123 protein-coding genes, 2 other RNA genes and 1 riboswitch (2 of these 126 running past the window's edge) are annotated in these 108,602 nt (G+C 64.0%); of the genes, 58 read left to right on the forward strand and 67 right to left on the reverse strand.

Annotated features, from left to right (window positions below; genetic code table 11):
• The 4 genes in view from AADV58_RS01865 to AADV58_RS01880 are tightly spaced (at most 15 nt apart) and all read right to left on the reverse strand, a layout consistent with a single transcriptional unit that may run on beyond the window.
• Window positions 1–508, reverse strand: the 5' portion of a protein-coding gene (locus AADV58_RS01865; RefSeq protein ID WP_341743932.1) for a hypothetical protein. It extends 152 nt beyond the left edge of the window; the window shows 508 of its 660 coding nt (coding positions 1–508); its start codon is at window positions 506–508; its stop codon lies off the left edge, out of view.
• Window positions 508–792, reverse strand: coding sequence for a phosphopantetheine-binding protein (locus tag AADV58_RS01870; protein ID WP_281981624.1), 285 nt, complete (start codon window positions 790–792; stop codon window positions 508–510). The genes AADV58_RS01865 and AADV58_RS01870 overlap by 1 nt, the downstream gene beginning before the upstream one ends.
• Before the next feature lie 15 nt (window positions 793–807).
• The gene (locus AADV58_RS01875) at window positions 808–2,055 is read right to left on the reverse strand and encodes a beta-ketoacyl-[acyl-carrier-protein] synthase family protein (protein WP_341743933.1); all 1,248 of its coding nucleotides are present in this window, start codon (window positions 2,053–2,055) and stop codon (window positions 808–810) included.
• A 3-nt stretch (window positions 2,056–2,058) separates the two neighbouring features.
• Entirely contained in the window at window positions 2,059–2,298 is a 240-nt protein-coding gene (locus tag AADV58_RS01880; protein ID WP_028993851.1) for an acyl carrier protein, read from the reverse strand.
• 217 nt (window positions 2,299–2,515) lie between these two features.
• On the opposite strand from AADV58_RS01880, the gene AADV58_RS01885 reads away from it, so the two are divergent.
• Window positions 2,516–3,106, forward strand: coding sequence for a phosphatase PAP2 family protein (locus AADV58_RS01885; RefSeq protein WP_245580484.1), 591 nt, complete (start codon window positions 2,516–2,518; stop codon window positions 3,104–3,106).
• A gap of 13 nt (window positions 3,107–3,119) precedes the next feature.
• Here the strand turns inward: AADV58_RS01885 and dsbD are convergent, their stop codons facing one another.
• From dsbD to AADV58_RS01935, 10 genes are read right to left on the reverse strand one after another with little or no spacing between them, the layout of a single operon-like run.
• Window positions 3,120–4,883 carry a protein-disulfide reductase DsbD gene (gene dsbD / locus AADV58_RS01890; RefSeq protein ID WP_424243827.1) on the reverse strand — a complete coding sequence of 588 codons (1,764 nt, stop codon included), beginning with the start codon at window positions 4,881–4,883 and terminating at the stop codon, window positions 3,120–3,122.
• A complete protein-coding gene (gene cutA / locus AADV58_RS01895) occupies window positions 4,880–5,197 on the reverse strand; it encodes a divalent-cation tolerance protein CutA (RefSeq protein ID WP_341743934.1) in 318 nt (105 codons plus the stop codon). The genes dsbD and cutA overlap by 4 nt, the downstream gene beginning before the upstream one ends.
• A gap of 9 nt (window positions 5,198–5,206) precedes the next feature.
• The gene (locus tag AADV58_RS01900; RefSeq protein ID WP_341743935.1) at window positions 5,207–5,965 is read right to left on the reverse strand and encodes an ABC transporter permease; all 759 of its coding nucleotides are present in this window, start codon (window positions 5,963–5,965) and stop codon (window positions 5,207–5,209) included.
• A complete protein-coding gene (locus AADV58_RS01905) occupies window positions 5,965–6,882 on the reverse strand; it encodes an ATP-binding cassette domain-containing protein (protein ID WP_341743936.1) in 918 nt (305 codons plus the stop codon). The genes AADV58_RS01900 and AADV58_RS01905 overlap by 1 nt, the downstream gene beginning before the upstream one ends.
• Complete coding sequence (locus tag AADV58_RS01910) at window positions 6,870–7,508, reverse strand: alpha/beta hydrolase (RefSeq protein WP_028993845.1); 639 nt, start codon at window positions 7,506–7,508, stop codon at window positions 6,870–6,872. The genes AADV58_RS01905 and AADV58_RS01910 overlap by 13 nt, the downstream gene beginning before the upstream one ends.
• Complete coding sequence (locus AADV58_RS01915) at window positions 7,505–7,813, reverse strand: (2Fe-2S) ferredoxin domain-containing protein (RefSeq protein WP_028993844.1); 309 nt, start codon at window positions 7,811–7,813, stop codon at window positions 7,505–7,507. The genes AADV58_RS01910 and AADV58_RS01915 overlap by 4 nt, the downstream gene beginning before the upstream one ends.
• A 42-nt stretch (window positions 7,814–7,855) precedes the next feature.
• Window positions 7,856–8,929 (reverse strand): VanZ family protein, encoded by a 1,074-nt coding sequence (locus tag AADV58_RS01920; RefSeq protein WP_341743937.1) that lies wholly within the window; start codon window positions 8,927–8,929, stop codon window positions 7,856–7,858.
• 31 nt (window positions 8,930–8,960) lie between these two features.
• Window positions 8,961–10,379, reverse strand: a complete 1,419-nt coding sequence (locus tag AADV58_RS01925; protein ID WP_341743938.1) for a sodium:solute symporter family protein — start codon at window positions 10,377–10,379, stop codon at window positions 8,961–8,963.
• A gap of 42 nt (window positions 10,380–10,421) precedes the next feature.
• Complete coding sequence (locus tag AADV58_RS01930) at window positions 10,422–11,102, reverse strand: pseudouridine synthase (protein WP_341743939.1); 681 nt, start codon at window positions 11,100–11,102, stop codon at window positions 10,422–10,424.
• Window positions 11,103–11,306 carry a hypothetical protein gene (locus AADV58_RS01935; protein ID WP_028993840.1) on the reverse strand — a complete coding sequence of 68 codons (204 nt, stop codon included), beginning with the start codon at window positions 11,304–11,306 and terminating at the stop codon, window positions 11,103–11,105.
• A 212-nt stretch (window positions 11,307–11,518) separates the two neighbouring features.
• Between AADV58_RS01935 and recA the strand changes: the two genes are divergently transcribed.
• From recA to hprK, 7 genes are read left to right on the forward strand one after another with little or no spacing between them, the layout of a single operon-like run.
• A complete protein-coding gene (gene recA / locus AADV58_RS01940) occupies window positions 11,519–12,541 on the forward strand; it encodes a recombinase RecA (RefSeq protein WP_028993839.1) in 1,023 nt (340 codons plus the stop codon).
• Window positions 12,534–12,968 (forward strand): recombination regulator RecX, encoded by a 435-nt coding sequence (gene recX, locus AADV58_RS01945; RefSeq protein ID WP_341743940.1) that lies wholly within the window; start codon window positions 12,534–12,536, stop codon window positions 12,966–12,968. Before recA ends, recX begins: the two co-directional genes overlap by 8 nt.
• Entirely contained in the window at window positions 12,965–13,699 is a 735-nt protein-coding gene (lptB, locus tag AADV58_RS01950) for an LPS export ABC transporter ATP-binding protein (RefSeq protein ID WP_028993837.1), read from the forward strand. The genes recX and lptB overlap by 4 nt, the downstream gene beginning before the upstream one ends.
• Before the next feature lie 24 nt (window positions 13,700–13,723).
• Window positions 13,724–15,178, forward strand: a complete 1,455-nt coding sequence (locus tag AADV58_RS01955) for an RNA polymerase factor sigma-54 (RefSeq protein ID WP_028993836.1) — start codon at window positions 13,724–13,726, stop codon at window positions 15,176–15,178.
• Between the two features lie 14 nt (window positions 15,179–15,192).
• Window positions 15,193–15,516, forward strand: coding sequence for a ribosome hibernation-promoting factor, HPF/YfiA family (gene hpf / locus AADV58_RS01960; protein WP_028993835.1), 324 nt, complete (start codon window positions 15,193–15,195; stop codon window positions 15,514–15,516).
• 51 nt (window positions 15,517–15,567) lie between these two features.
• Window positions 15,568–16,017 (forward strand): PTS IIA-like nitrogen regulatory protein PtsN, encoded by a 450-nt coding sequence (gene ptsN / locus AADV58_RS01965; protein WP_028993834.1) that lies wholly within the window; start codon window positions 15,568–15,570, stop codon window positions 16,015–16,017.
• A gap of 8 nt (window positions 16,018–16,025) precedes the next feature.
• A complete protein-coding gene (gene hprK / locus AADV58_RS01970; RefSeq protein ID WP_028993833.1) occupies window positions 16,026–16,961 on the forward strand; it encodes an HPr(Ser) kinase/phosphatase in 936 nt (311 codons plus the stop codon).
• A 21-nt stretch (window positions 16,962–16,982) separates the two neighbouring features.
• Here the strand turns inward: hprK and AADV58_RS01975 are convergent, their stop codons facing one another.
• The gene (locus tag AADV58_RS01975) at window positions 16,983–17,873 is read right to left on the reverse strand and encodes an adenylate/guanylate cyclase domain-containing protein (protein WP_341743941.1); all 891 of its coding nucleotides are present in this window, start codon (window positions 17,871–17,873) and stop codon (window positions 16,983–16,985) included.
• Window positions 17,874–17,935: 62 nt separating this feature from the next.
• Window positions 17,936–18,805 carry a tRNA 2-thiocytidine(32) synthetase TtcA gene (ttcA, locus tag AADV58_RS01980; protein ID WP_028993831.1) on the reverse strand — a complete coding sequence of 290 codons (870 nt, stop codon included), beginning with the start codon at window positions 18,803–18,805 and terminating at the stop codon, window positions 17,936–17,938.
• Window positions 18,806–18,914: 109 nt separating this feature from the next.
• On the opposite strand from ttcA, the gene AADV58_RS01985 reads away from it, so the two are divergent.
• The gene (locus AADV58_RS01985) at window positions 18,915–20,075 is read left to right on the forward strand and encodes a class I SAM-dependent methyltransferase (RefSeq protein WP_281985655.1); all 1,161 of its coding nucleotides are present in this window, start codon (window positions 18,915–18,917) and stop codon (window positions 20,073–20,075) included.
• Between the two features lie 48 nt (window positions 20,076–20,123).
• On the forward strand, window positions 20,124–20,315 hold the full coding sequence (locus AADV58_RS01990) for a YjfB family protein (protein ID WP_028993829.1): 192 nt from the start codon (window positions 20,124–20,126) through the stop codon (window positions 20,313–20,315).
• Here the strand turns inward: AADV58_RS01990 and AADV58_RS01995 are convergent.
• Entirely contained in the window at window positions 20,305–21,111 is an 807-nt protein-coding gene (locus AADV58_RS01995) for an alpha/beta hydrolase (RefSeq protein ID WP_341743942.1), read from the reverse strand. The two genes, AADV58_RS01990 and AADV58_RS01995, sit on opposite strands and share 11 nt — an antisense overlap.
• Window positions 21,112–21,167: 56 nt before the next feature.
• On the opposite strand from AADV58_RS01995, the gene AADV58_RS02000 reads away from it, so the two are divergent.
• Window positions 21,168–21,365: a DUF2905 domain-containing protein gene (locus AADV58_RS02000; RefSeq protein WP_341743943.1), complete on the forward strand. Its 198-nt coding sequence runs from the start codon at window positions 21,168–21,170 to the stop codon at window positions 21,363–21,365.
• Here the strand turns inward: AADV58_RS02000 and AADV58_RS02005 are convergent.
• The 4 genes from AADV58_RS02005 to AADV58_RS02020 all read right to left on the reverse strand — a co-directional run bounded on the left by AADV58_RS02005 (window position 21,330) and on the right by AADV58_RS02020 (window position 27,717).
• Window positions 21,330–22,568, reverse strand: a complete 1,239-nt coding sequence (locus tag AADV58_RS02005) for a multifunctional CCA addition/repair protein (protein ID WP_341743944.1) — start codon at window positions 22,566–22,568, stop codon at window positions 21,330–21,332. The genes AADV58_RS02000 and AADV58_RS02005 overlap by 36 nt on opposite strands.
• Before the next feature lie 16 nt (window positions 22,569–22,584).
• Window positions 22,585–23,547, reverse strand: a complete 963-nt coding sequence (locus AADV58_RS02010; protein WP_028993825.1) for a complex I NDUFA9 subunit family protein — start codon at window positions 23,545–23,547, stop codon at window positions 22,585–22,587.
• 75 nt (window positions 23,548–23,622) lie between these two features.
• Window positions 23,623–25,704: a DUF1631 family protein gene (locus tag AADV58_RS02015; RefSeq protein ID WP_157272424.1), complete on the reverse strand. Its 2,082-nt coding sequence runs from the start codon at window positions 25,702–25,704 to the stop codon at window positions 23,623–23,625.
• A gap of 81 nt (window positions 25,705–25,785) precedes the next feature.
• Complete coding sequence (locus AADV58_RS02020; RefSeq protein ID WP_341743945.1) at window positions 25,786–27,717, reverse strand: lytic transglycosylase domain-containing protein; 1,932 nt, start codon at window positions 27,715–27,717, stop codon at window positions 25,786–25,788.
• 14 nt (window positions 27,718–27,731) lie between these two features.
• Between AADV58_RS02020 and AADV58_RS02025 the strand changes: the two genes are divergently transcribed.
• On the forward strand, window positions 27,732–28,310 hold the full coding sequence (locus AADV58_RS02025) for a 5-formyltetrahydrofolate cyclo-ligase (protein WP_028993822.1): 579 nt from the start codon (window positions 27,732–27,734) through the stop codon (window positions 28,308–28,310).
• Here AADV58_RS02025 and AADV58_RS02030 read toward each other — a convergent pair.
• The 4 genes from AADV58_RS02030 to ilvA all read right to left on the reverse strand — a co-directional run bounded on the left by AADV58_RS02030 (window position 28,294) and on the right by ilvA (window position 32,260).
• A complete protein-coding gene (locus tag AADV58_RS02030; RefSeq protein ID WP_028993821.1) occupies window positions 28,294–28,581 on the reverse strand; it encodes a hypothetical protein in 288 nt (95 codons plus the stop codon). The genes AADV58_RS02025 and AADV58_RS02030 overlap by 17 nt on opposite strands.
• A complete protein-coding gene (locus tag AADV58_RS02035) occupies window positions 28,578–29,708 on the reverse strand; it encodes a MalY/PatB family protein (protein ID WP_028993820.1) in 1,131 nt (376 codons plus the stop codon). Before AADV58_RS02035 ends, AADV58_RS02030 begins: the two co-directional genes overlap by 4 nt.
• Window positions 29,705–30,637 (reverse strand): cysteine synthase A, encoded by a 933-nt coding sequence (cysK, locus tag AADV58_RS02040; protein WP_028993819.1) that lies wholly within the window; start codon window positions 30,635–30,637, stop codon window positions 29,705–29,707. Before cysK ends, AADV58_RS02035 begins: the two co-directional genes overlap by 4 nt.
• A gap of 90 nt (window positions 30,638–30,727) precedes the next feature.
• Window positions 30,728–32,260: a threonine ammonia-lyase, biosynthetic gene (ilvA, locus tag AADV58_RS02045; RefSeq protein WP_028993818.1), complete on the reverse strand. Its 1,533-nt coding sequence runs from the start codon at window positions 32,258–32,260 to the stop codon at window positions 30,728–30,730.
• 85 nt (window positions 32,261–32,345) lie between these two features.
• On the opposite strand from ilvA, the gene AADV58_RS02050 reads away from it, so the two are divergent.
• Window positions 32,346–32,714, forward strand: a complete 369-nt coding sequence (locus tag AADV58_RS02050) for a YqaA family protein (RefSeq protein WP_341743946.1) — start codon at window positions 32,346–32,348, stop codon at window positions 32,712–32,714.
• 27 nt (window positions 32,715–32,741) lie between these two features.
• Here the strand turns inward: AADV58_RS02050 and AADV58_RS02055 are convergent, their stop codons facing one another.
• Both AADV58_RS02055 and AADV58_RS02060 read right to left on the reverse strand, forming a co-directional pair.
• A complete protein-coding gene (locus tag AADV58_RS02055; RefSeq protein ID WP_028993816.1) occupies window positions 32,742–33,113 on the reverse strand; it encodes a helix-turn-helix domain-containing protein in 372 nt (123 codons plus the stop codon).
• Window positions 33,110–33,367, reverse strand: a complete 258-nt coding sequence (locus AADV58_RS02060) for a type II toxin-antitoxin system RelE family toxin (protein WP_028993815.1) — start codon at window positions 33,365–33,367, stop codon at window positions 33,110–33,112. Before AADV58_RS02060 ends, AADV58_RS02055 begins: the two co-directional genes overlap by 4 nt.
• 239 nt (window positions 33,368–33,606) lie before the next feature.
• On the opposite strand from AADV58_RS02060, the gene AADV58_RS02065 reads away from it, so the two are divergent.
• The 6 genes from AADV58_RS02065 (at window position 33,607) to AADV58_RS02090 (ending at window position 41,426) form a co-directional block, all read left to right on the forward strand.
• Window positions 33,607–37,482, forward strand: a complete 3,876-nt coding sequence (locus tag AADV58_RS02065; RefSeq protein ID WP_028993814.1) for a DUF3683 domain-containing protein — start codon at window positions 33,607–33,609, stop codon at window positions 37,480–37,482.
• Between the two features lie 104 nt (window positions 37,483–37,586).
• Complete coding sequence (locus AADV58_RS02070; protein ID WP_043420604.1) at window positions 37,587–38,015, forward strand: HIT family protein; 429 nt, start codon at window positions 37,587–37,589, stop codon at window positions 38,013–38,015.
• The gene (locus AADV58_RS02075) at window positions 38,015–39,622 is read left to right on the forward strand and encodes a hypothetical protein (RefSeq protein ID WP_028993812.1); all 1,608 of its coding nucleotides are present in this window, start codon (window positions 38,015–38,017) and stop codon (window positions 39,620–39,622) included. Before AADV58_RS02070 ends, AADV58_RS02075 begins: the two co-directional genes overlap by 1 nt.
• Before the next feature lie 56 nt (window positions 39,623–39,678).
• Entirely contained in the window at window positions 39,679–40,095 is a 417-nt protein-coding gene (locus tag AADV58_RS02080; protein ID WP_028993811.1) for a gamma-butyrobetaine hydroxylase-like domain-containing protein, read from the forward strand.
• 5 nt (window positions 40,096–40,100) lie between these two features.
• Window positions 40,101–40,838, forward strand: coding sequence for a bifunctional demethylmenaquinone methyltransferase/2-methoxy-6-polyprenyl-1,4-benzoquinol methylase UbiE (ubiE, locus tag AADV58_RS02085; protein ID WP_028993810.1), 738 nt, complete (start codon window positions 40,101–40,103; stop codon window positions 40,836–40,838).
• 12 nt (window positions 40,839–40,850) lie between these two features.
• Window positions 40,851–41,426 carry a ubiquinone biosynthesis accessory factor UbiJ gene (locus AADV58_RS02090; RefSeq protein WP_043420601.1) on the forward strand — a complete coding sequence of 192 codons (576 nt, stop codon included), beginning with the start codon at window positions 40,851–40,853 and terminating at the stop codon, window positions 41,424–41,426.
• 65 nt (window positions 41,427–41,491) lie between these two features.
• On the opposite strand, the gene AADV58_RS02095 is transcribed toward AADV58_RS02090, so the two are convergent.
• From AADV58_RS02095 to mnmG, 13 genes are all read right to left on the reverse strand, one after another.
• On the reverse strand, window positions 41,492–41,917 hold the full coding sequence (locus AADV58_RS02095; RefSeq protein ID WP_028993808.1) for a F0F1 ATP synthase subunit epsilon: 426 nt from the start codon (window positions 41,915–41,917) through the stop codon (window positions 41,492–41,494).
• Window positions 41,918–41,942: 25 nt separating this feature from the next.
• Window positions 41,943–43,346: a F0F1 ATP synthase subunit beta gene (gene atpD, locus AADV58_RS02100; protein WP_028993807.1), complete on the reverse strand. Its 1,404-nt coding sequence runs from the start codon at window positions 43,344–43,346 to the stop codon at window positions 41,943–41,945.
• 37 nt (window positions 43,347–43,383) lie between these two features.
• On the reverse strand, window positions 43,384–44,247 hold the full coding sequence (gene atpG, locus AADV58_RS02105; RefSeq protein WP_028993806.1) for a F0F1 ATP synthase subunit gamma: 864 nt from the start codon (window positions 44,245–44,247) through the stop codon (window positions 43,384–43,386).
• A gap of 15 nt (window positions 44,248–44,262) precedes the next feature.
• Entirely contained in the window at window positions 44,263–45,801 is a 1,539-nt protein-coding gene (gene atpA / locus AADV58_RS02110; protein WP_028993805.1) for a F0F1 ATP synthase subunit alpha, read from the reverse strand.
• Window positions 45,802–45,810: 9 nt separating this feature from the next.
• A complete protein-coding gene (locus AADV58_RS02115; RefSeq protein WP_341743947.1) occupies window positions 45,811–46,344 on the reverse strand; it encodes a F0F1 ATP synthase subunit delta in 534 nt (177 codons plus the stop codon).
• 5 nt (window positions 46,345–46,349) lie between these two features.
• Window positions 46,350–46,820, reverse strand: coding sequence for a F0F1 ATP synthase subunit B (locus tag AADV58_RS02120; RefSeq protein ID WP_028993803.1), 471 nt, complete (start codon window positions 46,818–46,820; stop codon window positions 46,350–46,352).
• 41 nt (window positions 46,821–46,861) lie between these two features.
• Window positions 46,862–47,110, reverse strand: coding sequence for a F0F1 ATP synthase subunit C (gene atpE, locus AADV58_RS02125; RefSeq protein ID WP_028993802.1), 249 nt, complete (start codon window positions 47,108–47,110; stop codon window positions 46,862–46,864).
• A 92-nt stretch (window positions 47,111–47,202) separates the two neighbouring features.
• Window positions 47,203–48,030, reverse strand: a complete 828-nt coding sequence (gene atpB / locus AADV58_RS02130; protein ID WP_028993801.1) for a F0F1 ATP synthase subunit A — start codon at window positions 48,028–48,030, stop codon at window positions 47,203–47,205.
• Between the two features lies 1 nt (window position 48,031).
• Window positions 48,032–48,370, reverse strand: coding sequence for an ATP synthase subunit I (locus tag AADV58_RS02135; RefSeq protein WP_028993800.1), 339 nt, complete (start codon window positions 48,368–48,370; stop codon window positions 48,032–48,034).
• A 117-nt stretch (window positions 48,371–48,487) separates the two neighbouring features.
• The gene (locus AADV58_RS02140) at window positions 48,488–49,339 is read right to left on the reverse strand and encodes a ParB/RepB/Spo0J family partition protein (RefSeq protein WP_341743948.1); all 852 of its coding nucleotides are present in this window, start codon (window positions 49,337–49,339) and stop codon (window positions 48,488–48,490) included.
• The gene (locus AADV58_RS02145) at window positions 49,336–50,097 is read right to left on the reverse strand and encodes a ParA family protein (RefSeq protein ID WP_028993798.1); all 762 of its coding nucleotides are present in this window, start codon (window positions 50,095–50,097) and stop codon (window positions 49,336–49,338) included. Before AADV58_RS02145 ends, AADV58_RS02140 begins: the two co-directional genes overlap by 4 nt.
• Window positions 50,094–50,711, reverse strand: coding sequence for a 16S rRNA (guanine(527)-N(7))-methyltransferase RsmG (rsmG, locus tag AADV58_RS02150; protein ID WP_028993797.1), 618 nt, complete (start codon window positions 50,709–50,711; stop codon window positions 50,094–50,096). The genes AADV58_RS02145 and rsmG overlap by 4 nt, the downstream gene beginning before the upstream one ends.
• Window positions 50,708–52,594 (reverse strand): tRNA uridine-5-carboxymethylaminomethyl(34) synthesis enzyme MnmG, encoded by a 1,887-nt coding sequence (gene mnmG, locus AADV58_RS02155; protein WP_341743949.1) that lies wholly within the window; start codon window positions 52,592–52,594, stop codon window positions 50,708–50,710. Before mnmG ends, rsmG begins: the two co-directional genes overlap by 4 nt.
• Window positions 52,595–52,734: 140 nt before the next feature.
• Between mnmG and AADV58_RS02160 the strand changes: the two genes are divergently transcribed.
• The 3 genes from AADV58_RS02160 (at window position 52,735) to ssrA (ending at window position 55,440) form a co-directional block, all read left to right on the forward strand.
• Window positions 52,735–54,444, forward strand: a complete 1,710-nt coding sequence (locus tag AADV58_RS02160; RefSeq protein WP_028993795.1) for a response regulator — start codon at window positions 52,735–52,737, stop codon at window positions 54,442–54,444.
• A gap of 60 nt (window positions 54,445–54,504) precedes the next feature.
• Window positions 54,505–55,101: a riboflavin synthase gene (locus AADV58_RS02165; RefSeq protein ID WP_028993794.1), complete on the forward strand. Its 597-nt coding sequence runs from the start codon at window positions 54,505–54,507 to the stop codon at window positions 55,099–55,101.
• A gap of 8 nt (window positions 55,102–55,109) precedes the next feature.
• Window positions 55,110–55,440, forward strand: a transfer-messenger RNA (tmRNA) gene (gene ssrA, locus AADV58_RS02170).
• Between the two features lie 17 nt (window positions 55,441–55,457).
• On the opposite strand, the gene AADV58_RS02175 is transcribed toward ssrA, so the two are convergent.
• The 7 genes from AADV58_RS02175 to AADV58_RS02205 form a co-directional block, all read right to left on the reverse strand.
• On the reverse strand, window positions 55,458–56,042 hold the full coding sequence (locus tag AADV58_RS02175) for a Crp/Fnr family transcriptional regulator (RefSeq protein WP_341743950.1): 585 nt from the start codon (window positions 56,040–56,042) through the stop codon (window positions 55,458–55,460).
• Window positions 56,043–56,110: 68 nt separating this feature from the next.
• Entirely contained in the window at window positions 56,111–58,384 is a 2,274-nt protein-coding gene (locus AADV58_RS02180) for a TonB-dependent receptor (RefSeq protein WP_341743951.1), read from the reverse strand.
• Between the two features lie 101 nt (window positions 58,385–58,485).
• Complete coding sequence (gene ptsP, locus AADV58_RS02185; RefSeq protein WP_298394367.1) at window positions 58,486–60,231, reverse strand: phosphoenolpyruvate--protein phosphotransferase; 1,746 nt, start codon at window positions 60,229–60,231, stop codon at window positions 58,486–58,488.
• 5 nt (window positions 60,232–60,236) lie between these two features.
• On the reverse strand, window positions 60,237–60,506 hold the full coding sequence (locus tag AADV58_RS02190; protein WP_341743952.1) for an HPr family phosphocarrier protein: 270 nt from the start codon (window positions 60,504–60,506) through the stop codon (window positions 60,237–60,239).
• A 3-nt stretch (window positions 60,507–60,509) separates the two neighbouring features.
• Window positions 60,510–60,899 carry a PTS sugar transporter subunit IIA gene (locus AADV58_RS02195; protein ID WP_281983896.1) on the reverse strand — a complete coding sequence of 130 codons (390 nt, stop codon included), beginning with the start codon at window positions 60,897–60,899 and terminating at the stop codon, window positions 60,510–60,512.
• Window positions 60,900–60,923: 24 nt separating this feature from the next.
• Window positions 60,924–61,802, reverse strand: a complete 879-nt coding sequence (locus AADV58_RS02200; RefSeq protein ID WP_341743953.1) for a DMT family transporter — start codon at window positions 61,800–61,802, stop codon at window positions 60,924–60,926.
• A gap of 10 nt (window positions 61,803–61,812) precedes the next feature.
• On the reverse strand, window positions 61,813–63,000 hold the full coding sequence (locus tag AADV58_RS02205) for an MFS transporter (RefSeq protein WP_341743954.1): 1,188 nt from the start codon (window positions 62,998–63,000) through the stop codon (window positions 61,813–61,815).
• Window positions 63,001–63,028: 28 nt separating this feature from the next.
• Here AADV58_RS02205 and AADV58_RS02210 point away from each other — a divergent pair, with 28 nt between their 5' ends.
• The 3 genes from AADV58_RS02210 to AADV58_RS02220 all read left to right on the forward strand — a co-directional run bounded on the left by AADV58_RS02210 (window position 63,029) and on the right by AADV58_RS02220 (window position 66,634).
• Entirely contained in the window at window positions 63,029–63,985 is a 957-nt protein-coding gene (locus tag AADV58_RS02210; protein ID WP_341743955.1) for a LysR family transcriptional regulator, read from the forward strand.
• Window positions 63,986–64,128: 143 nt separating this feature from the next.
• Window positions 64,129–65,286, forward strand: coding sequence for a GGDEF domain-containing protein (locus tag AADV58_RS02215; RefSeq protein ID WP_341743956.1), 1,158 nt, complete (start codon window positions 64,129–64,131; stop codon window positions 65,284–65,286).
• Complete coding sequence (locus tag AADV58_RS02220; RefSeq protein ID WP_341743957.1) at window positions 65,261–66,634, forward strand: tetratricopeptide repeat protein; 1,374 nt, start codon at window positions 65,261–65,263, stop codon at window positions 66,632–66,634. Before AADV58_RS02215 ends, AADV58_RS02220 begins: the two co-directional genes overlap by 26 nt.
• Window positions 66,635–66,739: 105 nt before the next feature.
• On the opposite strand, the gene AADV58_RS02225 is transcribed toward AADV58_RS02220, so the two are convergent.
• Window positions 66,740–67,246, reverse strand: coding sequence for a DUF2059 domain-containing protein (locus tag AADV58_RS02225; RefSeq protein ID WP_341743958.1), 507 nt, complete (start codon window positions 67,244–67,246; stop codon window positions 66,740–66,742).
• Between the two features lie 89 nt (window positions 67,247–67,335).
• Window positions 67,336–68,925, reverse strand: coding sequence for a helicase HerA-like domain-containing protein (locus AADV58_RS02230; RefSeq protein WP_281981856.1), 1,590 nt, complete (start codon window positions 68,923–68,925; stop codon window positions 67,336–67,338).
• Window positions 68,926–69,063: 138 nt separating this feature from the next.
• On the opposite strand from AADV58_RS02230, the gene AADV58_RS02235 reads away from it, so the two are divergent.
• Together AADV58_RS02235 and AADV58_RS02240 are read left to right on the forward strand one after the other, a co-directional pair.
• Window positions 69,064–69,315 (forward strand): type II toxin-antitoxin system Phd/YefM family antitoxin, encoded by a 252-nt coding sequence (locus AADV58_RS02235; protein WP_281981858.1) that lies wholly within the window; start codon window positions 69,064–69,066, stop codon window positions 69,313–69,315.
• Entirely contained in the window at window positions 69,312–69,566 is a 255-nt protein-coding gene (locus AADV58_RS02240) for a Txe/YoeB family addiction module toxin (RefSeq protein WP_076096054.1), read from the forward strand. The genes AADV58_RS02235 and AADV58_RS02240 overlap by 4 nt, the downstream gene beginning before the upstream one ends.
• Before the next feature lie 43 nt (window positions 69,567–69,609).
• Here AADV58_RS02240 and AADV58_RS02245 read toward each other — a convergent pair whose 3' ends face one another.
• The 3 genes from AADV58_RS02245 to AADV58_RS02255 form a co-directional block, all read right to left on the reverse strand.
• Window positions 69,610–70,182 (reverse strand): hypothetical protein, encoded by a 573-nt coding sequence (locus AADV58_RS02245; protein ID WP_281981862.1) that lies wholly within the window; start codon window positions 70,180–70,182, stop codon window positions 69,610–69,612.
• A 353-nt stretch (window positions 70,183–70,535) separates the two neighbouring features.
• On the reverse strand, window positions 70,536–71,417 hold the full coding sequence (locus AADV58_RS02250) for a pirin family protein (protein ID WP_341743959.1): 882 nt from the start codon (window positions 71,415–71,417) through the stop codon (window positions 70,536–70,538).
• Between the two features lie 112 nt (window positions 71,418–71,529).
• Complete coding sequence (locus tag AADV58_RS02255) at window positions 71,530–71,865, reverse strand: hypothetical protein (RefSeq protein ID WP_341743960.1); 336 nt, start codon at window positions 71,863–71,865, stop codon at window positions 71,530–71,532.
• Window positions 71,866–72,007: 142 nt separating this feature from the next.
• On the opposite strand from AADV58_RS02255, the gene AADV58_RS02260 reads away from it, so the two are divergent.
• From AADV58_RS02260 to ruvB, 7 genes are read left to right on the forward strand one after another with little or no spacing between them, the layout of a single operon-like run.
• A complete protein-coding gene (locus AADV58_RS02260; RefSeq protein ID WP_028993777.1) occupies window positions 72,008–72,733 on the forward strand; it encodes a YebC/PmpR family DNA-binding transcriptional regulator in 726 nt (241 codons plus the stop codon).
• Window positions 72,730–73,254, forward strand: coding sequence for a hypothetical protein (locus AADV58_RS02265; RefSeq protein ID WP_028993776.1), 525 nt, complete (start codon window positions 72,730–72,732; stop codon window positions 73,252–73,254). Before AADV58_RS02260 ends, AADV58_RS02265 begins: the two co-directional genes overlap by 4 nt.
• A 6-nt stretch (window positions 73,255–73,260) precedes the next feature.
• The gene (locus AADV58_RS02270; RefSeq protein WP_341743961.1) at window positions 73,261–74,115 is read left to right on the forward strand and encodes a DMT family transporter; all 855 of its coding nucleotides are present in this window, start codon (window positions 73,261–73,263) and stop codon (window positions 74,113–74,115) included.
• Window positions 74,112–74,645: a crossover junction endodeoxyribonuclease RuvC gene (ruvC, locus tag AADV58_RS02275; protein WP_341743962.1), complete on the forward strand. Its 534-nt coding sequence runs from the start codon at window positions 74,112–74,114 to the stop codon at window positions 74,643–74,645. Before AADV58_RS02270 ends, ruvC begins: the two co-directional genes overlap by 4 nt.
• A 34-nt stretch (window positions 74,646–74,679) precedes the next feature.
• Window positions 74,680–75,258, forward strand: coding sequence for a Holliday junction branch migration protein RuvA (ruvA, locus tag AADV58_RS02280; protein ID WP_341743963.1), 579 nt, complete (start codon window positions 74,680–74,682; stop codon window positions 75,256–75,258).
• Window positions 75,258–76,313 carry an AI-2E family transporter gene (locus tag AADV58_RS02285; protein WP_341743964.1) on the forward strand — a complete coding sequence of 352 codons (1,056 nt, stop codon included), beginning with the start codon at window positions 75,258–75,260 and terminating at the stop codon, window positions 76,311–76,313. The genes ruvA and AADV58_RS02285 overlap by 1 nt, the downstream gene beginning before the upstream one ends.
• Entirely contained in the window at window positions 76,310–77,368 is a 1,059-nt protein-coding gene (ruvB, locus tag AADV58_RS02290) for a Holliday junction branch migration DNA helicase RuvB (RefSeq protein ID WP_028993771.1), read from the forward strand. Before AADV58_RS02285 ends, ruvB begins: the two co-directional genes overlap by 4 nt.
• Here the strand turns inward: ruvB and AADV58_RS02295 are convergent, their stop codons facing one another.
• Window positions 77,369–78,826 (reverse strand): diguanylate cyclase, encoded by a 1,458-nt coding sequence (locus tag AADV58_RS02295; protein WP_341743965.1) that lies wholly within the window; start codon window positions 78,824–78,826, stop codon window positions 77,369–77,371.
• Window positions 78,827–78,930: 104 nt separating this feature from the next.
• Here AADV58_RS02295 and ybgC point away from each other — a divergent pair, with 104 nt between their 5' ends.
• The 10 genes from ybgC to AADV58_RS02345 all read left to right on the forward strand — a co-directional run bounded on the left by ybgC (window position 78,931) and on the right by AADV58_RS02345 (window position 86,738).
• On the forward strand, window positions 78,931–79,353 hold the full coding sequence (gene ybgC / locus AADV58_RS02300; RefSeq protein WP_341743966.1) for a tol-pal system-associated acyl-CoA thioesterase: 423 nt from the start codon (window positions 78,931–78,933) through the stop codon (window positions 79,351–79,353).
• Between the two features lie 14 nt (window positions 79,354–79,367).
• The gene (tolQ, locus tag AADV58_RS02305; RefSeq protein WP_424243838.1) at window positions 79,368–80,027 is read left to right on the forward strand and encodes a protein TolQ; all 660 of its coding nucleotides are present in this window, start codon (window positions 79,368–79,370) and stop codon (window positions 80,025–80,027) included.
• 4 nt (window positions 80,028–80,031) lie between these two features.
• Complete coding sequence (locus tag AADV58_RS02310; protein WP_028993767.1) at window positions 80,032–80,433, forward strand: ExbD/TolR family protein; 402 nt, start codon at window positions 80,032–80,034, stop codon at window positions 80,431–80,433.
• Between the two features lie 4 nt (window positions 80,434–80,437).
• Entirely contained in the window at window positions 80,438–81,214 is a 777-nt protein-coding gene (locus tag AADV58_RS02315; protein WP_341743967.1) for a TonB family protein, read from the forward strand.
• 31 nt (window positions 81,215–81,245) lie between these two features.
• Window positions 81,246–82,517 carry a Tol-Pal system beta propeller repeat protein TolB gene (gene tolB / locus AADV58_RS02320; protein WP_341743968.1) on the forward strand — a complete coding sequence of 424 codons (1,272 nt, stop codon included), beginning with the start codon at window positions 81,246–81,248 and terminating at the stop codon, window positions 82,515–82,517.
• Window positions 82,518–82,541: 24 nt separating this feature from the next.
• On the forward strand, window positions 82,542–83,084 hold the full coding sequence (gene pal / locus AADV58_RS02325) for a peptidoglycan-associated lipoprotein Pal (RefSeq protein ID WP_341743969.1): 543 nt from the start codon (window positions 82,542–82,544) through the stop codon (window positions 83,082–83,084).
• Window positions 83,085–83,086: 2 nt separating this feature from the next.
• Window positions 83,087–83,836, forward strand: coding sequence for a tol-pal system protein YbgF (ybgF, locus tag AADV58_RS02330; protein ID WP_341743970.1), 750 nt, complete (start codon window positions 83,087–83,089; stop codon window positions 83,834–83,836).
• A 3-nt stretch (window positions 83,837–83,839) separates the two neighbouring features.
• Window positions 83,840–84,478, forward strand: a complete 639-nt coding sequence (gene queE, locus AADV58_RS02335) for a 7-carboxy-7-deazaguanine synthase QueE (RefSeq protein ID WP_281982312.1) — start codon at window positions 83,840–83,842, stop codon at window positions 84,476–84,478.
• Window positions 84,479–84,494: 16 nt separating this feature from the next.
• On the forward strand, window positions 84,495–84,857 hold the full coding sequence (locus AADV58_RS02340; protein WP_341743971.1) for a PilZ domain-containing protein: 363 nt from the start codon (window positions 84,495–84,497) through the stop codon (window positions 84,855–84,857).
• A 102-nt stretch (window positions 84,858–84,959) separates the two neighbouring features.
• On the forward strand, window positions 84,960–86,738 hold the full coding sequence (locus AADV58_RS02345) for a putative bifunctional diguanylate cyclase/phosphodiesterase (RefSeq protein WP_341743972.1): 1,779 nt from the start codon (window positions 84,960–84,962) through the stop codon (window positions 86,736–86,738).
• Here the strand turns inward: AADV58_RS02345 and AADV58_RS02350 are convergent.
• From AADV58_RS02350 to AADV58_RS02370, 5 genes are read right to left on the reverse strand one after another with little or no spacing between them, the layout of a single operon-like run.
• Window positions 86,685–87,395 carry an ABC transporter ATP-binding protein gene (locus AADV58_RS02350; RefSeq protein ID WP_281982308.1) on the reverse strand — a complete coding sequence of 237 codons (711 nt, stop codon included), beginning with the start codon at window positions 87,393–87,395 and terminating at the stop codon, window positions 86,685–86,687. The genes AADV58_RS02345 and AADV58_RS02350 overlap by 54 nt on opposite strands.
• Window positions 87,392–88,147: an ABC transporter ATP-binding protein gene (locus tag AADV58_RS02355; protein WP_341743973.1), complete on the reverse strand. Its 756-nt coding sequence runs from the start codon at window positions 88,145–88,147 to the stop codon at window positions 87,392–87,394. The genes AADV58_RS02350 and AADV58_RS02355 overlap by 4 nt, the downstream gene beginning before the upstream one ends.
• Window positions 88,140–89,087 (reverse strand): branched-chain amino acid ABC transporter permease, encoded by a 948-nt coding sequence (locus tag AADV58_RS02360; RefSeq protein WP_341743974.1) that lies wholly within the window; start codon window positions 89,085–89,087, stop codon window positions 88,140–88,142. The genes AADV58_RS02355 and AADV58_RS02360 overlap by 8 nt, the downstream gene beginning before the upstream one ends.
• Entirely contained in the window at window positions 89,087–89,950 is an 864-nt protein-coding gene (locus AADV58_RS02365) for a branched-chain amino acid ABC transporter permease (protein WP_424243839.1), read from the reverse strand. Before AADV58_RS02365 ends, AADV58_RS02360 begins: the two co-directional genes overlap by 1 nt.
• Before the next feature lie 47 nt (window positions 89,951–89,997).
• Window positions 89,998–91,161, reverse strand: a complete 1,164-nt coding sequence (locus AADV58_RS02370; RefSeq protein ID WP_341743976.1) for an ABC transporter substrate-binding protein — start codon at window positions 91,159–91,161, stop codon at window positions 89,998–90,000.
• Window positions 91,162–91,260: 99 nt separating this feature from the next.
• Between AADV58_RS02370 and queC the strand changes: the two genes are divergently transcribed.
• Both queC and AADV58_RS02380 read left to right on the forward strand, forming a co-directional pair.
• Window positions 91,261–91,938 (forward strand): 7-cyano-7-deazaguanine synthase QueC, encoded by a 678-nt coding sequence (gene queC / locus AADV58_RS02375; protein ID WP_341743977.1) that lies wholly within the window; start codon window positions 91,261–91,263, stop codon window positions 91,936–91,938.
• Between the two features lies 1 nt (window position 91,939).
• Window positions 91,940–93,043 (forward strand): YeeE/YedE family protein, encoded by a 1,104-nt coding sequence (locus tag AADV58_RS02380; RefSeq protein ID WP_341743978.1) that lies wholly within the window; start codon window positions 91,940–91,942, stop codon window positions 93,041–93,043.
• Here the strand turns inward: AADV58_RS02380 and AADV58_RS02385 are convergent.
• Window positions 93,040–93,258 carry a hypothetical protein gene (locus tag AADV58_RS02385; protein ID WP_341743979.1) on the reverse strand — a complete coding sequence of 73 codons (219 nt, stop codon included), beginning with the start codon at window positions 93,256–93,258 and terminating at the stop codon, window positions 93,040–93,042. The two genes, AADV58_RS02380 and AADV58_RS02385, sit on opposite strands and share 4 nt — an antisense overlap.
• 71 nt (window positions 93,259–93,329) lie before the next feature.
• Between AADV58_RS02385 and AADV58_RS02390 the strand changes: the two genes are divergently transcribed.
• From AADV58_RS02390 to AADV58_RS02405, 4 genes are all read left to right on the forward strand, one after another.
• The gene (locus AADV58_RS02390; protein ID WP_341743980.1) at window positions 93,330–94,340 is read left to right on the forward strand and encodes an MBL fold metallo-hydrolase; all 1,011 of its coding nucleotides are present in this window, start codon (window positions 93,330–93,332) and stop codon (window positions 94,338–94,340) included.
• Between the two features lie 12 nt (window positions 94,341–94,352).
• Window positions 94,353–94,718 carry a YajD family HNH nuclease gene (locus tag AADV58_RS02395; protein ID WP_341743981.1) on the forward strand — a complete coding sequence of 122 codons (366 nt, stop codon included), beginning with the start codon at window positions 94,353–94,355 and terminating at the stop codon, window positions 94,716–94,718.
• A 3-nt stretch (window positions 94,719–94,721) separates the two neighbouring features.
• Window positions 94,722–95,087: a hypothetical protein gene (locus tag AADV58_RS02400; RefSeq protein ID WP_341743982.1), complete on the forward strand. Its 366-nt coding sequence runs from the start codon at window positions 94,722–94,724 to the stop codon at window positions 95,085–95,087.
• A gap of 88 nt (window positions 95,088–95,175) precedes the next feature.
• On the forward strand, window positions 95,176–95,841 hold the full coding sequence (locus AADV58_RS02405) for a DsbA family oxidoreductase (protein WP_341743983.1): 666 nt from the start codon (window positions 95,176–95,178) through the stop codon (window positions 95,839–95,841).
• 79 nt (window positions 95,842–95,920) lie between these two features.
• On the opposite strand, the gene AADV58_RS02410 is transcribed toward AADV58_RS02405, so the two are convergent.
• From AADV58_RS02410 to AADV58_RS02420, 3 genes are all read right to left on the reverse strand, one after another.
• Window positions 95,921–96,802, reverse strand: a complete 882-nt coding sequence (locus tag AADV58_RS02410) for a Tim44-like domain-containing protein (protein WP_341743984.1) — start codon at window positions 96,800–96,802, stop codon at window positions 95,921–95,923.
• A gap of 100 nt (window positions 96,803–96,902) precedes the next feature.
• Complete coding sequence (locus tag AADV58_RS02415) at window positions 96,903–98,183, reverse strand: cobyrinate a,c-diamide synthase (protein WP_281982288.1); 1,281 nt, start codon at window positions 98,181–98,183, stop codon at window positions 96,903–96,905.
• Between the two features lie 97 nt (window positions 98,184–98,280).
• Entirely contained in the window at window positions 98,281–98,961 is a 681-nt protein-coding gene (locus AADV58_RS02420) for a Crp/Fnr family transcriptional regulator (protein ID WP_341743985.1), read from the reverse strand.
• Window positions 98,962–99,026: 65 nt separating this feature from the next.
• Here AADV58_RS02420 and AADV58_RS02425 point away from each other — a divergent pair, with 65 nt between their 5' ends.
• From AADV58_RS02425 to AADV58_RS02435, 3 genes are read left to right on the forward strand one after another with little or no spacing between them, the layout of a single operon-like run.
• Window positions 99,027–99,563, forward strand: a complete 537-nt coding sequence (locus AADV58_RS02425; RefSeq protein WP_341743986.1) for a DUF962 domain-containing protein — start codon at window positions 99,027–99,029, stop codon at window positions 99,561–99,563.
• Window positions 99,560–100,540, forward strand: coding sequence for a 2-dehydropantoate 2-reductase (locus AADV58_RS02430; RefSeq protein WP_341743987.1), 981 nt, complete (start codon window positions 99,560–99,562; stop codon window positions 100,538–100,540). The genes AADV58_RS02425 and AADV58_RS02430 overlap by 4 nt, the downstream gene beginning before the upstream one ends.
• Complete coding sequence (locus tag AADV58_RS02435; protein WP_341743988.1) at window positions 100,537–101,178, forward strand: hypothetical protein; 642 nt, start codon at window positions 100,537–100,539, stop codon at window positions 101,176–101,178. Before AADV58_RS02430 ends, AADV58_RS02435 begins: the two co-directional genes overlap by 4 nt.
• 28 nt (window positions 101,179–101,206) lie before the next feature.
• On the opposite strand, the gene cobO is transcribed toward AADV58_RS02435, so the two are convergent.
• Genes cobO through AADV58_RS02455 form a run of 4 tightly spaced genes read right to left on the reverse strand, consistent with a single transcriptional unit; the run spans window position 101,207 to window position 105,390 of the window.
• Window positions 101,207–101,797 (reverse strand): cob(I)yrinic acid a,c-diamide adenosyltransferase, encoded by a 591-nt coding sequence (gene cobO, locus AADV58_RS02440; protein ID WP_341743989.1) that lies wholly within the window; start codon window positions 101,795–101,797, stop codon window positions 101,207–101,209.
• A gap of 6 nt (window positions 101,798–101,803) precedes the next feature.
• Complete coding sequence (locus AADV58_RS02445) at window positions 101,804–102,577, reverse strand: ABC transporter ATP-binding protein (RefSeq protein ID WP_341743990.1); 774 nt, start codon at window positions 102,575–102,577, stop codon at window positions 101,804–101,806.
• The gene (locus AADV58_RS02450) at window positions 102,574–103,551 is read right to left on the reverse strand and encodes an iron ABC transporter permease (protein WP_341743991.1); all 978 of its coding nucleotides are present in this window, start codon (window positions 103,549–103,551) and stop codon (window positions 102,574–102,576) included. Before AADV58_RS02450 ends, AADV58_RS02445 begins: the two co-directional genes overlap by 4 nt.
• 3 nt (window positions 103,552–103,554) lie before the next feature.
• Window positions 103,555–105,390, reverse strand: coding sequence for a TonB-dependent receptor domain-containing protein (locus AADV58_RS02455; protein ID WP_341743992.1), 1,836 nt, complete (start codon window positions 105,388–105,390; stop codon window positions 103,555–103,557).
• Between the two features lie 105 nt (window positions 105,391–105,495).
• Window positions 105,496–105,701, reverse strand: a riboswitch (cobalamin riboswitch).
• 114 nt (window positions 105,702–105,815) lie between these two features.
• On the opposite strand from AADV58_RS02455, the gene AADV58_RS02460 reads away from it, so the two are divergent.
• The 4 genes from AADV58_RS02460 to AADV58_RS02475 all read left to right on the forward strand — a co-directional run bounded on the left by AADV58_RS02460 (window position 105,816) and on the right by AADV58_RS02475 (window position 107,417).
• Window positions 105,816–106,013: a hypothetical protein gene (locus AADV58_RS02460; RefSeq protein WP_028993739.1), complete on the forward strand. Its 198-nt coding sequence runs from the start codon at window positions 105,816–105,818 to the stop codon at window positions 106,011–106,013.
• Window position 106,014: 1 nt separating this feature from the next.
• Window positions 106,015–106,341 carry a cell division protein ZapA gene (locus AADV58_RS02465; protein WP_028993738.1) on the forward strand — a complete coding sequence of 109 codons (327 nt, stop codon included), beginning with the start codon at window positions 106,015–106,017 and terminating at the stop codon, window positions 106,339–106,341.
• 24 nt (window positions 106,342–106,365) lie between these two features.
• Window positions 106,366–106,545: non-coding RNA, 6S RNA (gene ssrS, locus AADV58_RS02470), on the forward strand.
• A gap of 71 nt (window positions 106,546–106,616) precedes the next feature.
• Window positions 106,617–107,417, forward strand: coding sequence for a sulfite exporter TauE/SafE family protein (locus tag AADV58_RS02475; protein WP_341743993.1), 801 nt, complete (start codon window positions 106,617–106,619; stop codon window positions 107,415–107,417).
• A 6-nt stretch (window positions 107,418–107,423) separates the two neighbouring features.
• On the opposite strand, the gene AADV58_RS02480 is transcribed toward AADV58_RS02475, so the two are convergent.
• Window positions 107,424–108,110 (reverse strand): GntR family transcriptional regulator, encoded by a 687-nt coding sequence (locus AADV58_RS02480; RefSeq protein WP_281982268.1) that lies wholly within the window; start codon window positions 108,108–108,110, stop codon window positions 107,424–107,426.
• 191 nt (window positions 108,111–108,301) lie between these two features.
• Here AADV58_RS02480 and dctP point away from each other — a divergent pair, with 191 nt between their 5' ends.
• Window positions 108,302–108,602: the 5' portion of a TRAP transporter substrate-binding protein DctP gene (dctP, locus tag AADV58_RS02485; RefSeq protein WP_281982266.1), read on the forward strand. Its footprint extends 725 nt past the window's final position; 301 of the gene's 1,026 nt are visible here — the first part of the coding sequence; it begins with the start codon at window positions 108,302–108,304; its stop codon lies off the right edge, out of view.

A 108,602-nucleotide genomic window follows, 5' to 3' on the forward strand; every position in this document is an offset into this window, starting at 1 on the left:
CGTGGATCGACCAGATCTCGGCCGGTGCAAACAGGAACAGCAGGGTCGATACGCCGGCGTTGCCGAAGAAGAAGGCGGTCCAGGCGACGGTCACTTGGCGCGTGTAACGCGCCTTGCGTTCGGAAATGCCGTCCCGGAAAACGGTCCGGGCAATGCGCGTGATCAGGGCTTCGCCGGGACCGAACAGCGTGCGGCCGAACAGGATGCCGAGCGCAACGTGGGTGCCGAGATGCTGCAGGTAGTACAACAGGGCGACATTCTGCCGCAGTTGCGGCCACAGCCAGGCAAGCAGCAGGACGCCGGCCAACACACCGGCGATACGCAGCCAGAGGGCGCTCTGGCGCCACAGCACCAGCCCGGCGACGAAGACCAGGGGCAGGACGCCGAGCGTGGTATTGATGTCGGGATGGCCGCCACCGGCACTGCCGAAGTGGGCAGCCACGGCCCAGGCTGCAAACAGCAGGAGCACGGCCAGGCCGCGCAGCAGCGGGACCGGGCCGGTCGGCATTACTGGCTACGCTGGCTGGCGATATGCGCGGTCAGGGCGCGCAGCGAGGAGAAGATGCGGACGTTGTCCTCGTTGTCCGAACGCAACTGGAAGCCATAGCGCTTGGAGACGACCAGCGAAATTTCCAGGACATCGATCGAATCCAGGCCCAGGCCTTCGCCGAACAGCGGCGCGTCGGCGTCGATTTCGGCCGGCGTCATTTCGAGATTGAGGGCGGAGACGATCAGTTCGGCGATTTCCGGCAGCAGCGCGGCGACGGTTTCCGGGGTGGGCGTGGTGGTCATGAGGTGTTCCTGGCTTCAGGAGCCGACGGCGCGGAACGCGAGCACGGCGTTGCTGCCGCCAAAGGCAAAGGAGTTGGAAAGGGCGGCCCGCAGCGGCTGCTGGCGGGCGACGGTGACATGGTCGACTCCGGCGCAGGCCGGATCAAGCTCGGTCAGGTGGGCGGTCGGCGGCAGGCGCTGTTCGCGCAGGGCGAGGACGGTGGCAATTGCCTCGATTGCACCGGCGGCACCGAGCAGGTGACCGTGCATCGACTTGGTGGCGCTGACTGCCAGGCGACCGGCAGCGTCGCCGAAAACCGCCTTCAGGGCGGCGATTTCGACCGGGTCGCCTTCGGCGGTGGCGGTGCCGTGAGCATTGACGTAATCGATGTCGCTGCTGTCGAGGCCGGCGTCGTCCAGCGTGTCGCGCAGGGCGCGGACCTGTCCGGCGGCGTCCGGCTTGACCAGATGGCTGTGGTCGCAACTGCTGCCGTAGCCGACGATTTCACCGTGAATGCGGGCGCCGCGGGCAAGGGCGTGGTCCCAGTCCTCGAGGATCAGCGCGGCGCCACCCTCGCCCAGTACCAGGCCGCGGCGGTCGGCGGAAAACGGCCGGCAGGCGCGCGGGGCGCTGTCGGCATCGCCGGGGGCAAGTACGCGCAGGGCTTCCCAGGCACGGGCAACGCCGTATGCCTGCGGCACATCGGAGCCGCCGGTGACCATGATCGTCGCCTCGCCCGAGCGGACGCGGCGGAAAGCTTCGCCGATGGCGATCGACGACGAGGCACAGGCAACGGTATGGCTCATGCTGACGCCGCCCAGTCCGAGCTGGATGGAAATGTGGGCGTTGGCCGCGTTGTTCATGCCGAGCACCACGGCCAGCGGCGACAGGCGTTCGCGACCCTTCTGCCAGAGTTCGCGGTAGCCCTTCTCGTAGGCCAGCGTGCCGCCGAGTGCGGTGCCCCAGGCGCAGCCCCAGCGGTCACGCTTGTTGCCTTCCTCGTGCCGGGCCAGGCCGGCATCGTCCCAGGCGGCAAAGGCTGCAGCCATGCCGAGCTGGGCGAAGCGGTCCATCATCGAGGCCAGCGGCTTGCCGAGGGCGGCGTCGGGGTCAAAGTCGGGGCAACTGACGAAGGGCATCGACAAGGGGCGCGGCACGTCGTCGGTCAGCAGATGACGAACTGCGGATTCCCCCGCACAGAGCCGCTGGAAGAAATCCGCCGGATCGCCACCGTAGGGACTGACCAGCCCCAGGCCAGTAATTGCCACCCGCCGCCGGTTCATCGCTCAGGACTTCTGTTGGGCGATCAAGCGGTCCATCAGCTCGACCAGCTCGCCAACGGTGCCCGGGGTCTTGAGGTCGGACGCCAGCTTGATGCCGAAGTGATCTTCGAACTCGAACATCAGTTCGAGCATCATCAGCGAATCGACACCGAGATCGGCCAGCAGGGCACCCGGCACCACTGCCTCCGGGTCAGCGCCCAGGCGGTCCTTGAGAAATTCGCGTATCAGTCCAATGCAATCCATAGGCGCGGATTCTAGCCGAAAGCCCCTGTTTTCCAAAGATTTGTCCCCGGTTTGATGTCATGACGGGCGGCTGTCCGGGATTTGATACCATGTGCCCGCCATTAATTCCTTTTTCCGCATGCGCCTAGACCTTTCCGATTGCTCCTGCAGTTTGCCCTGGCACCGGCAGGTGATCAGTCGCATTGCCTTGCTTTGGCCGCTCAAGGCGGTGGGGACCATGACTTTCATGGCCCTGTTTTTCTGGGGGTATTTCGCCGTCCTGCAGTATCCCCTGCGGCCGGCGGTGACCATGCCCGAGATATTCATTGATCGCTGGATTCCGTTTACCCCGCTGGCCTACCCTTTTTATGTCTCGCTCTGGGTCTATGTGTCGCTAGCGCCGGCACTGCTCGGCAGCCTGCGTTCGTTGCTTGGCTTCGGTGCCTGGATTGCTGCCCTCTGCCTGTTCTGCCTCGGCCTTTTCTGGTTTTGGCCGACTGCCGTTCCGCTGGCCGACATCGACTGGCGGCAGTATCCGCAGATGGCGTTGATCAAGGGTATGGATGCCGGCGGCAATGCCTGTCCCTCATTGCATGTAGGCTCGGCCGTTTTCGCAGCTTGCTGGCTGGCTCGGGTGTTACGGAATATTGCCGCGCCCGCTCTGCTGATCTGGGTCAATTGGGCCTGTTGCCTGCTGATCATCTGGTCTACGGTGGCTACGCGTCAGCATGTCGTACTCGATGTATTGGCCGGGGGCGTGGTCGGTCTGGCATTCGCGCTGATCTCGCTACGCCATGTCGGCCACCGCTGTGGAATATCCCGCTTATGAACGACGGAACTGCTTAGCCAGTCGCTTGTTGCAGGCTGGCCAGGAATTTCTCGGCATTCTGGAAACCGACCACGCGCACGCCCTGGACTTCCTCGCCCTTGGGCGTGAAGAAGATGATGCCGGGTGGGCCGTAGAGACCGAAGCGGGCGAGCAGCGCCTTGTCGTCGGCGGTGTTGCCGGTGACGTCGGCCTTGAGCAGGATGAAGCCGGACATTTTGGCGCGCACGGCCGGGTCGGTGAAGGTGAATTTCTCCATTTCCTTGCACGATACGCACCAGTCGGCGTAGAAGTCGAGCATCACCGGCCGGTCGGCGGCGGCCAGGCGGGCGTCGAGTTCGTCCACCGAGCGTACCGGCTCGAACGGCAACTTCTGTGCTTCGGCGGCAATCGCGCCACCGCGCAGGCCGGCCAGCGGCTGCAGCGGGTCGCGGCTGCCGGCCAGGGCGCCGACCAGCAGCGCGGCGCCGGTCAGCAGCAAGACGATGCCGATGCCCTTCCAGAATTTCTGCCAGTTCTTCGCGTGCGGCGGTAGCGGGTCGAGCGCGTGCAGGTAGATCGCCGGGACGATGAACAGCAGCGCCCAGCCGATCATCTCGACGACTGCCGGAATCACCGGCGACAGCAGCCACAGCGCAGTGGCCAGCAGCAGCACGCCGAAAGTCTTCTTGACGCCTTCCATCCACGGGCCGGTTTTCGGCAGCAGCGAGCCGCCGGCCACGCCGACGGCGATCAGCGGCGCGCCCATGCCCAGGGCCATGACGAACAGCGCCGTGCCGCCGAGCAGCGCGTCGCCGGTCTGGCCGATGTAGAGCAGCGCGCCGGCCAACGGCGCGGCGACGCAGGGGCCGACGATCAGCGCCGACAGCGCGCCCATCAGGAACACCGAAATGCCGCGCCCGCCCTGCAGGTGACCGCTTTCTTCCGATAGCTTGCTCTGCAGCGCGGTCGGCAACTGCAGTTCGTAGAAGCCGAACATCGACAGCGACAGAACGACGAAGACCAGCGCAAAGGCGCCCAGTACCCAGGCGTTCTGCAGCGCCGCCGTGAGCAGCGTGCCGGTCAGGCCGGCGGCGACGCCTACGGCGGCGTAGGTGACGGCCATGCCGAGGACGTAGGCAAGGCTGAGCGCCAGCGCCCTGCCCCGCGTTGCCCGATGCCCCTGGCCGGCGATGATGCCGGAGAGGATGGGAATCATCGGGAAGACACAGGGCGTCAGCGACAGGCCGAGGCCGGCCAGGAAGAAGATGCCGAGGATGGTCCAGAAACCGGCGTCCCTCAGCGCCTGGGCAATCAGGCCGCTTTCGTCGCCAGATGATGCGGTGCTGGCCATCGGCGCGGCCTTGGGTGTACTCGCCGGGTCGGGCAGGACGACGGCGACAGTCTGGGTCTGCGGCGGGTAGCAGACGCCGGCTTCGGCGCAGCCCTGCGAGATGACGTCTAGGCGTAGCGGCAATTCGCCGGAACTATTGCGTTCGACCGGCACGCGGAACACCGCCTCCTTGTAGAAGACCTCGACCCGACCGAAATTCTCGTCGTTCTTTTCTTTCCCCTTGGGCACCTGCAGCGGCCCGAGGACGATGCTGTCGTCGACCGGATGGACGCGGAACTTGTCGCCATAGAGGTAGTAATCCTTGGCGATCTCGTAGCGAATCTCGACCGTTTCCCCGTCGAGCGCCCGGGCGCTCGGCTTGAAGGCAACCAGCGGATCGAGGAATTCCTGGGCGTGGACCAGCGAGGCCAGGAAGGCGAAGAGGAGGAAGAGCGTGCGCATGATCATTGGCGTGTCTCGGCGGCCAGCCAGTTCAGGTAGGCCGGCAGGCCGTGGCGAATCGGCAGGGCGATGATTTCCGGCACCGCGTAGGGGTGCAGTTCGGCAATCCGCTGTTCCAAGGCCGGATAAGCGGCAGCCGTGGTCTTGATCAGCAGCGGGATTTCCGACGCCGATTCGACCGTGCCCTGCCAGCGATAGACCGACTGCACACGCGGCAGGATATTGACGCAGGCGGCCAGTTTTTCCTCGACGACCGCCAGCGCGATGGCATTGGCGACTTCTTCGTCGGGGCAGTTGGTGAGGACGAGCAGGTTTTCCATCGGTTGATTTTACTTGAGCAGGCGGCGCCGGGTCAGGCGCAAGGCGATGGTGAAGGCGATGGCCGTGGTCGCCAGCAGCACGCCGACGTGCAGCGCGATGTCGGTCGGCACCTCGCCGGCGAGCAGCGGCCGTACCAGCGCAACGCCCTGGGCCAGCGGTAGCCAGGCGCCGATCAGCGCAAGCCAGCCGGGCAGTTGGTCAGTCGGGAAGAACACGCCGGAAATCAGCGTCATCGGCGTGATGAACAGCGTGAAGTAATACATGAAGAAATCGTAGGACGGCGCCAGCGCGTTCCAGATCAGCCCGAGCGCAGCAAAGGCCAGGCCGGTGAGGACGATGGCCGGCAGGATGAATAGCGCCAGCGGCCCGTTGGTCAGGCCCATGGCGGTGACGACGACGAGGATGGCGCAGCCGGAGAAGAAGGACTTGGTCGCCGCCCAGAACAGCTCGCCGGCGACGACATCGGTCAGCCCGAGCGGCGTGTTGAGGATGGCGTCCCAGGTTTTCTGCACGTGCATGCGCGAGAACGACGAGTACAAGGCCTCGAAGGTCGCCGCGTTCATCGTCGAGGCGCAGATGGTGCCGGCTGCCAGGAAGGCGATGTAGGGCTGGCCGCCGATCTCCGGCAGCATGGCGCCGAGGCCGTAGCCGAGGCCGAGCATGTAGATCAGCGGGTCGGCCAGGTTGCCGAGGATGGACGGCAGCGCAAGTTTCTTCCAGACGAGGAAGTTGCGCTGCCAGACGGGGAAGAAGCCGGGGCGGTTCATCAGTCTCTCAACTCCCGCCCGGTCAGCTTGATGAACACGTCTTCCAGGTTGGAAGCGCGATGCACGTAGCGCAGGCCGTCGGCGCCGGCCAGCGCGGCCAGCAGCGGTTGCGGGTCGCGGCAGTAGAAGAAGGCGGTTTCGCCGCTCTGCTCGACCCGTTCGGCCAGTTGGCGGTGCGCATCGACAAAGGCGGGCAGCGTGCCGGCGGCTTCGTCGAAGACTTCGACGACCTGCGGTTCGATGTGTGTGGCGATCAGTTCGCGCGGGCTGCCTTCGGCGATCTTGCGGCCGTGGTCGATGACGATCAGGCGGTCACAGAGGCGCTCGGCCTCGTCCATGAAATGCGTGGTCAGGATCAGGGTCTTGCCGGCCGATTTCAGTTTCTTCAGGCGTTCCCAGATCAGGTGACGGGCCTGCGGGTCGAGGCCGGTGGTCGGCTCGTCGAGGAAGACGATGTCCGGGTCGGCCACCAGCGCGCGGGCCAGGGTCAGGCGCCGCTTCATGCCGCCCGACAGCGTGGCGATGCGGGCGTCGGCCTTGCTGGTCAGGCTGGCGAATTCCAGCAGCGCGGGGATGCGTTGGCGGACGTCGGCATCCTTGAGCCCGAAATAGCGGCCGAAGACGAGCAGGTTCTCGGCGCAGGTGAAATCCGGGTCGAGATTGTCGAACTGCGGCACGACGCCGACCTTGGCCCGGGCGACTTGCGCGTCGGCCGGGATGGCTCGGCCGGCCAGGGTGATGTCGCCAGCGTCTGGCGCAGTCAGGCCGAGGCACAGGCGCAGCGTCGTCGTCTTGCCGGCACCGTTGGGGCCGAGCAGGCCGAAACAGGTACCGGGTTCGACGGCGAACGACAGCCCAGCGACGACGTCGCTGTCGCCGTAGCGCTTCTTCAGGCCGGAAACGTTTAATGCCGCCATGCGCGGGTGACGATGTCGCGGATCAGGTGCAGGCGGCGGTGGAAGAAGTGATCGGCGCCGGGAACGACGACGACCGGCAGGTCGTTCGGCTGTGCCCAGGCGAGGACGTTGTCCAGCGGCACGGTTTCGTCGCTTGATCCGTGGATGACGATGGTGTCGTGCGGCACCTTCTCGGTGTCGTACTGGCGCGTGCCTTCGACAAAACCGGCGGCGGTGCCGACCAGCACCAGGCGCTGGGCCGGATGACCGGCTTCTTCCAGGCGTTTGCCGACGCGCGTCTGGCAGTAGGCGCCGAAGGAAAAACCGGCCAGCGCTACCGGGATGTCCCCGCAACGCAGTTTGGCATCGTGCAATACGGCGAGCAGGTCGTCGGTTTCGCCGATGCCTTCGTCGTGCACGCCTTCAGTACCGCCGACGCCGCGGAAATTCGGGCGGAAGGCGGCGTAGCCCAGGCTGACGAAGGTCTTGGCCAGCGTGTAGGCAACCTTGTTGGTGTTGGCACCGCCACCGATCGGGTGCGGATGGGCGATCAGCGCGATGCCGCGCGGCGCATCCGGGCGCTCCATGATGACGTCGATGTTGCCGACCGGGCCGGCGACGGTGATCTTTTCTTCGAGAACTTTCATAGTTTCAGGCGTTCGACGACGCGGCCGTTGATCAGGTGTTCCTGGACGATTTCCTCGACATCCTCGTTATCGACGAAGCTGTACCAGGTTTCTTCGGGGTAGACGACCATCACCGGGCCGTTGTCGCAGCGGCCGAGGCAGCCGGCCTTGTTGATGCGCACGGCGCCGGCGCCATTGCGCTTGAGGGCGCCGATGCGGTCCTTGGCGTAGGCGAAGGCATCGCTGCCGCCGACGTTGTTGCAGCAGGCTTCACCGCCCTCGCGCTGGTTGGTGCAGATGAATACGTGGTGCTGGAAATAGCTCATTGTTGATCTCCGTTAGAGCCAGCCATTATAGGCGGCGCCGTTTCACGTGGAACGCCGGCGCATGCCCCTGACGGTCAGCCACAGGAAAGGCAGCGCCAGGAAGGGCCAGAGGCTGGCGACCAGCCGGGTTAGACCGTTGAAATTGAGAAAGTGCCCTTGTCGCCAGGCGGCCAGCGCGGCGGCGGAGTACGGATTGGCCGGCGCCAGGTTGACCAGCAGGGTGCCGGCGATCAGCGCCAGGGCGGCCAGCAGCAGGCTGGCGCGGGCCGGTAACCACAGGCTCAGCAGCAGCACGGCGGCGGCGGCGAGCAGGCCCTGGCGGGCGCCCGGGGTCAGCCAGGCCATGGCCTCGGCCGGGCTGACCAGGATGGCGGCACCGAGCATGCGTACCGCCAGCCCGCAGAGCAGGAACATCGGCACGATCAGGTAGGCGAAGCGCCGCCTGGCCAGCAGGCCGCGCAGGATCAGGCCGACGGCGACGGCATTGCAGGCGGTGATGCCGGCTTCGATCAGCGCATAGCTGTCGGCCGAAAACGGAATCGGCGGCGTGTAGGACAGCAACTGGCGCAGGTCGCCGGCGCCGAACAGCAGGGTTTCCGGCGACAGCGGCACCATCATCCACAGGCCCAGCAAGGTCAGGCCGAGCTCGCCGTGCGGCAGCGGCGCCAGCAGGCGGTGGGCCGTCGATTCGAGACGGGAAAATACCCGTGGTCCGAGATGCTGCGCCCAGATGGCGCCGATCAGTCCGCCCAGGGTATTGCAGGCCAGGTCGAGGTTCGACGGAATGCGGGTCGGCAGCCAGTTCTGCAGGACTTCCATGCCCAGGCTCAGCCCACCGGCCAGCAGCGTGGCCAGGCACAAGGCGGTGAAACGCCCGGGCAGCCGGCTCAGCGCAAGGACCAGGAAGAAGCCGAGCGGCACATAGACGGCGACATTGGCGGCCAGGTCGAAGGCGGTCCAGTATTTGGGCCAGCCGGCCTCAAGGAAGGCCAGCAGCGGGACGCCCAGATCCTGCCAGCCGCTGAACGGGTGCAGGCTGCCGTAGACGATCAGCCCGCACCAGGCCAGTGCCAGGTAACGGGCGAGAACGAGGGGGCGCCGACCATGTTGGGACATGGTGGAATTCTAGGCCCTGCGCACGTTCGCGTCAGCTTGCCGTGGCGATGTCGCGGGCTGGGCGCAGGTAGGCGCCGATCAGCATGCCGATGGCGCTGGCGATCAGGCCGTAGAGTTGCGGCTCGATGTCGCCCTCGGGAACGAAGAGTTCGCAGAACAGCCAGGTGCCGATGCCGAAGGTGATTGCCAGCGCGGCGCCGAGGTTGTTGGCGCGGCGCCAGAACAGGCCGGCGACCAGCGGCACGAAGGCGCCGGACAGGGTGATCCGGTAGGCACTCTCGACCATGTGATGGATGGTGGCATTGGTCGACACCGCGTAGGCGGCAACCAGGCAGGTAAAGACGACGACTGCGCCGCGCGTGGCGAGCAGCAGCTGGCGGTCGCTCATGTCGCGGATGTAGCCGCGCAGGATGTTTTCCGAGAAGGTCACCGCCGGGGCCAGCAAGGTGCCCGAGGCGGTACTCATGATCACCGACAGCAAGGCGCCGAAGAAGATGATCTGCGCCGCCATCGGCATGTAATTGACGATCAGTTGCGGCAGGATCAGTTGCGAATCCTCGGCCATGAAACGCTCGACCATGGCCGGGTCGATGATCGTTGCCGAATAGGCCAGGAACAGCGGCACGGCGGCGAAGAAGAAGTAGGACAGGCCGCCGATGGTGGTGCCCCAGACGGCAACCCACTCGTTCTTCGAGGCGTTGACGCGCTGGAACACGTCCTGTTGCGGGATCGAGCCCAGTGCCATGGTCAGCAGCGCGGCAATCCACGACAGGATGTCGATCAGGTCGGCGGTCGGCAGGAAGTTGAGTTTGCCCTCGCTGCTGGCCTTGTCGAGCACCACCGTGAAACCGCCGGCCATGTCACCGGCCAGCCAGGTGACGTAGATCAGGCCGAGGACGATGACGATCATCTGGACGAAGGTGGTCATCGCCACCGACCACATGCCGCCGAACAGGGTGTAGACGAGGACGATGCCGGCACCGATGAGGATGCCGTGGTTGACGGCGATGGCGCCGTCGGAGAGGACGTTGAAGACCAGGCCGAGCGCGGCCATCTGGGCGCCGACCCAGCCCAGATAGGAAATGATGATGGCGGTGGATAGTGCGACTTCGGTGTGGCGGTTGTAGCGGACCCGGAAGAAGTCGCCCAGTGTCAGCAGGTTGAGGCGATACAGCGGGCGGGCGAAGACCAGACCGAATAGCACCAGGCAGACCGAGGCGCCGAGCGGGTCGGAGATCAGCCCGCGAAAGCCCTCGTCAATGAAGGTGGCGGAAATGCCGAGTACCGTTTCGGCGCCGAACCAGGTGGCGAAAACCATGGCCAGGACGATGGGAAACGGCAGATTGCGGCCGGCGACGATGTAGTCACGGGCGCTATGAACCCGGGTCGCGGCGTACAGGCCGATGCCGATGGAAATGACGAGATAGATGACGACGAACCAGATCAGCATGGCGTGGGGTCGACGATGGCAAGGGGTTGAAAACGCGAGGGATTATAAGGTTATTGCGGCGTCGGCGAAGGGAAAAAACGGTGCCGGACTGACAAATTTCACCGGCTTGCCGCTTTGCGGATGGACGAAGGCAATTTCTGCCGCATGCAACAACAGGCGCGGCGCCCGTTCGGCGGCAGCGCCGGCGTAGAGTTCGTCGCCCAGGATGGGGTGGCCGAGCGCGGCAAGATGGACGCGCAACTGGTGCGAACGGCCGGTCACCGGTTCAAGTTCGACCCGCGTCAGCTGTTCGGCCGGGCAGCGTTCGATGACGCGGAAGCGGGTCAGCGAAGGCTTGCCCAGTTCATGGCTGACCATCTGCCGGGGGCGGTTCGGCCAGTCGCAGATCAGCGGCAGGTCGATCTCGCCGGCATCCGCTTCGACCAAGCCAGCGACCGTGGCCAGGTAACGCTTGTCCACGGCGCGGTCGCGGAACAGTTTGTACATCGCCTTCTGCATCGCCTCGCCACGCGCCACGACGAGCAGTCCCGAGGTCGACATGTCGAGCCGGTGGGCGATCATCGCTTCCGGGAAGTCGCGCTGCAGGCGGCTGATCACGCAATCCTGCTTGTCCTCGCCGCGGCCGGGGACTGAGAGCAGCCCGGACGGCTTGTCCACGACCACCAGCCCGTCATCGACGTGGATGATCGTCAGCGGCTCGGCAGGCGGCAGATAGCGGCGCATTCAGCGACGGGCCGGCAGTGTGCACCGGGCATCGCGGTAAGGGCCGCGACTGTAGGCCCAGCCCTCGCCCGGCGGGGTCTGCATGCAGATGCGCGCACCGTCCGCCTTGCTCACCCACCAGTGCCAGGGCGCGGGTGCGGCCTGGGTCGCGGTGGTCAGCAGCAAGGCGCTGAAGACAAATAAGCGAAGTGATGGTTTTTTCATCGAATACTGTATAGTTGTACAGTGTTTGGTGAACCGGAATTCCGGCGGCTTGCGCAAGGGGCGAAGAATATACCGCGCCTGTCGTCATCTTCCCTAAAATCCGTTATTGCCATTGTCATTTCGGCAAAACGGCTTTCGATGTATCCATTGAGCAATTTTTGTTCCATCCATGGCCCTGTGCCATAATCCACACAACGTTTCGAGGTATGAACATGGACGACAACAAGGCAAAGGCGCTCGCCGCAGCGCTGCAACAGATCGAAAAGCAGTTCGGCAAGGGCTCCATCATGAAGATGGGCGATGCCGAAATCGACGAGGGCATCCAGGTCGTGTCGACCGGTTCGCTCGGCCTCGACATCGCACTCGGCGTCGGCGGCCTGCCGCGCGGCCGGGTGGTCGAAATCTACGGCCCGGAATCGTCGGGCAAGACCACGCTCTGTCTGCAGGTCGTTGCCGAAATGCAGAAGCTTGGCGGTACCGCTGCCTTCATCGATGCCGAACATGCGCTCGATCCGCAATACGCCCAGAAACTCGGTGTCAATGTCGGCGAACTGCTGATCTCGCAGCCCGATACCGGCGAACAGGCGCTGGAAATCGCCGACATGCTGGTCCGTTCCGGCTCGGTCGACATCATCGTCGTCGACTCCGTGGCCGCGCTCACCCCGCGTGCCGAAATCGAGGGCGAGATGGGCGATCAGATGGTCGGCCTGCACGCCCGTCTGATGTCGCAGGCGCTGCGCAAGCTGACCGCCAACATCAAGAAAACCAACACGCTGGTCATCTTCATCAACCAGATCCGGATGAAGATCGGCGTCATGTTCGGCTCGCCGGAAACCACCACCGGCGGCAACGCGCTCAAGTTCTACGCTTCGGTCCGTCTCGACATCCGCCGCATCGGCGGGATCAAGAAGGGCGACGAGGTGGTCGGTAGCGAAACCCGTGTCAAGGTGGTCAAGAACAAGGTTTCCCCGCCCTTCCGCGAAGCCATCTTCGACATCCTCTACGGCGAAGGGATTTCCCGCGAGGGCGAGATCGTCGAAATGGGCGTCGCCCACAAGCTGGTCGACAAATCCGGCGCCTGGTATTCGTACAAGGGCGAGAAGATCGGCCAGGGCAAAGACAATTCCCGCGAATTCCTCAAGTCGCACCCGGAAATCGCCCAGGAAATTGAAGCCGGCATCCGCGAAGCGGCGAGCACCACCGTGATCAAGCCGAGCAAGGCCGCCAATGGCTGATCTGCGGGTGCGTGCCTTGCAGTGTCTGACCCGGCGAGATCACAGCCGGGCCGAGCTGCATGCCAAACTCGCGGCGCATGCTGACAGTGAAGAAGCCCTGACGGCGGTGCTCGATGCCTTGCAGGCCGAGCACCTGCTGTCGGATACCCGTTATGCCAGCCAGCGCGTTTCGGCGCGTGCCAATCGCTACGGCAATGGCCGCCTGCGCCAGGAATTGCGGCACAAGGGCGTCAGCGATGGCGACATCGAAGCCGCCCTGCCCGAGGCCGGCGACGAGGGTGAACGTTGCCGGGCGATCTGGGCGAAAAAATTCGGGCAGCCCCCCCAATCTGCAGAAGAACGTGCCAAACAGATGCGTTTCCTGCAATATCGCGGCTTTTCTGCAGAAGCGATCCGCCAGACCCTGCGCGGAGCTAGAGAAGAATGAGCCAGCCAACCGCCACTCTGTCCGCGCACAACCTGAAAAAGCGTTACAAGGCGCGCACCGTCGTCGAGGACGTGTCCTTCTCGGTGCGCTCCGGCGAAGTGGTCGGTCTGCTCGGGCCGAACGGTGCCGGCAAGACCACCTGTTTCTACATGATCGTCGGCCTGGTGGCCGCCGATGGCGGCGAAGTCTATATCGACGACGAGCGCCTCACCCACCAGCCGATGCATACACGCGCCCGCACCGGTCTGTCCTACCTGCCGCAGGAAGCCTCGGTGTTCCGCAAGCTCAACGTCGAAGAAAACATCCTCGCCGTGCTCGAACTGCAGAAGTTGCCGGCCGAAGAGTGCAGCCAGCGGCTGGAAAGCCTGCTCAACGAACTGCACATCACCCATGTCCGCCACGTGAATGCAGCGGCACTGTCCGGTGGCGAGCGGCGGCGCGTTGAAATTGCCCGGGCGCTGGCGACCAATCCGCGCTTCATCCTGCTCGACGAGCCGTTTGCCGGGGTCGATCCGATCGCCGTGCTGGAAATCCAGAAAATCATCCGCTTCCTCAAGGAACGCGGCATCGGTGTCCTGATCACCGATCACAACGTGCGCGAGACGCTTGGCATCTGCGATCACGCGGTGATCATCAACGCCGGTCATGTACTTTCCTCTGGACGTCCGGAGGAAATTGTCGACAATGAGAGTGTACGCAAGGTTTACCTCGGCGAGCATTTCCGCCTCTGATCTCGCCAAACCAAGATTGCATCAATGAAACCGGCACTTCAGCTCAAGCTTTCGCAGCATCTGGCCCTGACGCCGCAATTACAGCAGTCGATCAAGCTGCTGCAGTTGTCGACCGTCGAGATGCAGCAGGAAATAGAACGCTACCTGCTGGAAAACCCGATGCTCGAGCGCGACGACGACGGACCGGGCGAGTCCTTCGCCGGTGCCCAGCAGTTCGATTCGCCCGACAAGCCGGTCAGCGAACCCGCACCGGCGAGCGAGTCGCGTGAGGATGCCCAGGGTGAGCCGCCGATGACGCCCGGTGACGTCGACGACGATCGCTGGTCCAGCGATGCCGGCACCTTCACCGGCGCCGGCCGCGACGAGGAAGACGACAACGATCCGCAGGACGCCCACGCTTCCAGCGTCAGCCTGCGCGAGCACCTCGGCTGGCAACTGGGGATGACCCAGTTGAGCGATCGCGATCGCAGTCTGGTCCGTTTCCTGATCGAAGCACTCAGCGACGACGGCTATCTCGCCACGCCGCTGGCAGAACTGCTGGAAACCCTGCCGCCCGAGTACGAGGTCGAGCTCGAGGAGCTCGAAATCGCCCTGCGCCATATCCAGAATTTCGATCCGACCGGGATCGGTGCCCGCGACCTGCGCGAATGTCTGCTGCTGCAACTGCAGGTCGAAGAGGATTGCGCCGAGCGCACGCTGGCCCTGACCATTGCCGACAAGCACCTGGAATTGCTGGCTGCCCGCGATTTCGTCAAGATCCGCCGCCTGACCGGCTGCGATGACGAAATCCTGCGCGGCGCGCACGAGCTGATCACCAGCCTCAATCCGCGGCCGGCCGCCGGTTACGCACAGGACGAAGCGCGCTACATCACGCCCGACGTGATCGTGAAGAAGCTCAAGGGTAAATGGACCGCCTACATCAACCCGGATGCTTACCCGCGCCTGCGCGTCAATCGCCTGTACGCCGACATCCTTGCCCGCCAGCGTCGCGGCAATGGCAACCTGAGCGGCCAGTTGCAGGAAGCCCGCTGGCTGATCAAGAACATCCAGCAGCGTTTCGATACCATCCACCGCGTCACCCAGGCCATCGTGGACCGCCAGCGCCAGTTCTTCGAACATGGCGAAGTGGCGATGCGGCCACTGGTGCTGCGCGAGATCGCCGACTTGCTCGGCCTGCACGAATCGACGATTTCCCGCGTTACCAGCCAGAAATACATGGCCACGCCGCGCGGCATCTTCGAACTGAAATACTTCTTCGGCAGCCATGTGTCCACCGATACTGGTGGTGCCTGTTCTGCCACGGCCATTCGTGCCCTGATCAAGCAATTGATTTCGGCGGAAGATGGCAAGAAGCCCTTGTCGGATAGTCAATTATCCGAAATACTAGGCCAGCAGGGAATTGTCGTTGCCCGACGCACGGTTGCCAAATACCGTGAATCGCTCAACATCCCACCGGTCAATTTACGCAAGACCCTGTAGAGAGAGGAGAAAAAATGAATCTGCAAATCAGCGGTCACCATATCGAAGTCACCCCGGCACTGCGCGAATACGTCGAGAACAAGCTCGATCCCGTGCTCCGTCATTTCGACAAGGTTACCGGCGCCAGCGTCGTGCTTTCCGTTGAAAAGCTGAAGCAGAAGGCCGAAGTCACCGTTCACGTTCCGGGCAAGGACATGCATGTCGAGGAAGCCGGGGACGATCTCTACGCCGCCATCGACGCCATGTTCGACAAGCTCGATCGCCAGGTCCAGAAGTACAAGCAGAAGCTGCAGGACCACCATCGTGGCGAAAAGCCGTCGATGCACATCGACGACTAAGCCTGACCGACCGCACCCCTCGGGGTGCGGTTTCTTTGCTGCAAAGTTCCCATGAACCCTCTAGACAACATTCTGACTGCCGACCAGGTCCTGCTTGACCTGGATGCGAGCAGCAAGAAACGTGTTTTCGAACAGGCCGGCATGCTGTTCGAAAGCCGGCTCGACATGTCGCGTTCGTTGATTTTCGACAGCCTGTTCGCACGCGAAAAACTCGGCTCCACGGGCCTTGGCCAGGGTGTAGCCATTCCCCACGGCCGGATCAAGGGCCTCCAGCAGGCCGCCGGCGCGCTGATCCGTCTGGCGACGCCGATCCCCTTCGATTCCCCGGACGGCCGTCCGGTCACCCTGCTGTTCGTGTTGCTGGTACCGGAACAGGCGACCGAAGAGCATCTGCAGATCCTGTCCGAACTGGCCCAGCGCTTTTCCGACCGCGCCTTCCGCGAAGCCTTGCAGGCCGCCCCGGACGCCGAAGCGGTGCTGGCACTGTTCAAGAAGTCCTGACCGGCGCCGTGCGGCACATCAGCCTGGAGCAGTTGTACCAGGACAACCGCGAAAAGCTGTTGTTCAACTGGCTGGCCGGTCAGCGCAACGACCGGCGCATCGAGCTCAAGGCCGCCAGCAATTACGGCGCCGACGTCGTCGGCCACATCAACATCATCCACCCGGAACGCCTGCAGGTCATGGGGCAGGCCGAGTACGACTGGGCCATGCGCATCGGCGAGCGGCGTTTCGGCCAGATGTTCATCGACTTGTTGTCGGCCCGCACGCCGGCGATGATCGTCGCCGACGGCCTGAAGCCCCCCGAATTCATCGTCGATGCCTGCAAGGCCGCCGACGTGCCGCTGATCCTGTCGCCCAAGCACTGTTCGGCGGTCATCGATCACCTGCGCATCTACCTGTCGGCGCGCCTGGCCGACACCATCAGCCTGCACGGCGTGTTCATGGACGTGCTCGGCATGGGCGTGCTGATTACCGGCGATTCCGGGGTTGGCAAATCCGAACTGGCGCTGGAGCTGATCTCGCGCGGCCATGGCCTGGTCGCCGATGATGTGGTCGAGATGGCCCGGATCGCGCCGACCACCATCGAAGGCCGCTGCCCAGGCATGTTGCGCGATTTCCTCGAAGTCCGCGGCCTCGGCCTGCTCAATATCCGCACCATCTTCGGCGAGACCGCCTCGCGCCGAAAGATGAAATTGAAGCTGATCGTGCACCTGCAGCGCACGATTGCCATGGAAGACGCGCCGCGTCTGCCGCTCGACGCACAAAGCCAGGATGTGCTCGGCGTGCCGATCCGCAAGGTGGTGATTCCGGTGGCTGCCGGGCGCAACCTGGCGGTGTTGATGGAAGCCGCGGTACGCAACACCATCCTGCAATATCGTGGCATCGACAGCATGCAGGACTTCGTCGAGCGGCAGAGCCGCATGATGAACGACGACGACGTCTGAGCCGCGTTAGCGGCGAGTCGCTCAGAGGTGTTCGAATTCGACCCGGTCAGCTGCCGGATCGTTGAGCGAACTGCCAAAACACACGACACCGCTGCCTTCGAGCAGGATTTCATGTTTGCGCAGCGTGATCTCCTGGCGCCCCTGCATGCTCAGGAAACTGCCGTTGGTGCTGGTGTCGATCAGGTAATAACCATCGCGGCGCCGTTCGATGCGAGCGTGCATGCGTGACACCTTGCGGTTCTGGATCAACATGGCACAGGATGGATCGCGTCCCAGACTGAGGACCGGGGTGCTGTCGTCGATCAGGTAGGCCTTGCCCCGGTAGCGCAGGCACAGGCGCTCGGCCAGCTTGTGGCTGAGTGGGCCGAACATCGAGTGCTGCGGCGCCGGCGCGCCATTCTGTGCGGGCCAGTGAATCTGGAACACCGGAACGACGGCATCCTGTTCGAACAGATTGTCGATGTCCGGGCGCGGGTTGGCCTGAACGACGGCGCTGGCCGGCAGGGTCTGAACGACCGGCCCGCTGCACAGGATCTGGTCGGTGGTGGCCAGCGCCGCCATGCGCATGATGCTGGTCAGCTTGCCGGCCGATGGCGCCTCGGCGCCGTCGCTATCGTTCAGGGCGATGCGGATGCCCAGCTTGTGACCAGAGATTGGCGGCAGGTCGGCGACCCGTTGGTGCATGTCGATGGCCGACTGACAGGCCGATTCGGCACTCGGGAAAATGGCCAGGATTTCGTCGCCGGCGGTTTGCAGGAGTTTGCCCTGATAGCCCTCGACCGAGCGGCTCATGCGCTTGATGCAGCGGTCAATGGCCCGATCCGCCTCTTGCGCGTTCAAACGCTGGTGAAGCGAAGCACTGCCGGAAATGTCGGCAACCATGATGACAGGAATCGGGTGCTGCGCGTTCATGGGCAAGATCGGATGTTGGACGGCTGATTATATGACGAAGTCCGCCGGTTGACAGCGGGCCGTCATGCAGCAGGATTGATCGGTATGCTGCCGCTGATGGGCATTTCCTCGCTGTCGAACGCGATATCGCCCTGTTCGACCGGGGTGTCCAGCGTCAGATTGCGGAAATCGAACAGATTGTTGTCGCCCAGGTGGGACGGTACGACGTTCTGGATCGCGGTGAACACGGCCTCGGTACGCCCGGGGTAGCGCTTGTCCCAGTCGTGCATCATTTCCTTGATCTTCTGCCGCTGCAGGTTCTCCTGCGAACCGCACAGATTGCAGGGAATGATCGGGAATTCCATGCCGCGGGCGAACTTGGCGATATCGGCCTCCGAGCAGTAGGCCAGCGGCCGGATCACCACATGCGCCTTGTCGTCGGTGACCAGCTTGGGCGGCATGGCCTTCATCTTGCCGCCGAACAGCATGTTCAGGAACAGCGTATGCACCATGTCGTCGCGGTGGTGGCCAAGGGCGATCTTGTTGGCGCCAAGTTCCTTGGCGGTACGGTAGATGATCCCCCGGCGCAGGCGCGAGCACAGCGAACAGGTGGTCTTGCCCTCGGGAATCTTGTCCTTGACGATCGAATAGGTGTCGGCTTCGACGATGCGGTGTTCGATACCCAGCGATTCGAAATAGCGCGGCAGGACATCTTCCGGGAAACCCGGCTGCTTCTGGTCGAGGTTCATGGCGATCAGGCGGAACTTGACCGGCGCCCGCTGCTGCAGCGCCATCAGCATCGCCAGCAGGGTGTAGGAATCCTTGCCGCCGGAACAGCAGACCAGAATGGTGTCGCCGTCCTCGATCATGTTGTAGTCCATGATGGCCTTGCCGGTGCGGCCTTCAAGGAATTTGCGGAGTTTTTGCAGATTGGCGGATACGGGCGTGTTCATGGTCGGGAAGTCTTCGCGATGGGCCTGGCTGAATTGCAGCAACCCGCAAGTTTACACGCTTCCTTCGGCAAACCGGCCCGGCGAATTAGAATGGAGCCTTTGCCCGCCGATGAGCCAACTGCCCGCGCCCTCTCCTGATGCCCTTGCCCACAGCAGGCAGGTGCATGAAGCGATTGCCAATACCGTGGTCGCCGAAGGCGGCTTCCTGTCCTTTGCCCGCTATATGGAAATGGCGCTTTACGCGCCGGGGCTGGGTTACTACGCGGCCGGGGCACGCAAATTCGGGGCGGCCGGGGATTTCGTCACTGCGCCGGAAATGACGCCGCTGTTCGGTCAGGCCCTGGCGGCCCAGATCGCCCAGGTCATGGCCGTTTCTGCCCAGGCCGTGATCGAGGTCGGCGCGGGTTCCGGGCGGCTTGCCACCGACTTGCTGCTGGCGTTCGAGCAGCTTGGCTGTCTGCCCGACAGCTATGCCATCCTCGATCTGTCGCCCGACCTGCGCGAACGCCAGCGCGAGACGATCGCCGCCGCTGCGCCGCATCTGCTGTCGCGGGTGGTCTGGCTGGACCGGCTGCCGGAAACATTCTCCGGCGTGGTGGTGGCCAATGAACTGCTCGACGCCCTGCCCGCCCATCTGGTGGTCTGGGACGAGGATGTCATCCGCGAACGCGGTGTGGCCCTCGATGCTGACGGCCGTTTCACGTGGAACGAGCGCCCGGCCACGGGCGCGCTGCTGGCCGCGGCTCGCGAAATCGCCGATGAAACCGGTACCGGCGGCGCCTATCTGTCCGAGATTTCACTGGCAGCGCGGGCCTGGTCGGCGGAATGGGGGAAGATACTGCAGCAGGGCATGCTGCTGCTGATCGATTACGGCTTTCCGCGCCACGAGTTCTACCACCCGCAGCGCCGCCAGGGCACCCTGATGTGCCACTACCGCCACCACGCCCATCCCGACCCCTTCTATCTGCCGGGTTTGCAGGATCTGACCGTGCACGTCGACTTCACGGCAATCATCGCCGCCGCTCACGGCGCCGGCCTGGATTTGCTGGGCTATACCAACCAGGGCCAGTTCCTGCTGAATTGCGGCGTGCTCGACCACCTGGCCAGGATTCCGGCCGATACCGCAGACTATTTCCGGGCGTCGGCAGCCACGGCGAAACTGACCATGCCGCACGAGATGGGCGAACTGTTCAAGGTCATCGCCATTGGTCGGGGCATCGACGAAGCCTTGATCGGTTTTTCCCGGGGCGACCAGAGTCGCCGTTTATAGAAATTGCGACTACACTGAAACCATCAGCCGTTAACCGGGAGTTCTGCTATGGATGTATCCGCAATCGTTGGTGCCAGTGGCGCACTGACCCAGCAGCAGACTGCCATGCAGGCGAGCATGCTGGTGCTCAAGAAAGCCATCGATATCGAAGCCGCCAACGCCCTGCAGCTATTACAGACCTTGCCGCAGGTGGCCAGCAACCCGGCCAACCTCGGCAACAGCATCGATATCAGGGCCTGAGACCGTCCAGCCAGGTCTGAATGATGGCCGCCGCGCGCGGCCATTCCTTTTCATGGGTAATGGCGTGACCCATGTTGTGTAGGATGTGCGAAGGCTGGCCGTAGGTGTGGGCGGTGGTCTGGACCAGGAAGGCTGGCACCAGCGCATCCTGGTCGGCGCCGACGATCAGCATCGGTGGCCGGTGCATGTGGTAGAGGTTGGGCAGGTTGAACATCGACATGTCCCAGATGGCCCGTTGCGACTCGTTCTGCATCTTGCCCAGCCAGATGGCGAGCATGGCCGGGTCGGCCTCACCGGCGAACAGCGCATCGCGCAAGGTGTCGGTATCGGTGTAGTTGCCGGCGAGGATACGGTTGATTTCCAGGAACAGTTCCGGCTTCTGCAGCATCAGGTGAAACTGGGCGGCAATCAGGCCTTGTGGCGGCACCGAGCAAAGCAGTGCTGCGGCCGGGGCCGGGTAGCGTTCGAGGTATTTCTGCACGACGAAGCCGCCCATCGAGTGGCCGAGCAGTACCGGGTCGATGGCCAGCGCATCGATCACGCTGCGGACATCGTCGACGTAATCGGCAATCGATAGCCAGTTGATCTGCTCGTGCCCCTGGCTACCGCCATGGCCCCGGAGCGACAGGGCATAACAGGGATGGCCGGCCGCCGCGAAATGCGGCATGAAGGTTTCGGTCCACATCCAGCCGCCGGCAAAGGCGCCGTGGATGAAGAGAAGCGCTGGTTTGTCGGTGTTGCCGTTGGGCAGGCAGGAAAATACTTCCAGTCCGCCAATGTCTTGGGTTGCTATCATGGGGTTTCAGGCTGTCGCCGTGGTTAAATGCGGGCTTTCGCACGCTGGGTGAATACATGTTGAAGTGGATACTGACGCTGGTGGTGGCGATCTTCCTGCTCGGACTGGTCACGCCTCACCTCGCCCGCTTCATCCGCTTCGGCCAACTGCCGGGCGATGTCGCCTTCCGCTGGCGCGGACGCGTTTACCATTTCCCCTTTGTCAGCATCATCATCCTGTCACTGCTGCTCGGGCTCATCTCCCGCCTCATTTAGCAGGGCGCGGACGGCTTTGATGCGGGCCAGGCGGATGCGTTCCGGAATCTTGCCGCGATCCTTGGTATCGGCGGCAATGCGCCCGGCGTCGACGGTATTGACCGCCGCCAAAACCTTGTACAGCAGGTCCGGGCTGTCGTAGCTGCGGTTTTCCCAGCCGGCACGGCCGGTGTAGTCGCAGCGGCAGGTGTCGAGCAGTTCGCCGAAGCGCGCCGGTCGGCGCAGGGCATCGCATTTTTCCAGCAAATCGACCAGAGTTGCCGCACGCATCTCGCCGGCGCGATGGATGGTGCCATGGTGTCGCGCCATCAGCAGCGCCAGGTCGCGGCATTCGTTGGGAACGCGCAGGCGCTCGCTCATTGTCTGGCAGCGTTCCACGCTGCGCATCTCGTGGCCGATATGCCGGGGCAGGATGTCGGCCGGCGTCGTCGCCTTGCCGAGGTCGTGGCACAGCGCGGCGTAGCGCACGGTGAGCGGGAAGCCGTAGCGGGCGGCCTGGTCGATGACCATCAGCGTGTGGATGCCGGCGTCGATCTCGGGATGGTAATCGGCCCGCTGCGGTACGCCGAACAGGGCGTCGACCTCGGGCAGCAAGCGGACCAGCGCACCGCACTCGCGCAGTACCTCGAACATCCGTGACGGCTTCGCTTCCATCAGTCCCTTGGCCAGCTCTTGCCAGACGCGTTCGGCGACCAGGTGATCGACCTCGCCGTCGGTGACCATGGCACGCATCAGCGTCAGGGTTTCCGGGGCGATGCTGAAGTCGTGGAAGCGTGCGGCGAAGCGGGCGATGCGCAAGATGCGCACCGGGTCTTCGGCAAAGGCCGGACCGACGTGGCGCAGGATTTTTGCCTGCAGGTCGCCCTGGCCGTTGAAGGGGTCGATCACCCTGCCCTCGTTGTCGCGCGCCATGGCGTTGATGGTCAGGTCGCGGCGGGCCAGGTCCTGTTCCAGCGTGACGTCGACAGCGGCGTGAAAGGTGAAGCCGTGGTAGCCGCGCCCGCTTTTGCGTTCGGTGCGAGCGAGCGCATACTCTTCGTGGCTGTCGGGGTGCAGGAAGACCGGGAAGTCCTTGCCGACCGGGCGGAAGCCGGCGGCCAGCATGGCTTCCGGGGTGGCACCGACGACCACATAGTCGCGGTCGTCGCAGGGCCGGCCGAGCAGTTCGTCCCGGACGGCGCCGCCGACGATGTAAACCTGCACGGCGGGCGTTACGCGCTCAGCGGCCGGCGCGGAAGCGGAAGCTGTCGAGCTTGCCCTTCGGCGTCCGGTGCGCGATGTAGGTCGGCGCCACGGCTTCGACGGCGGTCGGCTGCCAGCCGGCCGGTGCATTGCAGTTGCCGTCGCCGACACTGTCGACCTGCATCGAACGCAGGTTGTCGGGCGACATCAGCGGATTCGGTGCCAGCCACATCAGGCCGGCCTGCAGGTAGGCCCAGCCTTCGGACAGGGCGATGACGCGGGCCTTGCTGCCGGTCAGCGCGGCGGTGTAATCGACCAGCTGGCGCAGCGTGTACACCTGCGGGCCGACCAGGTCGTAGGCCTGGCCGAAAGTGGCGGCATCGCTCAGCGAATCGACGAAGGCATCGGCGACATCGGCAACCCACACCGGCTGGAAGCGGGCATGGCCGAAACCGAGCGGGAAGATCGGCGCCGACTTGAGCACCTTGGCGAACATCGACAGGAAGGAATCGCCGAGGCCGAAGATCACCGACGGGCGGAACACGGTCACGTCGAGTTCGCCGGCGGCAGCCATCACCACGGCTTCGCCGTCGCCCTTGGAGGCGAGGTATTCCGACGGACCCTTGGGGTCGGCCTTGAGCGCGCTCATGTGCACCAGACGGCGGACGCCGGCGGCCTTGCAGGCGGCGACGATCTTCTTCGGCAATTCGACGTGGGCGCGGGCGAAATCGTCGCTGTACGGGAACTTGACGTCGCGGCTGTGCAGGATGCCGACGAGGTTGATCACCGCATCGTGGCCGCGGACCAGTTCGGTCAGCGTTTCCGGGCAGTGGATGTTGGCTTCCGGCATGTCGACGCCGGGCTGCATGATTAGCGCCTTGGTCCGCTCGCGGCGACGCGTCGGTACGGTGACCTCGATGCCACGCTGGGCCAGGCGATTGACGATGTAGGTACCGACAAAACCGCTACCCCCCAGCAGCAAGACCTTTTTGATACTCATCCGTAACCCCGCGAAAACGTTTTCGTGAAACCGCGATTTTACGGTAAATACGGGCGCGGCGTCAGGGTCTGACCGTCAGCCAGCCGCTGCCAGTGCCCGCGCCAGCAGGCGGGCAAACAGCGGCGGCTCGCCGAACTGGCGAATGCTGCCATCGCGTAGCCGCAGGTCCAGCAGTTGTGGGTGGATAGCAAGCGCCAGACGGGGGGCGGGGCTGAACAGCAGGCTACGGCCGCTGGCCGGGCTGCGATGGCACAGGCAGAGGATGTGGTCTACGCCTTCCAGATTGACGCTCAGCCAGGTGCCCTGGCCGGGAAGCGATCCGGGCGGTTCGCCGCTGGCCGGGTCGGGCAGATCCAGCGTATGCAGGATCAGGTCGCCGGCTTCGACCCGGCCCTGGGTCATCTGCCGGTTGCGGCCCGGCCGAGGCAAAGACATGGCGGGTTCGAGTCCGTCTTCTGCCGGGCCAGCGCTTGCCCGCATGGCTCGCGTCTGCAATTCGAAACAGGCGTCGAGAATGCCGGCCTGAGTTTCGGCCGGCAGTTGCAACTGCTCCATACCGGCCTTGAGCGATTTCAGGACGACAGGGAGTTCGCGCGCCAGGGCCTGGCGTTCTTCGCCAACAGCCTTTGGCCGGAAAGACCAGAGCAGCGTCGACAGCGTCCGGGCATTGGCCTGCCAGCTGGGGCCGCTGATGCCTTCCTCGAACCAGGCCTTTTCCAGCAGGCGTTTCCAGTGCTGGCGGAAGAAGTCCTGCAAAATCGGCGGCAGGCCGTCGATTTCCCGTGTTTCGAGCAGGCGACGAATGTCGCCGGCGGCCTGGTCGCGGCGGTCGAGCTGGTGCAGCAAGGGCAGATAGGCCGCAGCCTGGCCGTAAATTTCGTGCAGTTGCTCGGTGAGTAACTCGTCGACCGCATCGGCCGCGATGGCAATGCCTTCGCTATGGCCGCCGAATCCGCCTTTCAACTGGGCGATCACCTCGGCGATTTTTTTGAACGTGGGATGCTGACGGTCGGCGTTGGCTGGCAGGGGAATGCAGAGGGCGCCGATGCGGTCGATCAGTCGGCGCAGCGGGTGATCGGCACGCGAGAAGAGGGTCTTGTCCTTGAGTGCCAGCCTGACCGTGATGACCTGAAGCTCGGCGAGCTGGAGTTTCAGTGTGTCGGGGAGCCCGGGATCGGCGAAGGCCGCCGAATAGAACTGGCCGACGGCGTCGATGGCCTGGCCTTCGGCGGTTGCTGCCGGAACGCCCAGTTCCTGGGCGCGCACGGCTTCCATGGCCGGTGCGGGGTGCTCCGTGGTTTCGGCGAACAGGCCCGGAATCAGTGTTTCCAGCTTGGGTGAGGTCGCGGTCAGGAAGTCCGTGCTGTTGCGCTGGTTACGTTCGAGCTGTTCCAGGCGGAACATCAGGTTGTCCAGCGCCGCCTGGCTGAGCAGGCGCTGGCTGGCGACAGGTGTGCCGGTCTTGCTGGCCCGGCCGGCCAGTTGCGCGATTACGCCTTGCGTTGCCGGCTCGCTGGCGACCGGTGGCGGTACTGGCTGGCTGGGGGCGCTGACAGTCGGGCGGGGTGTTTCGCCGGAGCCGATGATGGCGGGTTGGGCGGCTTCGGCGCCAACCCGGTCGAGCAAGCTGTCGATGTTGGTGTAAATGACCGGCAAACCCTCGCGCAGCAAGGCTTCGATGCGGTCGAGCAGATCGAACTTCTCGTCGAGCGAGCTGGCGCCGGCGGCCGCAAACAGCGAATGCAGGCCGGCAACGATGGCTTGCGGCCCGACCGGGTTGTGCGTCTTGGGCAGATCCGGGCGGCCGAGCAGGGTGACGAAGCGCAGATGCGTCTTCCACAGCTGGACGCTGGTCGATTCGCTCAGGCGTTTGCACAGGTTGTCGAGCCGGATGTCGAGTTCGAGGTCGTCATCACCGACCAGCGAGATTTTCGATGAGGTCAGCCCTTTTGCTTCTTCCTCGAAGCTGCCCGTGCGCTGGCTGGTCTGCATGGCGTCGAAGTGGCGACCGGTACCGCCCAGCATTGCCGAAATGGCGGCTTCGGACACCAGTCGGCTGTCGCGCAGCAGCGTCGACAACTGGTCAAGGAAAGCGCTTCGACAGGCCTTGAGTACCTGAAAGCGATCAAAGCGGCCGGCTGAGCTGGGCAGGGTCACGGTTGGACTTTGGCGTGGTCATGAGGGCCGTTGATGGCCAAGGCGCCATTGTGACATCAACGACAAATTATGGCAGCACTGTCAGGGCAGATCGCGTTCCTTGGGTGGTGCATCCGAGGCCGGGGTGACGACGCCGAGGCGGGTTTTCAGCGAATCCGGGCGACCGTTGAACAGGGCAGAGTAATAGACGGCGTTACTCATCACCTTTTTCACGTAATCGCGGGTTTCGGTGAAGGGAATGGTCTCGGCGTAGATGGCGCCTTCGATGGTCTGCTCGGCCCGCCAGCGGCGGGCCCGTCCGGGGCCGGCGTTGTAGGCGGCGGAAGCCAGGACCGGATGATTGTCGAGGTTTTCCATGACCATGCGCATGTAGGAGGTGCCCAGCAGGATGTTCACATCGGTGTCGTTGACCCGGCTCGGGTGGAAGTCCTCGAGGCCGATCTTCTTGGCCACCCAGCGGGCGGTTGCCGGCATCAACTGCATCAGGCCGGAGGCGCCGACGCTGGAGCGGGCATTGGTGATGAAGCGGCTTTCCTGGCGCATCAGCCCGTATACCCAGGCGTCGTCGACGGATTGCTGGCGGGCGACCGGACGGATCTGCTCGGCAAACGGCGACAGGAAACGCAGGGTGTAGTCATGTTCGTTGCGGGTCCGTTCGGCGGTGTTGATGGCGCGGTCCCAGATCTGTTGCTGGCGGGCAAGCTCGGCGGCGGCCAGCAGCTCGCGGTCGCTCATGCCGCGCAGGGCCCAGTTCCATTCGCGTACGGCCTCTGTGCGCATGTCCAGCCGGAACAGGGTCAGTGCCCGTTGCAGGTCGGCGTGGCGCCGTGCAGCCTGCATCTCGTCGTTGCTCGGCGGCGTGGTCCGCGGCGGCGGCAGAACCACGCGACCCAGTTCCTCGTCGGCCAGGTTGCCGTAGAAATGCGCTTCACCGGCAATCCGGGCAAACAGGGCGTCGGCTTCGCTCAGGCGGCCGCCGGCCTTGTAGGCGCGACCCAGCCAGTAAACCCACTCGGGCCGGTTGGCCAGGGTCGGTGGCATGGCCTCGATGGCGGTGCGGACGGCACCCCAGTCGGTGGCGCGCAAGGCGCTGCGCACCTTCCATTGGTGATTTTCTTCGCTCAGCGTGCTGCGCCCTGCCCGGCCGTACCATTTCAGGGTTTCCGGATGGTGCTTGCGGGCTGCCTGGAGGGCGATCTGGCTCCAGGCCCAATGGGCCTCGCCAGCCTGCAACTGGCTCTCCCGGCGCTCGAGTTCGCGGGCGGCGGCCGAGGGATCGTTGGCTGCGACGTAGCGAATGGCGATCGCCGTCAGCTCCCGACCGTTACGCGTGCCATGCCAGTCGCCGGTCTGCCGGGCCAGGTAGGACATGGCGTTGTTCACCGCGTTGTCGTACTGCTTGGCATCCGGTGCCCGACCGGCCGGTAGCAGGTCAAGGGTACGCCGGGCCCATTGCGGGCGGTTGGCTTCGATCTGCAGGCGGGCACGGTTCCAGGCGTCGTCGGTACTGATCCGGCCGCTGTTGACCAGGCTGACGAGCAGCGGCTGGCAGCCTTCCGGCGGTTCGAGCATGGTCAGCCACAAGGGGCTGGCTTCATCCAGCGCGCTGCGCTCGCCGCGCGCCCAGCGGGCTTGCTGGAAGAGGCAGGTGACTTCCGCTTCCGGGGCGAGCAGCCGGGGGTATTCGCTCTCGATCAGGTTCCACGTGGAACGCCGGGCCAGCCAGCGCAGCCAGTCGGCACGCAGCCGCTCGGCAGCGTGGGTGCCGTCGTGCGTGATCAGGAAAGCAGGGATGCCGCTGTCGTCGTTGCGGGCGAGAAGATTGCGCAAGCGGTAGTTTTCCGCATAGATCGCCAGCGGGTGGTCACCGATACGGGCGACTGCCGACTGCAGGCGATTGGCGTCGCCTTGCCGGAAGGCTTCGCGCGCGGCGATGAAAACGCTGTCGTCGATGGTCTGGGCGGATGCGGTGCTGGCGATAGCCAGGGCGGCGAGTAATGCGCGAAACTTCATGCTAGATTGGCCGGATGAACGATGATTTCGAGGATAGCACGGCCTGGCGTAAGGCCTTGCGACGAGAGATGGTGACCCGGCGCAGCCTGCTTTCCGGGGCGGAGCATGGTTGTTTGTCGGCGCGCATTGGCGAGCACCTGCGGTCGACGTTCGCGGTGCCGGAAAGTTTCGCTTTTTGCTGGCCGATCAAGCACGAACCGGATCTGCGCGAGCTTGCCGAATCCTGGCGTCAGGCCGGTGCTCGGGCCGCTTTGCCGGTGGTGGTCGAGACAGACGCGCCGTTGCGCTTTCGCGCGTGGACGGCAACGAGTCGTCTGCTGGAAGACCGCTACGGCATTCCGACCCCGGTCGACGGCGAGTGGCTGGTCCCGGCGCTGATCCTGCTGCCGCTCAACGGTTTCGATCCGGCCGGCTACCGGCTGGGCTACGGCGGCGGCTATTTCGACCGTACGCTGGCCGCCCTGGCACCTCGCCCGCTGACCGTCGGGGTCGGTTTCGAGATCAACCGCGTCGACAGCATCCGTCCGGAATCGCATGATCAACGGCTCGACTGGATCGTGACCGAAGCCGGTGCCTTCAGGCCCGGCGACTGAGTCCGACCAGCGCGACGGCGCAGCAGATGCCGGCCAGCGTAGCCAGCAGCGCCTGACGTAGGTCAAACAGGCCGGTTTTCATCGCCAGTTCCAGCGTGTACCCGTGATGCAGGCCGAGCAGCAGGCTGCCACAGCCGAGGACGAACCACAGGCCACGGCTGCCGGACGGCAGGCGACGCAGCAGCGCGCATTCGAAAGCGACGCCGCCGGCGACGGCCTGGGCGAGGATGCCGGTTACCAGTAGCAGCAGGGTGATCTGGTAGGCCGTCATGCTGCCGAACAGGCGGTCGCCAGGCGACGCAGGGCTTCGTCCAGGGTCGCCGGCGGGCAGCCGAAATTCAGGCGCAACCAGCCGGGGGCGCCAAAATCGCGACCGTCCGATAGGCCAAGACCGTGCGCCTCGAAATGGGCATGCGGGTTTTCGAGTCCCAGTCCGCGCACGTCGATCCAGGCCAGATAGGTGGCTTCGACGTGTTGCATGCGCAGGCCGGCTTGACTGCGCACGGCAGCTTCGACGCGGTCGCGGTTGGTCCGCAGCACGGCGAGCAGTTCGCGGTGCCAGTCGGCGCAGTCGCGGTAGGCTGCTTCGCAGGCCACCAGGCCGAGCACGTTCACATGTGGCACGATGCCGTCCATCGCCCGCAGGAAGCGGCGGCGCAGCGCGGCGTCGGGAATGACCGCGAAGGCGCAGCCGAGTCCGGGAATGTTGAAGGTCTTGGACGGCGCCATCAGCGTGATGCTGCGCCTCGCCGCTGCGGGCGACAGGCTGGCGAACGGGATGTGCTTCTTGTCGGTGTCGAGGATCAGGCCGCAATGGATTTCGTCGGAACAGACGATCAGGTCGTTGCGTTCGGCGTAGTCGGCCAGGTCGAGCAATTCCGCGTGGGTCCAGCAACGGCCGACCGGGTTGTGTGGGTGGCAGAGCAGGAACAGGCGGCTGGTTTCGGTGGTCGCCGCCTGCAGGGTATCCTGGTCCCAGCGCCAGCCGTCAACGATTTCGGCCAGGTCGACGCAGTGCAGATTGCGTCCGGACAAGCGCGGTGCCGACAGGAAAGGCGGGTAGATTGGGGTCGCCGTCAGGACGTCGCCGTCGACGGCATGGCAGGCGATGTTCAGGCCGCTGACCAGCCCCGGCAACCAGACGATCGACTCGGCGTCGATGCACCAGTTGTATTCGCTTTCAAGGTGAGCAAGCACTGACTCCGTCAGCGACGGCCAAGGGTGGGCGTAACCGAAAACCGGGTGGGCGATGCGTTGCTGCAAGGCGCTGACGACGGCCGGTGGCGCCGCGAAATCCATGTCGGCGACCCACAGCGGCAGGATGTCACGGCTGGCGTAGCGGCGCCACTTGATCGAGTCGGAGCCGCGCCGGTCGATGACGGTGCTGAAATCGTTCAAACGTCGAGGTGTTCGTAAAGGGCCGTGGACAGGTAGCGTTCGCCGCAAGACGGAATGAGGACGACGATCAGCTTGCCGGCGTTTTCCGGCCGGCGGGCCAGTTCGAGTGCGGCCCAGGTGGCGGCGCCGGACGAGATGCCGACCAGCAGCCCCTCCTCGGTTGCCATCTGGCGTGCGGTGGCAAAGGCGTCGTCGTTACGGACCCGGATGACTTCGTCGTAGACGCCGGTGTTGAGCACGCCCGGGACGAAACCGGCGCCGATGCCCTGGATCGGGTGCGGGCCCTTCTGGCCGCCGGACAGCACCGGCGAAGCATCGGGTTCGACGGCGACGACGCGGACGCCGGGTTTCTTTGCCTTGAGCACCTCGCCGACCCCGGTGACGGTGCCGCCGGTGCCGACGCCGGCAACGAAGATGTCGACCTGGCCGTCGGTGTCGCGCCAGATTTCCTCGGCGGTCGTCTGACGGTGGACTTCGGGGTTGGCCGGATTTTCGAACTGCTGCGGAATGAAATACTTCGCATCGGCTTCAGCCAGCGCACTGGCCTTGGCGATGGCACCGCCCATGCCTTCCGGTCCCGGGGTCAGGATCAGTTCGGCACCGTAGGCCTTGAGCAGCAGCTTGCGTTCGCGGCTCATCGTCTCGGGCATGGTGAACGCGCACTTGATGCCGCGCGCCGCGCAGACCATCGCCAGGCCGATGCCGGTATTGCCCGAAGTTGGTTCGAGCACGACGCTGTCCGGGCCGATCTTGCCGGCGGCAATGGCGGCGTCGAGCATGGCGACGGCGATGCGATCCTTGACGCTGTGGCCGGGGTTGAAGAACTCCAGCTTGGCGACGACGGTCGCGCCGCTGCCGCCGTCCAGTCGATTGATCTGGACCAGCGGCGTGTTGCCGACCAGTGCGCTGATGTCCTTGGCGATGTTCATCGATGTTCTCCGGGAAGTATTTGCGGCAGTCTAGCGGGGGCGACGATCATGGCAAAGACGGAAATCGCAATTTCTTATGCGCTTTCTTGCTTAGCCGAGGAAGAGCTTGTACGCCGGGTTCTCGCTTTCGTCCCAGTGCGCGTAGCCGAGGTTCTTCAGGAACTCGCGGAACTGCTTCATTTCCGCTGGCGGCACCTGCATGCCGACCAGCACGCGCCCGTAGTCGGCGCCGTGGTTGCGGTAATGGAACAGGCTGATGTTCCAGCCGGCGCTCATCTGGCTCAGGAAATTCATCAAGGCACCCGGCCGTTCGGGAAACTCGAAGCGGTACAGCAGTTCGCGCATGCCCTGCTCGCAAACCGCCGGGGCGTGCCCGCCGACCAAGTGCCGGACATGATTCTTGGCCATTTCGTCGTCGCTCAAATCGAGCGTCGGATAGCCGTGCTTCTGCAGGCTGTCGACCAGTTTCAGCGATTCCTTGCGGTCAGTGACCTGCACGCCGACGAAAACATGCGCTTCGCTTGCCGTGTGGTAGCGGTAGTTGAACTCGGTGATGCTGCGCTTGCCGATCAGTGACAGGAATTTCTTGTAGGCGCCCGGTTTCTCCGGCAGCGTCACGGCAAACACTGCTTCGCGCTGCTCGCCGAATTCGGCACGCTCGGCGACGAAGCGCAGGCGGTCGAAGTTCATGTTGGCGCCGGAAGTCACGGCGACCAGGTTCTTGTCCTTGAGCTTGTTCTGGCGGGCGTATTCCTTGGCCCCGGCGACAGCCAGCGCGCCAGAGGGTTCGAGAATCGAGCGCGTATCCTCGAAGACATCCTTGATCGCCGCACAGATGGCGTCGGTGTCGACCAGGATGACCTCGTCAAGGTATTCCTTGCACAGGCGGAACGTTTCCTCGCCGACGAACTTGACCGCGGTACCGTCGGCGAACAGCCCAACCTGGGGCAGGCGCACGCGATGGCCCTTCTCGATCGACTGCTTCATCGCGTCAGCGTCGAAGGTCTCGACGCCGATGACCTTGATTTCCGGGCGCAAGCGCTTGATGTAGGCGGCCACGCCTGCGGCCAGCCCGCCACCGCCGATGGCGCAGAAAACGGCGTGGATCGGGCCGTTGTGCCGTGAATGCTGGCGCAGGATTTCCATCGCCGTGGTGCCCTGGCCGGCGATGACTTCCGGGTCGTCGAAGGGATGGACGAAGGTCAGCTTTTCCGATTTTTCCAGTTCCAGCGCGTGGGCGTAGGCTTCGTCGTAGGAATCGCCGTGCAGCACGACCTCGCCGCCGCGCCGCTTGACCGCCTCGATCTTGATCCCCGGCGTCGACACCGGCATGACGATGACCGCCCGGCAGCCGACCTTGGCTGCCGACAGCGCTACGCCCTGGGCGTGGTTGCCGGCCGACGCGCAGATCACGCCGCGCTTGAGTTTTTCCGCCGACAGGCTGGCGATCTTGTTATAGGCGCCGCGCAGCTTGAACGAAAATACCGGTTGCATGTCCTCGCGCTTGAGCCAGATTCGGTTGTGTACCCGGGTCGACAGGTTGCCGGCCAGGTCCAGCGGTGTTTCCACTGCGACATCGTAAACCTGGGCGTTGAGGACTTTTTCGAGATAATCCGGGTGCATGATCTGATTCGGGCTGGGCAAAAGGGAGATTCTACGGGTGGAGTGGATAAACGTCACGGCGGAACAAGGGCTTGCCGGCCTTTTCTTGAGCAGTTTTCTCGCCGCAACGCTCTTGCCCGGCGGTTCGGAAGCCGTGTTGTGGGGCTTCCTGCAACTGCATCCGGAACAGAAATCGACCGCGCTGGCCCTGGCCACACTCGGCAACACGCTCGGCGGCATGACCTCGTGGGCCTGCGGCCGCTTCCTGCCGCGCTGGCAGCAGCTCGACCGTCTGCCGCAGATGCATCACCTGCAACGCTGGGGCAGCCCCGCCCTGTTCTTCTCCTGGCTGCCGCTGGTCGGCGATGCGCTGTGCGTCGCCGCCGGCTGGCTGCGCCTGCACTGGCTACCCTGCTGCCTGTTCATGGCGCTCGGCAAGTTCGCGCGTTACTGGCTGGTGGCGCAGGCGGCGTAAAGGCCAAGCACCGCGGAGGATAAGGGTTCAAGCTTCATGAAGATCATTCAGGCTTACCGCCAGCGCTTCTGCAATTGCTCGCAAGGTCTTGAGCGCACCAACCCGCTTTCGGGTTTCTATCTGGCAAAGATAGGGCTTGCTGATCCCGGCCCTGGCAGCCAGCGCGTCTTGGGTCAGGCCGCGCTGCTCGCGCCAGACCTTCACCGGCTGTTCTCCATCCAGAATTGCATTCGCGACTGCGGCGGGAATGCGAAAACCGTCGTCGGCTGCGCGCACCGCGTCAAACAGCGCGGCATCCTGGGCGTCTTCCATGGCTGCCGAAAGCCTTTCGAACAGTTCAATAGGAATGACTGCAAACTCGCGTTTGCCATCCCGCTCGATAAATTGAATGCCGGTCATTGATAAGCACCTCCTCGCGGCGCCACCGTCAGTACATGAATGATCAGTTGCCCGCCTTCGATTTCATAAATCACTCGCCAGTCGCCGACACGCAAACGATAGGCCTCGCGGCCAACCAGCTTGCGGACGTTGTTGTTTGCCACGAAAGGATCTGCTGCCAGCAACTCGATCTTGTTGCGTATCTGCAGCGATGCGTTGCGCGGCATCGCCTTCAAGGACTTCAGCGCATCACGGGTGTAGACAATCTGGTACATGGGATTTTATTAGCAAATTGCTAACTATTGTTTAACTTTTCTGCGATGAATTTTTGGCCTAGCCCATTACATATGGCTGTCAGTGTATTCCATTGTCGTAAATCAAGGTGCTGTCAGCGAGCAATCGTGCTGTTGTCGGCAAAATCAATGAACCCGAGCTTCCCACTCGGGTCTACCGGCCCCGCGTGTTGCGCCGCAATACGCTAAAATCCTTCTTTTGACAGATCACGGCTGCTTCCATGACCGCCCGCCTGCGCGAAATCCCCTATAACTACACCTCGTTCTCTGACCGCGAAATCGTCATCCGCCTGCTCGGTGCCGACAACTGGGCGATCCTCGACGAACTGCGCGGCGAGCGCGTCACCGGCCGTTCGGCGCGGATGCTCTACGAGGTGCTGGGCGACATCTGGGTGGTCCAGCGCAACCCTTACCTGGAAGACGACCTGCTCGACAACCGCGAGCGTCGCGACGCGCTGGTCAGCGCCCTGCGCCATCGCCTGAAGGAAGTCGAGAAACGCCGTGCCGAGAGCGAGGCCGAGGATCCCGAGCGTTCGGAAAAGGTCCGCCGCCTGGTCGTCGCCGCGCAGCAGGCCGTGGACCGTTTCGAGGCGCGTTTCGGCGAGGCCATCGACCTGCGCCGCAAGGTGCTCAAGGTGCTGGGCAAGCATACCCGCCGCGACAACATCGCTTTCGACGGCCTGGCCCGCGTCTCGCACGTCACCGACGCCACCGACTGGCGCGTCGAGTATCCCTTCGTTGTCCTCTACCCGGATACCGAAGAAGAAATTGCCCATCTCGTCCGTGGCTGTTTCGAAGCCGGCCTGACCATCATCCCGCGTGGCGGTGGTACCGGCTACACCGGTGGCGCCGTGCCGCTGACGCCCCATTCGGCGGTGATCAATACCGAGAAATTGATCGACCTCGGTCCGGTCGAGGAACTGGTGCTGGCCGGCCATGAAACGCCCTATGCGACCATCCGCACCGGCGCTGGCGTGGTCACCGACCGCGTATCCGAAGCCGCCAGCGCGGCCGGTCGCGTCTTTGCCGTCGACCCGACTTCGGCTTCCGCTTCGTGCATCGGCGGCAACATCGCCATGAACGCCGGCGGCAAGAAAGCCGTGCTGTGGGGCACCGCGCTCGACAACCTGGCCTGGTGGAAGATGGTCGATCCGGACGGCAACTGGCTGGAAGTCGAACGCGTCAATCACAATTACGGCAAGATCCACGAGCAGGAAAACGTCGAATTCCGCGTCAAGCGCTTCGATCCTTCCGGCAAGAAGCCGCTCGGCGAGGAAGTGCTGGTCATGCCCGGTGCCGCCTGCCGCAAGACCGGCCTGGGCAAGGACGTCACCGACAAGTTCCTCGGCGGCATTCCCGGCGTGCAGAAGGAAGGCACCGACGGCATCATCGTCGCCGCCCGCTGGGTACTGCACAAGATGCCGCCGGTGACGCGCACCGTCTGTCTGGAGTTCTTCGGCCAGGTCCGCGAAGCGGTGCCGGCCATCGTCGAGATCACCGACTACTTCAAGCCGGGCGGCGCCGGCCATGCGGCTGGCGTGCAGCTGGCCGGCCTCGAACACCTCGACGAGCGCTATGTGAAGGCCGTCGGCTACGCGACCAAGGCCAAGCGCCACGGTCGGCCAAAGATGGTGCTGATCGGCGACATCGTCGGCCACGACGAGAGGGCAGTGATGGCCGCCGCCTCGGAGGTCGTTCGCATGTGCAATCTGCGCGCCGCTGAAGGCTTCATTGCGGTCGACGCCGAGACGCGCAAGAAATTCTGGCTCGACCGTTCGCGCACTGCCGCCATCTCGCGCCACACCAACGCCTTCAAGGTCAACGAGGATGTGGTCATCCCGCTGCCGCGCATGGGTGAATACTGCGACGGCATCGAGCGCATCAACATCGAGCTGTCGACGCAGAACAAGCTGGCGCTGTGCGATGCGCTGGCCGATTTCCTCAAGGGCGACCTGCCGCTGCACTCGGGCGACGCCAACCTCGACAAGGATGTGCTCATCGGCGACCGCCGGCAGGCTGCCCTGGACTATGTCGAGGCCGTCCGCCTGCGCTGGGAATGGCTGCTGGAGAACCTCGACCTGCCGCTGGCCGAAGCCGAGTCGCGCTTCGCCTCGTATGGCGTGGTCGCCGGCGAACTGAGCAACAAGGCCGCCAACCCCACCCTCTTCCACCGGCTGCAGGATTATTCCGTGCGCACCTCGTGGAAGCAGGAGCTGAAGGCGCGCCTGGCCAAGATCTTCGATGGTGCGCTGTACCGGCCGATCCTCGAACGGATCGAGGCGATTCACAAGGAAGTCCTGCGCGGCCGCGTTTTCGTCGCGCTGCACATGCACGCCGGTGACGGCAACGTGCACACCAACATTCCGGTCAATTCCGACAACTACGCGATGCTGCAGACGGCCAACAAGGCGGTCGAGCGCATCATGCACCTGGCGCGTGGGCTCGACGGTGTCATTTCCGGCGAGCACGGGATCGGCATCACCAAACTGGAGTTCCTGACCGAGGAAGAAATCGGCCCCTTCCGTGCCTACAAGCAGAAGGTCGATCCGGAAGGGCGTTTCAACAAGGGCAAGCTGATGCACGGCGGCGACCTGACCAACGCCTACACGCCGTCGTTCAGCCTGCTCGGCACCGAATCGCTGATCATGGAGCAATCCGAGATCGGCAAGATATCCGACATGGTCAAGGACTGCCTGCGCTGCGGCAAGTGCAAACCGGTCTGTTCGACCCATGTGCCGCGCGCCAACCTTCTGTATTCACCGCGCAACAAGATTCTCGCCACCTCGCTGCTGGTTGAAGCCTTCCTTTATGAAGAGCAGACCCGGCGCGGCATCTCGTTGAAGCACTTCGATGAGTTCAACGACGTCGCCGACCATTGCACGGTCTGCCACCGCTGCGAGAAGCCCTGCCCGGTCGACATCGATTTCGGCGATGTTTCGGTGGCCATGCGCAACTTCCTGCGCAAGCAGGACAAGAAGCGTTTCAGCCCCGGCACCGCGGCGGCGATGACCTACCTGAACCTGAAAGACCCGGCGACGATCAAGCTGATGCGCGGCGTCATGATGGACTTCGGCTTCAAGGCCCAGCGCCTGGCGCACAAGGCGGCCAAGGCGCTCGGCCTGGTTCAGGAGACGCGCAAGCATCCGCCGGCCTCGCTCGGCGCGCCAACGGTCAAGACCCAGGTCATCCACTTCCTCAACCGGCCGATGCCGGGCAACCTGCCCAAGCGTACTTCGCGCGCCCTGCTCGACATCGAGGACGACAAGGTCATCCCGGTGATCCGCAACCCGAAGAAGACGACCGAGGATTCGGACGCCGTCTTCTACTTCCCGGGCTGCGGTTCCGAGCGCCTGTTCTCGCAGGTCGGCCTGGCGACCCAGGCCATGCTCTACGAAGTCGGCGCGACCACCGTGCTGCCGCCCGGTTACCTGTGCTGCGGCTATCCGCAGACCTCGTCCGGCGATGACGACAAGGGCCAGAAGATCACCACCGACAACCGCGTGCTCTTCCACCGTGTCGCCAATACGCTGAACTATCTCGACATCAAGACGGTGATCGTCTCCTGCGGCACCTGCATGGATCAGTTGCAGAAATACCAGTTCGAGAAGATCTTCCCGGGTTGCCGCCTGCTCGACATCCACGAGTACCTGATGGAAAAGGGCCTGAAGCTGGACGGTGTCGAAGGGACGCGCTACATGTACCACGATCCCTGCCACACGCCGATGAAAGCCTACAACCCACTGGCCGTGACCAAGACGCTGATGGGCCAGGATGTGCCGCTGACCGACCGCTGTTGCGGCGATTCCGGCTCCTTTGCCTACTCGCGTCCGGATATCGCCACCCAGGTGAAGTTCCGCAAGCAGCAGGAGATTGAAAAGGGCGCCGAGAAGTTGCGTGCCGACGGTTTCCAGGGCGAGGTCAAGATCCTGACTTCCTGCCCGGCCTGCCTGCAGGGTCTGAGTCGTTACGACGACGATGCCGGCACGAAGGCCGACTACATCGTCGTCGAGATGGCCAAGCACCTGCTCGGCGACAACTGGATGGCGGAATACGTCGGCAAGGCCAATTCCGGTGGCATCGAACGCGTTTTGCTCTGAGTCGGCAGCCGCCCACCTTCAGTAGAATCCCGGGACATCTTGCACCAGCCACTTGCAGTTCGCATTGGCTGGTGCAATGCTATGCAAAACAACGGGAATTTATCGTGACTGACAGCACTTGCGAACTGTGTTCCGGACCAGGCGGAGATGTCCTATGGACATCCGATGACTGCCGCGTGATCCGTGTCGATGACCCGGTCCTGCCCGGGTTTTGCCGGGTGATCTGGAACGAACATGTGCGCGAGATGAGCGATTTGCCGGTAGCCGCGCGCAATCGGCTGATGCAGGTCGTATTCGCCGTCGAGGCAGCGCTGCGCGAGTGCTGGAATCCGGACAAGATCAATCTGGCCAGTTTCGGCAACGTCGTTCCCCATGTGCACTGGCATGTCATTCCCCGCTGGCGTGACGACCGTTTCTTCCCCGAGCCGGTCTGGGGCAAGGCTCAGCGTGAAGGGACGACGCAACGTTGCGGACCTGACGACGCCCGGCTGATCGCCGCCATCGTTCGTCACTTGGGGCAGGGAGAACAATAATGAGCAACAGGCAGCAAACTGATCTGGGCCAGGTTGTCGATCTGGTGACCGGCATGGATTACCTGTCGAGCCTGATGCTGGCCAATCCAGCGGTGGCCGAACGGCAGTTGATCGATTTCCTCGATGCCTTGCTGGCCTCGCCACCCGACCCCGGTGTGTTCTTCCAGTTGCTGGAACAGGCTCGGGCACCGCTGTGCTTTGTCGAAGAGGAAATGGCCCGCAGTTATCACAACAAGGCTGTGCCACTGTCGCTCGACGAGGAACAGGCTTTCCTGATGGTCGTCCAGGCGTGGCGCAAGATGGGGCGTGCCTACGCCTTGTGCGCCAGTCTGGAGGAACCGGCCACCGAAGAGCCCAACTACCAGGCCTTGATGGCGACCATCCTGCACCGTTGCATCTACTACAACGGAATGGTGATTCTCGAGCACTACCGCGCCCGCCGCGAATTGCCGCCGGGTGTCTGGCTCGATCTTCATGGGTTTTTCGAAACGGCCGAGGAATGGGGCATCGCTTTCATGCCGGTCAGCGACCCCCTGGAAAACAGTGTCCAGGCGACGCATTGTGCGGCGGCCTATGTCACCCTGCTGCTGATCGACGTTGCCAGTCCGTACAGCAACAGCGTGCGCAATCTCAACCTGATCCGCCGCTGGGCGTCGATGTGGGCGCCCCTGGTCGGCATTGGCGCGCTGGAAAACGATCTCGAACTGCCGCCCTACGTCGTCGAACTGATGAAGGATTTGCCCCTGCATCCCAGCGCTGCCATCGAAGGCTCGGCGCAGGACGTGCGCCGACTGGATACCGGCCGCCTGGGTCTGCAAATCGATCATGCCCTGGGCCAGTTGCGCATGCGCTTCACGCCCTCGCAACTCGGCCTGGGCGAAGAGAGCAGCAGCCATGTCGCCAGATTGCTCGAACATCTGGTCAAGCCCTGGTCACAATCGACCTCGGCAAGGCGTTTCCGGCGTTTCGCCAGCGAGGGTATCGCCCGTGTGGTGACCGGGTTCGAGGCCATTTACTTCCATGTCACAGGCGAGCCGTTCGAGCAACCCGATTCCGCCCTTGCCTATTCCCGCGGGGATTTCGAGCAACTATTCACTTTCCGGGATCGTGCCGATCCGGGTCAGGCACTGCTGATCCGGCCGCGTGCGGATTTCCCCGTCGAGCGATGGTCGGTGATCAATCATTCGGCCAATGGTTTCCGTCTGGGACGCAGCGAAAGTGGACAGCGTGTCCTGCATGGACAACTGATGGCTGTTTGTCCGCACGATGGTGAACGTTTCCTGCTGGCTTACGCCACCTGGCTGATGCAGGAGTCCGCTGGCGGCCTGATTGTCGGTCTGGCCACGCTACCCGGGATCCCCCGGGGAATTGGTTTCCGGCCGCTGGATCAGGTCGGGGTTCCGACCATCGAGCGTTTTGCCCCGGCGTTCATCCTGCCACCGATGCCCGCGATTGGCGAAGAGGTGTCGCTGGTTTTGCCGCCCGGTTTCTACCACGCCGGCCGCGAGCTGGAGGTGATGGATGGGAATGGCCACCGACGTATCCGGATGAATCACGTGCTCAATCGCCAGGCCGATTTCGAACGGATCAGCATCGTCGAACTGTGAAGCACCGCAGTCCGCTTGCTTCAGGGTAAACTAGCCGGTCTGGCATGGAGGAAATTATGGCCGGCATGGAAAAGGACACCCCGATCCCGGATGTCATCCGTTTGCACAAGCTTAGCCGTGTGCTCGAACTGGGCTACGGCGAGCAGTCGTATCGTCTCGATTTCGAATACCTGCGGGTGTTCACCCCGTCTGCCGAAGCGCGGGGGCATGGGCCGGGCCAGGAAACCCTGCAGGTCGGCAAGCGCAACGTCGACTTGCTGGCCATTGAACCCAGCGGCACCTATGCCTTGAAGCTGGTTTTCTCCGACGGTCACGACAGTGGCCTCTACACCTGGGACCTGCTCTATAACCTCGCCGTCCATCACGACGAGCTGTGGGCAGAGTACCTGCGCTTGCTCGAAGTCCAGGGGGCGTCCCGCGATATCGACACCACGCCGAAGTCCGGCGGTTCATCCTGTAGCCATCACCACTGATCGTCATGAACAAAGAAACAACGCATTTCGGCTACGAATCGGTCGCCGAACAGGAAAAAGCCCGCCGCGTCCGTGGCGTTTTCGATTCGGTCGCCAGCCGTTACGACCTGATGAACGACCTGATGTCGGGGGGCATGCACCGTCTGTGGAAAGCCTTTGCCATCCAGCGCAGCGGTGTCCGCGAAGGCTCGCGCGTACTTGACGTGGCCGGTGGCACCGGCGACCTGTCGCTGGCCTTCGCCAAGCGGGTTGGTAAAACCGGTCAGGTCTGGCTCACCGACATCAACAACGCGATGCTGGCACGCGGTCGCGACCGCCTGGCCGACAAGGGCTACATGTTGCCGGTGGCGCAATGCGATGCCGAGAAGCTGCCCTTCCCCGACGACTGGTTCGATTGCGTCACCGTGGCCTTTGGCTTGCGCAACATGACCCACAAGGACCAGGCGCTGGCGGAAATGCGCCGTGTGTTGCGTCCCGGTGGCCGTCTGCTGGTGCTGGAATTTTCACAAGTCTGGAAGCCGCTGGCCCCGGCTTACGATTTCTACTCCTTCCAGGTGATCCCGCGCATAGGCCAGATGGTTACCAAGGACGCCGACAGCTATCGCTATCTCTCCGAGTCGATCCGCATGCACCCCGACCAGGAGACCCTGAAGGGCATGATGGAAGGCGTCGGTTTCGAGAAGGTCGAGTATTTCAACATGGCGCTGGGCGTCGTTGCCCTGCATCGGGGTTTCAAGTTCTGATCCGGGTCAGCAATGAGTCAGCTTGAAGCCTTGATCGTCAAGCCGCTGAACCATGTGCTGGAGGCTTCGCCCTGGGCGGTGGAACGGCTGCGGCGTCACGCCGGTGCGCATGTCTGCCTGCGTGCCGGGCCGCTGGCGCTGACGCTGTGCATCGACGGCCGGGGCCTGTTGCAGGCGGCCGAGCAGAGCGGCGATCCCGATGTGACCATAGAATTGAACGAAGACTTTCCGGCCAAACTGCTGCTGGAACGGGAAAGCGTGATGTCATCGGCGCGCCTTAGCGGTTCGGCCGACGTTGCCGAGACCCTGGCTTTCGTGTTCCGCAATCTTCGCTGGGATATCGAAGGCGATCTGGCGGCGCTGGTCGGCGATATTCCGGCCCGTCGGCTGTCGCTGGCCGGCAGCCGGCTGATGCATGAAATGCGTAGCGGCGCCGGACGCCTGTCCGGCAATCTGGTCGAATATGCGACCGAAGAAGCGGGGCTGCTCGTCTCGCCGGCCGCCGCCGGTGAATTCATCCGCGATGTTGATGGCCTGCGCGATGAAATGGCCCGCCTGGAAAAGCGTATCGCCCGACTTGGGGGCTGATCAAAGCACACAGGAAAAGAAAAAAGGCAGCCGAGGCTGCCTTTTTTTGACTGGGAAGGGAATTCTCAGTGGGTATGCTTGCGCAGACGCTGGATTGCCTGCAACTGGGCGATTGCCTGGGCCAGTTCGGCTTCGGCGGCCGCGTAGTCCATTTCGGCCTGGCGGTTGGCCAGCGCTTCTTCGGCGTGACGCTTGGCCTCGAGGGCCTTGGCTTCGTCCAGGTCGTGGGCGCGAATCGCGGTGTCCGCCAACACAGTAATCGTGTCGGGCTGGACTTCCAGCATGCCACCGGAGACATACACCAGCTCAAACTCGCTTTGGTCCGGCACCTTGAGACGGATGGTGCCGGGCTTGATGCGGGTCAGCAACGGGGTATGTTGCGGCAGGATGCCGAGTTCCCCGGCTTCGCCGGGGAACACTGCGATTTCCACCAGGCCGGAGAAAATCGATTCTTCGGCACTGACGACATCACAATGAACGGTCATAACCATTACTGGCTCCTATGCTGAAGCTGCATTACTGCAGCGTCTTCGCCTTTTCGACAGCTTCTTCGATGCCGCCGACCATGTAGAAGGCCTGTTCCGGCAGGTGATCGTACTCGCCGCTGACGATGCCCTTGAAGCCCTTGATGGTTTCCTTGAGCGGAACGAACTTGCCCGGGGAACCGGTGAACACTTCGGCAACGTGGAAGGGCTGCGACAGGAAGCGCTGGATCTTACGGGCGCGGCTGACGGCCAGCTTGTCTTCCGGCGACAGTTCGTCCATACCCAGAATCGCGATGATGTCGCGCAGTTCCTTGTAGCGCTGCAGGTTCATCTGCACGGCACGAGCCACTGCGTAGTGCTCTTCACCGACGACCTGCGGGTCGAGCTGGCGGGAGGTGGAGTCGAGCGGATCGACGGCCGGGTAGATACCCAGCGAGGCGATGTCACGCGACAGCACGACCGTGGAGTCCAAGTGCAGGAAGGTGGTGGCCGGGGACGGGTCGGTCAAGTCATCGGCAGGCACGTAAACGGCCTGGATGGAGGTGATCGAGCCAACCTTGGTCGAGGTGATACGCTCTTGCAGACGACCCATTTCTTCAGCCAGCGTCGGCTGGTAGCCCACGGCGGAAGGCATACGGCCGAGCAGTGCGGACACTTCGGTACCGGCCAGGGTGTAGCGGTAGATGTTGTCGACGAAGAACAGGATGTCACGACCGTCGTCACGGAAACGCTCGGCCATGGTCAGACCGGTCAGCGCAACGCGCAGACGGTTGCCCGGGGGTTCGTTCATCTGACCGAACACCATCGCGACCTTGTCGAGAACGTTGGAGTCCTTCATTTCATGATAGAAGTCGTTACCTTCGCGGGTACGCTCACCAACACCGGCAAACACGGACAGACCCGAGTGTTGCTTGGCGATGTTGTTGATCAGCTCCATCATGTTGACGGTCTTGCCGACCCCGGCGCCGCCGAACAGGCCGACCTTGCCGCCCTTGGCGAACGGGCAGATCAGGTCGATAACCTTGATGCCGGTTTCGAGCAGATCGACGGAGGACGACAGTTCGTCGAACTTCGGCGCGGCGGCGTGGATTTCACGCAGTTCGTCGCTTTCGATCGGACCGGCTTCGTCGATCGGACGGCCGAGCACGTCCATGATGCGACCCAGCGTGCCCATACCGACCGGCACGGAAATGCCGGCACCGGTGTTGTTGATTTTCATGCCGCGGCGCAGGCCGTCGGATGAACCCATGGCGATGGTACGGACGACGCCGTCACCCAGTTGCTGCTGCACTTCGAAGGTCAGGCCGGCTTCAACCATGCCATTTTCTTCGGAGGCGTCGAGCTTGAGTGCGTCGTAGACCTTCGGCATCGCGTCGCGCGGGAAGTGGATGTCCACAACTGCGCCGATACACTGAACGATGGAACCTTGACTCATATTCAAATCCCCAATAATTAAAAGCTTCGCGCTTGCGTCAGACTGCGGCGGCGCCGCTGACGATTTCCGAGAGTTCCTTGGTAATCGCGGCCTGACGGGCCTTGTTATAGACCAGCTTCAATTCACCGATGACGTTCTTGGCGTTATCGGAAGCAGACTTCATGGCGACCATCCGGGCAGATTGCTCGGAGGCCATGTTTTCAGCCACGGCCTGATAAATCAAAGCTTCGACATAGCGGATCAACAGATCGTCGATAACTGGCTGGGCTTCCGGCTCGTAGACATAGTCCCAACCCGGCTGATGATCGGTCTTGACGACGTCGTCAGCCAGCGGGAGCAGCTTTTCGAAAACCGGTTCCTGCTTCATCGTGTTGATGAAGCGGGTGTAGCCGATGTACAGCGCGTCGATTTCGCCCTTCATGTAGGCGTCGAGCTGGATCTTGAGCGGGCCGATCAGCTTTTCCAGGTGCGGGGTGTCACCCAGCGCGATGACGTGCGAGACAACCTTCGCACCGGCGCGCTGCATGAAACCCAGACCCTTGTTACCAATACAGGTCGCCTGGAAATTGATCTTCTGGCTGTCGAGTTCCTTCATCTTGCCCAGAACCAGGCGCAGGACGTTGGAGTTCAGACCACCGCAGAGGCCCTTGTCGGAAGTGACGAGGACGATACCAATGGCCTTCTGCTCGCGCTTTTCGAGGAACGGATGCTTGTACTCGGTCAGCGCGTGCGACAGGTTGCTGGCCACACGCCGGATCTTCTCGCCATAGGGGCGGGCAGCCCGCATCCGGTCCTGCGCCTTGCGCATTTTGGATGCGGCCACCATCTCCATGGCCTTGGTGATCTTGCGCGTGTTTTCTACGCTCTTGATCTTGTTGCGAATTTCCTTGCCGCTAGGCATGGCGTTCTCCTAAGATCAGGCCCAGGTGCTCTTGAAAGCCTGGATGCCGGCAGCCAGTGCCTTTTCGGTATCACCGCTCAGGTCGGCCGACGATTCCATGGTGTTCATGACTTCGGCGTGGTTCGACTTGAGGTAGCTGATCATGGCCTTTTCGCATTCGAGTGCGCGCTTGACTTCGACATCATCGAAGTAGCCCTTGTCAGCTGCGTACAGCGTGACGGCCATTTCGGAGATGCTCATCGGAGCGTACTGCGGCTGCTTCATCAGTTCGGTCACCAGACGGCCGCGCTCGAGCTGCTTGCGGGTGGCTTCGTCCAGATCGGAAGCAAACTGCGCGAAGGCAGCCAGTTCGCGGTACTGGGCCAGGGCCAGACGGACACCGCCGCCGAGCTTCTTGATCAGCTTGGTCTGGGCAGCGCCACCGACGCGGGACACCGAGATACCGGCGTTGATCGCGGGACGGATACCGGCGTTGAAGAGGTCGGTTTCCAGGAAGATCTGACCGTCGGTGATGGAGATCACGTTGGTCGGAACGAAAGCGGAAACGTCACCAGCCTGGGTTTCGATCACCGGCAGGGCGGTCAGCGAACCGCTCTTGCCCTTGACTTCGCCGTTGGTGAACTTCTCGACCCATTCTTCGGAGACGCGGGCAGCGCGTTCCAGCAGGCGGGAGTGGAGATAGAAGACGTCGCCCGGATAGGCTTCGCGGCCCGGCGGACGGCGCAGCAGCAGGGAAACCTGACGGTAGCCCCAGGCCTGCTTGGTCAGATCGTCATAAACGATCAGTGCGTCTTGACCACGGTCACGGAAGTATTCGCCCATCGTGCAGCCGGCGTACGGTGCCAGGTACTGCAGTGCGGCCGATTCCGAAGCGGAAGCAGCAACGACGATTGTGTATTCCATGGCGCCGTGCTCTTCGAGCTTGCGAACGACGTTGGCGATGGTGGAAGCCTTCTGGCCGACGGCGACATAAACGCAGAACAGGTTCTTGCCCTTCTGGTTGATGATCGCATCGACAGCAACGGCGGTCTTGCCGGTCTGGCGGTCGCCGATGATCAGTTCGCGCTGGCCACGGCCAACCGGAACCATCGAGTCGACGCACTTCAGACCGGTCTGCACCGGCTGCGAAACGGACTTACGCCAGATGACGCCCGGGGCGACCTTTTCCAGCTTGTCGGTTTCCTTGGCGTTGATCGGGCCCTTGCCGTCGATCGGCTGACCGAGGGTGTTGACCACGCGGCCAAGCAGTTCCGGACCAACCGGCACTTCCAGAATGCGACCGGTCGTCTTGACGACGTCGCCTTCGGAGATGTGCTCGTATTCGCCCAGGATAACGGCGCCGACGGAGTCGCGCTCGAGGTTGAGTGCCATGCCGATGGTGTTGCCGGGGAACTCCAGCATTTCACCTTGCATGACGTCCTGCAAGCCATGCACGCGGCAGATACCGTCAGTGACGGAAACCACGGTGCCCTGCGTACGCACTTCCGATGCGCCTTGCAGGTTCTGGATCTTGCTCTTGATCAGTTCAGAAATTTCGGAAGGATTCAACTGCATGAAAATCTCCTAGTTGTTCAGTGCCACGGCCATCGCGTCGAGTTTGCCGCGGACTGAAGCATCCAGCATCTGGTCACCGACGGTGACCCGCACACCACCGATCAGACTCGCGTCGATTTCGACGCGGGCGGTCAGGCGGGTTCCGAAACGGGGTTCCAGTTGCTGCCGCAGAGCAGCGACCTGAGCATCGTCAATCGGGAATGCGGAGTACACCACCGCCTCCTGGACCCCTTCTTCCTGGCTGCGGGCCAGATCGAAAAGCCGGGAAATCTCCGGCAGGAGTGCGAGACGCCGGTTTTCTGCGAGGGTACGAACGAAATTGGCGAGAATCGGGTCGTTGTCGTCGGACAACGAAATGAACAATTCTGCTATCTGTTCAGCGGAGAGCCGGGGATTGCCCATGACCTGAGCCATGTCCCCGTCCTGGGCGATCAGCGCCAGCCTTTGCAGGCGCTGCGACCAGATGCCCTGGGCCCCGCTTTCCTTGGCCAGCTTGAAAGCGGCGTCGGCGTAGGGGCGAGCGATGGTGACGGATTCAGCCATAAGCTTTACAGATCCTGTTTGATCGTGGCCAGAATGTCGGAATGAGCCTGTGCATTGATCTCGCGGCGCAGAATTTGCTCGGCGCCGGTGACCACCAGGGCAGCGACCTGTTCGCGAAGCTGTTCCTTGGCACGGACGGCCTCCTGTTCGATTTCAGCCTTGGCACCGGCGACGATGCGGTCGGCTTCGGCCTTGGCGTTAGCCTTGGCTTCCTCGATCAGTTGGGCGCCGCGCTTTTCAGCGTTGGCGATCAGTTCAGCAGCCTTTTCCTTGCCTTCACGGAGGGCATCCGTGGAGCGCTTGGTGGCCAGTTCGAGATCTTGCTTGCCGCGTTCAGCAGCAGCCAGACCATCCGCGATCTTCTTCGCACGCTCGTCGAGCGCCTTCACAATGGGCGGCCACACGAATTGCATCGTGAACCACGCCAGAATGAAGAACACAACGAGCTGTGCAAACAACGTTGCGTTCAGATTCACGGTTCTAGTCCTCTTCTAAAGGGTTGATCGAAGAGGATCAATTAAACCAGTTGGAACGGGTTGGCGAAGGCAAACATCATGGCGATACCGACGCCGATCAGGAAGGCGGCATCGATCAGACCGGCCAGCAGGAACATCTTGGTCTGCAGGGCGTTCATCAGCTCCGGCTGGCGAGCCGATGCTTCAATGTATTTGCCGCCCATGAGGCCGATACCGATACAGGCACCGATAGCACCCAGACCAATGATCAGGCCGGCAGCCAGAGCAACAAAACCGAGAACGTGTTCCATGACAACTCCTTGCTAAGTTTAAGTAATGAAAAGGTAAAGCGAAAACAGGGTTACTACGTTAAATCTGTTGGGTACTGCAAAAACGGTACTGCTTAGTGCGCTTCGTGGGCCTGACCGACATAGACCAGCGTCAGCATCATGAAGATGAAGGCTTGCAGCGTGATGATCATGATGTGGAAGATGGCCCAGATCGAACCGGCAATGACGTGACCGACGAAACCGAAGACGGTGGCGGTGCCGCCGAGCAGCGCGATCAGCATGAATACCAGTTCGCCGGCGTACATGTTGCCGAACAGTCGCATGCCGTGGGAAACGGTCTTGGCGACGAATTCGATCATCTGCATGACGAAATTGACCGGATAGAGCAGCGGATGGCTACCGAACGGGGCGGTGAAGAGCTCGTGAATCCAGCCGCCGATGCCCTTGATCTTGATGTTGTAGTAGATGCAGATCAGCAGCACGCCGATCGACATGCCCAGTGCGGCGTTCAGGTCGGCGGTGGCGACCACGCGCTGGTAATGGATGCCGAACATTTCACCGATACGCGGCAGCAGATCGACCGGCACCAGGTCCATGGCGTTCATGAAGAAGATCCAGACGAAGACCGTCAGCGCCAGCGGCGAGACGAACTTACGCGATTCGGCGCTGTGCACGATGCCCTTGGCCTGCTCGGAAACCATGTCGACCAGGATTTCAATCGCAGCCTGGAAGCGGCCAGGCACACCGGAAGTGGCCTTGCGGGCAGCCAGCCAGAGGATGAAGATGGTGGCCAGACCGAGCACGACAGAGTAAAACAGCGTGTCGATGTTGAGCACGGACCAGTCTACGACGGCTTTTTGCGCGTGACCAGTGGTGTTGAGGTGGGTCAAGTGGTGGACGATGTACTCGCCAGATGTCGGTGCTGCGCTACCTGCGGCCATGTTATCTCTTCCAAAAAGCTAAAAAACCTGCATGCAGGACAATCGCCAGGCCGATCAGCAAGCTCGGCCAGTGCATCTCGGGATATCCCTTGATGGCGATTGCCAGAATTCCGATGGTGGCCGCAATCTTGAGGAACTCACCGATGAAGAAATTCGCCGCGTAGGATGCCCCGGGGCGATTTTTCAACATCGTCAGCCGGACGGCAAAGAACAGATTGGGCAGTATCGCGGCCACTGCCGCAAACCCAACTGAAACAAGCCCCCGCGTACCCACGATCACACCGGCCAGAACTGCTGTTATCAATGCTGCACCAAGTTGCAGATATATCGCTCTCAACATGGTGTCATGCAATCCTTAGCCGGCTGTGCCACACAGACCTAAATGATACAAGACTTCAAAAATTACCGTCAATGAAAATTAAGGGTTTACCGCAATGCAGCATGCCCCCAAATCCGCTTAACGAAGCCGTCCGAGGATGCCTTCGAGTTGCTCAAGGTCGCCAAATTCGATGGTGATCTTGCCGGCCCCCTTCTTGTTGCTGCGAATCGCAACGGCGGCACCGACGGCATCGGAAATTTCTTCCTGCAGACGCAGCAGGTCACGGTCGACCGGCGGCGCGGCAGTTTGCTTCGGCGGATTGACGATCTGCTGGACGAGGCGTTCGGCTTCGCGCACCGACAGACCCTTCTGGACGATGCGCTGGGCCACCGCGACCTGCTGGGCGCCGGGCAGCGGCAGCAGCGCGCGGGCGTGGCCCATGTCAAGCTTGCCGGTCATCAGCAGTTCCTGCACCGGTGCGGCCAGTTGCAGCAGGCGCAGCAGGTTGGACGCGGCCGGGCGCGAACGGCCGACGGCGTCGGCGGCTTGCTGGTGGGTCAGGCCGAATTCGTCGATCAGGCGCTGCAGGCCCTGGGCTTCTTCGAGCGGGTTGAGATTCTCGCGCTGGATGTTCTCGATCAGCGCCATCGCCAGCGCCTGCTCGTCGGGAATGCTGCGCACCAGCACCGGCACTTCGCTCAGGCCGGCCTGCTGGGCGGCGCGCCAGCGGCGTTCACCGGCGATGATCTCGTAGCGCTCGGCGCCCGGCGTCTTGTCGACGGCGCGCACCAGGATCGGCTGCATCACGCCCTGGGCCTTGATCGAGCTGGCCAGCTCGGCCAGCGACGCCGGGTCCATCTGCGTGCGCGGCTGGTATTTGCCGGGCTTGAGGCGGTCCACCGGCAGATTGCGCAGTTCGTCTTCGGGTTTGGCATCGCTGCCGGCGAGCAGCGCGTCGAGGCCGCGGCCGAGTCCCTTCATCTTGATCATTTGGCGACCCTTTCAAGAATTTCCTGGGCGAGTGCGCTGTAGGCCAGCGCACCCTTCGAATTTTTGTCAAAGGCGATGACCGGCTTGCCGTACGACGGCGCTTCGGCCAGGCGGACGTTACGCGGCACGATGGTCTTGTAGACCTTGTCGCCGAAGTGGCTCTCGAGCTCGTTCGAGACCTGCTGGGTAAGCGTGCTCTGGCCGTTGTACATGGTCCGCAGCAGGCCTTCGACCTCGAGCCGCGAATTCAGGTGGTGACGCACCTTGCGCAGCGTCTCGACGAGGTCGGACAGGCCTTCGAGCGCGTAGTACTCGCACTGCATCGGGATCAGCACCGAATCGGCGGCGACCAGGGCATTGACGGTCAGCATGTTGAGTGCCGGCGGGCAGTCGATGAGGACGAAATCGTACTCGTCGTGATTCTGCGCCAGCGCTTCCTTGAGCCGGTATTCGCGGCGGTCGAGCTCGATCAGTTCGACTTCGGCGCCGGCCAGTTCGCGGTTGGCCGGCAGCACATCGAATCCGAACTCGGTCTTGATGCAGACTTCGACCAGGGAGGCGGCGCCGATCAGCAGCTGATAGACCGTCGGCAGCGCTTCCTTCTTGGTGATGCCGGCGCCGGTGGTCGCGTTGCCCTGCGGATCCATGTCGATCAGCAGCACGCGTTGACCTTCGGCCCCGAGCGAGGCGGCGAGGTTGACGGCGGTGGTCGTCTTGCCGACGCCGCCCTTCTGGTTGGTGATGGCGAGTACTTTCATGAGCCCGCTTTCAGGAGGATGAGATGTCTTTCGGCGTCGAGGCCGGGTACGTGCAGGCGGATCACCTGGTCAACGACGATGTCCGCCGGCAGCGCAGCGATTTCGTCGTCCGGGCGGACGCCCTTCATGGCCAGCCAGCGGCCGCCGGGGGCCAGCAGATGACGCGTCAGTTCGACGAAAAGCTTGAGTTCGGCGAAGGCGCGCGAACTGATCTGGGCATACTGGCCGGTCAATTCCTCGACCCGGGCGTGGTCGACGGCGACGTTCTTCAGCCCGAGCTGGATCGCTGCCTGCTGCAGGAAGGTCGCCTTCTTCTGCACGGTATCGACCATGCGCACCGACAGTTGCGGCCGGGCGATGGCCAGCGGGATGCCCGGCAGGCCGCCGCCGGAACCGACGTCGAGCAGCGCCCCGTCGCCGACGTGCGGCAGGATGGCCAGCGAATCGAGCAGATGATGCGAGATCGCTTGTTCCGGATCGCGTAGCGCGGTCAGGTTGTAGGTCTTGTTCCACTTGAGCAGCAGGTCGCGGAAGGCGAGCAGTTGCTGCTGGGTGGTGTCGGGCAGGTCGAGGCCGAGTTCAGCCAGGCCGCTGGCGAGGGTGATCGTGCTCATGCGGCTTGCGACAGCTTGAAACGTTTCAGGTGGATCAGCAGCAGCGAGATCGCCGCCGGCGTCACGCCCTGGATGCGCGAGGCCTGGCCGATGGTCTGCGGCTGATGCAGCTTGAGCTTCTGCTTTACTTCGTTCGACAGGCCGGCCACCGTCGAGTAGTCGAGATCGGCCGGCAGCGGCGTGTTCTCATAGCTGGCCGATTTGGCCACTTCCTCGGCCTGGCGGTCGATGTAGCCCTGGTACTTGGCAGAAATCTCGAGTTGCTCGACGACCTGCGGGTCGCTCTGGCCTTCGCCTGCGCCGGGTAAGGTCAGCAGGCTGGCGTAAGTGACTTCCGGACGGCGCAGCAGGTCGAACAGATTGTATTCATGCTCGATGGCCTTGCCGAGCACGCGGATGCTGTCCTCGGCCGGAACGATCTTGGGATTGACCCAGGTCGCCTTCAAGCGCTCCTGTTCGGCGGCGATGGCGTCACGTTTGCGGCAGAAGGCGTCCCAGCGCGCATCGTCGACCAGGCCGAGCGTCCGGCCCTGTTCGGTCAGGCGCAGGTCGGCGTTGTCCTCGCGCAGGCTCAGTCGGAATTCGGCACGGCTGGTGAACATCCGGTAAGGGTCGGAGACGCCGCGCGTGATCAGGTCGTCGACCAGCACGCCGAGGTAGGCTTCGTTGCGCTTCGGACACCAGCCGTCGCGGCCACGGACGTAATTCACCGCGTTGATGCCGGCCAACAGGCCCTGCGCTGCCGCTTCCTCGTAACCGGTGGTGCCGTTGATCTGGCCGGCGAAGAAGAGGCCGTTGATGGCCTTGGTTTCCAGCGTGTCCTTGAGGCCGCGCGGGTCGTAGAAGTCGTATTCGATGGCGTAGCCGGGACGCAGGATGTGCACGTTCTCCATGCCCCGAATCGAGCGCACCAGCGCCAGCTGGATGTCGAAAGGCAGGCTGGTGGACACGCCGTTCGGGTAAATCTCGTGCGTGGTCAGGCCTTCCGGTTCGAGGAAGACGTTGTGCTGGGTCTTGTCGGCGAAGCGGTGGATCTTGTCCTCGATCGACGGGCAATAACGCGGGCCGACGCCCTCGATGACGCCGGTGTACATCGGCGAGCGGTCCAGCCCGCTGCGGATGATGTCGTGCGTCTTCTCGTTGGTCTCGGTGATCCAGCACGGCAACTGCTGCGGGTGCTGCGCCGCGTTGCCGAGGAAGGAAAACACCGGCAGCGGATCGTCCGAGTGCTGCTCTTCCATCACTGTGAAGTCGATGGTCTTGCCGTCCAGGCGCGGCGGCGTGCCGGTCTTCAGGCGGCCTTGCGGCAGGTTCAATTCTTTCAGACGCGCGGCCAGCGACACCGATGGCGGATCGCCCATGCGCCCGCCGGTGTAGTTTTCCAGGCCGACGTGGATCTTGCCGTTGAGGAAGGTGCCGGCGGTGAGCACGACGGCCTCGGCCAGGAAGCGGATGCCCAGTTGGGTGACGGCGCCGCAGACCTTGTCGCCTTCGACGATGAGGTCATCGCAGGCCTGGGCGAAGATGGTCAGGTTCGGCTGGTTTTCCAGGCGCGTGCGGATCGCCTGCTTGTACAGCACGCGGTCGGCCTGGGCGCGGGTGGCGCGGACGGCCGGACCCTTCGAGGCATTGAGGATGCGGAACTGGATGCCGGACTCGTCGGTCGCTGCCGCCATCGCGCCGCCCAGGGCATCGACTTCGCGTACCAGATGGCCCTTGCCGATGCCGCCGATCGACGGGTTGCAGCTCATCGCCCCGAGCGTGTCGAGGTTATGCGTCAGCAGCAGCGTGTTCGCCCCCGACCGGGCTGCGGCGAGCGCAGCTTCGGTGCCGGCATGGCCGCCGCCGACAACGATGACATCGAAACGGGTGGGGTAGAGCATCGGAATGGGAATGTTGCGGCGCAGTATGGGACCGGCGATTTTACGTCAGCTTGCTGAAAAATCACAGGCTTAGCCCGGCAACAGGCGGAAGGCCTCGGGCGCGTCTTGCCCTGCATGATGAACTCAAGTAATTTGCCGAAATGAACACACCAGCAGGCAACAGCCTTGGCGCGCTTGACGATGAGGAGATGCTCCTTGTCCTGCAGCAGTCGCTGACCAAAAAGCGCGTCCTGATCGTCGACCGGCACTCGCCGGCACGCGATTCGCTGCGCCTGATGCTCGGTGCGCTCGGCGTTACGGCGGTGCACGGTGCGGGCAGTTCGGCCGAGGTGATCCGCCAGGTCAAGGGCAACCGCTTCGACATCATCCTGTCCGATTTCGTGCTCGATGACGGCCGTGACGGCCAGCAGTTGCTCGAGGAACTGCGCCATGCCCACCTGATTCCGCTGGCAACGGTGTACATGATCATTACCAGCGAGCGCAGCTACACCAACGTGGTGGCGCTGGCCGAATTGTCGCCGGACGACTACCTGATCAAGCCGTTTACCTCGGAGCAGTTGCAGGCGCGGCTGGTGCGGTCGATCTACAAGAAACATGTATTGCGCAAGATCTACGAGCAGATCGAGCGCGGCGAATTGCACGAGGCCATCGCCGCCTGCGACCGGGTCATCCAGCAACAACCGATGTATCAGTACGACGCCCTGCGCTTCAAGGGGGAGTTGCTGCATCAACTGGGCCAGACTGGCGAGGCCGAAGCCGTTTACCGGCGTGTGCTCGAAGGACGCATCGCGCCCTGGGCAAAGATGGGCCTGGCCACCGCGCTGCGCGACCGCAACGCGCTCGACGAAGCCGAGCAACTGGCCGAGCAGGTCTTGCAGGAAGCGCCGGATTTTCTCTCGACTTACGACTTCCTGGCCTCGGTGCACGAAGCCCAGGGCAAGCTGAAGGAAGCCCAGACTGTACTGCAGCGTGCCGCCGATGTGTCGCCGCACAATACCGTGCGGCAACGCTTGGTCGGCGATGTGGCCGCCCGCAACAAGGATCTGCTGGCGGCGGAGAAGGCCTACAGCAAGGTCATTGCCCGCAGCAAGGGCTCCAGTCTGCGCACCGTGGACGATTTCGCCAACCTGTCGCGGGTTCTGGTCGAACGCGGCGATGTCGAGGCATCGCGCAAGGTGACGGCCGAGATGAAGCGCGAACTGCGCGGCGACAAGCAGGCCGAACTGGCTGCCCTGGTCAGCGAAAGCCTCTGCCTGGAAGCCGAGGGTGCCCCGGAGAAGGCCAAGCAACTGGTCGATCACGCCTTGTCGCTGCAGGGCGAGGTCGAAGCCGAAAGCCACAGCAAGGGTCGCGGCGTTTCGCAGCGCCTGGCCATCGATCTGGCGCACGCCTGCTATGCGACCGGCAAGCCGGCGGACGCGGAAAAAATCATGCGCCAGGTCGCTGCCGAAAATCACGAAGACACCCACCTGATCGGTCACATCACCGATGTCTTCGCCAAGACCGGCCGTCCGGATGCCGGCAAGGCGCTGCTCGAACAGGTCGGTCGCGAGATCGTCGAGCTCAACAACAAGGGCGTCATGGCGGCGCGCGCCGGCGATTTCGAAGGCTCGGTACACCTCCTGATGCAGGCCGCCGACCAGGTGCCCAATCTGCAATTCCTGGTCAATGCGGCCAAGGCCATCTATACCCTGATGGACCAGAAGGGCTGGAGTCCCACGCTCGCCGAACGGGCTTTCGACTACCTGCAGCGGGCGCAGCGCAAGGACCGCAAAAGTCCGAAGGTGGTCTCGGCACGCCAGCTCTACGTCACCGTGGCGAAAAAATACGGTATCGAAACCACACTCTAGGCAGGGAATTGGCCTGGCTGGCGTGATAAAGTCGCCATTTTTCCCACCCCGGATCCTGCCATGTTCTCTGGAATTGTCGCGGCGGTTGGCCGCATCACCAAACTCACGCCGCGCGAAGTCGGTTACCGCCTGACGGTCGAAGCCGGCCGCCTCAACATCGACGATGTCGCCCTCGGCGACTCGATTGCCCACAACGGCGTCTGTCTGACCGTGGTCGGAAGGGAAGGCAGTGCCTTCCAGGTCGACGTGTCGCCCGAGACCCTGTCCTGCACCGTCGGCCTCGACGCACCGGGTCCGGTCAATCTGGAAAAGGCCCTGCGCCTCAACGACGTGATCGGCGGCCACCTGGTTTCCGGCCATGTCGACGGCGTCGGCGAAGTCCTGCGTTTCGACCCGGTCGGCGACAACCGCCTGCTGGAAATTCGCGCGCCGAAGGAAATTGCCAAGTTCATCGCGCGCAAGGGTTCTATCGTCGTCGACGGTACCAGCCTGACGACCAACGAGGTCAAGGGCACCGACTTCACCATCAACCTGATCCCGCACACGCTGGAAAACACCACGCTGAACCGTCTGCAGCCGGGCAGCAAGGTCAATCTCGAAGTCGACCTGATCGCTCGCTACTGCGAGCGTCTGCTGGCTGCCGAGCGCGAGGCCTGAGCGCCAGCCGACGAACGGCGGTTGAAAAACCGCCCCCCTGCCCCCATAATGGTTTCCATGGTTGTAATTCCAGCAATCTGGAGGCGTTCTGGACAGGGGTTCGATTCCCCTCACCTCCACCCAAGGGCATTGGCTGCAGTGCGTTTGGTTGGGGGTGTACTGGTTTCGACAGGGCGGGCAAAGGTGCGCAGGCAACTCGTCAGGCGATCGACGTTAATGAAGCAAATCCATAATTGCCAACGATGAGCAATTCGCTATTGCCGCCTAAAAACGGATAGCCGGGGCCGCTAGCGCCTTGTTACCAAAGATAGCCGGCGGGGACTTCGGTCCCCGTCGTCAATTCCGGATTCCCTTTTTCAGTGATCGGCCATGTAGCGGAAGCTGCGCGTCGCGTGGACGCCGGCAATCCGTTCCGGCACCAGGATGCCGCTGCGCTCGAGTTGCTTGACGATGCGCGAGATGGTCTCGAAGCGCAGGTCGGTGATGTCGGCGATGGCTTGTCGCGTCGGCAGCACCACGCCGCCATCTTGGCCGGCCAGCAGGCGGACCAGGCCGAGCACCCGGTCGACCGCCTGACCGCCGCGCAGGGCGACGATCTCGGCGGCCCGCTGCTGGGCGCGGGCGAGCGAGGCGAGCAGCGACTCACCGGCCAGTGCCTGTTCGCCTTCGGGCCAGGGACTGAGTTCGCAATCGGTCAGGGCGCTGGCCGAAAAGGTATACACCCCGAACAACAGCGTTTCGCAGCCGACGATGTCGCCGCCAATCGCCAGGCTGGCAAAGCGTTCACCGCCAGGCTGCTGGCTGTCCAGGCGCAGCACGCCGCGTTGCAGTCGCCAGGCCAGGCCTTCCTCGCCGGCCTGATGCAGGCGTTCGCCGCAGGCCAGCTGCCGCCGCCGGACCGGCTGCTCAGTCGCTTTGCGATCGATCGTGAAAAAAGCCATTTTCCCCTCCTCTGCAAACGCAAAAAGCCCCGGTCACCGACGACCGGGGCTGCCTTCAGGCGGCAGGATCAGAACTTGACGTTGATGCCGGCATACAGCGAACGGCCCATGCCCGGAACCGGGGTGCCCCACAGCGGGACGACGCCGGTGGTCGTGGTGGCCGTCGTCATCGTCGTCCCCTGGCCCAGGTAGGCGCCGCCCAGCGGCATTTCGTAATAGCGGTCGAACAGGTTCTCGACGCCGAAATCGAAGCGGACCTGCTTCCAGGCATGGCTGAAGCGCAGGTTGACCAGGCTGTAGCCCGACGTCTTCATTTCGTTGCGGACTTCCGAGACCTTGTTCTTGCTCGCCACACCAATGACTTCCAGGGCGTTGTCCCAGGCGCCGGTCTTCTGCGTCAGCGTCAGCTTGGCGTTGAGCGGCATGATGTTGTACAGGTCGTCGCCGGTCTTCCGGTTCTTGCCGCGGGTGTAGCTGAGCATCCCGTTCAGGCCGAGTTCGCCGATGCTGGATTGGGCCAGCGGCATCTTGCCGGAAAGATCGAAGCCATACAGGCGGGCCGAGTGGTTGGCGTAGCGCAGCACCGTGAATTGATCGCGCAATGGGACCGCCCGGGGGGCATTGGCAGTGGCATCCCATTGCACGGCGTCGATGTAGTCGGTGACATGGGTGTAGTAAGGCGTCAGCTTGAGTTCGTGATTGCGTTCGACGTCGTGCCAGTCGAAGGTGGCCGAGAGTTTGTGCGCTTTCTCCGGCTTCAGGTCGGGGTTGCCGACGTAGCCATTGCCGTCGCCGACGAAATTGTTCATCAGGGCAGCCATCTGCCAGGTCGACCAGGGGTAGGCTTCGTACAGGCTGGGCGAACGCGTCTTGCGGGCGAAGCCGAATTCGATGTCCAGACCGGCGTGTGCGGTGTAGCGGGCGAGTGCGGTCAGGTCCCAGTTGTTGTCGCTGCGCGAGCGGTCGCGGGCGTTGAACAGGTTGGCATCGCGGCCCTGGTTGCCGCCGCCGGCCGGGTTGTAGCCGGCGACATCGCCAGCGTCCATGGTCACGCGTTCATAGCGCAGGCCGAGCAGTGTCATCCAGTTGGCGCTGGCCCGGCTTTCCCATTCGCCGAACAGGGCCTGGCGGTCGCGCTCGCCGTCGTTGATGTTCACGAAGGTGCCCGGCCACATGCCGCTGCCGGAGGCCGGCCACCAGTCGTCGAGGCGATAGCGCTGGAATTCGGTCCCGACACGCAGCAGATCCTGGTCGCTCAGTTTGACATCGGCTTTCAGACTCGCGCCGGTGGTCCGGCTTGCGGTGTACATTGGCATGCCCTGGGCGCAGGTGGCGCTCATTGCCCCGCAGGTCACCGGGTCAATCGCCGCCGCACCGCCAGATGCTGCGCCGTACCAGTAACGCTTGTCCCGGCCGAAATCCATGAAATGGTCGACGGTCTCGTGATAGGCCCGGGCTTCCAGCTTGCCCCAGTCGTATTCACCCAGCCAGCGCAGGTTGATGCGCTTCTGTTCGTTGTCGAGCAGGTCCATGCGCTGGTTCGGGTAAAGCTGTTCCGGCATGTCCTGATAGCCGAGCTTGACCTCGAACAGGTGGTTGGCGTTCTTCACCGCCAGACCGAGGGTATGGTTGCCGGCCTTGTAGGAAGTCGAGCCGACTTCGTCGCGGGCGAGCTGGTGGCCGGCGCGGCCGGTGGCGGTGTAATTCTTGAAGTCGCGACCAGCGGTGTAGTTGTCGGCTTCGCTGTAGGCGCCGGTATAGCTCAGGCTGATGTTTTCGGTGGCTGCGGTGGCACTGGCGTTGCCGCCGCGCGCCTGGTTGTTGCTGCGGTAGAAGGCGCCGACTTCACCCTTGAACAGGCGTTCGCCGGGGGCGGCGAATTCCGGCGCGCGGGTTTCGGCGACGATGCTGCCACCGATGCTGTCACCCCCCTGGCTGACCGGGCTGATCCCGGCATAGACGGTGAGCGTGCCGACCTGGCTGGGATCGAGGTAGGACAGTGCCGGGTTCATGTGGTTGGGGCAGCTGGCGATCAGGTCCATGCCGTCGATCTTGATCCGCAGCCGGTCGTCGGCCAGGCCGTGGATGGCCGGCAGGCTGGAGACGGCACCGGCGCCGTAGAAACTGACCCCGGGGACATCCTGCAGCAGGCCGGCAACGTCGCTGCTGCGCGCACCCTGGCGGCGCAGGGCTTCGCCTTCAAGCTGGGTGGTGCTGCCGGCGGTCCGGTCGCGCTCGGCGCTGACGACGATTTCCGCCATGGCTGCACTATCCTGGGCCTGGGCGGGAATGGCAAAGGCGAACGCCATGGCGAGCGCCAGCGGCCGGATGCGGTGATCCATGAATACCCCTTCGTTTTTTATTGATTACGAAAGGGCGGATTGTCGGCAATGGTGCCTGTTCCGGGAATGTGACAAATCGTCGCACCCCGGTGCCGGCGGGGTCAGGAAGCGTTGAGCTTTTCCAGCGCTTCGCGCAGCTTGGCCGGTTCGTCCAGGCGCAGCATCTTGCGCACGTTGGGGGCAATTTCCGAAACGTCGCTCTTGAGGATGCGGTTCTTGACCTTGAGGATCTGCGACGGATGCATCGAGAAGATGCGCAGTCCCATGCCGAGCAGCAGGCGGGTCAGCTTCGGGTCGCCGGCGGTTTCGCCGCAAACCGAGACCGGGATGCCGGCCTTTTCGGCATTCGAGATGGTGTGCGCGAGCAGCATCAGCACCGCCGGATGCAGCGGGTCGTAGAGGCTGGCGACCTGCTCGTCGGCGCGGTCGATGGCCAGCGTGTACTGGATCAGGTCGTTGGTGCCGATCGACAGGAAATCGAGCCGGCGCAGGAAGATGCCGACCGCCAGCGCCGCCGCCGGAATCTCGATCATGCCGCCGACCTGGGTGTTCTCGTCGAAGGGAATCTTCTCGCCGCGCAGGCTGGACTTGGCCTGTTCGATGGCGGCCAGGGTCTGGTCGATCTCGTGCGCGTGGGCGAGCATCGGGATCAGCAGCTTGATCGGCCCGTAGCGCGAGGCGCGCAGGATGGCGCGCAACTGCGTCTGGAACATCTTCGGCTCGGACAAGGACAGGCGGATCGCCCGGCGGCCGAGCGCCGGATTGGTCTTGACCCGGTCGCCGGCCGTGCCTTCCGGGTGCAGGTCCTTGTCGGCGCCGAGGTCGAAGGTGCGGATGGTCACCGGTCGCCCGGCCATGCCCTTGACCACCTTCTTGTAGGCCTCGAACTGTTCCTGCTCGTCGGGCATGTCGCCGCGGTTGAGGAAGAGGAATTCGGTGCGGAACAGGCCGATGCCTTCGGCGCCGCCTTCGAGCGCGTCGGGAACGTCGCCCGGCAGTTCGATGTTGGCGTGGAGGGCGATGTCGATGCCGTCGAGCGAGACCGTGCGCGAGGTCTTCAGGCGCTTGAGCTGGTTCTTCTCCAGCTCGATCTGCTCCATGCGCAGCCGGTATTCCTCGAGCACGCGCGGGTCGGGATTGACGATGACGACGCCGCGCATGCCGTCGACGATCAACTGTTCGCCGTCGCGGATCAGCGCGCGCCCGTTCTCCAGGCCGAGCACGGCTGGAATCGCCATGCTGCGGGCAAGGATCGCCGTGTGCGAGGTGGCGCCGCCGACATCGGTGATGAAGGACGCGAAGCGGTGATCCTTGAAGGCGATGGTGTCGGCCGGCGAGAGGTCGTGGGCGACGACGATCAGCGATTCTTCCTTGGTGTGCTTGGCCGCCTTCAGCGAAGCCTTGCCCGGATGGCCGAGCAATTCCTTGATCACCCGCTCGACGACCTGGATGACGTCGTACTTGCGCTCGCGCAGGTAGGGATCGTCGAACTGCTCGAACTGCCCGACCAGGTGTTCCATCTGCTGGACCAGCGCCCATTCGGCGTTGCAGCGGCGTTCGCGGATGATCTCGCGCGGTTTTTCGACCAGTTCGGTGTCTTCGAGGAACATCGTGTGAATGTCGATGAAGGCCGAGAGCTCCGCCGGGGCGTGCTCGGTATTTTCCTTCATCGTCAGCAGTTCGCTCTTGACTGCGGCGATGGCTGCATCGAAACGGGCGATTTCCTTGTCCACCAGCCGCGGGGCCAGCGTCAGGTGCGACACTTCCAGCGTCGCATGCGACATCAGCATGGCCCTGCCGATGGCGATGCCGGCGGAAACGCCCAGTCCGTGCAGGGTAAAGCTCATGGGCCTTATTCTCCTTCGCCGAAATAGTCGGCGATCAATGCCAGCAGGGCGTCCATGGCTTCGTTTTCGTCCTTGCCGTCGGTCTCGATGGTCACCGTCGAACCCTTGCCGGCCGCCAGCATCATCACGCCCATGATGCTCTTGGCGTTGATCCGCCGGCTGCCCTTGCTCATCCACACCTCGCACGTGAACTTGCCGGCGAGCTGGGTGAGTTTGGCGGAGGCGCGGGCGTGGAGGCCGAGCTTGTTGATGATCTGGGTTTCCCGGGTGAGCATGGGTCAGTGGTCCTGCAGGTTGAGCACGCCGCCCCGGCCGCCGTCGCGGGCATGGGTCAGCAGGGTTTTGAGGTCCTTGTCACGGTGCGTCAGCGCCGACAGCAACATCGGCAGATTGACCCCGGCCAGCCCGGCAATACGGCCGCGCTCGCGCAGTTTCATTGCCAGATTGGCCGGCGTCGCCCCGTACAGGTCGGTCAGCAACAGCACCCCGTTACCGTCGTCCACCGAGGCGCACAGCGCCCGGGCCACCGGCAACAGGTCGAGCGGATCGTCCTGCGGCGCAACGCCAAGCTGCACCAACCCGGCCGGACGCCGGTTGAGTACGTGGCAGGCATTCTGGACGAGGGTCTCGCCGTAGCAGCCGTGGGTAATCAGGAAGATGCCGATCATGCGCAGGATTCTAACCTGCGAGCGCTACTTTCGGCTGACCACGAGAATGCCGGCGACGACCAGCACGGCGCCGCCCAGTTGCGCCAGCGACACCGGTTCGTCGAGCAGCCACCAGCCGAAACCGATGGTCAACATCGGCCCGACCATGCCGTACAGCGAGGTCCGTTCCGGCCCCAGGCGGCGGATCGCCGCGCCGAGCGCGAATACCGGGATGACCGTCGAAAACACTGCCATTGCCAGGCTCCAGCCATAGACCGGCAGCGGCTGGACGATGGCGGCGAACGGCTCGCTCAGGCCGAAATGCAGCAAGGTGACGGCCGTCGACACCAGCATCGCCAGCGCCGAAAAACGCATCGCGCCGAGCCGGGCGATCATCGGCCCGCTGCCCGACAGGTAGATCGCATAAGCGACGCTGGAAGCGAACACCAGCGCGCCGCCGACCAGCACATCGCGCGCATCGCCCAGGCCCAGGTCGTGGATGAAGGCGGCGCCGATGCCGGTGTAGCACAGCACCAGCGCCAGCAACTCGCGCCGGGTGAAGGCCTTGCCCTGGAACAGCACGCCGATGAGCAGGGTCAGCGTCGGGTAGGTGAACAGGATCAGCCGTTCCAGACCGGCCGAAATGTACTGCAAACCCCAGAAATCGAGGATGCTGGCGCCGTAGTAGCCAAGGCAGCCGAGGGCGATCACGCGCAGCCAGTCGCCGCCGCTCAGCGCCGCGCCGTCCCGCTGCCGGCGCAGACCGACCCACAGGAAGACCGGCAGCGCGAAAGCCATGCGCAGCATCAGCAGGGTGATCGCGTCGACGCCGTAGGGATAGGCGAGCTTGATGAAAATCGCCTTCAGCGAGAAGCCGAGCGCCGCGATCAGGGCGAGGCCGAGCCCGCCGGAAAGGGTGTTCATGTCGGCGCCTTCAGTCGGCCGGCAGGCGCCGCAGGATCAGCGCCAGGCCGCAGACGGCCAGCGCGCAGCCGAGCATGGCGGCGATCACGCCGGGCCAGCCGGCATGGCTCCAGGCCCAGCCGGTCGCCGTGCCGATGACGCTGCCGCCGAGGTAATAGCTCGACAGGTAGAGCGCCGAGACGAAGCCGCGCCGCGCCCCGGCGCGATGGCCGACCCAGGCGCTGGCGACCGTATGTACGGCAAAGAAGCCGAAGGTGTACAGCGCCAGGCCGGCGATGATCAGCCACAGCGGCGGCGCCAGCGTGATGGCGATGCCGGCGGTCATCAGCACGGCCATTGCCAGCATGATGCGCGGCCGGCCGTGGCGCGCCACCTGCCGCCCGGCCCAGGCCGACGAATAGCTGCCCACCGCGTAGAGCAGGAAAACGCTGCCGATCAGGCTGGGCGACAGGTCGTACGGCGCCTGGCTGAGCAGGAAGGGCAGGAAGTTGTAGAGACCGACCAGCGTTCCCATGCCGACGAAAGCCGTGCAGAACAGCCAGGGCAGGCCGGGGTCGGCGTAAATGCGGCGAATGTCGGTGAATAGCGGGCCAATTTGTAGCGAACGCGGTTCGAAATTGCGCGCCGGCAGCAGCAGGCGCCAGCACACCAGCGCCCCCAGCAGGCCGATCAGGCTGACCGCGCTCAGGCCGACATGCCAGGAGCCGCACCAGTCGCTGACGGTCGCGGCGACCAGTCGGCCGGCCATGCCGCCGAGCGCATTGGCGCCGATGTACAGGCCCATGGCCCGCGCCCGCTCGCCGACCGGCAGTTCCTCACCGAGGTAGGCCATCGCCGCCGCCGGCACGCCGGCAACGCAAATGCCCAGCCCGGCGCGGGCCAGCACTAGCAGCCAGAAATCCGGCGCCCAGGCCGACGCCAGCGAGAACAGCCCGGCGCCGAGCAGGCCGACGCGGATCAGTCGTTCGCGCCCGTAGCGGTCGGCGATCAGGCTGAGTGGAATCAGCAGCAAGGCCACCAGGCCGGTGCCGGCCGTCACGCTCAGGCTGGCCTGTCCCGGCGTCACGGCAAAGGCGGCGGTCAGCTGCGGCAGCAGCGGTTGCGTGCCGTAAAGCAGCATGAAACAAGCGAAGCCGGCCAGCGACAGGGCCAGGGTGATGCGGGCGTCGTGCGTGAGGGAGAAGCGGCGAGCGAACAAGGCGGTTTCCGTAACCAGGGGCGTGGCAGTGATTGAACGCCCTGGCGCTGCCGCTGGCAATTGGTATTATCGCAAGCAAGCATTCGATCAGGACGAAACCTTGCACTACGACCTTCCCGACTTGCGGCTCGTCGCCGCGATTGCCGACAGCGGCGCCCTGACCCGTGCCGCCGAGCGTGTGCACCTTGCGCCGTCATCGGCCAGCCATCGCCTGAGCCAGCTCGAAGCCAGCCTCGGCGTGGCCCTGTTCGAACGCCATGCGCGCGGCCTGACGCCGACCGTCGCCGGCGAATCGCTGCTGCGCCACGCCCGCCAGGTGTTCGCCCAGCTCGAACAGATGCACGCCGACCTCGCCCCCTACGCCAGCGGGCTGAACGCCCAGGTCACTGTGTTCGCCAACACCAACGCGATCAACTGCTTCCTGCCCGAAGACCTCGGCGACTTCCTGCGCGAGCATCCGCAGATCCGCGTCAGCCTGGAAGAACAGCCGAGCCCGGCCATCGTCGGTGCAGTTGCCGCCGGCCAGGTCGACATCGGCGTCGTTGCCGCCGAGGGCGATTTCGGCGGGCTGGCTGTCACGCCCTACCGCCGCGACCGCCTGGTGCTGATCGTCGCCGCCGAGCATCCGCTGGCCGGCCAGCGGGAAATCGCCTTCGCCGACGTGCTCAACGAAGCCTTCGTCTGCCTGCACGCCGGCAGCGCCATCCACACCTTCATGATGAACCACGCGGCACGCCTCGGCGGCCGGCTCGACGTGCGCATCCAGGTGCGCAGCTTCGCCGCCGTCTGCCGCATGGTTGCCGCCGGGGTCGGCATCGGCATGGTGCCGCGTTCGTCGGTCGCCGCCGCCGAACGCCTGAAGACGGTGGAGATCGCCGACGCCTGGGCGCCGCGCGACCTCCACCTGTGCGTCCGCGAACGCGCCGCGCTCAGTCCGGCAGCGCGCGCGCTGTTCGACCATCTGGCGACGATGGGCGGCGGCTGAGGCCTCAGGCCGGCGTCAGCCAGTCGGCGTGGCGTAGGCGCGCCGACCCTCGAAGCAACCGTAGCCGTAATGCAGGGTGTGTGCCCCTTGGTGTCGCGCCGGGGTGGCTCGTTTTCTGCTGCCGACACGGTTATCCTGTCACCATGATTTTCAACACTCCGACGATCTTCGCTTCGGTGGCGCTGGTGGCGCTGATCATGGCCGTCTGCCTGATCCTCGTCGGCCAGGAGCACAAACGCGACGGCATGCGCACAGGCGGCGCCGGCCTGTTCGCGCACGCCCTCGCCTACTGCTGCTTCACGCTCTACGGTCAGGCGCCGTTGTGGCTGACCTACGGCGTCGGCAACACGCTGCTGGCGCTGGCGCTGGCCTTCTACGCCGCCAGCCTGTTACGCATCCACGGACAGCCGGTGCCGTGGAGCCGCATTTTCGTGTTGCCGGTATTGATGGCCGTGGCCCTGGCCGCGTTGATCGACACCCGCGAACCGCGCATGTTCGCCGCCTGCCTGGTGCTGATCCTGCAATGCCTGCTGATCATGGCCTGGGCCTGGCGTTACGCCCGCCACGCCGGCCGTGCCCACCTGTTGCTGCTGCTCGGCGGCGGCATCACCCTGATCGGCCTGCTCCTGCGCGTCGCCGCCATTGCCTCCGGTGCTGCTGCCGAACTGCCCTACGATGTCAGCAATCTGCGGCAGACGGTGTCGGTCAGCATCGGCACCGTCACTGTGATGATGTTCTCGCTCGGCCTGGTGCTGATGGCCAAGGAGAAGACCGAAACGGCATTGCGCGAGATGGCGCTGCGCGATGCGCTGACCGGCATCGCCAACCGCCGCGCGATCATCGAGGCCTGCGAGCGCGAAATCGAACGCGCCCGCCGGGTCGGCACGCAGCTATCGATCGCGCTGCTCGACATCGATCATTTCAAGCGCATCAACGACAGCCACGGCCATCTGGCCGGCGATGCCGTGCTCCGGCAGGCAGCCGGCTTGTTGCGTCAGCGTCTGCGCCAGTCCGACGAAGTCGGCCGTTACGGCGGCGAAGAATTCCTGGTGCTGCTCCCCGATACCGGCCGCGACGGCGCCCTGACCGTGATCGACGGCCTGCGCGGAGCGGTGGCCGCGCAGCCGGCGGTCTTCGGCGATCTGGTCCTGCCCTACCGCTTCAGTGCCGGTCTGTGGTGTGGCGTGCCCGCTCCCGGCGATAGCTCCGACAGCCTGATCGCGCACGCCGACGCGGCGCTGTACGAGGTCAAGGCCGCCGGGCGCGACGGCGTCAGTGTGGCCCAGCCGCGTCTGGCCTGAAATGCCGGCCGCCGCGCTTTTTGTCAGCAGCAACGAGTGTCTTGCCGCCGGTGATTTCAATGCTGCCGCCACGCTGTTACGCGAGGCCTTGCGTCTGGCGCCCGAATTTCCGGAGGCCCACGCCAACCTGGCGCTGGTCCTCGAACGGCTCGGCCAGCTGGATGATGCCGAGGCCAGTTATCGCCAGGCACTGGCACTGGCGCCCCGGGCTCCCGAGATTCTGATCAACTACGCCGGCCTGCTCGCCGCCCGCCGCCGTCATGCCGATGCCGAGGTGCTCTACCTCGCCGCCTTGCAGGCCGATCCCGGTTCGCTGCGGGCGTGGACACATTTCGGCGTATTACTTGCCACCGGCAAGCGGGAAATCGAGGCCGAGCAATGCTATCGGACCGCCCTCAGCCTTGATCCCGACGCCGCCGAAGCGCGTTTCAATCTCGCCTATCTGCTGCTGCGTCAGGGGCGCTACGCCGAAGGCTGGCCCTGCCTGGAGGCGCGCGACTGGTACGCGCCAATCGAGCGCAGCCTGGGTCTGCCGCGCTGGCAGGGCGAATCGCTGGTCGGCAAGGCGCTGCTCATCGGGCTGGAGGCCGGTCACGGCGACATGATCCAGTTCTGCCGCTACGTGCCCTTGCTCAAGGCCGCCGGCGCGCGGCGCGTGTCGGTGCTCTGCCATCCGCCGCTGGCACGGCTGTTACGCACCCTGCCCGGCGTCGACGAAGTCCTCGCTGTCGGCGATCCGGCCCCGGCCGAATCCTGGGATTACTGGTCGCCACCGCTCAGCCTGCCCTACCATCTGCAAACCCGAGTGGAGACGATACCTGCCGATCTGCCCTACCTCGCCGCCGAATCGGCGCTGATCGCCGACTGGGCGGCATGCATGGCAGACGGCAGCGGAAAACGGGTCGGCCTGGTGTGGAAGGGCAATCCCCGTTTCGCGAACGACAGCGAGCGTTCGCTACCGTCCTTGCACACGCTGGCACCGCTGGCCGGCATCCCTGGCGTGCGTTTCTACAGTCTGCAGAAAGGCGCTGGCGAAGCCGAGGCGGGCGACCCCGGCCGACCGTTTCCAATCGTTGACCTGGGCAGCCGGATCACCGATTTCACCGATACCGCAGCGATCATCGCCAATCTCGACCTGCTTATCAGCGTCGACACCGCCGCCGCCCACCTGGCTGGCGCGCTCGGCAAACCCTGCTGGGTCTTGCTGCCCGATTACCAGACCGACTGGCGCTGGCTGGCTGGGCGCGACGACTCGCCGTGGTACCCAGGGGCCGTCCGCCTGTTCCGTCAGCCGGCCGGCGGCGGCTGGTCGCCGGTGATCGCAGCGGTGGCAGCGGCGCTAGCCTAGTCCAGGCGCCGCCGCCCAGCGCAGACGACGAGCAGGTAATGGCGCCCGGCCACCGCTGCGAACGCGGGCATCACATGCAGCAGTGGCAGGTCGTTCATTGCCGGATCATTCGCCGGCGGCCTTCAACTCGGCCATGAATTCACGCTGGACCTGCTGCATTTTCGGCATTGCCGAGGCCATCAGGCCCTGAATTTCCGGCGTGATCTTCTGCATCATCACCGGCATCTTGCGGATCAGCGCCTGACCGGCCGGTGTGCGGTAGAAATCGAGCATGCCGGCGACTTCGTCCTCGCTCAGCGAGTCGCGGTAGATGCGGATGTACAGCGGCTCCATCCGCTCCCAGGTGAGTTCGTCGCGCATCACCACGAGCATCTTCTTTTTCATGTTGTCGATTGCCTGCTGCTGCTTCGGCGTCGGCTTGCGCTCGCCGAGCGCCATGCGGACGCCGGCGTTCATCGATTCCTCGAACTGGCCGTTCATGCTGTCGACCAGCTGGCGCGCCTGGGTGACCGAGAGCAGCGCCCGGATCGAGGCTTCGCTGGCCGGTTCGGCAGCGCCGGCAGCAGTGGCGGAAAGAAGCAGGACGGCGATCAGCAGGCGGAGTCGGGTCATCGGATTCTCACAGACTATGACGAAGGATTGGTTCGCCATTGTATTGCGGCCGATTGCCCACGGGGGCGAAAAATGGCTGCAGGTACGATTCAGCGCCGCCCGCCCAGCATCGAACCGAGCACACCGCGCAGGATCTGCCGCCCGATTTCCCGGCCGACCGTTCCCGCCACGCTGCGCGCCGCGCTCTTGGCTGCGGCTTCGACCACGCCCTCGCGGCGTCCGCCGCGCGGTCCGGTGGTACCGCCAAGAATGCTGCCCAGGCTGCCGAACAGGCCGCCGCCTTCGGCCGCCGCCGGTTCAGGGGCGGCAGCAGGTTGCGGGCGGGGTGCGCTGCCCGGCCGGGCCGGTGCGCCGGGGGCGGCCGGTGCCGGAATGGCGCCCGGGCCGGTCTTCTTGGCGGCGGCCGGCTGGCCGCGCAGGATTTCGTAGGCCGATTGGCGATCGACCGTCTCGCCGTAGGTGGCGAGCAGCGGCGAGGCTTCGATGTTGCCGCGCCGTTCGGCTTCGGTCAGCGGGCCGAGGCGCGACGCCGGCGGGAAGATGAAGGCACGTTCGACGATGTTCGGCCGGCCTTTCTCGTCGAGGAAGGAGACCAGCGCCTCGCCGACGCCGAGTTCGGTGATGACTTCGGCGGCATTGAATTTCGGATTGGCGCGCATGGTCTGCGCGGCCGATTGCACCGCCTTCTGGTCGCGCGGCGTGAACGCGCGCAGCGCATGCTGGACGCGGTTGCCGAGCTGGCCGAGGATTTTTTCCGGGACATCGAGCGGGTTCTGGGTCACGAAAAACACGCCGACGCCCTTCGAGCGGATCAGCCGCACCACCTGCTCGACCTTGTCCACCAGCGCCGCCGGCGCGCCGTCGAACAGCAGGTGCGCCTCGTCGAAAAAGAACACCAGTTTGGGCTTGTCCAGGTCACCGGCTTCCGGCAACTGCTCGAACAGTTCGGCCAGCAGCCAGAGGAGGAAGGTCGAATACAGCGCCGGGGCGTGGATCAGCTTCTCGGCGGCGAGCACGTTGATGACGCCGCGGCCGTTGCTGTCGACCTGCATCAGGTCGTTGATGTCGAGCATCGGCTCGCCGAAGAAGACATCGCCGCCCTGCTCTTCCAGCGTCAGCAGGCCGCGCTGGATGGCGCCGATCGACGCCGTCGACACGTTGCCGTACTCGGTCTTGAACTGCGCCGCGTTGTCGCCCACGTACTGGACCATCGCCCGCAGATCCTTGAGGTCGAGCAGCAGCAGGCCCTGGTCGTCGGCGATCTTGAACACCATCTGCAGCACGCCGGCCTGGGTGTCGTTGAGGTTGAGCAGGCGCGCCAGCAGCAGCGGCCCCATGTCGGAAATGGTCGCCCGCACCGGAATGCCGTTCTCGCCGAACACATCCCAGAAGGCCACGGTGTTGGCGTAATTGGCATAGCCCTCCAGGCCCAGCTCGTCGATGCGCTTCTGCAGCTTCGGCGACACCGTACCGGCCGCGCCCATGCCCGACAGGTCGCCCTTCACGTCAGCCATGAACACCGGCACGCCGATGTAAGACAGGCGCTCGGCCAGCGTCTGCAGCGTCACCGTCTTGCCGGTCCCGGTCGCCCCGGTGATCAGGCCGTGGCGATTGGTCATCTGCGGCAGCAGCGCGGGAAAATCATCGGCAGACTTGGCCAGGTAGAGCGGTTCGGACATGGTACGGTGACTCCGGAAAGGATCAGATGCCGGCATTCTAGCGCTGCGGCGGCAGGCTGGTGTTAAGGAGGGTAAAGCGGGGCTGGACAATAGGCGGTGCGATATGTACATTAAAGCGTACATGTACGGAGGCTTGAAATGGATGCAATGACCTACACCACGCTACGCGCGAACCTCGCCAGCACCATGGATCGCGTTTGTGACGACCACGAAGCCCTGATCATCACCCGAAACGGCGACCAAGCCGTGGTGATGCTGTCGCTCGAAGACTACAAGGCGCTCGAAGAAACCGCGTACCTCCTGCGCACCCCGGCCAACGCCAAACGACTGCTCTCGGCTGCCGCGCAACTGAATGCCGACCAAGGCACGGAACGGGAACTCGCCGCGTGAAGCTGATCTTCGCCGACGAGGCATGGGAAGACTACCTCTACTGGCAGAAGCAAGACAGGCGCATGGTCGAGCGGATCAACAAACTGATCCGCGAAACACAGCGCGATCCCTTTGCCGGGGTGGGAAAACCGGAAGCGCTGAAACATGCACTGTCGGGGTTCTGGTCACGGCGGATAACCGATGAGCATCGGATGGTTTATCGGGTGGAAGGGGATGCGCTGTTGATTGCGCAGTTGCGGTTTCACTATTGAGGCGATAGAGGCTTGAGTTAAGCCGGTGTTGGCTTCTCTTGCCTCATGATGTACGAACCAAGCCACTCATTACTGCCGCAGCTAAGCCAACGATGACGAATGGGGCCAAAAGGCTAACGAACCAGAGGATTCTGGCTGCACCACCAACGCGCCAGTATGCGAATGATGTAGCAAAGGCACTACCGAGAAATAGGCCCAAAGCTCCGTCACCCTCTAACTCTCGAGCCGTGGAATGAAATAGAGCCGCAATTCCAATGGCTGCACCAACATAATTTGTCATTGCATTCAGTGCAACCGATCGGGCTTCCGCACTCGGTAATGCAAACTTAGCTACCCGCAGGTTGGCCCCCAGATAGATAGCCGTCAGTATGAGCAAGTGTGAAAGGCCGTCTGGAACATGAACGAACAACCGCTCCAACAACCATTGAAGCTGGCCGGCGATGTACGTCTGATAGAAGGAAACAGCGTCGCTAACAAAGCCTTTCCAGCGAAATGTAGTTTCCGACAAACTGGCGATTGAGCCAGAAGCTAGGAAAGCCGAGAGTGCCAAGTATGTCTTTATCTGCCAAGATGACTGCCGCCAGACTCTGGCAACCTCATGGAAATCGCCCTTCAACCCCATTCTTCGGTTCCCCTATGTTGCCGATTTGTGGCTACGAAAATCATTGGTTGAATATGAGAAAAGGGTTCTGGCGTGCCCTAAGGCACTGTGCCACATGTTTTAGTCGAACGAGAGCTGCTCTGGTTTCGAGCGGGATTGGCCCGCATTTCTCCGGGGATGGATGGCGCATAAATACGGCACTTTTCTAGGGTAGGCGGCGTATCTGCCTGATATTCCGGTCGTTTGCCGTATACGCTGCTCATCATCGCGCCTCGTCCCTTGTTGAGCCTGTTGCAAATCATTTGTCACAGGCACTCAGCATAACGAGCGGGCGATTTCATGTCGAGTGGATGTTGCTGGTGCTGCGTTCAGCCCCAGCCTGCCGGCAGTGTCGGTGGCATCAGGCGCGGTGCGCAGCCATCGCCGACTGGCCCGAAGCGCGGGTTGCCGTTTTCCCACTGTCGCTGTGCTTCGGCGATGCTGGCGCGGTCGCCGGCGACGAAGTTCCACCACATCTGGAGCGGTGCCGTGAATGGTTCGCCGCCGAGCAGCAGGACTTTGCTGCCGGCGGGCAGCTTGAGTTGCAGGTGGTTACGGCCGGGTTCGAGGTAGAGGAATTCGTCGCTGCCCAGGGTTTCGCTGGCGGCGATGATGTGGCCGAGCAGGGGGAGCAGGCCGTATTCGAATTCGGTTTGCAGCGGCAGGTCGAGCGTCGCCTCAGCGGTGGCGGCGATGTCCAGGCCGAGCAGCGGGGTGTGGATGCGGGTGGGCGCGCGGTTGTTCTGGTAGTGGCCGGCGAGCAGCGTGAACTGGGCGCCGTCGGTGGTCCAGGTTGGCAGGTCGGGGTAGTGGGCGAAGTCGGGCGGGCAGTCGCGTTGCTCGGGCGGCAGGGCGATCCACAGTTGGGCGGCGTGCAGGTGCTGGCCGGGTTGCGGGGAGTCTTCGGTGTGCGCGATGCCGTGGCCGGCGGTCATCAGGTTGACCTGGCCGGGGCGGATCAGTTGTTCGTTGCCCAGGCTGTCGCGGTGCAGGATTTCACCAGTCACCGGCCAGGTGAAGGTCTGCAGGCCGATGTGCGGGTGGGCGCCGACGTGCAGGCCGGCGTCCGGGGCGAAGTCGATTGGGCCGATGTGGTCGAGGAAGCACCAGGCGCCGACCATGCGCCGGTGGCGGGTGGGCAGGGCACGGCGGATGCTCAGGCCGGCGCCGAGTTCGGTTTCGCGGGTGGCGATGCGCTGGATGGCGGACATGGTTTCCCTTTCTGGCGGATGCTGGCGTCAGCCTGCCACAGGTGGTGGCGAAAGGGGAATCGGCGATTGCCGGGGGCGCCGGCTTGTCTGCTTTGCGACAAGGCGGCGCGTTTCAGTCCGCCTTGTTGTGGGCGGCGCTCAGCACTTCGGAGACGTATTCGCCGCGCGCCGTCGAGTTGTTTTCCTGCTGGTTGGCGGCGCACCAGGCGGCGAAGGCGGCGGGGTCGATCTGGCATTCCAGGGCCATCACGCCGGAGCGCTGGAAATTGCGGCGGGCCGCCACGGCCATGGTTTTCCATTTGTCGAAGCTGTCTTCGAAGCATTCCGGATCGGTGGCTGTCGCCTTGACTGCGGCCCAGCTTTCCGGGGTGTACCAGGTGACGCCGATGACCAGTTGCTGGCTGCGCCGTTTGGCTTTCAGGCTTTGGTAGAGGGTGGGTTTTCGCATCGGGCTTGTCGTTTCGGGCGGGAAAAAAGGGTTTCGAAGCAACAAGCAGACCCGGAAGGCGGTAAATGCACGCCGGCCTGACGGGAAAACGCCGGACGGGTAAAATCTCGCCTTCTTCGTTATTCGCATTCAGGAAAAGAGCATGGCAGGTCATTCCAAGTGGGCCAACATCCAGCACCGTAAAGGTCGTCAGGACGAAAAGCGTGGTGCGGCTTTCTCCAAGATCGCCAAGGAAATCACCGTGGCGGCCAAGATGGGCGGGGGTGATCCCGGCTTCAATCCGCGTCTGCGCGTTGCGGTCGACAAGGCCAAGGGCGTGAACATGCCCAAGGACAAGATCGATACCGCCATCAAGAAGGGTACCGGCGAGCTCGAAGGCGTCGATTACGTCGAGGTCCGCTACGAGGGCTACGGCATCGGCGGCGCGGCGATCATGGTCGACTGCCTGACCGACAACAAGACCCGCACCGTGGCCGAAGTGCGCCATGCCTTCAACAAGTACGGCGGCAACATGGGCACCGACGGTTGCGTGGCCTTCCAGTTCAAGCACTGCGGCCAGATGCTGTTCGCCCCGGGCACCGACGAAGCGGCGCTGATGGATGCCGCCATCGAGGCCGGCGCCGAGGACGTGGCGACCAACGACGACGGTTCGATCGAGGTCATCACCGCGGCTGCCGACTACGTTGCCGTCAAGGACGCGCTCGAAGCCGCCGGGTTCACGCCGGAGTTCGGCGAAGTGACGATGAAGCCGGAAGGCGAGAATGTGTTCACGGGCGACGACGCGGTGAAGATGCAGAAGCTGCTCGACGCGCTCGAAGGCCTGGACGACGTCCAGGAAATCTACACCACGGCGGTCATCGAGGAGTGACCGCCAGCCGGCCACCGGAGCTGCCCGCGATCATCGACATCGAAGCCTCGGGTTTCGGTGCGGGCAGCTACCCGATCGAGGTCGGCTATTACCTGCCGGGCGGCGAGATGTATTGCTCGCTGATCCGGCCGGAACCCGGCTGGACCCATTGGGACAGCGGCGCCGAGAAGGTGCACGGCGTCAGCCGGGAGATCCTGCAGCAGCATGGCAAGCCGGCCGCCGAGGTGGCCGGGCACCTGAACCAGAAATTTCGCGGCCAGACGCTCTACAGCGACGCCTGGGGTGCCGACTACGCCTGGCTCGGCCGGCTCTACGACGCGGTCGATCTGGTGCCCAGCTTCCGCCTCAAGGATCTGCGCGAAATCCTCGGCGACTGCGAAATGACCAATTGGCACGCCACCCGCGCGGCCGTCGAACTGCGCCTGCAACTGCGCCGCCACCGCGCCAGCGGTGATGCGCGGACCCTGTTCGAAACCTTCGCTGAAACGCGCAAGCGCTGCCGGCCGGACTGGAACATCTGAGCCGCGATGCAGCGCGCCTACCCCCTGCTCTTCGTCTTCCTGTGGAGTACCGGTTTCATCGGTGCCAAGTTCGGCCTGCCCTACGCCGAACCGCTGTCCTTCCTGCTCACCCGCTACGGGCTGGTGATCGGCCTGATGCTGGCGATTGCGCTGATCATGCGCGCGCCGTGGCCGAAAGACCCGGCGCAGTGGCTGCACATCGGCGTTTCCGGCGTGCTCGTGCATGCCTTCTATCTCGGCGGCGTCTTCGTCGCCATCGCCCACGGCCTGCCAGCCGGGATCACCGCGCTGGTCGTCGGCATGCAGCCCTTGCTGACGGCGTGCAGCGCCGGCTGGCTGCTTGGTGAGAAAGTGAGCGCTCGCCAGTGGGGCGGGCTGGCGCTCGGTTTCGTCGGCGTCGGCTTGGTCGTTTCCGGCAAGTTCGGCGACGCCGCGCTCGGGCCGATGCTGTGGCCGGCCGTCGTCGCGCTGCTGGCGATCACCGCCGGTACGCTCTACCAGAAACGTTTCTGCGCCCGCTTCGACCTGCGTACCGGTTCGGTCATCCAGTTCGTGCCGACGGCCATCGTGACGGCCATCGCCGTTGCGCTGTTCGAGGATTACCGCATCGAGTGGACCGGCGAATTCCTGTTCGCGCTCGGCTGGCTGGTGCTTGTTCTGTCGCTCGGCGCGATCAGCCTGCTCAACCTGCTGATCCGCAGCGGCAGCGCGGTCAATGTCGCCAGCCTGTTCTACCTGACGCCGCCGACGACGGCGCTGATCGCCTGGGTGGTGTTCGGCGAGACGCTGGCGCCGGTCGCGGTGGTCGGCATGGCCGTCGCGGTGGCCGGTGTCTGGCTGGTGGCGAGGCCGGCGAAATGAGCGGCGTGCGCATCCTCGGCATCGACCCCGGCCTGCGCGTGACCGGCTTTGGCGTCATCGAGAAGCACGGCAACCAGCTGGTCTATGTCGCCAGCGGCTGCATCAAGTCGAACGACAAGCAGTCGTTGCCGGAGCGCATCGGCACCTTGTTCGCCGGCATCGGCGAGGTGATCGCGACCTACCGGCCGGATCAGTCGGCGATCGAGAAGGTGTTCGTGAACGTCAATCCGCAGTCCACGCTGCTGCTCGGCCAGGCGCGCGGGGCGGCGATGTCGGCGCTGGTGCATGGTGGCCTGCCGGTCGCCGAATACACCGCGCTGCAGGTCAAGCAGGCGGTGGTCGGGCACGGCAAGGCGGCCAAGGAGCAGGTGCAGGAGATGGTCGTCCGCCTGCTCAATCTGCCCGGTGCGCCGACGGCGGATGCCGCCGACGCGCTCGCCTGCGCGATTGCCCACGCGCACGGCGGACAGGGTTTGGGGGCGCTGGCGACGGCGGGGTATCGCGTTCGCGGCGGGCGGCTGATAGGATGAGAACCTGTTTGAACATACAGTATCGGATTGCCCCATGATCGGAAGACTCACCGGCCTCGTCGTCGAAAAGAACCCGCCGCAGATCGTGCTTGACGTAAACGGCGTCGGCTACGAGCTGGACGTGCCGATGAGCACTTTCTACAACCTGCCCTCGGTCGGCGAAAAGGTGACGCTGCTGACCCATTTCGCGGTCCGCGAGGACGGGCATTTCCTCTACGGTTTCCTCGGCGAGGCCGAGCGCTTCGCCTTCCGCCAGTTGCTCAAGGTCTCGGGGATCGGCGCCCGCACCGCGCTGTCGGTGCTGTCCGGGCTGTCGGTCAATGACCTGGCGGCGGCCGTGGCACAGCAGGAGCTGGGGCGCCTGATCAAGGTGCCCGGGATCGGCAAGAAGACCGCCGAGCGCCTGTTGCTTGAACTCAAGGGCAAGCTGGCCGATGCCACCGGGGTGGCGCTGAACATCGCCGTCGACGACGCCCGCGCCGACATTTCCAACGCGCTGCTGGCGCTCGGCTACAACGAGAAGGAAGCCGCCGCCGCAATGAAGCAGTTGCCGGCCGACGTCGGTACGTCCGACGGCATCCGCCAGGCACTCAAGCTGTTGTCCAAGGCCTGATGCTCAACGACTGCGATACCCGGCGACTGGCGCAGATTGCGCTGGTGGTGCTGCTGATTGTCGGCTGCATCGCCGTGCTGCTGCCGTTCGTCGGCGCGCTGCTGTTCGCGCTGATCATCTGGGTGTGCAGTTGGGAGAGTTACCGCGATCACCTGCTGCCGCGCCTGGGTGGGCGCGATTCGCTGGGCGCTTCGCTGATGGTCGTGCTGCTGATCGTCGTCCTGCTGGTGCCGACGATCTTCCTGGCCGGTGCGCTGGTCAGCGGTGCCGATCATGTGATCGAGCTGGTCCGGCCCTACTTCGAGGAAGGCCTGCCGGCCGAGCCGCCGGCCTGGTTTGCCAGCATTCCGCTGTTCGCCGACGAGATCATCGATTTCTGGCACGAGGTGGCGAGCAGCCGCGAGGCGCTCAACGCCCTGCTCGTCCAGGGCATCGCGCCGGCGCGTCAGTTCCTGCTGGCGGCCGGGGCGGTTGCTGCCAACGGCATGCTGCAACTGGCGCTGGTGCTGTTTGTGGTGTTCTTCCTCTACCGTGACGGCGAGGTCGTTGCCACGGCGCTGTACGGTGGTGCCCGCAAGCTCGGCGGCGAACTCGGCGAAGGCCTGGTCGACAAGGCGCGCGGCACGGTTTTCGGGGTCATGCTCGGCATCGTCGGCACGGCGGCGGCTCAAGGTTCGGTGGCGATGATCGGTTTCTTCATCGCCGGCGCGCCGGCGCCGGTTTTGCTCGGCTTTGCCACTTTCTTCCTGTCGATGATTCCGGTCGGCCCGCCGCTGGTCTGGGGCGGCGCGGCGCTGTGGCTGTACGGCGACGGCCAGACCGGCTGGGCCATTTTCATGGCGCTTTATGGCCTGCTCATCATCAGCAGCATCGACAACGTCGTCAAACCGCTGCTGATGGCGCGCGGCGCCGGGCTGTCGGTGCTCATCGTCGCCCTCGGCGTGTTCGGCGGCGTGCTGGTGTTCGGCTTCATCGGCATCTTCCTGGGGCCGGTGCTGCTGGCGCTCGGCCAACTGCTCCTGACGCGCTGGTTGCGCGAGGAATCTCCATCATGATCGAAACCGACAAGCTGGCGCCGCTGGAGCGCATCATTGCGCCGCAGAGCAAATCGGCGCAGGAAGAGGCGCTGGAACGGGCGCTGCGCCCGAAGCGGCTGGCCGATTACACCGGTCAGCAGAAAATCCGCGAGCAACTGGAAATCTTCATCCAGGCCGCCCGCAACCGCAGCGAATCGCTCGACCACGTGCTGCTGTTCGGCCCGCCTGGCCTGGGCAAGACGACGCTGGCGCACATCGTTGCCGCCGAAATGGGCGTCAACCTGCGCCAGACTTCCGGCCCGGTGCTCGAACGCGCCGGCGACTTGGCAGCGATCCTGACCAATCTTGAACCGCACGACGTGCTGTTCATCGACGAAATCCACCGCCTGTCACCCGTCGTCGAGGAAATCCTCTACCCGGCGCTGGAGGATTTCCAGATCGACATCATGATCGGCGAAGGCCCGGCGGCGCGTTCGGTCAAGCTCGACCTGCCGCCGTTCACGCTGGTCGGCGCGACCACCCGCGCCGGCATGCTGACCAATCCGCTACGCGACCGCTTCGGCATCGTCGCCCGCCTGGAGTTCTACAACGCCGAGGAATTGCAGAGCATCGTCACCCGTTCGGCGACGCTTTTGAACGCGCCGATCGATCCGGCCGGTGCGCTGGAAATCGCCAAACGTTCGCGCGGCACGCCGCGTATCGCCAACCGCCTGCTGCGCCGGGTGCGCGACTACGCCGAAGTGAAGGGCGACGGCAGCATCGGCCGCGATATCGCCGACCGGGCGCTGCACATGCTCGATGTCGATCCGGCCGGTCTCGACCTGATGGACCGCAAGCTGCTGCATGCGGTCATCGACAAGTTCGGTGGTGGTCCGGTCGGCGTGGACAATCTGGCGGCAGCCATCGGCGAAGCGCGCGACACGATCGAGGATGTGCTCGAACCCTACCTGATCCAGCAGGGCTACCTGCAGCGGACCTTGCGCGGGCGGATTGCCACGCCGGCCATCTACCGCCATCTCGGCCTCGCCGAACCGCCCGGCGCCGCGGCGCGCGACTTGCTCTCCGACGTCTGATCAGCCCAGCGGCGGGGCTGCCGAGACCTGATTGCGGCCGGCCCGTTTGGCGGCGTACAGCGCATCGTCGGCCCGGCTGATGGCGTGGTCGGCGGTTTCGTTGTCGTCGAGTTCGCTGGCGCCCAGGCTCAGGGTGATGCGGATGGTCGGTTCGCCTGGCGCCAGCTGGGCGCTGGCAATGGCGTGACGCAGCTTCTCGGCGACGACGAGCGCTTCGTTGAGCGGGCAGCCCGGCAGGACCATCAGGAACTCTTCCCCACCCCAGCGGACGGCGAAATCGGCCTCGCGCAGCGTTGCGCTGAGGCGTTGGGCGATGTTGCTCAACACCTCGTCGCCGATGCGGTGGCCGTGGCGGTCGTTGATGTCCTTGAAATGATCGATGTCGGCGAGCAGGAAGCTGATCGGACGCGGCGCCCGGCGATTGTTGGCGAGCAGCTTGTCGATCAGGATGCCGAAGGCGTGGCGGTTGAGCAGGCCGGTCAGCTTGTCGGTCGAGGCCATCTTCTCGATCCGCGACTGGTAGCTGCCCAGCGTCAGGTAGGCGAGGAAGGTGACGATCAGCGTCACCACCAGACTGATGATCAGATTGACGTAGAGGGTCTGGCGGATGCCGGCCAGCGCGACATCTTCGTTCTGCTCGACGAACAGGTACCACTTCAGCTCGGGCAGGTAATTGACGTTGAGGATGTGGTTGTCACCGGCGTCCTCGAACTGGTAGAAGCCGGTGCGTTCGTGCAGGATGCGGTCGAGTTGCTGGGCCAGCCCAGGGCGCTGGCGCAAGTCCGGCGCGGTTTCTCCGCCGTGGACGACGACCTTGCCGGTGGCATCGGTGAAATAGATGGTGCGCTGGAACCGCGCCTGGTAGTCGCGGATCAGCCGGCGTACCGAGTCTACCGTCAGGCCGATGCCGGTGGCGCCGATGTAGCGTTGGTCGAAATCGAACACCCGGTAATTGATGAAGATGGTCAGGGCGTCGCGGTTGGCCAGATCGGGGTCGACGTTGATCTCGTATTCGTCGCGCATGTCGCGCACCCGGAAATACCAGGCGTCGCGCGGCTCGTCCTCGCGCACCTGTTTGAGCACGCCTTCGCCGGTGTAGTAATTGCTGCTGTGGTCGGAAACGAAGAAGCTGCTGAAGGCGCCGTGGCGCTGCTTGATTTCGGCCAGGTAGCGCGACATCTCGCTGACTTCGTTCTCGCCGCGCAGGATCCAGTCGCGCAGGAAGGTATCGTGGGCCATGGTCGAGGAAATCAGTACCGGGCGGACCAGGTCTTTCTGGATTTCCGAGTAGATGTTGCTTGAGGTCAGCGGCAGGTCCTGGCCGATGATGGCGCTGCGGATCGCTTCCTTGGAGACGAAATAGCCGAACAGCGTGGTCGCGAAGAAACCGCCGCTGAGCAGCAGGCCGAGCAGCAGGATCAGGCTGCGGCGATCGAAGATGCGGATGGACCGTGACATGGCGGGATTATGCGTTAGCCCGGCGGCGAACGCCAGTTACCCAATTTGGCAAAAGGAAACAGGCCGTTACACATGCTTGTTGCGGCGCAAGGTAAAATCCCGGGATGACTGATCTCGCCCGTGCCAACGCCTTTTCCATTCCAGTCCGCGTCTATTACGAGGATACGGATGCCGGTGGCGTCGTTTACTACGCCAATTACCTGCGTTTCTTCGAGCGCTGCCGCACCGAATGGATGCGTCACGCCGGTTACGGCCAGGCGCAACTGGCTGCCGAAGCCGGCATCGGCTTCGTCGCCCGCAAGGCGGCTTGCGAATATCTGAAGCCGGCCCGTCTCGACGACGCGCTGAGCATCGGGCTCGAAGTCGAGAAACTGACCCGGGTGCGGGTGATCTTCCGCCAGTGGGCGCGTCGCGGTGACGATCTCCTGGTCACCGGCAACGTCGAGATTGCCTGCGTGAACCTGGCGACGATGAGCCCCGCACCGATTCCCGATTACCTCCATGCCAAGCTGGAAGCACTGAAATGAACGTCACCCAGGACATGTCCATCCTCCACCTCATTCTCGAGGCCAGCGCCGTCGTGCAACTGGTCATGGCGCTGCTCGCCGGCGTCTCGCTGATGTCGTGGTACTACATCGCGATGAAGTGGTTCGCGGTCAAGCAGTCGCAGCGCAAGACCGAGGAATTCGAGCGTGATTTCTGGTCCGGCGGCGATCTCAACAACCTCTACCAGAGCGCGATCAACGACCGTCACAACGCCGGTTCGATGGAACGCATCTTCGAATCCGGTTTCCGCGAATTCACCAAGCTGCGCGGCCAGAAGAACCTCGATTCCAAGGACATCGTCGACGGTTCGCGCCGCGCCATGCGCGCCACCTACCAGCGCGAGATGGATGCGCTGGAAGCCCACCTCGCCTTCCTCGCCTCGGTCGGTTCGGTGTCGCCTTACATCGGTCTGTTCGGTACCGTCTGGGGCATCATGCATGCCTTCCGGGCGCTCGGTAACGTCGGCCAGGCGACGCTCGCCTCGGTTGCCCCAGGTATCGCCGAAGCCCTGGTCGCCACCGCCATCGGCCTGTTTGCGGCGATTCCGGCAGTGCTCGCCTACAACCGCTTCTCGCACGACATCGACCGCATTGCCGTGCGCTACGAGTCGTTCATGGAGGAGTTCTCGAACATCCTCCAGCGCCAGATGAGGTAAGGCCATGCGCCAGCGCCGCCTGAAAAACGAGATCAACGTCGTTCCCTACATCGACGTGATGCTGGTGCTGCTCGTCATCTTCATGGTGGCGACGCCGATGATGAGTACCGGAGAGGTCAAATTGCCATCAAGCGGTACAGCGCCGCAGAAGCCAGACAAATTTTTGCGGGTGGAGGTTGCCAAGGATGGCGGGTTATCCCTGTTTGATGTCGAGAACAAGGAGCAGAAACTTGATGGCTTGCCCTCGTTGAGTGGTGCGCTGGCTGGCCAACGTCAACGAAATCCTGATATCGCTGTGCTGGTCTCAGCCGATGAGGAAGTACCCTATCGTAGCGTGATGCAGGCGCTCGAAGAGGTCAGGAAGCAGGGGTTCTCGTCGGTTGGCCTGGAAACCTCGGTGAAATGATCCGATGATCCCCGACCGCCCAACCGAACCCGGCAAGAAGAAGGCCATGCTGTTCACGCTGGCCGTGCACCTGCTGTTGATCGGCGGCCTGTTCCTGGGCGTGCAGTGGAAGCGCAGCGAGCCCGAGGCGATGCAGGTCGAGTTGTGGTCGCCGACGCCGGTCAAGGCGACCCGGGTGGCGCCGCCGGTCGAGCCGCCGAAGCCGGTCGAAGCGCCGCCGAAACCGCCGGAGCCGGTACCCGTGCCGGTGAAGGTCGAGGCGCCGAAGAAACCGGATATCGTCGTCAAGGAAGAAAAAAAGGCGCCGGAGCCGAAGAAACCCGAACCGCCGAAGCCCGAGCCGAAAAAGCCGGAGCCGGTGAAGCCGGAACCGAAGCCGGCACCCAAGGTCGATCCGTTCAAGGAAATGCTTGAACGCGAAACCCGTGAGCGCCAGGCGGTGGCCGAACAGAACCTGCAGGCGGCGCTGGCCGAGAAGGAACAGCGGGCCGCCGCCAACCGGCGCGGGCTGGAGAGCTATGCGAGCAAGATCCGCATCGCCATCCGCAACAAGATCGTTCTGCCGCCAAGCATTCAGGGCAATCCCGAGGCCATTTTCGAGGTCAACCAATTGCCCGGTGGCGACGTTCTATCCATACGCATGAAACGCTCAAGCGGTGTGCCGGCGCTGGATGCGGCGATCGAGCGGGCGATCCGCAGCGCATCGCCCTTGCCGAAACCGGATGATCCGGCCTTGTTCCAGCGGGTCCTCGAAATCAAATACAAGCCGTTTGAAGAGTAAAATCGCGCCAATTTCACCGAAGATGAACGCCATGTCCAGAATTTCCCGCCGTATTTTCCTGCTCTGCGGCCTGCTGACCGCAGGTCTGGCCCAGGCGCAGCTGTCGATCGAGATCACCGGCGCCGGCGCCAGCCGCATTCCGGTGGCGATTGCCGATTTTGCCGGCGATCCGACGTTGTCGCGCATCGTGGTTGGGACCGTGCGCGCCGACCTGGAGCGCAGCGGCCTGTTCCGGCTGGTCGATCCGGCCGGTGCCGCGCTTGACGAGAACACGCCGGTCGATCTGCCCGCCTGGAAGGCGCGTGGCGCCGACGCGCTGGCGGCCGGCAGCATTACCCGTGCCGCCGACGGCCGCATCGAGGCGCGTTTCCGCCTGTACGACGCGCAGAAATCCGAAACCCTGGGCGGCGCGGCTTTCGTGACCCAGAGTGCCCAGTTGCGCATGGCCGGCCACCGCATTGCCGATTACATCTATGAGAAGCTGACCGGCGAACCGGGCGTTTTCTCGACCCGCATCGCCTACGTGGTCAAGTCGCGCGGCCAGTTCCTGCTGCAGATTGCCGATGCCGACGGCCAGGGCGCGGCGACGGCGCTGACCTCGACCGAGCCGATCATTTCGCCGGTGTGGTCGCCGGACGGTTCGCGCCTGGCCTATGTGTCTTTCGAGAAGAAGAAGCCGGTGATCTATGTGCATTCGCTGGCTTCTGGGCAGCGCCACATCGTCGCCAACTTCAAGGGGTCCAATTCGGCGCCGGCGTGGTCGCCGGACGGCCGCAAACTGGCCGTGGTCCTGTCCAAGGACGGCAATTCCCAACTCTACACGGTCAATGCCGACGGCAGCGGCCTGCAGCGCCTCGCCTCGTCGCCCGGCATCGATACCGAGCCGCGTTATTCCGCCGACGGTGCGCATATCTACTTCACTTCGGATCGGGGCGGCAGCCCGCAGATCTACCGCGTCGATGCCAGCGGCGGCGCCGCCCAGCGCGTGACCTTCGACGGCAGCTACAACGTGTCCCCGCGACCGTCGCCGGATGGTCGCAGCCTGGCTTTCATCACCCGCCGCGAAGGCCGTTTCCAGTTGGCAGTCATGGACCTGGGCAGTCGCCAGGTTCAGGTGCTGACTGATTCGCACCGCGATGAGTCGCCCAGTTTTGCACCCAACAGCCGAATGATCCTGTTTGCCACCGAAATTGGCGGACGCGGCGTGCTTTCAGCCGTGTCAGTTGACGGCCGGATCAAACAACGTCTATCCATTGCCGCGGGCGATGTTCGCGAACCGGCATGGGGCCCCTTCCTCAAGTAAATTCCCCTCGGAGAAAAAACCATCATGAAAAAAATCCTGTCCCTCAGCCTGTTCATCGCCGTGCTCGCCGGTTGCAGCACCACCCCGATGCCTGACGAAAATGCCGGTGCGCCGGTCGAAAGCCGCAGCGGTGGCGCCGACGTCAAGCCGGTGGTTGCTGGCGGTCTCGACGCCAGCGGTCTGCCGCGCGAGCTGACCGATCCGAAGAGCCAGCTGGCACAACGCAGCATCTTCTTCGACGTCGACAAGTACGAAATCAAGGGTGAATATCAGCCGCTGGTTTCTGCCCACGCCAAGTTCCTGGTCGCCAACCGCGGCTTCAAGGTCCTGATCCAGGGCAATACCGACGAAACCGGCTCGCGCGAATACAACCTGTCGCTCGGCCAGAAGCGTGCCGATGCAGTCAAGCGCGCGCTGATCCTGCTCGGTGCCCAGGAAGATCAGGTCGAATCGGTCAGCCTCGGCGAAGAAAAGCCGCGCAATCCGGGTCGTGACGAAGCGGCCTTTGCCGAAAACCGTCGCGCCGACGTCCTCTACCGCGCTGCTGACGGCCGCGGCGAGTTCTGAGCATGCGTCGCCTGCCGCTGGTTTTCCTGATCGCCTGCCTGGGCAGCGGCTCTGCCTGGGCATTCTTCGACGACAAGGAAGCGCGTCGCCAGATCGCGGATCAGAAGATCCAGACCGACGCGCGCTTCGATCAGCAGGCGCGCGCCCAGCTCGAACTGTCGGCATTGATCCAGCGCCAGGCGGAAGAGATTGCACGTTTGCGCGGTCAGATCGAGACGTTGAACTGGGAGCTGGAGCAGGCGAAAAAGCGCCAGCAGGACTTCTACCTCGATCTCGACAGCCGGCTCCGGCGGTTTGAGCCGCAAGTCGCCGAACAGCCTGCGGCGGCTGCCGATCCAGCAGCCGGCCCGGCAGCGGCGATTGGCGGCACCGCCAATCCGGCCCAGGAGACGGCGGCCTACGATGCCGCGCTCGAATTGTTCAAGGCGACCAAGTACAAGGAAGCTGCGGCGGCCTTTGCCGGTTTCGTCGAGAAATACCCGAACGGTTCGCTGGCCGCCAATGCCCAGTACTGGCTGGGCAATGCCTGGTATGCCCAGCGCAACTGCACCAAGGCGATCGAAGCCCAGAGCCAGGTGGTCAGCCGTTATCCGGCCAGCGACAAGGTGCCGGACGCCATGTTGTCGATTGCCACCTGCCAGCAGGAACTGGGGAATCGCAACGGGGCCAACCGGACCATGGAAGGCCTGATCGAGAAGTACCCCAGCTCGCCGGCTGCCGACAAGGCCCGCGAACGCCTCAAGAAGAAGTAGCAATTGGACCTTCGCATCACCGAAATTTTTCACTCGCTGCAGGGTGAAGCATCGCGCGTCGGCTTGCCGACGGTTTTCGTCCGTCTGACCGGCTGCCCCTTACGCTGTACCTGGTGCGATACCACCTACAGTTTCACCGGCGGCGAGATGCGCACGCAGGCCGAGGTGCTGGCCGAAGTCGCCAGGTATCCGGTCCGTCAGGTGTGCGTCACCGGCGGTGAGCCGCTGGCCCAGAAAGCCTGCCTGCCGCTGCTGACGGCGCTGTGCGACGCCGGTTACGACGTCTCGCTGGAAACCTCGGGGGCGTTCGACATCGCCCCGGTCGATCCGCGCGTTGCCTGCATCATGGACCTGAAGGCGCCGGATTCCGGCGAGTCGGGCAAGAACCTGTGGGCCAATCTGGCGCATCTCAAGCCCAAGGACGAGATCAAGATTGTCATCGCCTCGCGCGAGGACTACGAATGGGCGCGCGAGGTACTCCAGGCGCATCAGCTGGACAGCCGTTGTGCGGTGCTGTTTTCGCCAGCCCAGGGCAGTATCGAACCGGCCGCGCTGGCCGGCTGGATACTCGAAGACGGCCTGCCGGTGCGCTTTCAGTTGCAGTTGCACAAGCTGCTTTGGGGTAACATGCAAGGTAAATGAGTCCGAGGAGACGACCATGAGCGAAAATCGCCGGCAATTCACCCGCATCAGCTTCCAGAGCCCGGGCCGACTGTTCCTTGCCGATGGCGAGCACCCGGTCGAAATTCTCGATATTTCGCTCAAGGGCGCATTGATCCGCCCGCTTCAGCCGATGTTTACCAAGGTCGGCAGCAACGGCGTGCTCCATCTGACGCTGGATAACGGTGGTACGGACATTCGTACCGGCATCACCGTGGTTCACCACCAGGGCGACAGCTATGGGCTGGCCAACCACGAAATCGATCTCGACAGCGCTACCCATCTGCGCCGCCTGGTCGAACTGAATCTCGGCGACGAAAGCCTGCTCGAACGCGAAATCAGCCTGCTGTCCGGCAGCTGAAGTGCGACAGTGTTGAAATTGGCATATGCCTTCGGGCATACTGCCGATAGCCATGCGCAAGACATGGTACTGGCGTAACGATAGCTGGCATGAGGGAGTGTCATGTCAAATCACTTGAATCCGGCGGCCGGCCACCGGGGCGTTGATGACGACGGTTGGAATCAGGAATTCGTGCTTGATCATGTTGGCGCAGCGGTACTGCTGACCGACGCGCAGCAGTGCATCCGTCGGGTTAACGCGGCCTTTTGCCGGTTGACGGGTTATCGCCCGGAAGAGATTCTCGGCAAGACGCCAAGAATTCTTGCTTCTGGTCGGCAAGGCCCGGGTTTCTATACCCTGATGTGGGATGCCCTGCGCGAGCAAGATACCTGGGAGGGCGAGATCTGGAATCGCCGGAAGTCCGGCGAAATCTACCCGGAATGGTTGATCATCAATGTGCTGCGCGATGACGCCAGCGAGATCAGCGGCTATGTGGCGACCTTTGCCGATATCAGCAAGCTCAAGCATGCCGAGTCGGAGGTTCAGCACCTGGCCTTCTACGATCCCCTGACTGCACTTCCCAATCGCCGTCTGCTGCTTGATCGCCTGGAACAGGCCAGGATGTCGGGCAAGCGCAAGGCCGAGCACGGGGCCTTGCTGATCATCGACATCGATAATTTCAAGATTCTCAACGACACACTTGGGCACGATATCGGCGACCATCTGCTGATCGAGGTCGCCTGCCGTTTGAAGCAGTGCATCCGTGATTGCGACACGGCGGCGCGCCAAGGGGGCGACGAGTTTGCAGTATTGATCGGTGCACTGGATCCTCATCCTCAGATGGCTGCGATCAGTGCCGAGGGCATCGCCGAGAAATTGCGTCTGGAACTGGCGCGCCCGGTGATCCTCGCGCAGGGCCAAGAGTACTACTGTACTGCCAGCATCGGCGTCACGCTCTTTCACGGGCAGGACAAGACCGTGGATACCTTGCTCAAGCAGGCGGATATTGCGCTGTACAAGGCCAAGGAGGCCGGGCGAAATGCAATCCGCTTCTTCGACCAGGCAATGCAGACCACGCTCGATCGACGGGCGCGACTGGAAGCGGGGTTGCGCCATGCCCTGGTGCGCGATGAGTTTGTCCTGCATGCCCAGCCGCTGGTCGACCGGGACAGCGGCCTGGTCGGTGCCGAACTGCTGCTGCGCTGGCTGCCGGACGGGCTGCAACTGGTGCCGCCCGACGATTTCATTCCCCTGGCCGAGGAGAGTGGCCTGATCGTTCCGATCGGCTTGTGGGTGCTCGACCAGGCGTGCGCCACCCTGCGTCGCTGGGACGACGATCCACGATTGCGCGAACTGTACCTGGCGGTCAATGTCAGCGCACGCCAGTTCCGTCAGCCGGATTTCGTCGACCAGGTTTGCGCCGCGCTGGCCCGGCACGGAGCCGATCCCCGCCGGCTCAAGCTGGAGCTGACGGAAAGCCTGCTGCTCGACAAGGTGGACGAAGTCGTGTTCAAGATGCGGGCGCTGCGCCTGCTCGGCGTGCGCTTTTCACTGGATGATTTCGGGACTGGTTACGCTTCGCTGTCCTACCTGAAGAAATTTCCGTTCGACCAGCTCAAGGTTGATCGCTCCTTCGTCCGCGACATCATGAGCGATCCCGATGATGCGGCGATCATCCGGGCGATCATCGCCATGGGGCGTTCGCTGCGCCTGAGCGTGGTCGCCGAGGGGGTCGAGACCGAGGGACAGTACGCTTACCTGATCGAGCACGGCTGTACTCTGTTCCAGGGGTACATGTTCGGCCGCCCGCAAGCTCTGTCGCAGTTCGAGGCGATGCTCGACGGATGTTCAGATGCCCAGATAGCGATGCCAGATGCCGTGATCGGCATCGAGTTCGGCTGAACTGCCACGCCACACGACCTGGCCGCGTTCGATCACGGTATGCCGGTCGGCCAGGGCGATCAGTTTTTCCACGTATTTGTCGACCACCAGCACGCTCTGCCCGGCCGCCCGTAAAGCTGACAGGCAGGCCCAGATTTCGTCGCGGATCAGCGGCGCCAGGCCTTCGGTCGCTTCGTCGAGCACCAGCAGGCGCGGATTGGTGACCAGCGCCCGGCCGATCGCCAGCATCTGCTGTTCGCCGCCGGAGAGCTGGTTGCCGAGATTGCGCCGGCGTTCGGCCAGGCGCGGAAACAGCGCGTAGACGCGGGCCGGCGTCCACGGCTCGGCGACCTGGCGGCGGTTGGCGAAGAAGGCGACCAGATGTTCGTCGACCGTCAGGTTGGGGAAGCACTGCCGCCCTTCCGGCACCAGCGCAATGCCGGCACGGCCGATGCGGTCGGGACGCCAGCCGGTGATGTCCTCGCCCATGAAGCGGATGCTGCCGGCACGCACCGGCTCCAGCCCGCACAGCGCGCGCAGCGTGGTGGTCTTGCCCATGCCGTTGCGGCCGAGCAGGGTGGCGGCTTCGCCCTCGGCCATCGCCAGATCGATGCCGAACAGCACCTGGCTGGCGCCGTAGGCGACTTCCAGGCCGCGGATTTCGAGCAGGCTGCTCACAGGTGGTCTCCCAGGTAGGCGCGGCGCACTTCGGCATCCTGGCGAACCTCGTCGGGCAGGCCGGTGCAGATCAGGCGACCGTTGACCAGCACCGAAATGCGGTCGGCCAGGCGGAACACCGCGTCCATGTCGTGCTCGACCAGCAGGATGGTGACGTGGCGGGCCAGGTGTTCGATCAGCTCGACCATGCGCGCCGATTCCTCCGGGCCGGTGCCGGCCATCGGCTCGTCGAGCAGCAGCAATTGCGGTTGCGTGGCCAGCGCCATCGCCAGTTCCAGTGCCCGCTGTTCGCCGTGCGACAGGTGGCCGGCCAGTTGCCCCGCCTTTTCGCCCAGTCCGACCTGTTCGAGGAAAGCGCTTGCCTCGTCGAACAGGCGCCGTTCGGCGGCTACCGGGCGCCAGAAGCCAAAGCTGCTGCCAGCATCGGGGCGGCCCTGGACGGCCAGCGCGACGTTGTCGAGCGCGGTCTGGCCGGCGAAGACATTGGTGATCTGGTAGGAGCGCGCCATGCCGGCGCGTACCCGCTCGTGCATCGACAGGCGCGTCACGTCGCGGCCGGCGAAGTGGATGTTGCCGCTGTCCGGGCGTAGCGCACCCGAGACATGGTGGATGAAGGTGGTCTTGCCGGCGCCGTTGGGGCCGATCAGCGCGTGCACTTCGCCGGGCGTCACCGAAAAATTGACGTCCTGCAGCGCATCGACGGCGGCGAAACGGCGCGATAGTGCGCGGACTTCGAGCAGTGCGTCAGCCATGGTGTTTCCCGAACAGCGCGGCGACACCTCGCGGGGCGAAGAGGACGATGCCGATCAGCAACAGGCCGAGCGCGATGTGCCAGTGCTCGAACCAGGCGAGCAGGAATTCTTCGAGCAGGAGCAGGACGACGGCGCCGACCAGGCCGCCCCACAGATAGCCGACGCCGCCGATGATGACCATCACCAGCAGGGTGCCCGATTGCGTCCATTGCAGCAGGTTGGGGCTGGCCATCCCGGTCAGGTTGGCGAGCAGGGCGCCGGCCAGTCCGGCGACGGCGCCGCCGAGCGCGAAGCAGACCAGGCGGTAGCGGAATACCGGGTAGCCGAGTGCCTCCATGCGCGTCTCGTTTTCCCGGATGGCCTGCACGGTGCGCCCGAAGCGGGCCTGGGCGAGGCGGGCGAAAAGCAGCATGCACAGCGCGAGCACGCCGAGCGCCAGGTAATACAAGGCCTCGTCGCCGAGCAGGCTGAGGCCGGCGAACTTCATGCGCTCATAGATCGGCATGCCGTCGTCGCCGCCCCAGGCGCGGGCGGAGATGAACAGGTAATAGGTCATCTGGGCGAAGGCCAGCGTGATCATGATGAAATAGACGCCGCGCGTACGCAGGCTGATGGCGCCGACCAGCAGCGCGAACAGGCCGGCGACGAGTGCTGCCAGCGGCAGCACCAGCAGGCCTTCGTGGATTCCGGCGTCGTAGCAGATCGCCGCGACATAGGCGCCGACGCCGAAGAAAGCGGCATGACCGAGCGAAACCATGCCGCCGAAGCCGAGTACCAGATTGAGGCTGCTCGCCGCCAGCGCGAAGATCAGCACGCGCGTGGCGAAGCCGGTGTAATAGCTCTGGTCGAGCGCGGTCAGCAGTTCTGGCAGGGCGATCAACATTGCCAGGCTGACGATGACGGCAGCGTTCTGCCAGCGGGCGGGTCGGTAGAACGCCATCACGCCCTCGCCGGGAACAGGCCTTGCGGCTTGAAGAAGAGAATCGCCGCCATCAGCAGGTAGATGAGGATGGACGCCAGCGCCGGGCCGAGCGTGGCGGCGGCGTCTGCCGGCAGCGTGGCGCGCAGCAGGGTCGGCAGCAGCGCCCGGCCGAGCGTATCGACCGTGCCGACGATCAGCGCGCCGACCAGGGCGCCGCGGATCGAGCCGATGCCGCCGATGATGATGACGACGAAGGCCAGGATCAGCACGCTTTCACCCATCCCGACCTGAACCGCCAGCAAGGGCCCAAGCAGGCCGCCGGCCAGCGCGCACAAGGCGGCACCGAAGACGAAGACGGCGGTGAACAGCCCGCGCACGTTGATGCCCAGCGCTTCGGTCATCTCACGATTGGCGGCGCCGGCGCGCACCCACATGCCGATCCGGCTTTTCGCCACAAGCAGGTAGAGCAATGCGGCGACGACCAGACCGACGCCGATGATCACCAAGCGGTAGGCCGGGTAGAAGAAGCCGGCAATCTCGACCGGGCCGGACAGGGCGGCCGGCGGGTTGAGCAGCAGCGGTGCCGGCCCCCAGATCAGGCGCACGCTTTCGTTGGCGATCAGGATCAGGGCGAAGGTCGCCAGCACCTGCGACAGGTGGTCGCGCCGGTACAGCTGGCGGAACAGCGACAGTTCGAGCAGCAGGCCGAGCACGGCGGTGCCGGCGATGCCGGCGCCGAGGCCGAGCCAGAACGAATCGGCAGCCTGCGCGGCGGCGGCGACGAAATAGGCGCCGACCATGTACAGCGAACCGTGGGCCAGGTTGATGCAGTCCATGATGCCGAAGACGAGCGTCAACCCGGCGGCCAGCAGGAACAGCATGAGGCCGAACTGCAGGCCGTTGAGGGCCTGCTCGAGAACCAGCTGGGTCACTTCATCTTGCACTGAGCCGCGTAGGCGTCAGCATGATTGGTGAAGATGGTGCCCATGGTCTTGTTGGTGACGCGGCCCTGGGCGTCCTTGCCGATGGCGCGCAGGTAGTAGTTCTGCACCGGGTAGTGGTTGCTGTTGAACTTGAATTCGCCGCGTACCGACTTGAAGCGCTTGGCTTCGAGTGCCTTTTGCAGCGCCTTCTTGTCGGCGACGTTGCCCTTCACGTCACGCACCGCAGCGTCCATCATCAGCGCCGCGTCGTAGCCTTGCGAGGCGTACAGCGAGGGCAGGCGGCCGTAGGTCTTCTGGAAGTCGGCGACGAAACGCTTGTTCTCGGCGTTGTCCATGTCGTGCGCCCAGTGCGACGAGTTGAACATGCCCATCATCGGCTCGCCGACGGCCTTGATCACGTCCTCGTCGGCCGAGAAGCCGGGGGCGAACAACTGGGTGTCGCGCGACAGGCCGGCGGCGACGAACTGCTTGACGAAGTTGATACCCATGCCGCCCGGCAGGAAGAAGAACAGCGCATCCGGCTTGGCGGCGCGGATCTGCGCCAGTTCGGCGGCGTAGTCGAGTTGGCCGAGCTTGGTGTACATCTCCTCGGTCTTGCCCTTGTAGAAGCGCTTGAAGCCCGACACCGCGTCCTTGCCACCGGGGTAGTTGGGGGTGACGATCATCACGTTCTTGAAACCCTTGTCCTGCACCACCTTGCCGACGGCTTCGTGCAGGTTGTCGTTCTGCCAGGCGACGTTGAAGAAGAAGGGGTTGCACTGTTCGCCGGCGTATTGCGACGGGCCGGCGTTGGCCGAGATGTAGAAGGTCTGGTTCTGGAACACTGCCGGGCCGACGGCCAGCATGATGTTGGAGAAGACGATGCCGGTCATGAAATCGACCTTGTCGCGCTTGAGGAAGCGGTCGGTTGCCTGCTTGGCGACGTCCGGATTCTGCTGGTCATCGGCGATCAGGACTTCGGCCGGGAGTCCGCCGAGTTTGCCGCCCAGGTGCTGCATGCCGAGGTTGAAGCCGTCGCGGATGTCGACGCCGAGGCCGGCGCCGGGGCCGGACAGGGTGGAGACGAAGCCGACCTTGATCGGGCCGGCAGCGTGAACGGAACCGGCGAGCATCAAGGCAGCGGCGAGGGCAGTCAGGCGGATCGACATCTTGTTCTCCGTGAATATGGGGTCAAGCGGCAAATTGTAGCGCAGGAACAAGCAGATACCGTCGCGGAGATGGGGCAAATTCGGGTATATTCGCGCCCCATGAATGAAAAAGCCGTGGTTCTTCTCTCCGGCGGGCTCGATTCCGCGACCTGCCTGGCCATTGCCCGCAATCGGGGGTTCGATTGCTATTGCCTGTCCTTCGATTACGGTCAGCGGCACAGCGCCGAACTCCAGGCTGCCGACCGCGTCGTCAAGGCGCTGGGGGCGGTCGAACATCGGGTGATCAACTTCGGTCTGGCGCAGTTCGGCGGTTCGGCGCTCACCGATACCTCGATTGCCGTGCCGGTCGACGGCGTGCAGGCCGGCATCCCGGTTACCTATGTGCCGGCGCGCAACACCATCATGCTGTCGCTGGCCCTGGCCTGGGCGGAAGTGCTCGGCAGCCGCGACATCTTCGTCGGCGTCAATGCCGTCGATTACTCCGGCTACCCGGATTGCCGCCCGGAATACATCACCGCCTTCGAAACCATGGCCAACCTCGCCACCAAGGCCGGGGTCGAGGGGCAGAAACTGCACATCCACGCACCGCTGATCGACCTGTCCAAGGCCGAAATCATCCGCACCGGCCATGCACTCGGCGTCGATTACGGCCTGACCGTTTCCTGTTATCAGGCCGATGAACTTGGGCGCGCTTGCGCTGTCTGTGACTCCTGCCGTTTGCGCGCCGAGGGTTTCGCCGCCGCCGGCATCCCCGATCCCACGCCTTACCGGACCTGACATGGAAGCTGACGTCTCCCCCAACCTCGTGCTCTGGCTGACCTTCGCGCTGGCCTTCGTCTTTGGCGCCATCGGCCAGAAGACCCATTTCTGCACCATGGGTGCGGTGTCCGACATCCTCAACATGGGCGACTGGAGCCGCATGCGCATGTGGCTGCTGGCCATGGGCGTCGCCATCCTCGGCGCTGGCGCACTGCACGGTGCCGGGCTGATCGACCTCGACAAGTCGATCTACCGGACCACCAGCCTGACTTGGCTGTCCTACATCCTCGGCGGTTTCAGCTTTGGCGTCGGCATGGTGCTGGCTTCCGGCTGCGGCTCGAAGACGCTGATCCGCATCGGCGCCGGCAACCTCAAGTCGCTGGTCGTCTTCCTCGTCCTCGGCCTGTTCGCCTACATGACCATGCGCGGTGTCTTCGGCGTCTTCCGGGTCAGTTCTCTCGATCCGGTCGCCATTGCCATGCCGGAAGGGCAGGACATTCCCTCGCTGCTCGCCGGATTCGGCATCGACGAGGCAACGGCATCGACCCTGGCCGTCATCGCCATCGGCGGTGGCCTGACCGCCTTCTGCCTGCTGCGCCGTGACTTCTGGACCCTGGACAATCTGCTCGGCGGCATCGGTACCGGCCTGCTGGTCGTGCTGGCCTGGTATGTGAGCGGTCACCTCGGTTACCTCGCCGAACATCCGGATACGCTGGAAGAAGCTTTCCTCAGAACGAACAGCGGGCGCATGGAATCGCTGACCTTCGTCGCGCCGGTTGCCTACACGCTGGAGTTGTTCATGCTCTGGTCGGACAGCAGCCGTGTCGTCACTGTTGCCATTGCCGCCGTGTTCGGTGTCATCGCCGGTTCGGCAGCCTGGTCGCTGGCGACCCGTTCGTTCCGCTGGGAAGGTTTTGCCAATGTCGAAGACACGGCGACCCACCTGATCGGCGCTGCGCTGATGGGTTTCGGCGGCGTGCTCGCCTTCGGCTGTACGGTCGGTCAGGGCATTACCGGCATCTCGACGCTGGCGCTTGGTTCCTTCATCACCCTGGCGGCCATCCTGGTCGGCTCGGTCGTGGCCATGAAGGTCCAGTACTGGCGGATGATGCGCGAGGCCTAACCGCCCTCACCGGCCTTCAGCCTGGCAATCACCAGCGGGAAGGCGCCGGAACCGATCAGCGCCACTGCCGAGACAATGAAGGCCAGCCCGGCCATCGGATCGTCGAGTACCGGGTGGATCAGTGCGCCGAAGCCAAACAGGCTGACCAGTCCGGGAATGGCACAGAGGATGCCGAGGGCGGTAAGAATCAGGAAGGAAAGCGGATAGCGGTGCATGGCGGGAGTGTAGACGAACGGCCGGTTCGGCGCGAAGATAGGCACCTATTTTAATAAACAAGGAGACACTGATGAACCGCCGCCACTTCCTTCGTTCGCTGGCTGCCGCCGGAGTCGTCGGTGCTGCCGAATTCGCACCCTGGCATGCGGTCAGCGCCTTCGCCAACGACCTCGACAATTTCGTCCGTGGCCCGGCGGTCAAGGATCACCCGCTGCGCCAGTTGTCGAAGCATGTGTGGATGATCTTCTCGCCCGATGGTTTCCCGACCCCGGAAAACCAGGGGATGATGTGCAACCTGACCTTCATCGACACGCCCAAGGGGCTGGTTGCCGTGGACACCGGCGCTTCGGTGCAGATCGGCGAAATGGCCATCCGCCAATTGAAGCAGAAGTTCAACAAGCCGGTCGTGGCGATCATTAACACCCACTATCACGGCGACCATTTCCTCGGTAACCAGGCCTTCGTTGAAGCTTACGGCGACATGCCGATCTACGCCCATGCCGGCACCATCGAGCAGATCAAGGGGATGGAAGGCAACACCTGGCGGCGCCTGATGGAGCAATGGACCAATCAGGCGACGATGGGAACCAAGGTTGTGGCGCCGACTGTTACGGTCGATCACGGCCAGGAACTGAAATTTGGCGACGTCGTGCTCCGCCTGCACCACTACGGCAAGGCGCACACGCCGTCCGACATCTGCGTCGAGGTCGTCGGCGACGGTCTGACCTGCATCGGTGACGTCGCCATGAACGGTCGCATCGCCAACATGGACGACGGTTCCTACGCCGGTACGCTGAAAACCTACGTGGCGCTCGAAAAGAACGCGCCGTCGAAAATCTGGCTGCCCGGCCACGGCGAACCCGGGGCGGGTGTCCTGGCCTGGAACCGCAGCCTGTTCGAGGGCATCTACGAAAGCTGCGTCAAGGCGGTAGAGGCCGGTCAGCCGATGGAGGAAGCCAAGGAACTGGTCCTGCGCGACCCGCGCGTCGCCAGCCAGGCACGCACGACCAAGGGTTTCGACAGCAACATCGGCAAGTACGTCAGCCTCGCCTACCTGGAAGCCGAAGCCGCTGCCTTCTGAAACGGAAAACGCATGAAAAAGCTCGATCATCAACGCCTCGACCAGGTCGTCGCCGCCGCCCGCAAGGCCGCCGACGAACGCGAGAAGGGCTACCGCGAACGGGCGCTGAAGCTTTACCCGTGGATCTGTGGTCGCTGCGCCCGCGAGTTCACGCACGCCAACCTGCGCGAACTGACCGTGCATCACCGCGACCACAACCACGACAACAACCCGGCCGACGGCAGCAACTGGGAGTTGTTGTGCCTGTACTGCCACGACAACGAACACCAGAAGCAGATCGAGGCCGACCGGGGCTACACCGACAGCCGCAACAACGAATCGATGGCCACGCACTCGCCCTTCGCCGCGCTGAAATCACTGCTCAAAAAAGACCAATAGCCGATGCAGCGCCCGAAAAGCCCGGTATCGGCAGGCACCGACCGGGGAACCCGCATCGCCCTGCTGTTCGCGCTGGTCGCCCAGCGTCTCGACAGCTACTACGAACACGGCCAGGAACTCACCCCGGCCCAGGGCGCCACCCTCGCCGCCGACTGGCTCGCCCGCAGCAGGCGCAGTCTGGCGCAGGAGGACCGCCTCCATCTCTCCCGCCTGAGCGACGACATGGCGCGCGCCATGCGCAGCACGCTCTCCCGCGAGGCCGGTCTGTTCACCGCCCACGAAATGATGCAGGCACTCGACCCCAACTACCATTCGGAACTGGCCCAGCAGCTGATGATCGAATGCGAGCGGCTGCTCGACAGCGACTGAAGCACGGTAAGCTGCCAAGGAGCGTCGAAGAACGGCACCAATTCACGGACAGGCTGGTCTGAGCTTTCGTTGCCGAATGGAGAAACGCATGAACAACGAAAACCCCCTGCTCATCGAAGTCGTCTCGGATGTCGTCTGTCCCTGGTGCTTCATCGGCCAGCGCCGGCTGGCGCGCGCCATCGACCTCGTCCGCGCCGAGGTGCCCGACTTCCGGCATGAAATCCGCTGGCGCCCCTTCTTCCTCAACCCGGATACGCCGCCGGCAGGCGAACCCTACCTGCCCTTCCTCGTGCAGAAATTCGGCAGCCGGGCACAAGTCGAAGGCATCTGGCAGCGGGTCCGCGAAATTGGCGCCCCGCTCGGCATCGACTACCGCTTCGAGAAAATCGAGGTGCGCGCCAACACGCTAGCGGCACACCGCCTGATCCACTGGGCGCAACAACAAGGCGATGCCGCTGGGCTGGTCGAAGGCTTGTTCAAGGCCCAGTTCGAACAGGGCGAAAACGTCGGCGACCCAGAAGTCCTCGCCCGGGTCGCCGCCGCCTGCGGCCACGACCCGGCCACCGTGCTCGCCTACCTCGAATCCGACGAGGACGCCGCCACCGTCCAGCAAATGGAACGCGAATCCCGAAGCTGGGGCGTCAGCTCCGTACCGACCTTCGTCTTCGCCCGCCAGTCCGGTATCCAGGGGGCGGAGGAAGCGCGGGTGCTGGCGGACGGGATTCGGCAGGCGTGGGCAGCGATGGCGGGGTGAAGCGCTTCGAAGACCGGCCGACGGGCAACAAAAAGGCCGGCGGGGTTGCCCCGGCCGGCCTTGGCGTGAAGTTTTCCGCTTACTGAACTTGCTGGATACCGGCGATCACCCAGCCACGGCTGCCGTCGGTCGGCTTCATCATGTGCCAGATTTCCGAGAAGTTCTCGACCGGGCCGTTGCGTTCTTCGCGGATCTGGCCGCTGAAATGCACGCTGACGACGTAACGGCTGGCTTCCTCGGCGACGTCGATGACCTGGGCGTCGAGCTCGACGACATCGGTTTCCTGCGTCGCGCCGTTGCGCTCGGCGATGGCCATCTTGATCTCGGCGAACATTTCCGGCGAGGTGAATTCGCGGATGTCGTCGAGGTTGCCGGCGTCGTTGGCGGCCTGCAGGCGGATGAAGTTGACCTTGGCGTTGCGCACGAAGCCCTCGGCGTCGAAATCGGCCGGGATGTTGCCGCTACCCGTCGACTCAAGCGCTTCGGCTGCCGGCGTGAAGCCAGAAGAACCGCCGGCCGGAGTGAAGTCCGGACGGGTGACATTGCCCGGCTGGCTGCCGTAGTTGGCGCCGGCAGCGGCGTACTGCATGCCGCCTTGTGCCTGGGCGCCGGCCTTCTTGCGCATGAAGAAGGCGATGGCGCCAATGACGACCATGGCGAGCAGGGCGATCATCATGAAATTGGCCAGCTCTTCGCCGAAACCGAGGTGCGAGGCCAGCGCGGCCAGGCCAAGACCGGCAGCCAGACCGGCGACCGGGCCCATCCAGGAACGCTTCGGCTGGGCTTGCGGGGCTGCGGCCGGTTGCTGGCGCTGGGCCTGGTTGAAATTGTTGCTCGGCGGCGTGGCCTGGCGTTGCATGCCGGTCGAGCCACCGCCCCCGAGGCGCTTGGCTTCCGCATCGTTGATGTTCAGCGTGAAGCCGAGAACGACGGCTGCCGCCATTGCAATGAACTTGTTCATGTTTGTCTCCTTCGGACAGTGATGTTCCGCGATTGTACGCAGCCGAAGCATCTAGTAAAAACAGCGTGTCGCTGCAGTATGTTTCGAAAAAAATTGACGGTCAGGCTTGCAGCAGGGCCGCTGCCACCGCCGGATCGGCGGGGAAATAGAAATGCACGTAGGAGGCGGTCAGCCGTTGCCGGCGGTAGATGGCCTCGCCCTCACGGCCGTCGGCAGTGACGGCGCGGCACAGTGGCGGCAGCGGTGTTTCGCTCTTCGAGTAATGGAAGGTATGGCCGGCCAGCCGGCCTTCGGGCAGTTCGGCGAATTGCGTGCCGAGCGCTGCCAGCCGCTGCTGCATGACCGCCCGCCCGGGCAGCAGGCCGGCGAAGCGGTGGGCTTGGCCGGTTTTGTCGACGACTTCCTCGAACAGGCTCATCATGCCGCCGCATTCGGCGAGTAGCGGTTTGCCGGCGTCGACGTGGGCGTGCAATGCCTGCCACAGGCCGGCGTTGGCGCTCAGTGCGGCGGCGTGCAGTTCCGGGTAGCCGCCGGGCAGCCAGACAGCGTCGCACTCAGGCAGCGCATCGCCGGCGACTGGCGAAAAGAAGCGCAGCTCGGCGCCAAGCGCCTGCAGGGTTTCCAGGTTGGCCGGGTAGATGAAGCCGTAGGCGGCGTCGCGGGCGATGGCGATGCGCCGGCCGGCAAGTAGCGGCGGCACGGTCGGCGGTGGTGCGTCGCCGAAAGATACCGGTTCAGGCAGGTCGACGGTGGCACTTTCAGCCAGCGCGTCGGCCAGCCGGTCGAGGCGGGCTTCGAGATCGTCGATCTCGGCTGCCTGGAGCAGGCCGAGGTGGCGTTCGGGCAGGCTGTCGCCGCTTTTCGGCAAGGCGCCGAACCAGCCCACGCCGGGCGCCAGGCATTCCTTGAGCATCTCGGCGTGGCGGGCGCCGGCAACGCGGTTGGCCAGCACCCCGGCAAACGGCAGGCCGGGCCGGTAGGTGGCCAGCCCGTGAGCCACCGCGCCGAAGGTCTGGGCCATGGAGCCGGCGTCGATCAGCGCCAGCACGGGGATGCCGAAGCGTTCAGCGATATCGGCCGCCGACGGTTTGCCATCGAACAAACCCATCACGCCTTCAATCAGGATCAGGTCCGACTCGGCCGCCGCCCGCGCCAGCCGCCAGCGCGCATCAGCCTCGCCGCACATGCCGAGGTCGAGGTTCTGGCACGGCCGGCCGCTGGCGAAGGCATGAATCTGCGGATCGAGGAAATCCGGACCGCATTTGAAAACGGTGACGCGCCGTCCCTGGCGCGCATGCAGCCGCGCCAGCGCGGCGGTAACGGTAGTCTTGCCCTGGCCGGAGGCAGGGGCGGCGATGAGCAGGGCGGGGCAGGCGGGCATCAGTGATTAGCAGACAGTTGTGTTGATAGCCGGCGGGATTCTCGCACGCGAGACCAGATTCAGGCTGCCCTTCGGCGGTGTGCCTGATCGCGGTTGCTCAATCGAGCAGTTCGATTTCGCCGTAGTGCAGGCGGACTAGGTCTTTTGCCGCCAGTTGCTTGAGCGCCTGGTTGACGCTTTGGCGGCTGATGCCCAGCATCCGCCCCAGAACTTCCTGACCGATACGAATGCGCTGGCGGGCGATATCACGACTGCCATAGCCCTGCGCCAGCAGGCGCAACCGCCGCAGTACGCGCTCCTCAAGGGGGAGTTGCGCCAGCTCCTCGAGCACGGCAAAGCTCACCCGCAGTTTGCGACAGGTCAGGCGGGCGATGTCGCGCCAGTATTGCGGACGGGTTTCCAGCCATCGTTCCAGTCCGGCCCCGGGTATCACCAGGACTTCGCCGGGGAGATCGGCGATGGCGTCGTGGGTGCGTGGCTGGCCATCGATCACCGAGATTTCCCCAAACCACTGGTAGGGCTCCAGGTGAGCAAGGACTGCGGCCCGACCATCGGCATCATGGGCGCCAATGTGCACGGCGCCGGCGATCACGCAGTACATGCCGCTGGCCGGGCTGCCCCGGGTGAACAGTGCTTCGCCCACCTCCAAGCGGCGCACAACGGCCATGCTCAGCAAGGCCTGCTGCAACGGCGGCGGGCAGCTCGCAAACCAGTCGTCGCTCAGGAGAGCGGCCTGCAAAGTCATCGGGGCGGGGGGCAGCGGGTTGATCGTCGGCATTGTCAAAATTCTGACAGACTCTGGCCGGCCCGTGGTGCATCCTGCGTACAAACAACACGGAGACCATGATGACCCCTTCGACCACCCTGCTGGTGAGCTACGCCCGTTATCACCGCGACCCCCGCAATATCGCCACCCACTACGCGGGCATCCCCCTGATCATCTTTGCCATTGGCGTTCTGCTCGGGCGCCTTCAGTTTTCCCCGCTCGGATTGCCCCTGAACGGCGCCGTGATGCTCTGGGCATTGGCTGCCGCCTGGTACCTTTATCAAGGCGTGAGCGTGGTGACCATGGCGACCATCGCCGTGACCGGCCTGCTGGTGATGTTTGCCCAGCCCTTCGCTCAGGCCGCGCTGCTTACCTGGCTGGCCGCAGGCCTGGGCAGCTTCGTCGTCGGCTGGGCATTCCAGCTCGTCGGGCATGTCTGGGAGGGGCGCAAGCCTGCTTTTGTCGATGACATCCGCGGTCTGCTCGTCGGCCCCATGTTTGTGACGGCCGAAGTCTGGTTTGCCCTGGGGGGCGGCAAGTCGTTGCGCGATCAGATCGACGCCGAAGCCGGCCCGGTGGCGCGCCAGACCCCTCGTCCGACCGGGCAGGCATGAAACCAGCGCCACGCTTCCTGGTCATGGGCGCCGGCAGCGTTGGCTGCTACCTGGGGGGCTGCCTGCAGCATGCGGGCGCGCAGGTCGATTTCGTCGGTCGGCCCCTTGTGCTGCAGACCTTGCGCACGCACGGCCTGCGCCTGAGCGACCGCGATGGTCGGAACCAGTTCCTGGCGCCGGCGCAATTGCGGCTTCACGAGCAGGTTCCCACTGCTTGTCATCCCGATCTGGTGTTGCTGTGTGTCAAAAGCCGTGCCACTGAAGCGGCTGCGCAGGAGCTTGAACGCCATCTGGCAGCAGGCACCCCGGTGCTGTCGCTGCAGAATGGCCTGCACAACGTGACGCTGGCGCAAGCCGTGGCGCCAGGTCTGAATTGGCTGGCTGGCATGGTGCCGTTCAATATTGCCGAAATCGGCCCGGGTTGTTTTCACCGTGGCAGCGATGGCCAGTTGGCAGCCGAGGAGCATGCCCCGCTAGCTCGCAGTGCCGATTGGTTTGCCCAAGCCGGTGTGCCGCTGGCCCTGCACGCCGACCTGAAACCGATACAACGGGGCAAGCTGCTGCTCAACCTCAACAATCCGGTCAATGCGCTTTCGGGTCTGCCGTTGCGTGCCCAATTGCTGGACGCGGGTTACCGCCAGCAGTTTGCCGGCTTGATGCGCGAGGCGCTGGCGCTGATGCGGCTGGACGGGGCAGAGCCGGCCGCGCTGACGCCCCTGCCCTGGAATCTGTTGATCCGTATCTTGTGCTTGCCGACGCCGCTGTTTCGCCTGATTGCCGCTCGCTTGCTGCGTATTGATCCGCAGGCCCGTTCCAGCATGGCGGATGATCTGGCTGCCGGGCGGCCGACCGAGATCGACGTGCTCTGCGGCGAGATCGTGCGTCTGGCCGAGCGGCTAGGTCGCCGCGCCCCACTGAACGAGGCCATGGTCGCCCGTATCCAGACCCTGAGCACCCGCCCGACGACTACACCATGATGACGACGACCCAACGCGATGCGGGCTTGAGCCTGCTGCTGGCTTGCCTTTTTCTCGCCCTGTGTTTTGGTGCTGCCGAATGGACGGCGGGAACGCCTTTGTTCTCCCTCTCGCCGCCGGGCGGCGGTCCCGCCGATATGGCCGAGTCCTTGCGCCAGGACCTGCACCTGACCTTTTTCACCATCTGGGCCGCGTTGCTGCTGGCCGCGCCAGCGCTGGCGCTGTTGCCCAGCATCAACCGCTCACGCCAGGCCTGGCATTGGTGGCGCATCAGCTGGAGTGCTTCCCTGGTGGTGTTCGCCGTGCACTTCTACTGGGCCGTGGTCATCATTTTCGACAACGACTGGTCGCGCATCCTGAACACTCCCCGGGTCACCGTGCCGCGTCTGGACACCGTATTCGCCGTCTGGTGGGTGATTGACGTCTGCCTGGCCTGGACCTGGCAGACCAGGGCGTACTGGATGCTCTGCCAACGCTGGGCGTTGCATCTGCTGGCCTTTGTTCTCTTCTTCGTGGGGGCGGCGCGCGAGGGTGAGTTGCCGATTTCCCGTGTGCTCGGCTGGACCATGGCGGTACTTGTGTTCATCGGTTTGCTGAGCCGACTGTTCCGCCGGAATTCGGGCGCGTTCCGGCCGTAGTCGAAACGCCTCGCTTAGTCCCGGGGAATCACCACTCCAGCCCCGGCATCGCCTTGACCCCGGCCTGGAAGGCGTGTTTTTCCATGCCGATGTCGCTGACCGTATCGGCCGCGTCGCGCAGTGCCTGCGGTGCGGCGCGACCGGTGACGATGACGTGCTGCATGGCCGGGCGCGAGAGCAGCTTGGCGATGACGGCATCGAGGTCGAGCCAGCCGTACTTGAAGGCGTAGGTCATTTCGTCGAGGACGACCAGGCTGATCTCGGGGTTGGCCAGGTGCTGGCAGGCAACGTCCCAGGCAGCCTGGGCGGCCTTGGCATCGCGTTCCTTGTCCTGGGTCTCCCAGGTGAAGCCTTCGCCGCCAACATGCCAGGCGACGTTCGGCTGCTGGCGGAAAAAGGCTTCCTCGCCGGTATCCGAGCGGCCCTTGACGAACTGGACGACGCCCACCTTGAGGCCGTGGCCGAGCGCCCGGGCGACGACGCCAAAAGCGGCCGACGACTTGCCTTTGCCGTTGCCGGTGTTGATCACCAGCACGCCGCGTTCCTGCTGGGCGGCGTCGATCTTGCCGTCGATCACGGCCTTCTTTTTCTGCATGCGTTGTTCGTGGCTGATCGTCATGAGGTTTTACTCCGGGATGAAACAGCGGTGGCCGCGATCTTCGATCTGCCGCAGGCCGTGGCCGTAGAGTTCGGACAGCGTTGCCGCGGTCAGGATGTCGTCGACTGTGCCCTGTGCGCAACGACCGTCGCCGTAGACCAGCAATGCCCGGTCGCAGAAGCGGTGGGCCAGTGCCGGATCGTGCAGGACCATGACGACGGCGGCGCCGCAGTCGCGGGCGGTGCCGGCGAACAGTTCGAGGACGGCCATCTGGTGGTTGAGGTCGAGGTGCGACAAGGGTTCGTCGAGCAGGTAGAGCGTTGCCGCCTGCGTCAGCAAGGTAGCGATGGCCAGGCGCTGACGTTCGCCGCCGGACAGTGTGTGTACCTGGCGGGCTTCCATGCCGGCCAGACCGAGGGCTTTCAGGGCGCTCCTCGCCAGTTCGGCATCGTGCTTCGATTCCCAGTCCCAGCGACCGAGATGGGGATGGCGACCGGTGAGTGCGGTTTCGAGGACGGTCGAGCCGAACGGATCGTTCTGGAACTGACCGAGCCAGGCCCGGCGCAGTGCCGCCTGGCGCGGCGGCAGCAAGGCGCAGTCCTCGCCGTCGAGCAGCACGGCCCCGGCCTGCGGCGGACGCAGGCCGGCCAGTGTTGACAGCAGCGTCGACTTGCCGGCGCCGTTACGGCCGAGGATGGCCAGCCGTTCGCCCGGCTGCAGGCTGAGGTTGAGGCAGTCGACGACGGTTTTGCCGCCGATGTCGACGCTGAGCTGGCGGGCTTCGAGCAAGGGGGCGCTCATTTCGGTTGCCTCGACAGCAGGAACAGGAAAACCGGCACGCCGATCAGCGCGGTGAGTACGCCGACCGGCAGTTGCAGGGGCGCGATCACCGTGCGGGCGGCGGTATCGGCCAGCACCAGCAGCGAACCGCCGGCGAGTACGGTGGCCGGCAGCAACAGGCGTTGATCGTTGCCGGTGGCGAGTCGGACCAGGTGCGGGACGACCAGACCGACGAAACCGATTGAGCCGGCCGTGGTCACCGAGGCGGCGGTGGCCACCGAAGCCAGCAGATAAACCGTGTAGCGTAGCCGCCCCACCGCCACGCCCAGCGCCTGGGCCTGCATCAGGCCGCGCGACAGCAGGTTGAGTTCGCGGGCGAACGGCATCGCGCAGGCCAGTGCGACCACCAGCGCCAGTGCCGCCGGCCACCAGGTGAAGGTCTGCCCAAGGTCGCCCATCAGCCAGAACAGCATGCCGTGCAGCTTGCCTTCGTCGGCAATCGACAGCATCAGGGCAATCAGCGCGCCGCAGCCGGCGGCGACGATGACGCCGGTGAGCAGCAGGCGGGTCTGCGTCCAGCTACCGTCGCCATGCGCCAGCCCGAAGACCAGGAACATGGCACCGAGCGCGCCGGCAAAGGCGAGTCCGTCGACGGCCAGCAGCGGCAGCCCGATCAGGATGCCGAACATGGCGCCGACGCCGGCCCCGCCCGAGATACCGAGCACGTAAGGATCGGCCAGCGGATTGCGCAGCAGCACCTGCATCAGCGCCCCGGCCAGCGCCAGCAAGCCGCCGCAGGCGAAGCCGGCGAGTGCCCGTGGCAGGCGCAATTGCACGACCATGTCAGCCGCCCCGTCGCCGTGCCCGAACAACGCGGCGACGATGTCGGGCAGCGGCACCTTGAGGCTGCCCGCCGACAGGGCCAAGGCGAAACTCGCCAGCGCCAGCAGGCTGAGCGCGGAGAGAATCAGGAAGGCACGGCGGCGGGTGGGCATGGATTATTTCGGACTGTAGCGGATGCCGATGAAGGCGTTGCGCCCCGGGGTGGCGTAGGTGTTGACGAGTATATAGTCCCGGTCAAAGAGGTTGTTGACGCGGGCAAATACGCTCCAGGCCGGGGCAAAGCGGTAGGCGGCGTAGAGGTTGACCAGTGTATAGCTGCCCATATCCACTTTCGGGCCGGTGGACGGATACTCATGACGTTTGCCAGTGAACTGGAATTCGGTTCGCCAGTTCCATGGACCAATCTCCTGCCCAGCTGAAGCGTTGGCCGAATGCCGGGCGCGCCTGGGCAATTGCCTGCTGTTCTTCTGGTCTTTTGCGTCTAGCCAGTCGTAATTGAAGGCCAGATCGAAGCCGCGCAGTCTGCCTTGCCAGTTCAAAGTGGCGCCTTCAATTCTGGCGGTGTCGATATTGGTCGGGGTGGTGACTGCGCCGACCTGGGTCCAGGAGATCATGTCCTTGATGTGGTTGAGATACCAGGTCAGTGACAGAGCGTGATTTCCGGCTTCATGGTGAATCGTTATTTCGCGGTTTACTGCTGATTCTGGACGTACGTCCGGGTTCCCGATGTAGCCGCTTTTCAGGGGGTAATAGAGATCGTTGAACGTAGGCGCTTTGAACGCCGTGCCAATACTGGCACTGGCTCGCCAATTGGGCGTTAGACGATAGCCATAAGCAAGGGAGCCGGTGGTCTTGTCACCGAAAAGCGAGTCGTCATCATGGCGAATGCTTCCCTGCAGGCGATGTTGGCCAAAGCCGCGGTTCCAGCCCAGTTGAACGGAATCGTTTTGGCGTGTTTTTTCCGCGTAGTTGTCCGACGTCGTGATGGATTGTCGCGTGCTTTCCAGTCCGACCAGAAGATTGCCCCAGCGAGTATTCAGGTCGTGTTGCCACGAATACAGATTCTGATCGGTGTTGAACCGGCTATCGAACAAACCGTTACGCAGGTTGTCGGAATAATCGTTGCTGCGCCCGAATGTGAGTGTGCTGTTCCAGTTCGGGTTGATCTTGTTTTTCAATACCAAGGAGCCGTTGCCGTTCCGGGTCTTGCTCACCCAGTCGTTGGTAGCGCCACTGCCGTCATAACGGCTCATTCCGTCCGCATGAAGTGCCGACAGCAGCACTTCATGGCCCGGAGCGAAGGTATAACCCAGACGCGCCGATGCCGCGAGGTTGTGAAAACCATCCTTGTCCGGGTTGGCTGTAGTTGTCCAGGGGCGACTGTTGAAGCCCTTGGTGCTCTCGTGAGACACGGTTGCGCCATAGTTCCAGCCATTCTGTTTGCCAGACATGCTCACACTGCCATTTTGCGTACCGTAGTTACCGGCACCGGCTTCGGCGGAGAAATGAAAGGTTTCTTCGCTGCGTCGGGTGAAGATCTGGACCACGCCGCCGATGGCGTCACTGCCGTACATTGCGGAGGCTGGACCGCGGATGATCTCGATGCGTTCAATCTGCGCAACGGGAATGCGAGACCAGGAAACGTTCCCGTTAGTTGCCGAGCCCATTCGCATGCCATCGACAAGAAGCAGGGCGTGTTTGCCGTTAGTGCCTCGGATGAGCAGCGATGATTCGGCGCCCCAGCTGCCGTTGGCAACGATCTGTATGCCCGGCTGGGCAGCCAGGATCTGTTCGAGATTGGTGTGGCCGGCGGCTTCAATCTCGTTGCGCTCGATCACGCTGACATCGGTCAACACTTCGCTGACCCGCATCGGCTGGCGTGTCGCGGTGACCACCATGGTGTCGAGGCTGGCAAGCTGCTCCGTGGCCTGCAGTGGTTGGCAAAAAGCGAGCGGTAACAATACCGCCAGCGGCTTCAAACGTGAGTTCATGGATTTCCCCTTTCCGGCAGGCGTCCCCGCATGCCGGAATGCATTGACAAGGAAGTGCGCAGGGGAGAGGGCTGGTCAGGAACCGGCACCACCACCCCGTGGTACTTCCGCTAGGTGTGCAAGGCCGGTATCCGGGCTCACAAGTCTTGACGTATCGCCTTCCCAGGTTTCCCCAGTGGCTTCGTGATACGCCCGCACTTGCTTACCGTTGCGGGGGCAGCAGCGGCTTGGTCTCGTTGGAGACGCACCGCTTTCCCGTTTAACTGCGCTTGGTGAAAACCGCGCGCAGCACCTGACACGGCGCGCATTCTAGCGCGCCTGGCCGGGAGATGCGAATGCCAATGGCGTCGACAGCCGATAAAACACTTTGAAAATAGCTGCTTAGTCCTTGACCGGGCAGCATTTGTCCCTCTATAGTGCGCGCCATGAATAGCGAATTCGAAGCGCTCGAAGCCAAGATCGATCAGGTCGTCGCCCTGGTGCACCAGTTGCGTGCCGAGAACGAAGTCCTGAAGAACCAGATAGCCACGGCCGAGGCCGAGCGTCTGCACTTGCGCTCGACGATGACGGCTGCCCGCGAGCGGCTGGAAGGCCTGATGGACAAGCTGCCCGAGGATGCCTGAGATGAGTGCCGAGCAGAATTTCCTCGACGTCAAGATCATGGGCCGCGAATACCGCGTTGCCTGCCGGCCGGAGGAGCGCGATGCGCTGCTGGCAGCGGTTGATCTGGTCGACAACAAGATGCGCGAAATCGCCCAGAAGACCAAGAGCACCATCGCCGAACGCGTGGCGGTGATGGCCGCGCTGAACATCGCCCACGAACGCCTGGCGGCGCCGGCTGGCGAGGCTGCCGAAGAAGCGCTTGCGTCGACCGACACGAAGCGTAGAATCGAAGACATGGGAGCACGGCTCGATGCCGTGCTGGCACCCCAGCAGCAACTGGATCTCTGAGTCGCTGCGGGATTGCCCGCCGAGTGTTCCCTGCGGTGTTTGTTAAGGCCATATATTCCTTGAACCAATGCTGATTGGCATCGGTTGCGGACCAAGACTCCGCTGTTGTGCGCGTTCTTCGTCGAATGTGCCTGATGCGGAAGGAAAGCAGCCACTCTGAACCCAGGTTCAGGATGCCGGCCTGACGGCACTCGCGGGGACTTTTACCAAACAGGTGGCAGCTTCTGCCACCTGTTTTCATTTTTGGTTGTCAGCTTCAACGAATATCTCCGATCATGACGATTTGGTGGCTAACGTATCCCTTGCTGGGCATTTTTGGTGGTTTTGTCGCCGGTTTGTTTGGTGTCGGTGGCGGTCTGACGCTGGTGCCCTTCATGTACATGTTGTTTGTTGCCCAGAGCTTTCCAACCGACCATGTCATGCACTTGGCCCTGGGTACTTCGATGGCGACGATCGTGTTTACATCGATTTCCAGCATGCGCGCCCACCATGCGCACGGAGCAGTGCGTTGGGATATTGTCCGGACCATGGCGCCGGGTTTGGTGCTTGGTACCTTTGGCGGTTCGCTGGTTGCAGGCCAGGTACCGACCGGGCCAATGACTGCGATTTTTGTCGTCATCGTCTATTACGCGTCGTTGCAGATGATGCTCGATTTCAAACCGCACGCCCATCGTCAGATGCCAGGCAACCTGGGGCGTTTCGTCGCTGGCGGTGTGATCGGCGTAATTTCCAGCCTGGTCGCGGCCGGTGGCGGTTTTCTGTCGGTACCGTTCATGCTGTTCTGCAATGTGGCGATCCACAATGCCGTCGGTACATCGTCGGCGCTCGGCTTCCCGATCGCTGTTGCCGGTGCTGTTGGTTATATCGTCGCTGGCTGGAGCGATAGCGGACTGCCGGCCTATTCCTTCGGCTATGTCTACCTGCCGGCCTTCATCGGCATCGTTGCGATGAGCATCCTGATGGCGCCGGTCGGCGCCAAGCTGGCGCACAAGCTGCCGGTCAAGCAATTGAAGCGGGCCTTTGGCGGTTTCCTGGCGCTGCTTGCCACCAAGATGCTGCACAGCCTGATCGGCTGAAGTCGATCAGGCGCCGGCCTTGAAGTCGCGCAAGGTGGCAACGAGGTCGGCGAAGCGCTCGCCCTGAACCGTCACGTGGGCGCGCAGTTGTGCCGAGGCGAGATCGCTGTCGCCCTTGATGATGGCGTCGACGATGGCCTGGTGTTCGTTGAACGAGGTCGCCATCCGGTTGCGTACCCGCAACTGCAGACGCCGGTAGGGACGTAGCCGGCGGTGCAGGGCTGTTGCCTGCTCGACCAGAAAGCCGTTGTGGCTGGCTTCGTAGATGCGCTGGTGAAATACTTCATTCAACTGGTAATAGATATCCGGCGTGTTGGCATCGCGTGCCGCTTCGCAGGCGCGGTGCGCCTCCTGTAGCGCTGTCTGTTCGTCAGGCGTGATCCGCCGTGCGGCCAGGCGACCGCACATGGCTTCCAGTTCGGCCATCACCTCGAACATTTCACAGACCCGGTCTGCACCCACTTCGGGCACCGTTGCTCCCCGCCGCGGTCTGATTTCGATCAGGCCGACCGATGAAAGCTGGATCAACGCTTCCCGCACCGGCGTTCGCGAGACGCCGAAGGTATCGGCCAGTTCCTGTTCATCCAGCCGTGTACCGGGGGGGTAAACGCCGGTGACGATGCGTTCCTCTATCAACTCACCCAGGCGTTCTGATTGGCGGGTGGTGGCGGGAATTTCGGTTGTGCTGTTCACGATGGTGCTCCGGAAAGTAGCAATGATTACATTATACGAAATTAGTTGACTAGTATTTAATATTTGATATCTTGTATACACAACGGTGGTTTTTGAACACAAACAAGAGTGCGGTATTCCTTCCAAAGGATAAGCCAGCCGGTCAGCGAGGTATCACCGTCCATGCGTAATCAACCCAGGAGGAGACATCCATGATTAGCAAAACCAAGCGCCACTTTACGCTGGCCATTGCTGCAGCAGCTCTGACTTTTGCGTTGCCGGCGGCTCACGCCCAGGCGCCGCGTGTCATCAAGATTTCGCACCAGTTCCCGGCGGCGACCAGTGAAGACGGTGATTTTCGCGACCGTCTGGTTCGCCGATTCGCCGCCGAAGTCGAGAAGCAGAGCAAAGGCAGCTTGAAATTCGAGATCTACCCGGGCAGTTCTCTGATGAAGACGAACAGCCAGATCGGTGCCCTGCGCAAGAGTGCATTGGACATGAGCCTGGTGCCGC

Source organism: Azonexus hydrophilus (assembly GCF_038368255.1).
Lineage (GTDB): Bacteria > Pseudomonadota > Gammaproteobacteria > Burkholderiales > Rhodocyclaceae > Azonexus > Azonexus hydrophilus.

Coding starts and splice junctions, on each gene's coding strand:
- AADV58_RS01870 (WP_281981624.1), bottom strand. CDS start 792: ATGACCACCACGCCCACCCCGGAAACCGTCGCCGCGCTGCTGCCGGAA.
- AADV58_RS01875 (WP_341743933.1), bottom strand. CDS start 2,055: ATGAACCGGCGGCGGGTGGCAATTACTGGCCTGGGGCTGGTCAGTCCC.
- AADV58_RS01880 (WP_028993851.1), bottom strand. CDS start 2,298: ATGGATTGCATTGGACTGATACGCGAATTTCTCAAGGACCGCCTGGGC.
- AADV58_RS01885 (WP_245580484.1), top strand. CDS start 2,516: ATGACTTTCATGGCCCTGTTTTTCTGGGGGTATTTCGCCGTCCTGCAG.
- dsbD (WP_424243827.1), bottom strand. CDS start 4,883: ATGATCATGCGCACGCTCTTCCTCCTCTTCGCCTTCCTGGCCTCGCTG.
- cutA (WP_341743934.1), bottom strand. CDS start 5,197: ATGGAAAACCTGCTCGTCCTCACCAACTGCCCCGACGAAGAAGTCGCC.
- AADV58_RS01900 (WP_341743935.1), bottom strand. CDS start 5,965: ATGAACCGCCCCGGCTTCTTCCCCGTCTGGCAGCGCAACTTCCTCGTC.
- AADV58_RS01905 (WP_341743936.1), bottom strand. CDS start 6,882: ATGGCGGCATTAAACGTTTCCGGCCTGAAGAAGCGCTACGGCGACAGC.
- AADV58_RS01910 (WP_028993845.1), bottom strand. CDS start 7,508: ATGAAAGTTCTCGAAGAAAAGATCACCGTCGCCGGCCCGGTCGGCAAC.
- AADV58_RS01915 (WP_028993844.1), bottom strand. CDS start 7,813: ATGAGCTATTTCCAGCACCACGTATTCATCTGCACCAACCAGCGCGAG.
- AADV58_RS01920 (WP_341743937.1), bottom strand. CDS start 8,929: ATGTCCCAACATGGTCGGCGCCCCCTCGTTCTCGCCCGTTACCTGGCA.
- AADV58_RS01925 (WP_341743938.1), bottom strand. CDS start 10,379: ATGCTGATCTGGTTCGTCGTCATCTATCTCGTCATTTCCATCGGCATC.
- AADV58_RS01930 (WP_341743939.1), bottom strand. CDS start 11,102: ATGCGCCGCTATCTGCCGCCTGCCGAGCCGCTGACGATCATCCACGTC.
- AADV58_RS01935 (WP_028993840.1), bottom strand. CDS start 11,306: ATGAAAAAACCATCACTTCGCTTATTTGTCTTCAGCGCCTTGCTGCTG.
- recA (WP_028993839.1), top strand. CDS start 11,519: ATGGACGACAACAAGGCAAAGGCGCTCGCCGCAGCGCTGCAACAGATC.
- recX (WP_341743940.1), top strand. CDS start 12,534: ATGGCTGATCTGCGGGTGCGTGCCTTGCAGTGTCTGACCCGGCGAGAT.
- lptB (WP_028993837.1), top strand. CDS start 12,965: ATGAGCCAGCCAACCGCCACTCTGTCCGCGCACAACCTGAAAAAGCGT.
- AADV58_RS01955 (WP_028993836.1), top strand. CDS start 13,724: ATGAAACCGGCACTTCAGCTCAAGCTTTCGCAGCATCTGGCCCTGACG.
- hpf (WP_028993835.1), top strand. CDS start 15,193: ATGAATCTGCAAATCAGCGGTCACCATATCGAAGTCACCCCGGCACTG.
- ptsN (WP_028993834.1), top strand. CDS start 15,568: ATGAACCCTCTAGACAACATTCTGACTGCCGACCAGGTCCTGCTTGAC.
- AADV58_RS01975 (WP_341743941.1), bottom strand. CDS start 17,873: ATGAACGCGCAGCACCCGATTCCTGTCATCATGGTTGCCGACATTTCC.
- ttcA (WP_028993831.1), bottom strand. CDS start 18,805: ATGAACACGCCCGTATCCGCCAATCTGCAAAAACTCCGCAAATTCCTT.
- AADV58_RS01985 (WP_281985655.1), top strand. CDS start 18,915: ATGAGCCAACTGCCCGCGCCCTCTCCTGATGCCCTTGCCCACAGCAGG.
- AADV58_RS01990 (WP_028993829.1), top strand. CDS start 20,124: ATGGATGTATCCGCAATCGTTGGTGCCAGTGGCGCACTGACCCAGCAG.
- AADV58_RS01995 (WP_341743942.1), bottom strand. CDS start 21,111: ATGATAGCAACCCAAGACATTGGCGGACTGGAAGTATTTTCCTGCCTG.
- AADV58_RS02000 (WP_341743943.1), top strand. CDS start 21,168: ATGTTGAAGTGGATACTGACGCTGGTGGTGGCGATCTTCCTGCTCGGA.
- AADV58_RS02010 (WP_028993825.1), bottom strand. CDS start 23,547: ATGAGTATCAAAAAGGTCTTGCTGCTGGGGGGTAGCGGTTTTGTCGGT.
- AADV58_RS02020 (WP_341743945.1), bottom strand. CDS start 27,717: ATGAAGTTTCGCGCATTACTCGCCGCCCTGGCTATCGCCAGCACCGCA.
- AADV58_RS02025 (WP_028993822.1), top strand. CDS start 27,732: ATGAACGATGATTTCGAGGATAGCACGGCCTGGCGTAAGGCCTTGCGA.
- AADV58_RS02030 (WP_028993821.1), bottom strand. CDS start 28,581: ATGACGGCCTACCAGATCACCCTGCTGCTACTGGTAACCGGCATCCTC.
- cysK (WP_028993819.1), bottom strand. CDS start 30,637: ATGAACATCGCCAAGGACATCAGCGCACTGGTCGGCAACACGCCGCTG.
- ilvA (WP_028993818.1), bottom strand. CDS start 32,260: ATGCACCCGGATTATCTCGAAAAAGTCCTCAACGCCCAGGTTTACGAT.
- AADV58_RS02055 (WP_028993816.1), bottom strand. CDS start 33,113: ATGACCGGCATTCAATTTATCGAGCGGGATGGCAAACGCGAGTTTGCA.
- AADV58_RS02060 (WP_028993815.1), bottom strand. CDS start 33,367: ATGTACCAGATTGTCTACACCCGTGATGCGCTGAAGTCCTTGAAGGCG.
- AADV58_RS02065 (WP_028993814.1), top strand. CDS start 33,607: ATGACCGCCCGCCTGCGCGAAATCCCCTATAACTACACCTCGTTCTCT.
- AADV58_RS02075 (WP_028993812.1), top strand. CDS start 38,015: ATGAGCAACAGGCAGCAAACTGATCTGGGCCAGGTTGTCGATCTGGTG.
- AADV58_RS02080 (WP_028993811.1), top strand. CDS start 39,679: ATGGCCGGCATGGAAAAGGACACCCCGATCCCGGATGTCATCCGTTTG.
- ubiE (WP_028993810.1), top strand. CDS start 40,101: ATGAACAAAGAAACAACGCATTTCGGCTACGAATCGGTCGCCGAACAG.
- AADV58_RS02090 (WP_043420601.1), top strand. CDS start 40,851: ATGAGTCAGCTTGAAGCCTTGATCGTCAAGCCGCTGAACCATGTGCTG.
- AADV58_RS02095 (WP_028993808.1), bottom strand. CDS start 41,917: ATGGTTATGACCGTTCATTGTGATGTCGTCAGTGCCGAAGAATCGATT.
- atpD (WP_028993807.1), bottom strand. CDS start 43,346: ATGAGTCAAGGTTCCATCGTTCAGTGTATCGGCGCAGTTGTGGACATC.
- atpG (WP_028993806.1), bottom strand. CDS start 44,247: ATGCCTAGCGGCAAGGAAATTCGCAACAAGATCAAGAGCGTAGAAAAC.
- atpA (WP_028993805.1), bottom strand. CDS start 45,801: ATGCAGTTGAATCCTTCCGAAATTTCTGAACTGATCAAGAGCAAGATC.
- AADV58_RS02115 (WP_341743947.1), bottom strand. CDS start 46,344: ATGGCTGAATCCGTCACCATCGCTCGCCCCTACGCCGACGCCGCTTTC.
- atpE (WP_028993802.1), bottom strand. CDS start 47,110: ATGGAACACGTTCTCGGTTTTGTTGCTCTGGCTGCCGGCCTGATCATT.
- atpB (WP_028993801.1), bottom strand. CDS start 48,030: ATGGCCGCAGGTAGCGCAGCACCGACATCTGGCGAGTACATCGTCCAC.
- AADV58_RS02135 (WP_028993800.1), bottom strand. CDS start 48,370: ATGTTGAGAGCGATATATCTGCAACTTGGTGCAGCATTGATAACAGCA.
- AADV58_RS02140 (WP_341743948.1), bottom strand. CDS start 49,339: ATGATCAAGATGAAGGGACTCGGCCGCGGCCTCGACGCGCTGCTCGCC.
- AADV58_RS02145 (WP_028993798.1), bottom strand. CDS start 50,097: ATGAAAGTACTCGCCATCACCAACCAGAAGGGCGGCGTCGGCAAGACG.
- rsmG (WP_028993797.1), bottom strand. CDS start 50,711: ATGAGCACGATCACCCTCGCCAGCGGCCTGGCTGAACTCGGCCTCGAC.
- mnmG (WP_341743949.1), bottom strand. CDS start 52,594: ATGCTCTACCCCACCCGTTTCGATGTCATCGTTGTCGGCGGCGGCCAT.
- AADV58_RS02160 (WP_028993795.1), top strand. CDS start 52,735: ATGAACACACCAGCAGGCAACAGCCTTGGCGCGCTTGACGATGAGGAG.
- AADV58_RS02165 (WP_028993794.1), top strand. CDS start 54,505: ATGTTCTCTGGAATTGTCGCGGCGGTTGGCCGCATCACCAAACTCACG.
- AADV58_RS02175 (WP_341743950.1), bottom strand. CDS start 56,042: ATGGCTTTTTTCACGATCGATCGCAAAGCGACTGAGCAGCCGGTCCGG.
- AADV58_RS02180 (WP_341743951.1), bottom strand. CDS start 58,384: ATGGATCACCGCATCCGGCCGCTGGCGCTCGCCATGGCGTTCGCCTTT.
- ptsP (WP_298394367.1), bottom strand. CDS start 60,231: ATGAGCTTTACCCTGCACGGACTGGGCGTTTCCGCCGGCATCGCCATC.
- AADV58_RS02190 (WP_341743952.1), bottom strand. CDS start 60,506: ATGCTCACCCGGGAAACCCAGATCATCAACAAGCTCGGCCTCCACGCC.
- AADV58_RS02195 (WP_281983896.1), bottom strand. CDS start 60,899: ATGATCGGCATCTTCCTGATTACCCACGGCTGCTACGGCGAGACCCTC.
- AADV58_RS02200 (WP_341743953.1), bottom strand. CDS start 61,802: ATGAACACCCTTTCCGGCGGGCTCGGCCTCGCCCTGATCGCGGCGCTC.
- AADV58_RS02215 (WP_341743956.1), top strand. CDS start 64,129: ATGATTTTCAACACTCCGACGATCTTCGCTTCGGTGGCGCTGGTGGCG.
- AADV58_RS02225 (WP_341743958.1), bottom strand. CDS start 67,246: ATGACCCGACTCCGCCTGCTGATCGCCGTCCTGCTTCTTTCCGCCACT.
- AADV58_RS02230 (WP_281981856.1), bottom strand. CDS start 68,925: ATGTCCGAACCGCTCTACCTGGCCAAGTCTGCCGATGATTTTCCCGCG.
- AADV58_RS02235 (WP_281981858.1), top strand. CDS start 69,064: ATGGATGCAATGACCTACACCACGCTACGCGCGAACCTCGCCAGCACC.
- AADV58_RS02250 (WP_341743959.1), bottom strand. CDS start 71,417: ATGTCCGCCATCCAGCGCATCGCCACCCGCGAAACCGAACTCGGCGCC.
- AADV58_RS02255 (WP_341743960.1), bottom strand. CDS start 71,865: ATGCGAAAACCCACCCTCTACCAAAGCCTGAAAGCCAAACGGCGCAGC.
- AADV58_RS02260 (WP_028993777.1), top strand. CDS start 72,008: ATGGCAGGTCATTCCAAGTGGGCCAACATCCAGCACCGTAAAGGTCGT.
- AADV58_RS02270 (WP_341743961.1), top strand. CDS start 73,261: ATGCAGCGCGCCTACCCCCTGCTCTTCGTCTTCCTGTGGAGTACCGGT.
- ruvC (WP_341743962.1), top strand. CDS start 74,112: ATGAGCGGCGTGCGCATCCTCGGCATCGACCCCGGCCTGCGCGTGACC.
- ruvA (WP_341743963.1), top strand. CDS start 74,680: ATGATCGGAAGACTCACCGGCCTCGTCGTCGAAAAGAACCCGCCGCAG.
- AADV58_RS02285 (WP_341743964.1), top strand. CDS start 75,258: ATGCTCAACGACTGCGATACCCGGCGACTGGCGCAGATTGCGCTGGTG.
- ruvB (WP_028993771.1), top strand. CDS start 76,310: ATGATCGAAACCGACAAGCTGGCGCCGCTGGAGCGCATCATTGCGCCG.
- AADV58_RS02295 (WP_341743965.1), bottom strand. CDS start 78,826: ATGTCACGGTCCATCCGCATCTTCGATCGCCGCAGCCTGATCCTGCTG.
- ybgC (WP_341743966.1), top strand. CDS start 78,931: ATGACTGATCTCGCCCGTGCCAACGCCTTTTCCATTCCAGTCCGCGTC.
- tolQ (WP_424243838.1), top strand. CDS start 79,368: ATGTCCATCCTCCACCTCATTCTCGAGGCCAGCGCCGTCGTGCAACTG.
- AADV58_RS02310 (WP_028993767.1), top strand. CDS start 80,032: ATGCGCCAGCGCCGCCTGAAAAACGAGATCAACGTCGTTCCCTACATC.
- AADV58_RS02315 (WP_341743967.1), top strand. CDS start 80,438: ATGATCCCCGACCGCCCAACCGAACCCGGCAAGAAGAAGGCCATGCTG.
- tolB (WP_341743968.1), top strand. CDS start 81,246: ATGTCCAGAATTTCCCGCCGTATTTTCCTGCTCTGCGGCCTGCTGACC.
- pal (WP_341743969.1), top strand. CDS start 82,542: ATGAAAAAAATCCTGTCCCTCAGCCTGTTCATCGCCGTGCTCGCCGGT.
- ybgF (WP_341743970.1), top strand. CDS start 83,087: ATGCGTCGCCTGCCGCTGGTTTTCCTGATCGCCTGCCTGGGCAGCGGC.
- AADV58_RS02340 (WP_341743971.1), top strand. CDS start 84,495: ATGAGCGAAAATCGCCGGCAATTCACCCGCATCAGCTTCCAGAGCCCG.
- AADV58_RS02345 (WP_341743972.1), top strand. CDS start 84,960: ATGTCAAATCACTTGAATCCGGCGGCCGGCCACCGGGGCGTTGATGAC.
- AADV58_RS02355 (WP_341743973.1), bottom strand. CDS start 88,147: ATGGCTGACGCACTGCTCGAAGTCCGCGCACTATCGCGCCGTTTCGCC.
- AADV58_RS02360 (WP_341743974.1), bottom strand. CDS start 89,087: ATGGCGTTCTACCGACCCGCCCGCTGGCAGAACGCTGCCGTCATCGTC.
- AADV58_RS02365 (WP_424243839.1), bottom strand. CDS start 89,950: ATGCTGTTCCTGCTGGCCGCCGGGTTGACGCTCGTCTTCGGCATCATG.
- AADV58_RS02370 (WP_341743976.1), bottom strand. CDS start 91,161: ATGTCGATCCGCCTGACTGCCCTCGCCGCTGCCTTGATGCTCGCCGGT.
- queC (WP_341743977.1), top strand. CDS start 91,261: ATGAATGAAAAAGCCGTGGTTCTTCTCTCCGGCGGGCTCGATTCCGCG.
- AADV58_RS02380 (WP_341743978.1), top strand. CDS start 91,940: ATGGAAGCTGACGTCTCCCCCAACCTCGTGCTCTGGCTGACCTTCGCG.
- AADV58_RS02385 (WP_341743979.1), bottom strand. CDS start 93,258: ATGCACCGCTATCCGCTTTCCTTCCTGATTCTTACCGCCCTCGGCATC.
- AADV58_RS02390 (WP_341743980.1), top strand. CDS start 93,330: ATGAACCGCCGCCACTTCCTTCGTTCGCTGGCTGCCGCCGGAGTCGTC.
- AADV58_RS02395 (WP_341743981.1), top strand. CDS start 94,353: ATGAAAAAGCTCGATCATCAACGCCTCGACCAGGTCGTCGCCGCCGCC.
- AADV58_RS02400 (WP_341743982.1), top strand. CDS start 94,722: ATGCAGCGCCCGAAAAGCCCGGTATCGGCAGGCACCGACCGGGGAACC.
- AADV58_RS02405 (WP_341743983.1), top strand. CDS start 95,176: ATGAACAACGAAAACCCCCTGCTCATCGAAGTCGTCTCGGATGTCGTC.
- AADV58_RS02410 (WP_341743984.1), bottom strand. CDS start 96,802: ATGAACAAGTTCATTGCAATGGCGGCAGCCGTCGTTCTCGGCTTCACG.
- AADV58_RS02415 (WP_281982288.1), bottom strand. CDS start 98,183: ATGCCCGCCTGCCCCGCCCTGCTCATCGCCGCCCCTGCCTCCGGCCAG.
- AADV58_RS02420 (WP_341743985.1), bottom strand. CDS start 98,961: ATGCCGACGATCAACCCGCTGCCCCCCGCCCCGATGACTTTGCAGGCC.
- AADV58_RS02425 (WP_341743986.1), top strand. CDS start 99,027: ATGATGACCCCTTCGACCACCCTGCTGGTGAGCTACGCCCGTTATCAC.
- AADV58_RS02430 (WP_341743987.1), top strand. CDS start 99,560: ATGAAACCAGCGCCACGCTTCCTGGTCATGGGCGCCGGCAGCGTTGGC.
- AADV58_RS02435 (WP_341743988.1), top strand. CDS start 100,537: ATGATGACGACGACCCAACGCGATGCGGGCTTGAGCCTGCTGCTGGCT.
- cobO (WP_341743989.1), bottom strand. CDS start 101,797: ATGACGATCAGCCACGAACAACGCATGCAGAAAAAGAAGGCCGTGATC.
- AADV58_RS02445 (WP_341743990.1), bottom strand. CDS start 102,577: ATGAGCGCCCCCTTGCTCGAAGCCCGCCAGCTCAGCGTCGACATCGGC.
- AADV58_RS02450 (WP_341743991.1), bottom strand. CDS start 103,551: ATGCCCACCCGCCGCCGTGCCTTCCTGATTCTCTCCGCGCTCAGCCTG.
- AADV58_RS02455 (WP_341743992.1), bottom strand. CDS start 105,390: ATGAACTCACGTTTGAAGCCGCTGGCGGTATTGTTACCGCTCGCTTTT.
- AADV58_RS02460 (WP_028993739.1), top strand. CDS start 105,816: ATGAATAGCGAATTCGAAGCGCTCGAAGCCAAGATCGATCAGGTCGTC.
- AADV58_RS02465 (WP_028993738.1), top strand. CDS start 106,015: ATGAGTGCCGAGCAGAATTTCCTCGACGTCAAGATCATGGGCCGCGAA.
- AADV58_RS02475 (WP_341743993.1), top strand. CDS start 106,617: ATGACGATTTGGTGGCTAACGTATCCCTTGCTGGGCATTTTTGGTGGT.